At 68.4% G+C, this 112871-nt stretch carries 99 protein-coding genes, 1 tRNA gene and 1 other RNA gene (1 of these 101 running past the window's edge); 47 read left to right on the plus strand and 54 right to left on the minus strand.

Going from position 1 to position 112871, the window contains the following annotated elements; translation table 11 throughout:
- Positions 1 to 87: 87 nt before the first annotated feature.
- Positions 88 to 1296 carry a cobalamin-independent methionine synthase II family protein gene (locus AC1MBE_RS11575; RefSeq protein WP_479778377.1) on the minus strand — a complete coding sequence of 403 codons (1209 nt, stop codon included), beginning with the start codon at positions 1294 to 1296 and terminating at the stop codon, positions 88 to 90.
- A 381-nt stretch (positions 1297 to 1677) separates the two neighbouring features.
- On the opposite strand from AC1MBE_RS11575, the gene AC1MBE_RS11580 reads away from it, so the two are divergent.
- The 4 genes from AC1MBE_RS11580 (at position 1678) to AC1MBE_RS11595 (ending at position 5220) form a co-directional block, all read left to right on the plus strand.
- On the plus strand, positions 1678 to 2967 hold the full coding sequence (locus AC1MBE_RS11580) for an adenylosuccinate synthase (RefSeq protein WP_346958597.1): 1290 nt from the start codon (positions 1678 to 1680) through the stop codon (positions 2965 to 2967).
- A 416-nt stretch (positions 2968 to 3383) separates the two neighbouring features.
- Positions 3384 to 3890 carry a hypothetical protein gene (locus AC1MBE_RS11585; RefSeq protein WP_479778379.1) on the plus strand — a complete coding sequence of 169 codons (507 nt, stop codon included), beginning with the start codon at positions 3384 to 3386 and terminating at the stop codon, positions 3888 to 3890.
- Positions 3891 to 3979: 89 nt separating this feature from the next.
- Positions 3980 to 4528, plus strand: coding sequence for an RNA polymerase sigma factor (locus AC1MBE_RS11590; protein ID WP_479778381.1), 549 nt, complete (start codon positions 3980 to 3982; stop codon positions 4526 to 4528).
- Positions 4525 to 5220 carry a hypothetical protein gene (locus AC1MBE_RS11595; RefSeq protein WP_479778383.1) on the plus strand — a complete coding sequence of 232 codons (696 nt, stop codon included), beginning with the start codon at positions 4525 to 4527 and terminating at the stop codon, positions 5218 to 5220. The genes AC1MBE_RS11590 and AC1MBE_RS11595 overlap by 4 nt, the downstream gene beginning before the upstream one ends.
- Positions 5221 to 5300: 80 nt before the next feature.
- On the opposite strand, the gene AC1MBE_RS11600 is transcribed toward AC1MBE_RS11595, so the two are convergent.
- From AC1MBE_RS11600 to AC1MBE_RS11630, 7 genes are all read right to left on the minus strand, one after another.
- Complete coding sequence (locus AC1MBE_RS11600; protein ID WP_479778385.1) at positions 5301 to 5795, minus strand: CoA-binding protein; 495 nt, start codon at positions 5793 to 5795, stop codon at positions 5301 to 5303.
- Positions 5795 to 7138: an O-acetylhomoserine aminocarboxypropyltransferase/cysteine synthase family protein gene (locus AC1MBE_RS11605; protein WP_479778387.1), complete on the minus strand. Its 1344-nt coding sequence runs from the start codon at positions 7136 to 7138 to the stop codon at positions 5795 to 5797. Before AC1MBE_RS11605 ends, AC1MBE_RS11600 begins: the two co-directional genes overlap by 1 nt.
- Complete coding sequence (gene sfnG, locus AC1MBE_RS11610) at positions 7138 to 8331, minus strand: dimethylsulfone monooxygenase SfnG (RefSeq protein WP_479778389.1); 1194 nt, start codon at positions 8329 to 8331, stop codon at positions 7138 to 7140. The genes AC1MBE_RS11605 and sfnG overlap by 1 nt, the downstream gene beginning before the upstream one ends.
- 8 nt (positions 8332 to 8339) lie before the next feature.
- Positions 8340 to 10319 carry an acetate--CoA ligase gene (gene acs / locus AC1MBE_RS11615; protein ID WP_479778390.1) on the minus strand — a complete coding sequence of 660 codons (1980 nt, stop codon included), beginning with the start codon at positions 10317 to 10319 and terminating at the stop codon, positions 8340 to 8342.
- A complete protein-coding gene (locus tag AC1MBE_RS11620) occupies positions 10310 to 11221 on the minus strand; it encodes an ABC transporter permease (protein ID WP_479778392.1) in 912 nt (303 codons plus the stop codon). Before AC1MBE_RS11620 ends, acs begins: the two co-directional genes overlap by 10 nt.
- Positions 11221 to 12273 (minus strand): aliphatic sulfonate ABC transporter substrate-binding protein, encoded by a 1053-nt coding sequence (locus AC1MBE_RS11625; protein ID WP_479778394.1) that lies wholly within the window; start codon positions 12271 to 12273, stop codon positions 11221 to 11223. The genes AC1MBE_RS11620 and AC1MBE_RS11625 overlap by 1 nt, the downstream gene beginning before the upstream one ends.
- Before the next feature lie 115 nt (positions 12274 to 12388).
- Positions 12389 to 13228, minus strand: coding sequence for an ABC transporter ATP-binding protein (locus AC1MBE_RS11630; protein WP_479778396.1), 840 nt, complete (start codon positions 13226 to 13228; stop codon positions 12389 to 12391).
- 339 nt (positions 13229 to 13567) lie between these two features.
- Between AC1MBE_RS11630 and AC1MBE_RS11635 the strand changes: the two genes are divergently transcribed.
- From AC1MBE_RS11635 to AC1MBE_RS11665, 7 genes are all read left to right on the plus strand, one after another.
- Positions 13568 to 13993 carry a CoA-binding protein gene (locus AC1MBE_RS11635; RefSeq protein WP_479778398.1) on the plus strand — a complete coding sequence of 142 codons (426 nt, stop codon included), beginning with the start codon at positions 13568 to 13570 and terminating at the stop codon, positions 13991 to 13993.
- A gap of 78 nt (positions 13994 to 14071) precedes the next feature.
- The gene (locus tag AC1MBE_RS11640; protein ID WP_479778400.1) at positions 14072 to 14485 is read left to right on the plus strand and encodes an MmcQ/YjbR family DNA-binding protein; all 414 of its coding nucleotides are present in this window, start codon (positions 14072 to 14074) and stop codon (positions 14483 to 14485) included.
- Positions 14482 to 15030, plus strand: a complete 549-nt coding sequence (locus AC1MBE_RS11645) for a DUF1990 family protein (protein ID WP_479778402.1) — start codon at positions 14482 to 14484, stop codon at positions 15028 to 15030. The genes AC1MBE_RS11640 and AC1MBE_RS11645 overlap by 4 nt, the downstream gene beginning before the upstream one ends.
- Positions 15031 to 15042: 12 nt before the next feature.
- The gene (locus tag AC1MBE_RS11650; RefSeq protein WP_479778404.1) at positions 15043 to 15645 is read left to right on the plus strand and encodes a hypothetical protein; all 603 of its coding nucleotides are present in this window, start codon (positions 15043 to 15045) and stop codon (positions 15643 to 15645) included.
- 131 nt (positions 15646 to 15776) lie between these two features.
- Entirely contained in the window at positions 15777 to 16094 is a 318-nt protein-coding gene (locus AC1MBE_RS11655; protein ID WP_479778406.1) for a putative quinol monooxygenase, read from the plus strand.
- 75 nt (positions 16095 to 16169) lie between these two features.
- Positions 16170 to 16463, plus strand: a complete 294-nt coding sequence (locus tag AC1MBE_RS11660) for a DUF503 domain-containing protein (RefSeq protein ID WP_479778408.1) — start codon at positions 16170 to 16172, stop codon at positions 16461 to 16463.
- A 390-nt stretch (positions 16464 to 16853) separates the two neighbouring features.
- Complete coding sequence (locus AC1MBE_RS11665; protein ID WP_479778410.1) at positions 16854 to 17543, plus strand: endonuclease domain-containing protein; 690 nt, start codon at positions 16854 to 16856, stop codon at positions 17541 to 17543.
- A gap of 50 nt (positions 17544 to 17593) precedes the next feature.
- Here AC1MBE_RS11665 and purL read toward each other — a convergent pair whose 3' ends face one another.
- The 3 genes from purL to purS are packed head-to-tail and all read right to left on the minus strand — an operon-like array spanning position 17594 to position 20935.
- Positions 17594 to 19927: a phosphoribosylformylglycinamidine synthase subunit PurL gene (gene purL, locus AC1MBE_RS11670; RefSeq protein WP_479778411.1), complete on the minus strand. Its 2334-nt coding sequence runs from the start codon at positions 19925 to 19927 to the stop codon at positions 17594 to 17596.
- Positions 19924 to 20682: a phosphoribosylformylglycinamidine synthase subunit PurQ gene (purQ, locus tag AC1MBE_RS11675; RefSeq protein ID WP_479778413.1), complete on the minus strand. Its 759-nt coding sequence runs from the start codon at positions 20680 to 20682 to the stop codon at positions 19924 to 19926. The genes purL and purQ overlap by 4 nt, the downstream gene beginning before the upstream one ends.
- A gap of 1 nt (position 20683) precedes the next feature.
- Positions 20684 to 20935 (minus strand): phosphoribosylformylglycinamidine synthase subunit PurS, encoded by a 252-nt coding sequence (gene purS / locus AC1MBE_RS11680; RefSeq protein WP_056427643.1) that lies wholly within the window; start codon positions 20933 to 20935, stop codon positions 20684 to 20686.
- Positions 20936 to 21238: 303 nt separating this feature from the next.
- Between purS and AC1MBE_RS11685 the strand changes: the two genes are divergently transcribed.
- Both AC1MBE_RS11685 and AC1MBE_RS11690 read left to right on the plus strand, forming a co-directional pair.
- Positions 21239 to 21424 carry a hypothetical protein gene (locus tag AC1MBE_RS11685; protein ID WP_479778415.1) on the plus strand — a complete coding sequence of 62 codons (186 nt, stop codon included), beginning with the start codon at positions 21239 to 21241 and terminating at the stop codon, positions 21422 to 21424.
- Positions 21425 to 21719: 295 nt separating this feature from the next.
- Positions 21720 to 24866 carry a S8 family peptidase gene (locus AC1MBE_RS11690; RefSeq protein ID WP_479778417.1) on the plus strand — a complete coding sequence of 1049 codons (3147 nt, stop codon included), beginning with the start codon at positions 21720 to 21722 and terminating at the stop codon, positions 24864 to 24866.
- 71 nt (positions 24867 to 24937) lie between these two features.
- Here AC1MBE_RS11690 and AC1MBE_RS11695 read toward each other — a convergent pair whose 3' ends face one another.
- The 4 genes from AC1MBE_RS11695 to AC1MBE_RS11710 all read right to left on the minus strand — a co-directional run bounded on the left by AC1MBE_RS11695 (position 24938) and on the right by AC1MBE_RS11710 (position 27338).
- Entirely contained in the window at positions 24938 to 25318 is a 381-nt protein-coding gene (locus AC1MBE_RS11695) for a serine protease inhibitor (RefSeq protein ID WP_479778419.1), read from the minus strand.
- Positions 25315 to 26298, minus strand: a complete 984-nt coding sequence (locus AC1MBE_RS11700) for a 3-methyladenine DNA glycosylase (RefSeq protein ID WP_479778421.1) — start codon at positions 26296 to 26298, stop codon at positions 25315 to 25317. The genes AC1MBE_RS11695 and AC1MBE_RS11700 overlap by 4 nt, the downstream gene beginning before the upstream one ends.
- On the minus strand, positions 26270 to 26818 hold the full coding sequence (locus AC1MBE_RS11705) for an SSI family serine proteinase inhibitor (protein ID WP_479778422.1): 549 nt from the start codon (positions 26816 to 26818) through the stop codon (positions 26270 to 26272). Before AC1MBE_RS11705 ends, AC1MBE_RS11700 begins: the two co-directional genes overlap by 29 nt.
- Positions 26819 to 26888: 70 nt before the next feature.
- Positions 26889 to 27338, minus strand: a complete 450-nt coding sequence (locus tag AC1MBE_RS11710; RefSeq protein ID WP_479782585.1) for a MarR family winged helix-turn-helix transcriptional regulator — start codon at positions 27336 to 27338, stop codon at positions 26889 to 26891.
- Positions 27339 to 27464: 126 nt separating this feature from the next.
- On the opposite strand from AC1MBE_RS11710, the gene AC1MBE_RS11715 reads away from it, so the two are divergent.
- Positions 27465 to 27689 (plus strand): hypothetical protein, encoded by a 225-nt coding sequence (locus AC1MBE_RS11715; protein WP_346958622.1) that lies wholly within the window; start codon positions 27465 to 27467, stop codon positions 27687 to 27689.
- Positions 27690 to 27866: 177 nt separating this feature from the next.
- On the plus strand, positions 27867 to 28100 hold the full coding sequence (locus AC1MBE_RS11720; protein ID WP_479778424.1) for a hypothetical protein: 234 nt from the start codon (positions 27867 to 27869) through the stop codon (positions 28098 to 28100).
- Positions 28101 to 28187: 87 nt separating this feature from the next.
- Here the strand turns inward: AC1MBE_RS11720 and AC1MBE_RS11725 are convergent, their stop codons facing one another.
- From AC1MBE_RS11725 to ffs, 4 genes are all read right to left on the minus strand, one after another.
- Complete coding sequence (locus tag AC1MBE_RS11725) at positions 28188 to 29546, minus strand: aspartate kinase (protein ID WP_479778426.1); 1359 nt, start codon at positions 29544 to 29546, stop codon at positions 28188 to 28190.
- A gap of 423 nt (positions 29547 to 29969) precedes the next feature.
- Complete coding sequence (gene recR / locus AC1MBE_RS11730; RefSeq protein WP_441399389.1) at positions 29970 to 30569, minus strand: recombination mediator RecR; 600 nt, start codon at positions 30567 to 30569, stop codon at positions 29970 to 29972.
- A gap of 51 nt (positions 30570 to 30620) precedes the next feature.
- Complete coding sequence (locus AC1MBE_RS11735; protein WP_479778429.1) at positions 30621 to 33761, minus strand: DNA polymerase III subunit gamma and tau; 3141 nt, start codon at positions 33759 to 33761, stop codon at positions 30621 to 30623.
- A gap of 27 nt (positions 33762 to 33788) precedes the next feature.
- An RNA gene (gene ffs, locus AC1MBE_RS11740) (signal recognition particle sRNA small type) lies at positions 33789 to 33885 on the minus strand.
- 350 nt (positions 33886 to 34235) lie between these two features.
- Between ffs and AC1MBE_RS11745 the strand changes: the two genes are divergently transcribed.
- Positions 34236 to 34320: transfer RNA gene (locus tag AC1MBE_RS11745), tRNA-Ser, on the plus strand.
- 134 nt (positions 34321 to 34454) lie between these two features.
- Here the strand turns inward: AC1MBE_RS11745 and AC1MBE_RS11750 are convergent.
- Positions 34455 to 35366 carry an oxygenase MpaB family protein gene (locus AC1MBE_RS11750; protein WP_479778431.1) on the minus strand — a complete coding sequence of 304 codons (912 nt, stop codon included), beginning with the start codon at positions 35364 to 35366 and terminating at the stop codon, positions 34455 to 34457.
- A 604-nt stretch (positions 35367 to 35970) separates the two neighbouring features.
- Here AC1MBE_RS11750 and AC1MBE_RS11755 point away from each other — a divergent pair.
- The 4 genes from AC1MBE_RS11755 (at position 35971) to AC1MBE_RS11770 (ending at position 40134) form a co-directional block, all read left to right on the plus strand.
- Positions 35971 to 36924 carry a M23 family metallopeptidase gene (locus AC1MBE_RS11755; RefSeq protein WP_479778433.1) on the plus strand — a complete coding sequence of 318 codons (954 nt, stop codon included), beginning with the start codon at positions 35971 to 35973 and terminating at the stop codon, positions 36922 to 36924.
- Positions 36925 to 37023: 99 nt separating this feature from the next.
- Positions 37024 to 37509, plus strand: a complete 486-nt coding sequence (locus AC1MBE_RS11760) for a glutathione peroxidase (protein ID WP_479778435.1) — start codon at positions 37024 to 37026, stop codon at positions 37507 to 37509.
- Between the two features lie 262 nt (positions 37510 to 37771).
- Positions 37772 to 38983, plus strand: coding sequence for a formaldehyde dehydrogenase, glutathione-independent (fdhA, locus tag AC1MBE_RS11765; protein ID WP_346958630.1), 1212 nt, complete (start codon positions 37772 to 37774; stop codon positions 38981 to 38983).
- Positions 38984 to 39189: 206 nt separating this feature from the next.
- On the plus strand, positions 39190 to 40134 hold the full coding sequence (locus AC1MBE_RS11770; protein ID WP_479778437.1) for a phosphodiesterase: 945 nt from the start codon (positions 39190 to 39192) through the stop codon (positions 40132 to 40134).
- 19 nt (positions 40135 to 40153) lie between these two features.
- Here AC1MBE_RS11770 and AC1MBE_RS11775 read toward each other — a convergent pair whose 3' ends face one another.
- Complete coding sequence (locus tag AC1MBE_RS11775) at positions 40154 to 41794, minus strand: stealth family protein (RefSeq protein ID WP_479778439.1); 1641 nt, start codon at positions 41792 to 41794, stop codon at positions 40154 to 40156.
- 39 nt (positions 41795 to 41833) lie between these two features.
- Complete coding sequence (locus tag AC1MBE_RS11780; RefSeq protein WP_479778441.1) at positions 41834 to 42745, minus strand: hypothetical protein; 912 nt, start codon at positions 42743 to 42745, stop codon at positions 41834 to 41836.
- Between the two features lie 209 nt (positions 42746 to 42954).
- Here AC1MBE_RS11780 and AC1MBE_RS11785 point away from each other — a divergent pair, with 209 nt between their 5' ends.
- Positions 42955 to 43254, plus strand: coding sequence for a type II toxin-antitoxin system VapB family antitoxin (locus AC1MBE_RS11785; protein WP_175322235.1), 300 nt, complete (start codon positions 42955 to 42957; stop codon positions 43252 to 43254).
- Entirely contained in the window at positions 43247 to 43927 is a 681-nt protein-coding gene (locus AC1MBE_RS11790) for a LytR C-terminal domain-containing protein (protein ID WP_479778443.1), read from the plus strand. Before AC1MBE_RS11785 ends, AC1MBE_RS11790 begins: the two co-directional genes overlap by 8 nt.
- A gap of 61 nt (positions 43928 to 43988) precedes the next feature.
- Here AC1MBE_RS11790 and AC1MBE_RS11795 read toward each other — a convergent pair whose 3' ends face one another.
- On the minus strand, positions 43989 to 44627 hold the full coding sequence (locus AC1MBE_RS11795) for a TetR/AcrR family transcriptional regulator (RefSeq protein WP_479778445.1): 639 nt from the start codon (positions 44625 to 44627) through the stop codon (positions 43989 to 43991).
- Between the two features lie 220 nt (positions 44628 to 44847).
- Here AC1MBE_RS11795 and AC1MBE_RS11800 point away from each other — a divergent pair, with 220 nt between their 5' ends.
- Complete coding sequence (locus AC1MBE_RS11800; RefSeq protein WP_479778447.1) at positions 44848 to 45105, plus strand: hypothetical protein; 258 nt, start codon at positions 44848 to 44850, stop codon at positions 45103 to 45105.
- A 23-nt stretch (positions 45106 to 45128) separates the two neighbouring features.
- Here AC1MBE_RS11800 and AC1MBE_RS11805 read toward each other — a convergent pair whose 3' ends face one another.
- A complete protein-coding gene (locus AC1MBE_RS11805) occupies positions 45129 to 45839 on the minus strand; it encodes a DsbA family oxidoreductase (RefSeq protein ID WP_479778448.1) in 711 nt (236 codons plus the stop codon).
- A 206-nt stretch (positions 45840 to 46045) separates the two neighbouring features.
- A complete protein-coding gene (locus tag AC1MBE_RS11810; RefSeq protein ID WP_479778450.1) occupies positions 46046 to 46582 on the minus strand; it encodes an N-acetyltransferase family protein in 537 nt (178 codons plus the stop codon).
- A 195-nt stretch (positions 46583 to 46777) separates the two neighbouring features.
- Here AC1MBE_RS11810 and AC1MBE_RS11815 point away from each other — a divergent pair, with 195 nt between their 5' ends.
- Positions 46778 to 47926 carry an MFS transporter gene (locus AC1MBE_RS11815; RefSeq protein ID WP_479782587.1) on the plus strand — a complete coding sequence of 383 codons (1149 nt, stop codon included), beginning with the start codon at positions 46778 to 46780 and terminating at the stop codon, positions 47924 to 47926.
- A gap of 167 nt (positions 47927 to 48093) precedes the next feature.
- Here AC1MBE_RS11815 and aceB read toward each other — a convergent pair whose 3' ends face one another.
- Together aceB and aceA are read right to left on the minus strand one after the other, a co-directional pair.
- Complete coding sequence (gene aceB, locus AC1MBE_RS11820; RefSeq protein WP_479778452.1) at positions 48094 to 49758, minus strand: malate synthase A; 1665 nt, start codon at positions 49756 to 49758, stop codon at positions 48094 to 48096.
- Positions 49759 to 49979: 221 nt separating this feature from the next.
- Complete coding sequence (aceA, locus tag AC1MBE_RS11825) at positions 49980 to 51296, minus strand: isocitrate lyase (protein ID WP_479778454.1); 1317 nt, start codon at positions 51294 to 51296, stop codon at positions 49980 to 49982.
- Positions 51297 to 51437: 141 nt separating this feature from the next.
- On the opposite strand from aceA, the gene AC1MBE_RS11830 reads away from it, so the two are divergent.
- The 3 genes from AC1MBE_RS11830 (at position 51438) to AC1MBE_RS11840 (ending at position 56593) form a co-directional block, all read left to right on the plus strand.
- Positions 51438 to 52949, plus strand: a complete 1512-nt coding sequence (locus tag AC1MBE_RS11830) for a helix-turn-helix domain-containing protein (protein WP_479778456.1) — start codon at positions 51438 to 51440, stop codon at positions 52947 to 52949.
- A gap of 416 nt (positions 52950 to 53365) precedes the next feature.
- Positions 53366 to 55114, plus strand: coding sequence for a pyruvate dehydrogenase (locus AC1MBE_RS11835; protein ID WP_479778458.1), 1749 nt, complete (start codon positions 53366 to 53368; stop codon positions 55112 to 55114).
- Positions 55115 to 55318: 204 nt separating this feature from the next.
- Positions 55319 to 56593 (plus strand): serpin family protein, encoded by a 1275-nt coding sequence (locus AC1MBE_RS11840; protein ID WP_479778460.1) that lies wholly within the window; start codon positions 55319 to 55321, stop codon positions 56591 to 56593.
- Between the two features lie 235 nt (positions 56594 to 56828).
- Here the strand turns inward: AC1MBE_RS11840 and AC1MBE_RS11845 are convergent, their stop codons facing one another.
- Complete coding sequence (locus tag AC1MBE_RS11845; protein WP_479778462.1) at positions 56829 to 57692, minus strand: hydroxymethylpyrimidine/phosphomethylpyrimidine kinase; 864 nt, start codon at positions 57690 to 57692, stop codon at positions 56829 to 56831.
- A gap of 142 nt (positions 57693 to 57834) precedes the next feature.
- Here AC1MBE_RS11845 and AC1MBE_RS11850 point away from each other — a divergent pair, with 142 nt between their 5' ends.
- Together AC1MBE_RS11850 and AC1MBE_RS11855 are read left to right on the plus strand one after the other, a co-directional pair.
- The gene (locus AC1MBE_RS11850) at positions 57835 to 59226 is read left to right on the plus strand and encodes an MFS transporter (RefSeq protein WP_479778464.1); all 1392 of its coding nucleotides are present in this window, start codon (positions 57835 to 57837) and stop codon (positions 59224 to 59226) included.
- Positions 59227 to 59576: 350 nt separating this feature from the next.
- Positions 59577 to 60275 (plus strand): queuosine precursor transporter, encoded by a 699-nt coding sequence (locus AC1MBE_RS11855; protein WP_479778465.1) that lies wholly within the window; start codon positions 59577 to 59579, stop codon positions 60273 to 60275.
- A 60-nt stretch (positions 60276 to 60335) separates the two neighbouring features.
- Here the strand turns inward: AC1MBE_RS11855 and AC1MBE_RS11860 are convergent, their stop codons facing one another.
- From AC1MBE_RS11860 to AC1MBE_RS11890, 7 genes are all read right to left on the minus strand, one after another.
- Complete coding sequence (locus tag AC1MBE_RS11860) at positions 60336 to 61292, minus strand: type IV toxin-antitoxin system AbiEi family antitoxin domain-containing protein (protein ID WP_479778467.1); 957 nt, start codon at positions 61290 to 61292, stop codon at positions 60336 to 60338.
- A 167-nt stretch (positions 61293 to 61459) separates the two neighbouring features.
- The gene (locus AC1MBE_RS11865) at positions 61460 to 62209 is read right to left on the minus strand and encodes a dienelactone hydrolase family protein (protein ID WP_479778469.1); all 750 of its coding nucleotides are present in this window, start codon (positions 62207 to 62209) and stop codon (positions 61460 to 61462) included.
- A 143-nt stretch (positions 62210 to 62352) separates the two neighbouring features.
- Complete coding sequence (gene tgt, locus AC1MBE_RS11870) at positions 62353 to 63651, minus strand: tRNA guanosine(34) transglycosylase Tgt (protein ID WP_479778471.1); 1299 nt, start codon at positions 63649 to 63651, stop codon at positions 62353 to 62355.
- 33 nt (positions 63652 to 63684) lie between these two features.
- Entirely contained in the window at positions 63685 to 64410 is a 726-nt protein-coding gene (locus AC1MBE_RS11875) for an SRPBCC family protein (RefSeq protein WP_479778473.1), read from the minus strand.
- A gap of 80 nt (positions 64411 to 64490) precedes the next feature.
- Positions 64491 to 65558: a DUF6707 family protein gene (locus AC1MBE_RS11880; RefSeq protein ID WP_479778475.1), complete on the minus strand. Its 1068-nt coding sequence runs from the start codon at positions 65556 to 65558 to the stop codon at positions 64491 to 64493.
- A 122-nt stretch (positions 65559 to 65680) separates the two neighbouring features.
- Entirely contained in the window at positions 65681 to 66220 is a 540-nt protein-coding gene (locus AC1MBE_RS11885; protein ID WP_479778477.1) for an NUDIX hydrolase family protein, read from the minus strand.
- Between the two features lie 46 nt (positions 66221 to 66266).
- On the minus strand, positions 66267 to 67058 hold the full coding sequence (locus AC1MBE_RS11890) for a VOC family protein (protein WP_479778479.1): 792 nt from the start codon (positions 67056 to 67058) through the stop codon (positions 66267 to 66269).
- Positions 67059 to 67100: 42 nt separating this feature from the next.
- Between AC1MBE_RS11890 and AC1MBE_RS11895 the strand changes: the two genes are divergently transcribed.
- Positions 67101 to 67718, plus strand: coding sequence for a YdeI/OmpD-associated family protein (locus AC1MBE_RS11895; protein WP_479778481.1), 618 nt, complete (start codon positions 67101 to 67103; stop codon positions 67716 to 67718).
- A gap of 41 nt (positions 67719 to 67759) precedes the next feature.
- Positions 67760 to 68497 carry a phosphatase PAP2 family protein gene (locus tag AC1MBE_RS11900; RefSeq protein WP_479778483.1) on the plus strand — a complete coding sequence of 246 codons (738 nt, stop codon included), beginning with the start codon at positions 67760 to 67762 and terminating at the stop codon, positions 68495 to 68497.
- Here the strand turns inward: AC1MBE_RS11900 and AC1MBE_RS11905 are convergent.
- From AC1MBE_RS11905 to AC1MBE_RS11925, 5 genes are all read right to left on the minus strand, one after another.
- A complete protein-coding gene (locus AC1MBE_RS11905; RefSeq protein ID WP_479778485.1) occupies positions 68494 to 70461 on the minus strand; it encodes a glycogen debranching N-terminal domain-containing protein in 1968 nt (655 codons plus the stop codon). The two genes, AC1MBE_RS11900 and AC1MBE_RS11905, sit on opposite strands and share 4 nt — an antisense overlap.
- A 115-nt stretch (positions 70462 to 70576) precedes the next feature.
- Positions 70577 to 71752: an ABC transporter ATP-binding protein gene (locus AC1MBE_RS11910; RefSeq protein ID WP_479778487.1), complete on the minus strand. Its 1176-nt coding sequence runs from the start codon at positions 71750 to 71752 to the stop codon at positions 70577 to 70579.
- Positions 71749 to 73341: an ABC transporter permease gene (locus AC1MBE_RS11915; protein ID WP_479778489.1), complete on the minus strand. Its 1593-nt coding sequence runs from the start codon at positions 73339 to 73341 to the stop codon at positions 71749 to 71751. The genes AC1MBE_RS11910 and AC1MBE_RS11915 overlap by 4 nt, the downstream gene beginning before the upstream one ends.
- 3 nt (positions 73342 to 73344) lie before the next feature.
- Positions 73345 to 74397 (minus strand): iron ABC transporter substrate-binding protein, encoded by a 1053-nt coding sequence (locus AC1MBE_RS11920; protein WP_479778491.1) that lies wholly within the window; start codon positions 74395 to 74397, stop codon positions 73345 to 73347.
- Positions 74398 to 74562: 165 nt separating this feature from the next.
- Positions 74563 to 75861: a glycoside hydrolase family 76 protein gene (locus AC1MBE_RS11925; RefSeq protein ID WP_479778493.1), complete on the minus strand. Its 1299-nt coding sequence runs from the start codon at positions 75859 to 75861 to the stop codon at positions 74563 to 74565.
- 159 nt (positions 75862 to 76020) lie between these two features.
- Here AC1MBE_RS11925 and AC1MBE_RS11930 point away from each other — a divergent pair, with 159 nt between their 5' ends.
- Together AC1MBE_RS11930 and AC1MBE_RS11935 are read left to right on the plus strand one after the other, a co-directional pair.
- On the plus strand, positions 76021 to 76842 hold the full coding sequence (locus AC1MBE_RS11930) for a 3-hydroxyacyl-CoA dehydrogenase (RefSeq protein WP_479778495.1): 822 nt from the start codon (positions 76021 to 76023) through the stop codon (positions 76840 to 76842).
- The gene (locus AC1MBE_RS11935; protein WP_479778497.1) at positions 76839 to 78053 is read left to right on the plus strand and encodes an acyl-CoA dehydrogenase family protein; all 1215 of its coding nucleotides are present in this window, start codon (positions 76839 to 76841) and stop codon (positions 78051 to 78053) included. Before AC1MBE_RS11930 ends, AC1MBE_RS11935 begins: the two co-directional genes overlap by 4 nt.
- Before the next feature lie 41 nt (positions 78054 to 78094).
- Here AC1MBE_RS11935 and AC1MBE_RS11940 read toward each other — a convergent pair whose 3' ends face one another.
- Together AC1MBE_RS11940 and AC1MBE_RS11945 are read right to left on the minus strand one after the other, a co-directional pair.
- Positions 78095 to 78934 (minus strand): DUF1684 domain-containing protein, encoded by an 840-nt coding sequence (locus AC1MBE_RS11940; protein ID WP_479778499.1) that lies wholly within the window; start codon positions 78932 to 78934, stop codon positions 78095 to 78097.
- 78 nt (positions 78935 to 79012) lie between these two features.
- Entirely contained in the window at positions 79013 to 79639 is a 627-nt protein-coding gene (locus AC1MBE_RS11945) for a TetR/AcrR family transcriptional regulator (protein WP_479778501.1), read from the minus strand.
- Between the two features lie 207 nt (positions 79640 to 79846).
- On the opposite strand from AC1MBE_RS11945, the gene AC1MBE_RS11950 reads away from it, so the two are divergent.
- The 3 genes from AC1MBE_RS11950 to AC1MBE_RS11960 all read left to right on the plus strand — a co-directional run bounded on the left by AC1MBE_RS11950 (position 79847) and on the right by AC1MBE_RS11960 (position 84027).
- The gene (locus tag AC1MBE_RS11950; RefSeq protein WP_479778503.1) at positions 79847 to 80527 is read left to right on the plus strand and encodes an NADPH-dependent F420 reductase; all 681 of its coding nucleotides are present in this window, start codon (positions 79847 to 79849) and stop codon (positions 80525 to 80527) included.
- A gap of 219 nt (positions 80528 to 80746) precedes the next feature.
- A complete protein-coding gene (ppc, locus tag AC1MBE_RS11955) occupies positions 80747 to 83566 on the plus strand; it encodes a phosphoenolpyruvate carboxylase (RefSeq protein WP_479778505.1) in 2820 nt (939 codons plus the stop codon).
- Between the two features lie 155 nt (positions 83567 to 83721).
- Positions 83722 to 84027, plus strand: coding sequence for a hypothetical protein (locus AC1MBE_RS11960; protein ID WP_479778507.1), 306 nt, complete (start codon positions 83722 to 83724; stop codon positions 84025 to 84027).
- A gap of 33 nt (positions 84028 to 84060) precedes the next feature.
- On the opposite strand, the gene AC1MBE_RS11965 is transcribed toward AC1MBE_RS11960, so the two are convergent.
- Complete coding sequence (locus AC1MBE_RS11965; RefSeq protein WP_479778509.1) at positions 84061 to 84705, minus strand: DedA family protein; 645 nt, start codon at positions 84703 to 84705, stop codon at positions 84061 to 84063.
- Positions 84706 to 84752: 47 nt separating this feature from the next.
- The gene (locus AC1MBE_RS11970) at positions 84753 to 85748 is read right to left on the minus strand and encodes an RluA family pseudouridine synthase (RefSeq protein ID WP_479778511.1); all 996 of its coding nucleotides are present in this window, start codon (positions 85746 to 85748) and stop codon (positions 84753 to 84755) included.
- 158 nt (positions 85749 to 85906) lie between these two features.
- On the opposite strand from AC1MBE_RS11970, the gene AC1MBE_RS11975 reads away from it, so the two are divergent.
- Positions 85907 to 86548 (plus strand): helix-turn-helix domain-containing protein, encoded by a 642-nt coding sequence (locus AC1MBE_RS11975; RefSeq protein ID WP_479778513.1) that lies wholly within the window; start codon positions 85907 to 85909, stop codon positions 86546 to 86548.
- Complete coding sequence (locus AC1MBE_RS11980; protein ID WP_479778514.1) at positions 86541 to 87233, plus strand: SRPBCC family protein; 693 nt, start codon at positions 86541 to 86543, stop codon at positions 87231 to 87233. Before AC1MBE_RS11975 ends, AC1MBE_RS11980 begins: the two co-directional genes overlap by 8 nt.
- A gap of 145 nt (positions 87234 to 87378) precedes the next feature.
- On the opposite strand, the gene yczR is transcribed toward AC1MBE_RS11980, so the two are convergent.
- Positions 87379 to 88944, minus strand: coding sequence for a MocR-like transcription factor YczR (gene yczR, locus AC1MBE_RS11985; protein ID WP_479778516.1), 1566 nt, complete (start codon positions 88942 to 88944; stop codon positions 87379 to 87381).
- Positions 88945 to 89005: 61 nt separating this feature from the next.
- Here yczR and yczE point away from each other — a divergent pair, with 61 nt between their 5' ends.
- Complete coding sequence (gene yczE, locus AC1MBE_RS11990; protein ID WP_479778518.1) at positions 89006 to 89671, plus strand: membrane protein YczE; 666 nt, start codon at positions 89006 to 89008, stop codon at positions 89669 to 89671.
- 43 nt (positions 89672 to 89714) lie between these two features.
- Here the strand turns inward: yczE and AC1MBE_RS11995 are convergent, their stop codons facing one another.
- The 8 genes from AC1MBE_RS11995 to AC1MBE_RS12030 form a co-directional block, all read right to left on the minus strand.
- Entirely contained in the window at positions 89715 to 90566 is an 852-nt protein-coding gene (locus tag AC1MBE_RS11995; protein WP_479778520.1) for a DNA-formamidopyrimidine glycosylase family protein, read from the minus strand.
- The gene (locus AC1MBE_RS12000; protein WP_479778522.1) at positions 90559 to 95688 is read right to left on the minus strand and encodes an Lhr family helicase; all 5130 of its coding nucleotides are present in this window, start codon (positions 95686 to 95688) and stop codon (positions 90559 to 90561) included. Before AC1MBE_RS12000 ends, AC1MBE_RS11995 begins: the two co-directional genes overlap by 8 nt.
- A gap of 112 nt (positions 95689 to 95800) precedes the next feature.
- Positions 95801 to 96451, minus strand: coding sequence for a DUF4232 domain-containing protein (locus AC1MBE_RS12005; protein WP_479778524.1), 651 nt, complete (start codon positions 96449 to 96451; stop codon positions 95801 to 95803).
- 132 nt (positions 96452 to 96583) lie between these two features.
- Positions 96584 to 97294, minus strand: coding sequence for a YcnI family copper-binding membrane protein (locus tag AC1MBE_RS12010; RefSeq protein WP_479782589.1), 711 nt, complete (start codon positions 97292 to 97294; stop codon positions 96584 to 96586).
- A gap of 210 nt (positions 97295 to 97504) precedes the next feature.
- Positions 97505 to 98134 (minus strand): hypothetical protein, encoded by a 630-nt coding sequence (locus AC1MBE_RS12015; protein ID WP_479778525.1) that lies wholly within the window; start codon positions 98132 to 98134, stop codon positions 97505 to 97507.
- 132 nt (positions 98135 to 98266) lie between these two features.
- The gene (locus tag AC1MBE_RS12020; RefSeq protein ID WP_479778527.1) at positions 98267 to 99751 is read right to left on the minus strand and encodes an amidase; all 1485 of its coding nucleotides are present in this window, start codon (positions 99749 to 99751) and stop codon (positions 98267 to 98269) included.
- A 94-nt stretch (positions 99752 to 99845) separates the two neighbouring features.
- Positions 99846 to 102269: a phosphoenolpyruvate synthase gene (gene ppsA, locus AC1MBE_RS12025; RefSeq protein ID WP_479778528.1), complete on the minus strand. Its 2424-nt coding sequence runs from the start codon at positions 102267 to 102269 to the stop codon at positions 99846 to 99848.
- Between the two features lie 145 nt (positions 102270 to 102414).
- Positions 102415 to 103233 (minus strand): pyruvate, water dikinase regulatory protein, encoded by an 819-nt coding sequence (locus AC1MBE_RS12030; RefSeq protein WP_479778530.1) that lies wholly within the window; start codon positions 103231 to 103233, stop codon positions 102415 to 102417.
- A 115-nt stretch (positions 103234 to 103348) separates the two neighbouring features.
- Here AC1MBE_RS12030 and AC1MBE_RS12035 point away from each other — a divergent pair, with 115 nt between their 5' ends.
- From AC1MBE_RS12035 to AC1MBE_RS12045, 3 genes are all read left to right on the plus strand, one after another.
- Complete coding sequence (locus AC1MBE_RS12035; protein WP_479778532.1) at positions 103349 to 103552, plus strand: hypothetical protein; 204 nt, start codon at positions 103349 to 103351, stop codon at positions 103550 to 103552.
- 474 nt (positions 103553 to 104026) lie between these two features.
- A complete protein-coding gene (locus AC1MBE_RS12040) occupies positions 104027 to 105601 on the plus strand; it encodes an Abi family protein (protein ID WP_479778534.1) in 1575 nt (524 codons plus the stop codon).
- 205 nt (positions 105602 to 105806) lie between these two features.
- The gene (locus AC1MBE_RS12045) at positions 105807 to 106529 is read left to right on the plus strand and encodes a hypothetical protein (protein WP_479778536.1); all 723 of its coding nucleotides are present in this window, start codon (positions 105807 to 105809) and stop codon (positions 106527 to 106529) included.
- Positions 106530 to 106714: 185 nt separating this feature from the next.
- On the opposite strand, the gene AC1MBE_RS12050 is transcribed toward AC1MBE_RS12045, so the two are convergent.
- Positions 106715 to 107848, minus strand: coding sequence for a tyrosine-type recombinase/integrase (locus AC1MBE_RS12050; RefSeq protein ID WP_479778538.1), 1134 nt, complete (start codon positions 107846 to 107848; stop codon positions 106715 to 106717).
- Between the two features lie 280 nt (positions 107849 to 108128).
- Here AC1MBE_RS12050 and AC1MBE_RS12055 point away from each other — a divergent pair, with 280 nt between their 5' ends.
- The 5 genes from AC1MBE_RS12055 to AC1MBE_RS12075 all read left to right on the plus strand — a co-directional run.
- Positions 108129 to 108356: a helix-turn-helix transcriptional regulator gene (locus AC1MBE_RS12055; RefSeq protein WP_479778540.1), complete on the plus strand. Its 228-nt coding sequence runs from the start codon at positions 108129 to 108131 to the stop codon at positions 108354 to 108356.
- Between the two features lie 354 nt (positions 108357 to 108710).
- Positions 108711 to 110135 (plus strand): Rep family protein, encoded by a 1425-nt coding sequence (locus AC1MBE_RS12060; protein ID WP_479778542.1) that lies wholly within the window; start codon positions 108711 to 108713, stop codon positions 110133 to 110135.
- A 307-nt stretch (positions 110136 to 110442) separates the two neighbouring features.
- On the plus strand, positions 110443 to 111813 hold the full coding sequence (locus AC1MBE_RS12065; protein WP_479778544.1) for a plasmid recombination protein: 1371 nt from the start codon (positions 110443 to 110445) through the stop codon (positions 111811 to 111813).
- A 257-nt stretch (positions 111814 to 112070) separates the two neighbouring features.
- Positions 112071 to 112331: a hypothetical protein gene (locus AC1MBE_RS12070; protein ID WP_479778546.1), complete on the plus strand. Its 261-nt coding sequence runs from the start codon at positions 112071 to 112073 to the stop codon at positions 112329 to 112331.
- A protein-coding gene (locus AC1MBE_RS12075; RefSeq protein WP_479778548.1) for a hypothetical protein crosses the window boundary here: on the plus strand, positions 112328 to 112871 show its 5' portion. It continues 152 nt past the right edge of the window; the window shows 544 of its 696 coding nt (coding positions 1–544); the start codon lies at positions 112328 to 112330; the stop codon falls past the right edge of the window. Before AC1MBE_RS12070 ends, AC1MBE_RS12075 begins: the two co-directional genes overlap by 4 nt.

The following is a 112871-nucleotide window of genomic DNA, read 5'->3' on the forward strand; positions in this document are numbered from 1 at the left end:
TCAAGCCCCGCGAAATGTCCGGCGAGTCGTCCGGGCAGCCGGCAACTGCCAGCTGCCCGGACCGCTTACCGCCGTCTGCCCGGACGACTACCAGAGCCGCTTGCTGGCCCGGCGCGCACCCTCGCCGAGGGCGTCGAGCTTGGCGAAAGCGATCTGCGGGTGGACGCGGCCGCCGAGGCCGCAGTCCGTGGAGGCAATTACGTTTTCGCGGCCCACCAGTTCCGCGAAGCGCACGATCCGGTCGGCCACGAGGTCGGGGTGCTCCACGACGTTGGTGGCGTGCGAAACAACGCCCGGGATAATCGACTTGCCCTCGGGAAGCTTGGTGTCCTCCCAGACCCGCCATTCGTGTTCGTGCCGGACGTTGGCCGCCTCGAAGGAGTATGCGCCGGCGTTGACCTGCAGGACGGAGCCGATGATGTCCGCGAAGGGGATGTCCGTGGTGTGCGGTCCGTGCCACGAGCCCCAGCAGACGTGCAGCCGGATCTTGTCCTGCGGGAGGTCGCGCAACGCCCAGTTGGTGGCCTCGACGCGCAGCTGGATGAACTTCAGGTAGTCCTCGAGGCTCGGCTCGGGGTTGATCTGGTCCCAGCTCTCGGCCAGGGAGGGATCGTCGAGCTGGACTGTCAGGCCGGCGTCGATGATGGCTTTGTATTCCTCGCGCATCGCGTCGGCGCAGGCGAAGAGGAGTTCCTCATCGCTCTTGTAGTAGTCGTTGGCGACACGGGCGCAGGATCCGGGGGAGAGGGACGCGACGAAGCCCTCGGTGAGGCCGGCCGCGGCCAGGCCAGTCTTGAGGTTGGTGACGTCTGACGCCACCAGCTCCTGCCCGGTGTAGGTCAGCGGGCCCGCGATCTTTGGCTGCGTGACGGCCTTGCGGTGGGCCAGAATCCCCGAAGACGGGTCGTTGTAGGCGTCGTTGAAGGCCTGCCGGTCGCGGCGGTCCGGGAACGAGGTCAGGACGATGTGGCCGGGGCTGGAGCGGTGCACCGCGGCGTCGGCCCAGCGGTCCACGTCTGTCGGTTCCAGGCCGCCGAGCCGGGCGAACGAATAGTTCCACCAGGCGCCGTAGTCGACCGAGCTGGCCATGGCGTGGCCGTACTCGCCGTCGTTGGGGATGTCGATGCCCAGGTCCTTCTGGCGCTGGACGACGTCCACCACCGAGGTTTCCAGCAGGTCCAGGAACTCGGGGGTAATGCCGTCGGCTTCCTTCGCCTCGTTGGCGGCGATGAGCTCGGGGGTGCGGGGCAACGACCCGGCGTGGGTGACGCGGATGTGGTCGGTGTTCTGGGACATGGTGCGGTTCCTTTCCATCGGTCCTGGCGGTAGCACCGTGGCCGGCCGCGGCCGCACAATGGCGGGCCGCGTACGGCGGGGTTGCTGCGGCGTCAACGGTCCAGGTCCCTCGGCCGCTCGGGATGGTCACTCCCACTTAATTCCACGCCGCGCCCGCACCGCAAGTTGTGCCCACTATGTGTCGCGGCCCTCCATGCTGGGAGCCGAAAACGGTGCCGGCCACCGTTTTCGGCTAATCTTGGGTGGTAAGAGCCCCGGACTCTGGCGTTGATGGTAAGAGCACAGCGGTAGATTCGGGGCATTCTCATGAACGGCGCTGAGCTGCGCTGACCACCCGGTCATTCACGTGCAGTTCGGCCCGAACGAATGGGGGAGGATCCCATGCCAGCAATCGTGATCGTCGGAGCCCAATGGGGCGACGAAGGCAAAGGTAAGGCCACCGACCTGCTCGGCGGCCGCGTCGACTACGTCGTCAAGCCCAACGGCGGCAACAACGCCGGGCACACCGTCGTCGTGGGCGGTGAGAAGTATGAGCTGAAGCTCCTTCCGGCCGGCATCCTGAGCCCGAATGCAGTGCCGGTGATCGGCAACGGTTGCGTGGTGAACCTTGAAGCCCTGTTCCAGGAGATCGACGGCCTGGAAGCGCGCGGCGCGGACACCTCCAAGCTGCGCGTCTCCGCCAACGCCCACCTGGTGGCGCCGTACCACCAGGTGCTGGACAAGGTCACCGAACGGTTCCTCGGCAGCCGCGCGATCGGCACCACCGGCCGCGGCATCGGCCCGGCCTACATGGACAAGGTGGCCCGCCTCGGGATCCGCGTGCAGGACGTCTTCGACGCCTCCATCCTGCGGCAGAAGGTCGAAGGCTCGCTGCGGCAGAAGAACGAGCTGCTGGTCAAGGTCTACAACCGACGGGACATCGAGGTTGACGAGATCGTGGACTACTTCCTGTCCTTCGCCGAACGCCTGCGCCCGCTGGTCATTGACAGCACCTTCGTGCTGAACAAGGCGCTGGACGAGGGCAAGGTGGTGCTCATGGAGGGCGGCCAGGCCACGTTCCTGGACGTCGACCACGGCACCTACCCGTTCGTGACGTCCTCGAACCCCACTGCGGGCGGCGCCTCCGTCGGTTCGGGCATCGGCCCCACCCGGATCTCCCGCTCCATCGGCATCATCAAGGCCTACACCACGCGCGTGGGCGCAGGTCCCTTCCCCACGGAACTGTTCGATGAGATGGGCGTGTACCTGCAGAAGACAGGCGGCGAGTTCGGCGTCAACACCGGCCGGCCGCGCCGCTGCGGCTGGTACGACGCCGTGCTGGCGCGCCACGCCTCGCGCGTGAACGGCTTCACCGACTACTTCGTCACCAAGCTGGACGTGCTCACTGGCATTGAGCAGATCCCGGTGTGTGTGGCCTACGACGTCGACGGCGTGCGGCACGACGAGATGCCGATGACCCAGACCGAGTTCCACCACGCCAAGCCGATCTTCGAGTACTTCGAGGGCTGGACCGAGGACATCACCGGCGCCCGCACCCTGGACGACCTGCCGGAGAACGCCCGGAACTACGTGCTGGCCCTGGAGAAGCTCTCCGGCACGCGGTTCTCCGCGATCGGCGTCGGTCCGGACCGCGACCAGACGATCGTGGTCAACGACCTGATCAACGACTAATACCGGCCAACTGACGTCCGACGGCGGCGGGTCACCTGACAAAGGTGGCCCGCCGCCGTCGTCGTTAAGGGCCGTCGCTAGGGGCCATTGCGAGGTACCGGAGACGGGTCCCCGCCGCGGCCCTCGAAAGGAAACCAAAAAAGTTTCGGCCGGTGCGTAACTTTTCGGGGTGCCCCGGCGATTACTCCTTTGTAAGCGCCGCCCGAAGCCCTGGTCCCCCCATCAGGTACGGACGGCCTTGTAGCGAACGATCCGCCCGGCGCCTGCCCCATTAGGCGCTGCGGACTTCGACCGAGAGATCCGACGGGCGCCTGCCCCATCAGGCGCCGACAGGACTTCGACCGTAAGTGCCGGCCGGTGCCTGCCCCCATCAGGCGCCGGCCAGCCTTCAAACAACCAAAGGATGTACGTTTTACATGAAGAGTGTTAGCAAGACCACCAAGATTGCTGTCGGCGCCGCGATTCTCGCGGTCGGAGGTTTCTCCGGAATCGGCCTGGCCAACGCGGCCCAGACGTCCAGCACCCAGCAGGCTGAAGTGAACCACGCTACGCCCGCCACCCCCGCCGTTCCGGCTGTTCCGGCCACCGCGGAGCTGCCCTCCGCTCCGGCCACCCCGGCCGTCCCGGCTGTTCCGGCCACCCCGGACGTTGAGGACTCCGCCAAGGCCGACGCCGACGCCGACGTTGAGGTCGAGGGCACCGAGGATACCGAAGGCGCCGCTGAGGGCACCGTGTCCGCTGACCAGGACGGCGCCGCCGTCGAGGGTGCCGCCAACGCCAAGGGCGCTGCCGAAGCCAAGGCCCACGCCGGCGTGACCGTTGCCACCCCGGCTGTCCCCGCCGCCAAGGACGCTCCGGCCACCCCGGCCGTCCCGGCCGTACCTGCCGACCCGTCGGTAGAGCTGCCCAAGCTCGACAAGTAGGCAATAAGCGCCTCTCTTCGGAGGCGACGGGGTGCGGCCGCTAAACTATCGGGGGCCGCACCCCCAGCAGTAATCGGAAGGAACGCTTCTTGGCAGAGCAGCTGAGCGATGACGATCTGTCAGCAGCTTTGGCTGGCGACCCGTCAGGTTTCAGCGCCGTCTACACCGTGATGTCCCCGGCGGTGCTCGGCTACTTCCGGGCCAAGGGCGTTGACGACGCAGAGGCGCTCACCCAGGACGTCTTCGTGGACGTGTTGCCGAAACTGGCGAACGTCACCGGCGGCTGCGCCGGATTGCGGACTTTCATTTTTTCGGTCGCCCACGCCCGGCTGGTCGACCACCACCGCCGCGCCGAACGTACACCGCAGCTGGCCGAATACGACCCGCTGAACGACGCCCGGTCTGCCGCCTCCGCCGAGGACGAAGCGCTCGGTTCGCTGGGCGGCCTGTCCCACACACTCTCCCGGCTCAACGACGAGCAACGGGAAGTCCTGGTCCTGCGGATCGTCGCAGACTTATCCATCGATCAGGTGGCCGGCATCATGGGCAAAACCCCGGGTGCCGTCAAACAGCTTCAGCGGCGCGGGCTCAGTGCCCTGCGCGAACTCGTAACCGAAAAGGACCACGCAGCATCATGACCGGCACGCGCAACCCCCAGCAGGATGGCAGCATCCAGGCGATGCTCCGTGACTCCGGCCTCGAAGCTGCCGGCGAACTGCGCAGCACCCTTGAGCAGCTGCGGGCCCTCGTCCCGGAGCAGGCGCCTGAGCCCCGGGCGGACCTTGCGGCGCTGCTCGCCGGCGGGTCGGCGGGCAGGGACCTGTCCGCCGGTGTCAGCAGCCTGGCCGACCGCAGCCGGGTCCGCAAACGCCGGATGGCCCTCGTCGGCGGCGCCGTCGTCGGTGCCATGAGCCTGGGCGCCGGCGCGGTCGCGGCCTCCAGCCACGACTTCCGCGAAAACGTGGGTCACACCCTGGGCGTCATTTTCCAGCCCGCAGCCCCTGCCCGGACGCAGGCTCCCGCGCGCCCCGCACCGACGGACCTCCCGGCCGTGCCGGCAGCCCCGGTTCCCGTCCCGGCCGGCACCTCCCCGGCCGCCGCGGCCACCGCTGCGCCGTCGGCTGCCCGCCGCACCCCGGGCCCGCAGCAGCCCGGCGCGGCGGTGACCCCGCCCGCCGTCGGACGCGGGGGAGTGCTTCCGACGCCGACCCGGCGCCCCGTGACGCCCGGACTGCCCGGCCACAACGGCCGTAACCTGGCCCCCAACCCGCAGCCGGTGGCCCCGACGCTGCCTGGCCTCCCCACGGCCGTCCCGACCATCAAGCCTTAACCGAAACTAGCCCGTAGTTGTCGTCATTTCGGACCTTCAAAACGACGACAACCGCGAGCTAGTCGGACGGGGATGGAGGGCTAGGCCAGGACCTGCCGCTTCGAGGAGATGACCCCGGTGTCGAAGCCGGCCAGGTGCAGTCCGCCGTGGAAGCGGGCGTGCTCGATCTTCACGCAGCGATCCATTACGACGTCGAGCCCGGCCGCCTCGGCCTCCTTCGCCACGTCCTCGTGCCACGAGCCCAGCTGCAGCCAGAGCGTCTTGGCGCCCGCGGCGATGGCCTCGTCCAGCACGCCCGGCAGGTCGTCGTGCTTGCGGAACACATCCACGATGTCCGGGCTCTCCGGCAGGTCAGCGAGGGACGCGTAGGTCGGTTCGCCCAGGATCTCCTTCACCACCGGGTTCACGAAATAGACCTTGTAGCGGGTGGAGGACTGCAGGTAGGTCGCCACGAAGTAGCTCGCCCGGGAGGGTTTGTCCGAGGCGCCCACAATCGCGATCGATTTCGCCTGGCGCAGCAGGGCCAGCCGCTCCGGCGCGGACGGCCCGGTCCAGGTCCGGTCTTCAACAGTCATCAGTTCGCTCCGATCGTGCAGGCTTCAGTCTCTTCCGCGGGTACATCGTCGGCCGTCGCGGCTGACGCCGCGTCCAGGGCCTGGTCCAGGTCCCAGAGGATGTCCTCAAGGTCTTCCAGTCCGATCGAGATCCGGACCAGGTCCTCCGGGACGCCGGCGGATTCGAGCTGCGCCGGGCTGAGCTGCTGGTGGGTCGTGGAGCCGGGGTGGATCACCAGGGTCCGCGAGTCGCCCACGTTGGCCAGGTGCGAGGCCAGCTGCAGGGACTCGATGAACTTCTGCCCCGCGGCGCGGCCGCCCTTGACGCCGAAGGAGAACACCGAGCCGGGGCCCAGCGGCAGGTATTTCCGGGCCCGTTCGAAGTGCGGGTGCGAGGGCAGGCCGGAGTAGTTCACGTAGGCCACGCGCTCGTCGGCTTCAAGCCACTCGGCCACGGCCTGGGCGTTCCTCAGGTGCTCGTCGAGCCGCTGCGGCAGCGTCTCCACGCCCTGCAGCAGCTGGAACGCCGACTGCGGGGAGAGCGCAGGCCCGATGTCACGCAGCTGCTCGCAGCGCAGTTTCGTCAGGAAACCGTACTCGCCGAAGTTCCCCCACCAGGAGACGTTGCCGTACGAGGCGACCGGCTCGGTCATGGTCGGGAACTTGCCGTTGCCCCAGTCGAAGCGGCCGCTTTCGACAATCACGCCGCCCAGCGTGGTCCCGTGGCCGCCAAGGAACTTGGTGGCGGAATGGATGACGATATCCGCTCCGTGTTCGATCGGCCGCACCAGGTACGGGGTGCTCAAGGTGGCGTCAACGACCAGCGGGATGCCGGCGTCGCGCGCCACCTTCGCCAGCCCCTCAAGGTCCTGGACCTCCGACGACGGGTTGGCCACCACCTCGACGAAGATCGCCTTGGTGTTGTCCCGGACCGCGGCGGCGTAGTCCGCCGGATCGGTCCCGGCCACGAACGTGGTGTCCACACCGAAGCGGCGCAGCGTGACGTCCAGCTGAGTGACCGTGCCGCCGTAAAGCTGGGAGGCGGCGACGATGTGGTCCCCGGACTGGGTGAGCGCGGCGAAGGTGATGAACTCCGCGGCCATGCCCGAGGACGTGGCCACCGCGCCGATGCCACCTTCAAGGGAGGCGATGCGCTCCTCGAAGGCCGCGACCGTGGGGTTGCCGATCCGGGAGTAGATGTTGCCGTACTTCTGCAGCGCGAAGAGGTTGGCGGCGTCCTGGGTGTCCTTGAACACGAAGGAGGTGGTCTGGTAGATCGGCACGGCCCGGGCGCCGTGCTCGGCGTCGGGGGTGCCGCCGGCGTGCAGGGCGCGGGTGCGGAAACCGAAGGTGCGGTCGGCCATTACGCAGCCACCCCCACGTTGGCCACGGGGGTGGCGGAGAGATCAAGTTCGGTGCCGTGCTTGCGGGCTAGGTCCGCCTCGAGCTCGCGCACAATCGGCAGGATGTCCGCACCGAACGCAGCGACTTCCTCCTGGAAGTGCAGGTAGCCGGTGAGGAACAGGTTCACGCCGATCTTCTTGTACTCCACGATCCGCTCGGCGATCTGCTCCGGCGTGCCGATCAGCTGGGTCTTGAACCCGTCGTTGTACTGGACCAGGTCCTCGAAGCTCGAGTCGGCCCACATGCCCTTGCCGTCCTTCGTGGACGCCCCGGCCTCCTGGACCGCGGCGCGGAAGCCCTCGACGGCGGGCTTGTGCGCCTTCTCGACGATCTCGCACAGGGTGTCACGGGCTTCCTTCTCGGAATCCCGGGCGATCACGAAGCCGTTCAGGCCAAACCTGGGGGCCGGGAGGGTTCCCTGGGTGCCGCGCCCGGTGTCACCGGCAGCGGCGACGACGCCGGCGATGTTCTCCTTGAACCCCTCCAGGTCCTTGCCATTGGAGAAGTACCAGTCCGCCACCCGGCCGGCCGTAGCCTGCGCCGCGGTGGAGTTGCCGCCGAAGAAAATCTCCGGGTGCGCCCGTCCGGGCACGTCCACGGGCGCCGGCTGCAGGGTGAAGTCGGTGATGTTGTAGTACTTCCCGGACTGGCTGTAGCCCTGCTCGGTCCACAGCCCGCGCAACACCCGGATGAACTCCTCGGTCCGGACATAGCGCTCGTCGTGCTCGAGCCACTCGAGGCCGAAGTTTTCGAACTCCGCCTTGAGCCAGCCGGAGACGATGTTCACGGCGGCGCGGCCGTTGGAGATGTGGTCCGCGGTGATGATGAACTTCGCCAGCACGCCGGGGTGCCACATGCCCGGGTGCACGGCGGAGATGACCTTGAGCCGCTCGGTGGCCGCCAGCAGGGCCAGGCTGAACGAGGTGGCCTCGTGCTGCTTGTCCGCACCGTAGGACGCGGCGTAACGGGTCTGGGTCAGGGCGTATTCGAAGCCGGAGTTTTCCGCGATCCGGGCGAGCTTCTTGTTGTACTCGAAGTCCCAGCCGGTGCGCTGCTCGATGGTGGAGACCACCAGGCCGCCGGAGACGTTGGGGACCCAGTAGGCGAACTTGAGGGGTTCGGAAAGACGGGCGACGCTGCTGATGTCAGTCATGGTGTTCCTTACTTCTGGGGTATTTCGGCGGTGTTGTTGCGTTCGCGCAGGACGGCCTGGATGCCGCCGATCGACGGTTCGTTCTGCAGGGAGGTGGTGTCACCGAGGGCGGTTCCCTCGGACAGTTGGGTCAGCAGCCGGCGCATGATCTTGCCGCTGCGGGTCTTCGGCACATCGGGGACGACGACGACGTCGCGCGGCTTAGCAATCGGCCCGATCGCCTTCGCCACGTGAGCCTTCAATTCGGACGCGATGTCCTCGGCAGCCGCCGATTCCCGAAGGACGACGAACGCGACGATCGCGTGTCCGGTCTTCGGGTCCGCGACCGGGCAGACGCCGGCCTCCACCACGTCCGGGTGCGCAACGAGGGCCGACTCGATCTCGATCGTGGAGAGCAGGTGCCCGGAGACATTGAGCGTGTCGTCCACCCGCCCCAAAATCCAGATGTCGCCGTCGTCGTCGTACTTGGCGCCGTCGCCGGCGAGGAACCAGCCCTGTTCGGCGTACTGGCGCCAGTAGGAGTCGAAGTAGCGCCGGGGGTTGCCCCACACGGTCCGGGCGATGGCAGGCCCCGGCGCGTCCACCACAATGAAGCCCTGGACGCCGGGCGGGACGGTGTTGCCGGCCTCGTCCACGATCCGGGTGCCGACGCCGGGCAGCGGCCGGGCGGCGCAGCCGGGCTTGAACTCGGTATCTGTCGGGGCGGGGGAGAGGATGGTGGCGCCGGTCTCGGACTGCCACCACGTGTCCACCACGGGGGCGGTGCCGGCGCCGACGTTGTCGCGGAACCAGCGCCACGCTTCCGGGTTGACGGCTTCGCCGACGGTGCCGAGCAGGCGGATGGAGGACAGGTCGTAGCCGGCCGGGACGCCGTCCGGGAACCAGCCCATCAGCGAGCGGACCAGGGTGGGGGCGGTGTAGTACTGCGTGACGCCGTAGCGTTCGATGATTTCGAAGTGCCGGCCCGGGTGTGGGGTGTTGGGGGTGCCCTCGAAGATCACCTGGGTGGCGCCGTTGGAGAGCGGGCCGTAGAGCTCGTAAGTGTGCGCGGTGACCCAGGCCAGATCCGCCGTGCACCAGTGGACGTCCTGGTCGCGGAGGGCCGGGTCCGGGTTGCTGAAGAGGTGCTCAAAGCTCCAGGACGCCTGCGTGAGGTAGCCGCCGGAGGTGTGGACCAGGCCCTTGGGCTTTCCGGTGGTGCCGGAGGTGTACATGATGAACAGCGGCGTCTCGGCGTCGAACGCCTCGGCGTCGTGGACGTCGGAGGCCGTCCCGACGGCGTCGTGCCACCAGACGTCGCGGCCCGCGGTCATCGGCACGCTGTCCAACAGCTCCGGCGCGGTGGTGCGGTTGACCACAAGGACGTGCTCGATCGCGTTGTCCCCGGCGACGGCCGCGTCGGCGTTCGCCTTGACCGGGACGGCCGCGCCGCGGCGGAACTGCCCGTCGGTGGTGACCAGCAGTTTGGCGCCGGTGTCCTCGACCCGGAACTTGAGCGCCTCGGCGGAGAAACCGCCGAACACCAGCGAATGGATGGCGCCGATCCGGGCCACGGCGAGGGTGATGATCACCGTTTCGGGGATCACCGGGAGGTAGATGACCACCCGGTCGCCCTTGCTGATGCCGAGGGCCTGCAGGGCGTTGGCGGCCCTGGCCACCTCGCGCTGCAGTTCGGCGTAGGTGATTCTCCGGCGGTCGCCCGGCTCGCCCTCGAAGAACAAGGCCACCTTGTCCCCGCGTCCCGCCGCTACATGGCGGTCGACGCAGTTGTAGGCGACGTTGAGCTTCCCGCCGTCGAACCAGCTGATCTGCGGGCCGGTGCCGGCGGCCGCGTCAGCCGGGACGCGGCGGTGCGCAGTGTGCCAGGGCTTGTCCTGGCCCGGCACGTCCTCCCAGTCGAGCCGGAGGGCGGCCGCCTCCCAGAAGGAGACGCGTTCAGCCTCGGTGGCCGGGTGGGCTGCCGGTGCTGTCTCGGTGGCTACGCCCATCGTTTCACCGCCCACTTTTCGGCCAGGCCCAGCAGCGCATCGGTGACCTTGCCGATCACGGCCAGCAGCACAATGGCCAGCAGGAGCCGGTCCGTGCGGCCGTTGTTCTGCGAATCCGTGAGCAGGAAGCCGAGGCCCATCGAGGAGGCAATGAGTTCAGCCGCCACCAGGAACAGCCAGGCCTGGGCCAGCGCCAGCCGGAGGCCGGAGAACACGGCCGGCACGACGGCGGGAAGCTGGACCGTGGTCAGCAGCTTCACGCCTTTGAGCCCGAACGCCCGCGCAGCTTCCACGAGGTTCCGGTCCACGTGGCGCAACGCCACGGAGACGGTGGTGAAGACCGGGAAGAAAGCGCCGATCAGGATCAGCGTGATCTTGGAATCCTCGCCGATCTTCATCCAGAGGATCAGCAGCGGCACCCACGCCAGCGACGGGACGGCCCGGAGCGCGCCGACGGTGGGGGCCAGCAGGGCATCGGCGAACCGCGACAGGCCCACCAGCGACCCGAACACCAGCCCCAGCGCGGCGCCGGCTGCGAAGCCGATCAGCACCCGCTGGGTGGAGATGGCGATGTGCTGGCCAAGCTGGCCGCGTTGGAGCAGGTCCAGGCCGGCTTCCAGCACCATGGCCGGCGGCGGGAGCTGGACCACGCTGAACACCCCGGCAGCCGTGGACAGCTGCCAGGCGGCCAGCACCGCTGCGGGAATGATCAATCCAAGGAGCAGACGCGCCCAGCCGTTGGCCAGGATCCCGGCGGGGGACCATCCGTTCGCCGGGGAGCCGCTTCCGCCCGTGAGGGGGGAGGCCGGCCGGGCGGCGTCTGCCGGAGTTGCGGGGACGGCTGCAGCGCGCCCGTCCGCAACACTGGTGCCGGTGAGGAGGGGATTTCCGAGGTGGCTCATCAGGAATCCTTGATGGCGGACGGGTCCGCCTTCTTCACCAGCGAGTCATCGAGAAGGCTCGCGACGGCGTCGTCGATCTGCTTCTGGCTCGCGACGTCACCGGTCTCCACAAAGGTGGGCCCGATCTTGGCGAGGACCTTGCGCTGGGCCTCGCCCGGCGCCGGGTCAACGTCGAGGTTGCTGCGCTGCAGCACCACGGTCTTCGCGACGGCGGGGTCGAGGCTGGCGGCCTCGGCGAGGATCTGCGCTGTCTCGTCCGGGTTGGCCGCGGCCCAGGCGCGGGCCTTCTCGTAAGCGTTGACGACGGCCTGAGCCTGCGCCGGTTGGTCCTTGAGGAAGGACTCGGTGGCGTTCAGGAAGCCGTAGGTGTTGAAGGACAGGTTGCGGTAGAAGAGCCTGGCGCCCTTCTGCTCGGCGCCGGCCATGATCGGGTCGAGCCCGGACCAGGCGTCCACCGAGCCGTTCTCCAGGGCGGCGCGGCCGTCGGCGTGCTGCAGGTTCTGCACGGTGACGTCCTTGGCGGACAGCCCGGCTTCGGAGAGGGACTGGAGCAGGAAGAAGTACGGATCGGTGCCCTTGGTGGCGGCCACCGATTTGCCCTTGAGGTCGGCGACCTTGGTGATGCCGGAGCCGGGCTTGGTCACCAGGGCAGCCCACTCGGGCTGGGAGAAGATGTCGATGGCCCTGATTGGCGATCCGTTGGCCTTGGCCAGGAGGGCGGCCGAGCCGGCGGTGGAGCCGACGTCGATCGCGCCGGACCGCAGCGCCTCGTTGGCCTTGTTGGAGCCGGCGGACTGCACCCACTTGACGTTCACGCCCTGGTCCTTGAGGGAAGCCTCAAGCCAGCCCTTCTTCTTGATCACGAGGCTCAGCGGGTTGTACGTCGCGAAGTCGATGTTCAGCGTGCCGCTCCCGGCTGCTGCATTGGCGGCGGGCTGGCCGGAGCCTTCGCCGGCGACGCAGCCGGTGAGGGCCAGCGCGGCGGAGACGGCGGTGGCGGTGAGGAACGAGCGGCGGGTGGCTGGGCGGAGGCTGGTCTTGCGGAAAGGCATGGAAGTTCCTTTGAGAACGGTGCGGAAGGATGAAGATCGGTGCAGCGGGCCGCTGCGGCAGGCAGGGGGCGCGGCGCGGCCGGGAAGGTGCCGGCAGCGGTCGGGTGGGGGGCGCCTAGTGGCCGTCGACGCCGAGGCTGGCCAGGAGCGAGGCCCGCATTCGGGCCAGCTCGGCCGAGGCCCGGTCCCGGGGGCGTCCGCCGGGGACGGCGACGGTGCGGACGATCGTGGCGCCCGGGGCCGCCTCCGTTTCCCTGCCGAGGACGATGATGCGGTCGGCGAGCTGAAGGGCCTCGTCGACGTCGTGCGTCACCAGCAGCACCGTGGTCGGCTCCGCCCGGTGGATGTCCAGCAGCAGGTCCTGCATTTTGATCCGGGTCAGGGCGTCGAGGGCGCCGAAGGGTTCGTCGAGGAGCAGGACGCCGGGGTTGCGGGCCAGGGCCCGGGCCAGCGAGGCGCGCTGGGCCATGCCGCCGGAGACCTCGCGGGGCCGGTGCTTGGCGAAGTCCTGCAGCCCCACGAGTTCAAGGAGCCTGGCAACCTTGGCCTTGCCGTCTTTGGCGCTGACCCCGGTGGGCAGCCCGATGGCGATGTTGGCCTGGAGGGTGTGCCACGGCAGCAGGCGGGGCTCCTGGAAGGCGAAGGCGCAGCGGGGATCAACGCCCTGGACCGGGGCGCCGTCGATCTCGACGCTGCCGGCGCTGGGGGCATCGAGGCCTGCGGCGGCGCGCAGCAGCGTGGATTTCCCGCAGCCGGACGTGCCGAGGATGGCCAGGACTTCACCGGCGCGGACGTCGAAGTTCACGTCGCGGAGCACGGTGTGCGCCTCGTCGCCGGAACCGAACGCGCGGCGCAGGCCGCGGAAGGACACCGGCAGGGCCGGGGTGCGGGTGGCCTCACCGGCGGGGGCGTCCGCGGACGCCTCGGCGGGGGAGGTGGACAGGACAGCAGTCATAGGGATACTCCATCGGTCCTGGCAGTAGCACCCTACGGAACGAGCCTTCGGCCCGGGTGGTCAGTCCGGCCGTTCCCATGGCTCAGTACCTTGCTATCGGCGGATCCCGGGGAGGGAATCCGACGACCAGGGTTGCTGCGGCTTCATCGATCCAGGTCTCTCGGCCGCTCGGGATGGTCACTATCCACTAAAACGGATACGGCGGATTCGCCCAAATCTGCCGCGTAATATTCGGACACCTGGCCGCTGCGCCCCGGCGGTCGGTCGATTGTTCGGAGCGCGCCCAGGTGAGGGGGCCGCTGGCGCTGCCGTGTCGGGGGCGGGACGTAGGCTGAGCAGATGACCCACGTGAACGACCCCGCAGTCATCGAACGCCTCCTGCGCACCAAGGGCAGGTGGGCGGTCGTGGGACTGACCACCAACCAGTGGCGCGCCGCCTACGACACCTCCGTGTTCATCCGGGACCGGCTGGGCATGGAGATCATCCCGGTCAATCTCCCGGCCGACCCCGTCCACGGCGAGACGGGCTACGCGCGGCTTGCCGACATCCCGGCGGCGAAGCAACCGCTCGACGTCGTGGATTGCTTCGTCAATTCCTGGAAGGTGGGGGACGTGGTGGACCAAGCGATCGCGGCGGGGGCGAAGGCGGTCTGGCTGCAGCTGGGCGTCATCGATGAGGCCGCCGCCGCCCGCGCCAAGGCGGTCGGCCTGGACGTGGTCATGAACGCCTGCCCGGCGCAGCTGGCACCGCGCCTCGGCCTCTGACGCCGGGCTTTGGCGCCCCAGCCCCGGGCGGACTTCGGCGCCACAGCCCCGGGCGGCCGCCCCGGCTAGGCTGGGGGCATGGACGCAGCAGCACTCCGCGGGCTTTGCCTGGGTTTCCCCGGGGCCTTCGAGGACTACCCGTTCGGCCCGGAAACGGCGGTCTTCAAGGTCCGCGCCGCGGTGCCCGGCGGGGCCCGGCACGCGCCGAAGATGTTCGCCCTGTCCGCACTGGATCCGGATGACCTGGCCGTGAGCCTGAAATGCGAACCTGCGCTCGCCGAACAGCTGCGCGCCGCGCATCCGGAAATCACCGGGGCATGGCACCTGAATAAACGGCACTGGAACGGCGTCCGGCTGGACGGCGCCCTGCCGGATGCGATGGTCCGGGACATGGTCGAGGACTCCTACGACCTCGTGGTCGCCACCCTGAGCCGCCGCCAGCAGGAGCAGCTCGGCTGGGCCCGGCTCGCCGGCGGGGAGGGCCGGCCGTGACCGGGCCGCGGATTGCCGGCGGCGAACTGAACTATCCCGGGATCGGTGCCACCCAATACGGCACGGCGCCGGAAGGCTTCCACCGGTTCCAGACCCGCGCCCACCTGGGCCAGGGGTACGACACCTACCGCCGTGTTGCCGACGGGATCCTCGCCTGGCAGATCCAGCGCCAGTCCGGGCTAAGGGTCCGGACTGAAACCGCGTCGGTGGAGGCCGGCGCCCGGATTGTCAGCGGATTCGGCATCGGACCGTTCAGAATCAACGCGCCGTGCGAGGTCGTGTGGGTCCGCCGCCCGGACCCCGGCCACACGGCGCAGTCGGCCGGATTCGGCTACGGCACACTCCCGGGTCATCCGGAAAGGGGCGAGGAGGCGTTTGAAGTTTCCATCGATGCCGCCGGCGCCGTGACTTTCACCATTACCGCGTTCAGCAGGCACGCCAACTGGTTCTATGCCGCTGGCGGGGCCGTGGCCGGGGCGGCCCAAAGACTCATCACTTCCCGATACCTTAGGAGTGCACAGGAACTGGCCGCAGGTGAGACCTGAGAGGAGCAGTACATGCTGAATCAACAGACCCTTGACCGATTCTGGAACTTTGACGATCCCGGCCTTTCGGAGGCCCGCTTCCGCGCGGCGGTCGAGGATCCGGCGTACGACGACGACGAGCGGGCCGAGTTCGCCACCCAGCTGGGACGGGCCATCGGACTGCAGGGACGTTACGAGGAAGCCGACGCCCTGCTGGACGCCGTCGACGCTGACGAACCCACCGTGGCCGTCCGGGTGCTGCTTGAACGCGGCCGGGTGCTGAACTCCAGCGGCCACGCCGAAATGGCGGTCCCGCTGTTCGAACAGGCCGCCGAACTGGCCGACCATCTGGGCGAGGACTTCCTGGCAGTGGACGCCCTGCACATGCTGGCGATCGCCGACACCGCGCACGCCGAGACGTGGACCCGCAGCGCGCTGGAATACGCGTCCACGGCGCATGACGCCCGGACCAAACGGTGGATGGTGGCGCTGCACAACAACCTGGGCTGGTCCCTGCATGAGGCGGGACGGTGCGCCGAGGCCATGGTCGAGTTCCAGCTCGCCGAGCAGTGGTCGGAGCGGGTGGGCACGCCGCAGCAGCAGGAACTGGCCCGAGAGGCCATCAAGGCCTGCTGAGCTCCGCCCTTTTAATAGCAACGCGGGCTCACTTACGGCCCATAAATGCCCCCGGAATGGACCGGATGTGACCCCGCGTCGTCCGGTTGTAAGAATGGAAGACCGATGTACCCCCACCGAAAGGCCCAGCCGTGATCTTCATCGTCGTTAAATTCAAGGTCAAGCCCGAGTGGTCCGAGCGCTGGCTCGGCCTCGTGGAGGACTTCACCCGGGCCACCCGGCAGGAGCCCGGCAACCTGTGGTTCGACTGGTCCCGCAGTGTGGAGGACCCCAACGAATTCGTCCTGGTCGAGGCCTTCAAGGACGACGCCGCCGGGGACCACGTCAACAGCGCCCACTTCAAGCAGGCCATGGCCGACATGCCGCAGGCGCTGGCCGAGACGCCGCGGATCATCAGCCGCCAGCTCGACGGCGAAGGTTGGGACCGGATGGGCGAACTCACCATCTAACCCCGTCGATTGCTCCGTAACGGCCCTTTTGAGGCCTCAAAACGGCAGTTACGGAGCAATCGATAGTCTTAGGGCATGTGGATCGGCTGGATTGAATTCGATGTCCTCCTGGGCGACGTCCACAGTCTCAAGGAGAAACGGTCCGTCGTGCGGCCCGTGCTGGCCGAGCTCAAGCGCCGCTTCGAGGTGTCCGTGACCGAGGCCGGACTGCACGATCAGTACCGGCGAACCGTGATCGGCGTCGGGCTGGTCGCGGCGGACCGGACGCATCTGATCGAGGTGCTTGCCGCCGTCGAACGCTTCGTGGCCGCCCGGCCGGAACTCGAGTTGCTCAGCGCCCGCCAGCGCGAACTGCGTAGCGACGACTGAGCCATCGACTGCTCCGCAAGTGCCGTTTTCAGGCGTCAAAACGGCACTTGCGGAGCAAGCGATCGGGTGGTGTGGATAACTTCTGCGGCGTCGGCCCGGTTCTGGTCTCATGAAGCCATGAAAACCGCACGTCCATTGCCGGATGAGTTTCGGGGCCGTCCCTTCACCACTGCTGAGGCCTCGGATGCCGGAGTGTCGCGCAAGCGGCTCCGCCACCGCTCGCTCGCCACGCTGGGCAGGGGCATCCGTTCCGCAGGCCCGACGCCGGGCCTTCCGCTGAGCGTGAGAGTGCGGCCTTTCATTGAGGTCAATGAGCGATGCGCCGCGTCGCACCTCACAGCGGCGGAGCTTGGTTCGCTTCCGGCGCGTCAAGCAAAGGAGGGACCCGAGATGTACCACGTGATCAGGCCCGAAGGGGCGGCCCATCTTAACCGGCCGCATGTCATTGCCCACCGGATGAAGCTTTACGACGACGAGATCACGGTGCTGGATGGAATTCCGCTCACCACCCCGGAGCGCACGTGGCTGGACCTGGCCGAACTGCTGACCGTCGACGAACTCGTAGTGGCCGGCGACAGCTGCGTCCGGGTGCCGCGGCCCGAATTCGAGGGCAGGGACCTGCCGCTGTGCAACGTCGAGGATCTGCAGCGGATGATCGACCGCCACAGGGGGAAACGCGGGATCCGCAAGGCGCGGGAGGCCCTCAGCCTGATCCGCGTCGGCTCGGATTCGCCGCAGGAGTCCTTGCTGAGGCTTGCCCTCGTCCGGGCCGGCCTGCCGGAACCCGAGCTGAACGTGCCTATCATCGACGACGCCGGCATGCGCCACCACGAACCCGACCTGTCCTACCGGAAGTACCGCGTCGGCGTCGAGTACGAGGGTGAGCACCACGGTGGCGAGGGGCAGATCGTCCGGGACATCGCCCGGTCTGAGCGCTACGCGGCGCTCGGCTGGACGGAAGTCAGGATCTCCAAGCGCCACATGAACGATGACGCCAAGGCCGCGGTGGCCAAGGTCCGCACCGCGCTCATCCAGGCCGGCTGGCGTCCCGGCGGGAAAACCAAAACGACTGCTCCGTAACCGCCGCTTTGAGGGCTCAAAAGGGCAGTTACGGAGCAGTCGATGGAGGGTTAGCCGAAGTGCTTCGGCAGGGTCCCTTCGTGGGCTTCGCGGAGCGCGGCCAGGTCCAGGGTGTCCACGCCGTTGATTTCCAGCTTTCCGCTCTCGGCATCCACGACGCCGATCCGGACGTGCGCGAAGCCGCGGGCGGTGCACATGTCCTTGAAGCGGATCTCCTCCGAGCGCGGCACCGCCACGATGGCGCGGCCCTGCGACTCGGAGAACAGCGCGGTGAACAGGTCCACGCCGTCGCGGTCCATCACATCCTGCAGCGAAATGCGGGCGCCGACGCCGTAGCGCAGCGCGGATTCCGCGAGGGCCGCCGCGAGGCCGCCTTCGGAGAGGTCGTGCGCGGAGTCCACCATGCCGTCGCGGGAGGCGTTGATCAGGATCTCGCCCAGCTCGCGTTCGGCGGTCAGGTCGACCTGGGGCGGCAGTCCGCCCAGGTGACCGCGCAGGTTGGACCATTCCGAACCGTCCAGCTCTGCCGAGGTGGTGCCCAGCAGGTAGATGGCCTGGCCGTCCTCGCGCCAGCCCGAGGGCGTGCGGCGGCCGACGTCGTCCAGCTTGCCCAACACGGCGACCACCGGGGAGGGATGGATCGGAACGCTGCCGGTCTGGTTGTAGAGCGAGACGTTGCCGCCGGTGACCGGGATGCCGAGTTCCATGCAGGCGTCGGACAGGCCGCGGATGGCTTCGGCGAGCTGCCACATGACGTCGGGATCCTCGGGGGAACCGAAGTTCAGGCAGTCGCTGACGGCCATCGGCACCGCGCCGGAGGTGGCCACGTTGCGGTACGCCTCGGCCAGGGCCAGCTGCGCGCCGTGGTACGGATCGAGGTAGGTGTAGCGGCCGTTGGCGTCGGTGGCCAGGGCCACGCCCAGGCCGGTCTCCTCGTCCACCCGGACCACGCCGGCGTCGTCGGGGAACGCCATGGCGGTGTTGCCGCCGACGTAGCGGTCGTACTGGTCGGTGATCCAGGACTTGGAGCACATGTTGGGCGAGGCGACGAGCTCGGTGATGGCGGCGGCGAGTTCCGCCGGGGCGGCGGGACGGCCGGTGTCCTGCACGGAGCCGGTGAAGGAGTCGGCCTGGACGGCGTCCTGCCATTCCGGGCGGGCGTAGGGGCGGTCGTAGACCGGACCGTCGTGGGCCACGGTGCGCGGGTCGACGTCGACGATCACTTCGCCGTCCCAGGTGATGATCAGGCGGCCGGTGTCGGTGACCTCGCCCAGCCAGGAGTACTCCACGGCCCACTTGTCCATGACCGCTTCGAACGCGGTGATGTTCTCCGGGGTGACCACGGCCATCATGCGTTCCTGCGACTCGGACATCAGGATCTCGCCCGGGGTCAGGGTGGGGTCGCGGAGCAGGACGGAGGTCAGCTCGACTTCCATGCCGCCGTCGCCGTTGGAAGCGAGCTCGGAGGTGGCGCAGGAAATGCCGGCGGCGCCGAGGTCCTGGATGCCCTCAACCAGGGAGCCCTTGAACAGTTCCAGGCAGCACTCGATCAGGACCTTCTCGGCGAAGGGGTCGCCCACCTGCACGGCGGGGCGCTTGGACGGCTTGGTGTCGTCGAAGGATTCGGAGGCCAGCACGGAGGCGCCGCCGATCCCGTCGCCGCCGGTGCGGGCACCGAACAGCACCACTTTGTTGCCCTTGCCGGAGGCGTTGGCGAGGCGGATGTCCTCGTGGCGCATGACGCCGACGGCGAGCGCGTTGACCAGCGGGTTGCCCTGGTAGACGGAGTCGAAGACCATTTCGCCGCCGATGTTCGGCAAGCCCAGCGAGTTGCCGTAGCCGCCGATGCCGGCCACGGCGCCGTGCATGACGCGGGCGGTGTCCGGGTGGTCGATGGCGCCGAACCGCAGCGGATCCATCACTGCCACCGGGCGGGCGCCCATCGAGATGATGTCGCGGACGATCCCGCCGATGCCGGTCGCCGCGCCCTGGTAAGGCTCCACGAACGACGGCGAGTTGTGCGACTCGATCTTGAACGTCACGGCCCAGCCGTCGCCCAGGTTGGTGACACCGGCGTTCTCGCCGATGCCGACCAGCATGTCCTTCTTCATCTCCTCGGTCACCTTTTCGCCGAACTGGCGCAGGTGGTTCTTGGAGGACTTGTAGGAGCAGTGCTCGCTCCACATCACGGAGTACATGGCGAGTTCGGCGCCGGTCGGGCGGCGGCCCAGGACCTTCACGACCTCGTCGAACTCGTTCTGCTTCAGGCCCAGCTCGGCCCAGGGGAGCTCCACGTCGGGGGTCCTGGCCGCGTTCTCCACGGTGTCGATGTTGAACTTCTTGGCGGTCTCCGCGGGCGCCGCCACTGCGGGTGTCTCCGTCATTTGTTGTCTCCCACGATCTTGTTCAGGACAGAGGTGAAGAAGCCGAGGCCCTCGGTGCCGGAACCGAGCTCCGGGCCGAAGCCGGTCTCGACGGCGTGCTCGGGGTGCGGCATGAGGCCTACGACGTTCCCGGCCGCGTTGGAGATGCCGGCGATGTCGCGGCGGGAGCCGTTCGGGTTCCAGCCGACGTAGCGGAACACCACGCGGCCTTCCGCCTCGAGGGCGTCCAGGGTCTTCTCGTCTGCGATGTACTGGCCGTCCTGGTTCTTTAGCGGCACAGTGATTTCCTGCCCCGGGGCGTAGTCGCGGGTCCAGTCGGTGGTGTTGTTTTCGACCCGCAGGACCTGGTCGCGGCAGAGAAACTTCAGATGGTCGTTCTTGATCATCGAACCGGGCAAAAGGTGCGACTCGGTGAGGATCTGGAAGCCGTTGCAGATGCCGAGGACGGGCAGCTTGGCGTCCGAGTTGGCGGCGTCGATGACCTTCGCCATCAGCGGCGCGAAACGGGAGATGGCGCCGGCGCGGAGGTAGTCGCCGTAGGAGAAGCCGCCGGGAATGATGACGGCGTCGACGTCGCCCAGGCTGGTGTCAGCGTGCCAGAGCGCCACCGGGGTGGCGCCGGCCAGGCGCACCGCGCGCGCGGCGTCGCGGTCATCAAGGGTGCCGGGGAAGGTGACGACGCCGATCTTCGCACCAGCGAGCCGGGGGTGCGCGGCGACGGCGACGGCCTCACCGATCAGGGGGAGTTCAGTCATCTCAGGCCTCGACGACCTCGACGTTGACGACGTCTTCGATGACCGGGTTGGAGAGCAGGGTTTCGGCGGCGTTCCGGGCCTGGGCCAGGATCTCCTCGGTCACCTCGCCGTCGACGGTCAGTTCGAACCGCTTGCCCTGGCGGACAGCGCTGAAAGCGGTGAAGCCCAGGCGGGGCAGCGCACCTACGATGGCCTTCCCCTGCGGGTCGAGAATCTCGGGCTTGGGCATGACGTCGACAACGATCCGGGGCATCCGGCAACTCCTGTGCGTGAGCATTGGGTAAGGGCGCAGCGGAGTTGTGCCGTCTCACGCCGATCCGGTATGTGGTGACAACCGTGTTTAAGAACAACATGGAACGGGCGCTCCGCGAGCTTGCATCCCCATTCTACCGGGCGCCGCGCACCACTCCGCATTCGTGACCGGGCGGTGCGCTGCACGGCCGCGGACTGCAGCCGGCCGGACGGTTCGGCGGTCCGGTCCGGCCCCGTCCGGTCCGGCCCCGTCCGGGCCGGCCCAGCTCTGGTCCAGGGCGGGTGCCGTCAGTAGGATGGGCAGATGGCTGAGAAACCGAAATCCGTCCTGCTTCCCGTGGTCGCCGCCGCCGTCTTTGCCGGGCTTGGCCGGATGGTGTGGCAGAAGATCAGCGCGGACCGCGCCGCTAAGGAAAGCAAGATCGCCGGCCCCCTCGATGACAAGACGAGGGCCTGGATCAGCGAGGTCGTCCGCACGCCCCGGCAGTAGCCCGCCGCCGGCGTACCGTGCCTGGCGGGCCCGCCCCGAAACTCCACCCCCAGCCGGGATGGCCCCTGCCGTCCCGGCTTTGCCGTGCCCCCGGCACGCCCCTCTTGTCGAGGAGTGTGACCAATTTTGATTAGTCCACTGTGGCCTATGTCATATCCGGCTCTCAGTCTGTACTGTATGAATCGGCTGGTATCCGCTGGGGGGCGAGAGTCAACTCCTAATCCCGATCCCTTACCAGTCCACCGTCCCCGGCAATGGCGCCGGGACCGTTCCTTCTGAAAGGTTCAAACCACTCGTGAAATCACCAGGAAAGAGCTTCCTTCGAAGCGGGGGACTCCGGAGGGCCGTGGCACTGACCCTGGGCTTGCCGGTTCTCCTTTCAACCGTTGCCATTGCGCCCGCCATGGCGGCTCCCGGCCAGGGAGCGACCGTGGCCGAGGTCGCGCAGAAGAATCTGGACCCCGCTAGCTACCCGGACGGGCGCTACATCGTCCTGCTGACCGAGAAGCCCGCAGCCACGTACGAGGGCAGCACGGCAGGCCTGCCGGCCACGAAACCGGCGAAGGGCAAGAAGCTTGACGCCAACAAGGCCGAGGTCAAGAAGTACCGGGCCCACCTTGAGAAGAAGCAGTCGGACGTTGCAAGCAAGCAGAACGTCAAGATCCAGCGCCAGTTCTCCGCCGCGGTCAACGGCTTCAGCGCCACCCTCACCACGGACCAGGCTGTCAAGCTCGCCAAGGACCCGAATGTCCTGACCGTGGCCCGCGACACGGAGAACGCCCCGGACTACTCCAGCACCGATTTCCTCAAGCTCAGCGGCGAGAACGGGACGTGGAACACCAAGTTCGGCGGCCAGGACGCGGCCGGCAAGGGTGTCGTCGTCGGTGTGATTGACACCGGCTACACCCCGGACAGTGCCTTCTTTGCCGGCGAAGAGGTCAAGCCCCTGGTGGGCTCGCCCGTCGTCGGGGTGCCCTACCGCACCGCTGACGGCAAGATCGCCATGCTCAAGGCCGACGGCGAAACCTTCGTCGGGGAATGCCAGAAGGGGACCGGAACGGGTGCGTCCTTCGACGGTTCCGCCTGCAACTCCAAGGTCCTGAGCGCGCACTACTTCGCCGACGACTTCCTGGAATACGTTCCGGCCGGCGACCGCGCCCCGGAGGAGCAGCTGTCCCCGGTGGACGTGGCCAGCCACGGAACCCACACGGCCAGCACGGCTGCCGGCAACAAGAACGTCGAGACCTTCGTTGACGGCCGCAGCTTCGGCCTGACCAGCGGCATCGCGCCCGCCGCGAAGCTTTCCGTCTACAAAGTGTGCTGGGAGGACACCGATCCCAACACCGGCGGCTGCTACAGCTCCTCGTCGGTGGCCGCCGTCGAGCAGGCCATTGAGGACGGCGTTGACGTCCTGAACTACTCGATTTCCGGCTCCGCGACCTCCGTCATTGACCCGGTGTCGGTGGCGTTCCTGAACGCTGCCGCCACGGGCATCTTCGTGGCCGCCTCCGCCGGCAACTCCGGCCCGACCGCGAGCACCGTCAACCACGGCGGCCCCTGGGTCACCACCGTCGCCGCCAGCACCTTCTCCCAGGAGCTTCAGGGCACGGTCGAATTCGCCGACGGCACCAAGTTCCGCGGCGCCAGCATCATGAACGGCGAAGTCAAGGACGCCGGCGTCGTCCTGGCCGCCAACGCTGCCGCCACCGCCGGGAACGCCAACGCGGCCCTGTGCGGACCGGACACCCTGGACCCGGCGAAGGTTGCCGGCAAGGTTGTGGTCTGCGACCGCGGCGTCTTCGACCGCGTGGCCAAGAGCGCCGAGGTCAAGCGCGGCGGCGGCGTCGGCATGATCCTGGTGAACCTCAGCAACTCCTCCCTGGATGCCGACCAGCACTCGGTCCCCACCGTCCACGTGAACCCGCCGGCCACCGAAGCCATCAAGGCCAAGGTGACGGCCACACCGGACATCAAGGTTTCCCTGGTCAACAAGGACACCACCGGCCTGCCGCTGGAGGCCCAGCCGCAGATCGCCGGGTTCTCCTCGCGCGGCCCGCTGCTGGCCACCGATTCGGACCTGCTGAAGCCCGACGTTGCCGCTCCCGGCGTCGCCATCCTGGCCGGCGTCTCGCCCATCGGCTCGGGCGGTGCCAAGTTCGGATTTATGTCCGGCACGTCCATGGCCTCCCCGCACGTCGCCGGCTTCGGCGCCCTGCTGCTGGGCAAGAACCCGACCTGGTCCCCGGCCACGGTTAAGTCCGCCATGATGACCACCGCCTCCGAGGTCAAGCTCGCTGACGGATCCAAGGACACCGACGTCCACGCCACCGGCGCGGGCGAGGTCGATCCGGCCCGCATGGTCGATCCGGGCCTGGTCTACGACGCCGGCTACGAGGACTACCTGAAGTTCATCCAGGGCACCGGCGTCAACCTGAAGCTGCCGACCAGCACCAAGCCGCGGGACATGAACGTCCCGTCCTTCGCCCTGGGTAACCTGACCGGCAAGATCACGGTCACCCGGACGCTGACCGCCCTGACCCCCGGTGTCTACAAGGTCAAGGCCAACGTCCCCGGCATCAAGGTCAGCGTCGCTCCGGCGGCATTGAACTTCAAAGCAGCCGGTGAGAAGCGCACCTTCAAGGTCACCTTTGAAAACCAGGGCACCCCCTTGGGCAAGTTCGCCATGGGATCGCTGAGCTGGCAGGGTGCGGGCAAGACCGTCACCTCGCCCATCTCGGTCCGCCCGCAGTCCGTGGTGGCCCCGAAGGATGTCTTCTTCAACACCACGGCCGGCACCGGTTCAGGCGACATCAATGTCGTCTCCGGCACCAACAACCCGGTCGGCATGACCCTGGACGGCCTCTCGAAGGCGGATTCCTCCGCCGTTGAGCTGGTCCCGGGTCCGTTCGCCGGCCGCGCCGACGCCTCGACCTTCGTCAAGAGCGTCCAGGTTCCGGCCGGTGTTCCGCTGGCCAAGTTCTCGGTCGTCTCCTCTGACCCGGACTCGGACTTCGACATGTGGGTTGTCACTCCCCGCGGTGTCGAGCAGGTCGCAACGTCCTCGTCGAGCGAGACGCTGTCGATCAGCAACCCGGCCGCGGGCAAGTACACGATCTACGCGAACCTGTACTCCAGCCCGGACGGCAAGGCCCGCAAGGCATCGGTGGACGCCGCGGTGCTCGGCGCGAACGTGGGCAACGCGACGCTTTCCCCGAACCCGCTCAAGCTGGCCAACGGCAAGGCCGGCAAGGTCACGCTGAACTGGAAGGGCCTCGCGACCGGTTCCTACATTGGCCGGGTGACCTTCGCCGGAGCCAGTGAGCCGACGTTTGTCAGTGTTGTGGTGTCGCCTGCCGGCACCGCCACCGTGGCTCCCGCCGCGGGGGCTCCGGCCACGGTTGCGAACCAGGCCGCAGGCCAGGCCCGCAACAACGCCGTCTAGGCGGTTAGGCAGCTAACAACGGCGATGGCCGGCGGTGTTACCGCCGGTCATCGCTGTTTAATCTCCACGCCTCAGCTGGCTCCGGTGGATCCGGCGGCGCCGCCCAGCAGCGGCGCCATGGCGCGCCAGCGGGCGATTTCACAGCCGTCCGTGCGGCTGAATTCGCCGTGCACCTCCCGGCCCCGGTAGCGCCCGGTGACCACGGCCACCTGCGGGCCGCCGTACTGCTGGGTGCACATCCGGGGCGGCCCCGGCACGGGGAAGAAGATTTCCTCCCCGTGCTGCCGGAGGGCCTCGAGTGCGGCGGCGGGATCCGGCAGCGTGGATCCCTCGCCGACTGCGCCGCCGTCGGCGAGGAGGCGGAAGCTGAACTCTGGAGCGCCGGGCGCCTCCGTCAGCCGGATGGTGAGATCGACGTCGGGCCGGCCGTCCGGTCCGGTGGGGTCAGTCATGGGCGTCCTTCCGGGACTGTAGATTGCGGGGACACGGCCGTGCCGGCGGCGTCCAGCAGCGGCGTGAGCTCGGTCAGCAGCCGCCTGCGCAGCTCCTGCGAGGCGGCAGCGAATTCCCGCTGGTGCTCCACGTACTCGGCCTTGCCGTCCGGAGTCTCGATCCGGATCGCAGGGTAGCCCCATTCACTGAGCTCATACGGGGAGGCGCGCATATCCATGGCGCGGATCCGCCAGGACAGCTCAAAGCAGTCCATCACCAGCTCGCTGGGCAGCACAGGCGCCAGCTTGTAGGCCCACTTGTACAGGTCCATGTTCGCGTGCAGGCAGCCCGGTTGTTCCATGGTCCGCTGGTTCTCCCGGCTCGGCGCCAGGGCGTTCAGCGGGACCGCATCCGGGGTGTAGAAGCGGAACGCATCAAAGTGCGAGCACCGGATCCGGTTGTCCTCGACCACCCGGTCCGTCCGCTCGGAACCGAGCCGCAGCTTCAGGTACTCGTGCCGCAGCTCAAACTTGTCCTGCCGGTAGACCATCGCCCACTCGTGCAACCCGAAGCAGCCGAACTGGGCCGGCCGCGCGGCCGTTCCGGCGAGGATGATGCCGGCAAACTGCAGGGCATCGCGCCGCTCGCCCAGGAACCGTTCGACGTCGACCGTCACCGCGGCCGTTCCCGGGGCCAGCCCCGCGGCGGCCAGTTCACCGGCGTCGGGGGCGCGGTAGTACTTCCAGCCGGAGCGCTCCGCTGCCGCCGGCCCGGACAGCACGACGCCGGCGCCCGGGTGCCAGCGCAGCAGCTGGCCGGGTTTCTGGGTGTAGTAGGTGAAGAGGAAGTCCTCCACCGGGTGCTTCCGGCCGGCCGACCGCCGGGCGAGGTAGGGGTCAGAATAGGTCCGGACACGTTGCTGGTGGGCGGCTTCCCGTGGCAGCCAGTCGTCCTGCGGAAGGTGTTGCAGCTTAGGCTCCACCGCTGGATCCCAGAACATCCTTGGCGGCATTCCAGGCAGCGATCCGGCAGCCATCCGTCCGGCTGAACGCCGATTCGACGGCCTTGCCGTCCACCGAGCCGGTGACGGTCGCCTGTTGCGGGCCGCCGTACTGCTGGGTGCAGGCCTGGTCCGTGGGCCGCGGGCCGGGGCTGAGGAGTGCCGCGTTCTGCTTCAGGGCCGCGCAGGCAGCTGCCGCTTTCGGGTGCTTGCTTTCTGCCGCCGGCACCCCGTTCCGGCAGACCAGCGTGTAGTTGACGGCCTTCGCTCCCTGCGCCGTCGTGACCATAATGGCCAGCTCTGCGTTGCCCTGCCCGGGGCCGGCGGAAGGGAACTCGGCCGACGGCGAGGGTGCCGGGACGGTGGTTTCAGCGTCGGCGGAGGGGGTGCTGCCCGGCGACGACGCGGACGCCGGACCGGTGGACGAAGGGCTCGGCGCGGGTCCGCCGCCCGGCGCGCAGGCGGCCAGCCCGACAGCCGTCATCAGGATGAGCGCGGTGGGAATCAGGTTCTTGCGCATGGGCTCTTCTCCTCGGTCTCAGCCTCATTCTAGCGCCGCGGCGGGGTGCTGGGCCGGGTCGGAAGTACCCCTAAGGAGCAGCCCCGTCCCCGGCTGCCCGGGTGGCGGCGATCAGACGCATCATGGCGGCATGCAGTTCGCCCACCTGCTCCCGGTCCAGGCCCAGCAGGGCCATCATGGTACCGGGGACCGCCGTCGCCTGCTGCCGCAGCGCTGCGCCACGCGGGGTCAGCCGCACGGCGAGGCTGCGCTCGTTGCCCTCGGCCCGCTGCCGGGTGATGTAGCCCGCGGCTTCAAGCCGTCGCAGCAGCGGCGAAATGGTCGCGGGTTCCTGGGCGAGGGCGTCGCTGATGTCGCGGACCGAGCGGGGGCTGGATTCCCACAGGCAGAGCATCACCAGGTACTGCGGGTGGGTGAGCCCCAGTTTGTCGAGGACCGGCTTGTAGGCGCCCACCACGCTGCGGGAGGCGACGGTAAGGGCAAAGCAGAGCTGGTGCTCCAGCAGGAGGTCTTCGTCCATGAACGCGGTGGGGGCGGATCCCGGGATTCCGGGGGCATCGCTCAAGGGGGCCTCCTCTAGATAGTTAGTGCACTAATGATTAGCGTACACTGGGAGGACATCTGGTTCGAAGAGGAGTGGGTAGCGATGGCGAAGGAAAACACCGCCCAGCGGTTCATGCGGGCAACCGGCAAGCTGCGGGCGGTCTTTGGACCCGCCAGCCGCACCTCGCTGGGCCATGAGATGACCGAGCAGAACCGCCAACTGCTGGCGCAGCGGGAGGCCGAGACCCAGCAGTGGGAGACGCTCCACCGGCCCGACGGCAGCACCTACGTGGTGCCCCGCAACCCCGAGGACAAGTCCCTGCGCTAGGCCCGGCCGTCGGGGGATGCCGCCGCGGGGCTGTCGTTGCGGCCCGGCCCGTACCGCACACCTTGTCCCGCCGCCTCCCATGCCTTTTGCCGCCGTCGGGCGTAAAATAAGGGCACTGGCGCCGCCCGCGCCGCCGCTGTACCGCTTGGCCTGTCAGCAGGAGAGGGGGTGGGAAATATGGCACGTGCACTGAGGAAAGCTGCACTGAGCCGGCACCTGCACCCGTCGTCCTGGGCGCGGTTCCTGTTTGGCCCCGCCTCGCGCGGGGACTACTCCGCACCGGTCGTGCACCGGCACGACGACTACGAGGCAGCCTCGGAAACCGACCTCGCCGGCTTCGAAGTGGAGACCGACGCGCAGGGACATCGTTACGCCGTCCGGCGGGAGGACCTCCCGAAAGAGCAGGTCTGACCCGCCCGGAAACAGGACATAAAAAGGGAGCGGCAACTGCCGCTCCCTTTTGGTGTCCGTCTGGGCGCTTCGTCGCCCGTGAAAGTCCTAGCGGCCGGTGCCGCCGTACACCGTGGCCTCGTCCTCGCTGTCCAGGTCGAAGGCCTTGTGGATGGCGCGCACGGCGTCGTCGAGCAGGTCGGCGTGGGTCACCACCGAGATGCGGATTTCCGAGGTGGAGATCATGTTGATGTTGATCCCCGCCTCGGAGAGCGCCGCGAAGAACCGTGCCGAGACGCCCGGGTGCGAACGCATTCCGGCGCCGATCAGGGACAGCTTGCCGATCTGCTCGTTGTATTCAATGTTTTCGAAGCCGATCTCGGCCTGGGCGGCGCGGAGGGCGGCCAGGGCGTCGGCGCCCTCGACGATCGGCAACGTGAAGGAGATGTCCGTCCGGCCGGTGCCGTGGGTGGAGACGTTCTGGACGATCATGTCGATGTTGGAGTGCGCATCGGCGATCACCTGGAAGATCGCCGCGGCCTTGCCGGGGATGTCCGGCACGCCGACCACGGTGACCTTGGCTTCGGAACGGTCGTGTGCAACGCCGGAGATGATTGGCTGCTCCAAGGCAACTCCCTCTTGAATCGTGATCTTGTCATCGGCGCTGGGCAGGACCCAAGTGCCTTCGTTCTGGCTGAATGAGGACCGGACGTGCAGCGGCACGCCGAAACGGCGCGCGTATTCCACGCACCTCAGGTGCAGGATCTTGGCGCCGGAAGCCGCGAGCTCCAGCATTTCCTCGCTGGAGATGCGGTCGATCTTCCGGGCGGAGGGCACCACGCGCGGGTCCGCGGTGTAGATCCCGTCAACGTCGGTGAAGATCTCGCAGACGTCGGCGTCGAGGGCCGCGGCCAGCGCCACCGCCGTCGTGTCCGAGCCGCCCCGGCCCAGGGTGGTGATCTCATTCGTGGTCCGGCTCATGCCCTGGAAGCCGGCAACAATCGCGATGTGCCCCTTGTCCAGGGCCGTGCGGATCCGGTGCGGGTCGACGTCGATGATCCGGGCCTTGCCGTGGATGCCGTCGGTGATCATGCCGGCCTGCGAGCCGGTGAAGGACTGGGCGGAGGCGCCGTACTTGTTGATGGCCATGGCGAGCAGGGCCATGGAGATGCGCTCACCGGCGGAGAGGAGCATGTCCATTTCCCGGGCCGGGGCGGAGTCGGTCACCTGGGCGGCCAGGTCGAGGAGTTCATCGGTGGTGTCGCCCATGGCGGAAACCACGACGACGACTTCGTCGCCGGCGTTGTGGGCGTCGACAACGCGCCGCGCAACCCGCTTGATACCTTCCGCGTCGGCCACGGAGGAACCGCCGAACTTCTTCACGACGAGGTGCTTGGTGGCGGCAGGGATGGCGGGCAGCTCCTGCGGCTGCGGTCCGGGGTGGACTTCGGTAGTGGGCAAACTCATGCGCGCACCCTCACTGGATCATCGGGGTTCTGGGCGAAGCTACTAGACGGCGCAGCCAAACGGCGCGACGGCGGCTTCTCCGCCAAGTTTATCGCCGCCGCCGGTCCGGAGTTGAATTGTGACCGAATGCCAGACAGGCGGCGGCCGCTGCTGGCGCACCCTCGCAGCGGACATGCGCTGCGCCCGTCCCGGGGAGTGGGCATGTCCTCCGTTCATCCAAGTGAATGGGCATGTCCCCCCGCGGCGGTGGACATGCCCGCTCGTGGGCACGAAGGACGGACATATTGGCACTATGTCCACTGGCGGCGGGGCCAGTTGGGCATGTCCAGCGCGCCGCGCGGGGTCGTGGTTGCACCGGACCGTGCCTGCGCCGGCTGTTAGTAGCGCTCGAGCCGGTAGCGCGCCGGCGGCTGGCACGGGCGGTCAGGTCAGTGCGTTGCGGCGGCCCTCGAAGGCGCGTCCCAGCGTGACTTCGTCCGCGTACTCGAGGTCCCCGCCGACGGGAAGGCCGGATGCGAGCCGGGTGACGGCGATGCCGATCGACTTGAGCATCCGGGCGAGGTAGGTGGCGGTGGCCTCGCCCTCGAGGTTGGGGTCCGTCGCGATGATGATTTCCTGGATGGCGCCGTCGTTGAGCCGGGTGAGCAGCTCCCGGATCCGGAGCTGTTCGGGGCCGATCCCGGCAATCGGGTTAATCGCGCCGCCCAGCACGTGGTACCGGCCGCGGAAGGACCGCGTGCGCTCCACCGCGAGCACGTCCTTGGACTCCTCCACTACGCAGATCACGGACGGGTCGCGGCGCGGATCGCGGCAGATGTTGCACAGTTCCTGCTCGGTGACATTTCCGCAGACGGTGCAGAACTTGACCCGCTCCTTGACCGTGGTGATCGCCTCGACCAGGCGCTTCATGTCCTGCGGGTCGGCTTCGAGGATGTGGAAGGCGAGCCGCTGGGCGGACTTGGGCCCGACGCCGGGAAGGCGGCCGAGCTCGTCGATCAGCTCCTGAACTGCACCTTCGTACACAATTTCCTCGTTCGTTTGGGGGAGTGGCGGGCCGGGTGGCCGCCGGGAGGGCTAGAAGCGCGGCGCCAGCGGGCTTCCGTCCAGGGAGCGCTCTTCGAGCAGCTTCCCGCCCAGAATACGCTCGACGGCGGCGCGGCCGAAGACGCCCGACTCCTCGATCGTTTCGTCGTCGGCGCTGGGGATGTCCTGGACGTAGCTTGTGGCGGCGACGGCGGCGCGCGCCGGTGCCTTGGCGCGTCCGGCCTCCGCTTCGGGGCTGTTAGACAGGCGCTGGTAGAGGCTCTGCCGTTCGGAGGCCGGAGGCGCACCGACAGGGGCCGTGGCCACGACCGGGGAGGTTGCGGCGGTGATGACCGCGGGCCCGGCGCCGGCCGGGACAAGCTGGGGCGAGGGTGCCCGGGTTGCCGGGGAGTCGGCCTGGCTGGGTCCGAATCCGGGTCCGGCGTGGCCGGCCCCGGCCGAGAAAGCCCCGACCGGTTCTGGAATTTGGGCGGCAGCGGGTTCGTAGTGCGGCGGCTCCGGTTCCGGACCGCGCGGCGCCGGCTCAACCTCGGGCTCGGCCGAGGGGCGGCGCCCCACATTGAGTTCCGTACCGACGGTCCAGATCCCGGGGGACTCCTCGACGGCGCGCGCCCAGGGGTCCTGGGACGAGTCCTGGGCAGGGCGGGCAGGTGCCTGCGCGGTGGCGGCCGGCCCGTTGTTGCCCGTGCGGGCGCGTGCCGGGGTGCGCGGGGCCGCCGGAGCGGCAGCGGGCGCGGGCTTGACGGCTGCCGGGGCGGAGGGATCCCAGTCCATCGGCGGCTCTTCCTCCAGCGGCGGCGCATCCTCGTCCCGTGGCGGGCCCCAGTCGTCGTCCGGGTAGGAATAGGAGCCAGCCGCTTCGGACGCTGGTTCGCCGGACGGTCCGCCGGCGGGCCCGGCGGACGGGCCCGCGTATGGCGCTGCCGCCGCCGGGGAGGCAGCGGGGCGGGCCGCCGGTGCCGGGTCAGGTTGAGGCGCGGGTGTGGGTGTTTCCGCCGCTGCGGGTGCGGGTGCGGCTGTTTCCGCCGCCGCAGGTGCAGGGGCAGGTGCGGGTACGGCGGCGCCGGCCGCGGTCGCGTCCGCGGTGCTGCCCGCGGGGTCAGTCGGGGATTTCTGCGCTGCTCCGGCCGCGGGGGCCAGGCCCCAGGCGACGTCCGCCGAGGTGGCCGGGGCCTCCCGGCTAGCGGGCGCTTTTGGGTTTGGCTCAGAGCTCGCTGCGCTGTTGCTGCCGCCGGCCACGGCTGTGATCTGGCAGTCGATTCCGATCGTCTTATGGATCGCCTGGCGCAGGTTCTCGGCGTGGTCCGCCCGGCCAAAGGCGCCGGCGAGCCCGGCCGTGGTGAACGACAACGTCAGGACCTGGCCCTCGAAGTGGCCGACCTGGGCGTTGGGTTCGACCAGCGCCCAGGTGCTCCGCTTGATCTTGGTCAGGGTCTGGAGGATCTCTGGCCAGGCGCGGCGCAGGACCTCCACGTCGGGTCCGGACGCCGCGGCGGATGCGGGAACCGGCGTTGAGGCAGGGGCCGGCGTCGTTGCCGGCGCTGCCGCGGGGACATTGCCAGCCGGACGCGCGGCCGGTGCTACCGGTTCGGTCGGAGCCGAGGTGGACGGCTGGGACTGTTGGGCAGGTGCGGGTGTGCGCACGGGCGCCGGGGCTGCGGCCGCTGCTGCGGTGTCGGCAGGTGCCTGCTCCGGGCGGGAAGTGCCGTTCAAGGACGCGGGTGCTTCCACCGGCCAGTCCTTGGTGCTGACCCGGGGCGCTGTGAGCGGCGGCCGTTCCGGCTGGGCATCCTGCGGGGCTGCTGCCGGCGTGGGGCTAGCCGGCGGCGCGTCGACGCGGGGGGACATGCTGTCGGCCGGCGAGTCGGCGGGGCGGCCGGCGTCCGGGGCGGGTGCGGCCGTCGGGCGGGGAGCCGCTACGGCGGCGGCCGGAGGAACGGCTGCCGGTGCCACAGCAGGTGCGGCGGCCGGCGCAGCCGCGGGTGTCCCGACGTCGTTCCCGGCGTAATTGAGGCGCCGCTCCACCCGGTCGATCCGGGCGGCGATGCCGCGTTCGGTCTGCTCTGAGCTCGGCAGAAGGATGCGGGCGCATAGCAGTTCGAGGTGCAGCCGCGGGGAGGTGGCCCCGGTCATCTCGGTGAGCGCGGTGTTGGTGACGTCCGCGGCGCGGGAGAGTTCGGCGGCGCCGAGGTTGTGGGCCTGGTTCTGCATCCGCGCGATCTGGTCCGCCGGCATGCCGCGAAGGATCGACTGGGCGCTCTCCGGCATGGCCTGCACGATGATGAGGTCGCGGAAGCGTTCAAGCAGATCCTCGACGAAGCGGCGGGGGTCGTGGCCGGTCTGGATGACGCGGTCCACGGCGCGGAAGACGGTGGCGGCATCGGAGGCAGCGACGGCCTCGACGACGTCGTCCAGCAGCGAGGCGTGGGTGTAGCCCAGCAGGGCCACGGCCAGTTCGTAGTCCAGCCCGTTGGGGCCAGCCCCGGCCATCAGCTGGTCCAGCACGGAGAGCGAGTCGCGCACGGAGCCGCCGCCGGCGCGGATGACGAGCGAGAGCACGCCGGGCGCCACGGGCACGTTCTCCTGCTGGCAGAGCAGTTCCAGGTAGGCCATAAGGGGTTCCGGCGGGACGAGCCGGAACGGGTAGTGGTGGGTGCGGGACCGGATAGTGCCGATCACCTTGTCCGGCTCCGTGGTGGCGAAGATGAACTTGATGTGTTCCGGCGGCTCTTCGACGATCTTGAGCAGCGCGTTGAAGCCGGCCGACGTCACCATATGGGCTTCGTCAATGATGAAGATCTTGTAGCGGTCCCGGACCGGGGCGTAGGTGGCGCGTTCGCGCAGGTCACGGGCGTCGTCCACGCCGCCGTGGCTGGCCGCGTCGATCTCGATGACGTCGAGCGAACCGGCGCCGCCGCGGGCCAGTTCAACGCAGCTGGGGCAGACGCCGCAGGGGGTGTCGGTGGGGCCCTCGGCGCAGTTCAGGCAACGCGCCAGGATGCGGGCAGAGGTGGTTTTGCCGCAGCCGCGGGGGCCGGAAAAGAGGTAGGCGTGGTTGACGCGGTTCTTCCGCAGGGCCGTCATCAGCGGCTCGGTGACGTGTTCCTGCCCGATAACGTCCGCGAACGAATCGGGACGGTACCTGCGGTAAAGAGCGGTAGTAACAGTCACAGATAAACCCTACCAATCGGCACAGACATAAAAGACCCCCCATGCACCCGCCAGAGCCCATTTACCCTTGCTACCTTCCGGTCCTGGGGGAGTTCAACAGGATGACGCCACATGAGGGGCCGTCGATTAGTTTACCCGACGATTGGGCATGCCCCGAATCCGCAGATTTCCCCGCGGGACATGCTCATTCTTCGGGCCGGGGAGTGGGCAGATTGGGGCTATGTCCAGTGTTGGACCGGGGCGCGGGGCATGTCCCGTGGCGGAGGGGTGCCGGGTGGGGATACCCGGGCATGCTGCTGGGTTCGGCCCGCGGGACATGCTCATCCTTCACGCCGGGGAATGCGCAGATTGGGGCTATGTCCAGTGTTGGTCCGGGGCGCGGGGCATGTCCCGTAGCGGCGGGGCCGAGGGCTCAATTGGGCTTAGTCGTGAAGTTCAGGTAGTCTAGTATCTGCTTTTGATTCAAAAGCTACTGGAGAATTCGCCTAGCGGCCTATGGCGCACGCCTGGAACGCGTGTTGGGTTAACGCCCTCGGGGGTTCAAATCCCCCATTCTCCGCGTTTGGCCCCGGTCCTTTGGACCGGGGCCTTTTTGCGTTCCGGGCCGGTGCCGCGCGACCCCGTCCAACGCGGGTAGAGGGCCAAGCAACTCCGCCGCCCGCGCAGCGCCAGCCACCCGCAGCCCGGCCACATCTATCCCGCAAACCCCAGGCGGCGGAGCCGTTCGCGGGCGGCCTGCTCGCTCGGGCCGACTTTGCCCAGGGCAAGGTGGACGACACCGAGCGTGACCTTCGTCGCCAGCTTCACCGGCAGCGGGACGGGGCCCAGCCGCGCGGTCCGCAGCCCCAGCATGTCCCGGTACTTAGGCTCGAGGCTTGCCACCGCGGCCGCGAAGAGCACCCGGTATCCGGGCTTGAGCACCGGGTGGAGCGGGGGATCGCGGATGAAAGCCACCGTTTCGGCGACCTTCGGGCCCGAGCTGAGTTCGCCGTGGTCGTACCAGCGGTCAAGTTGCCGGCGCATTGCCGCCTCGCTCAGAGGCGGCGACTCCACCCCCATCAGGGTCCCCGCCTGAGCCCATTCGCGCACGTAGGCATCGGGGCCGCCGGGGATCGGCCTGCCCCAGATCTTGTGCGTGGACAGGAATGCGTCGGTGAAGGCGATGTGCACCCAGCGGAGCAGTTCCGGATCGTTCGCCGAGTAGGGCCGGGCCACACCGTGGCCGTCGATGTAGTCCCCGCGCACCGACTCGTGCAGCCTCAGGACCCAGCCGGACGCGGCGCGGGCCGCGCCGGTCGACCCGTAGGAGACCGTGAATATCCAGCGGATCGTCCCGGCGAGCCGGCCCAGGGGATCTTCGCGGAAGCGCGAATGGTCGTGCACCCCGGCCAGGGCGCCCGGGTGCAGGGCCTGCATGAGCAGCGCACGGATGCCGGCGACAATTGTCGGCATGTCCCCGTGCACCGCCCAGACGGCGGAGCCGGGGAGGTGGAAACCGGCGTCGTCGCCCTCGGCGAGACGGCCCACCCACTCCGGAACCGCGTCCCGGGTTCCGGTGAACGCTTGTTTGAGCTCGGCCTGCCACTCCCTGAGGACATTGCGCATACCCCTATTCTTACCCGGCCGCTCCGGGGCCGATACCTGTTTTCCGGGTGGGGCTACTGGGACGCCCCGCTGGCCGCCGAGCGCTGGCCCCAAAACCCCCGAAACCCGCCCCGAACCCGGGCATTCCGGAGGTTCCCAAACCCGGCGGAGTGTGTTCGCATAGAGGGTGGGTCCGTTGGGACGGGGGCCTGGCGGACGGAATCGCGGGAGTCACATCGTGGGAAAACACTGGGGAAACTCAACGAGTGGGCAGTCCAAGACTTCACGGGCTGTCGCGCGCTCCCTGGCGGCAGTCAGTGGTGTGGCCCTCGCCCTGCTGGTTTTTGGGCCTCCGGCGCCTGCCGGCCCCTCGGTGCAGGAGGCGGCCCGGGCGGCGTCGCAACCGTTGCTGGCCACCGGCTCTCCCGGACCAGCGTTGCTGGATCCCGGAACCGGCGCCTCCGCTGATCCGGCGGGCGCCGGGAGGGGCTCGTCGGTGCTGACCGCGGACCGCCGTGCGATGGTGTCCTTTGCCCGGACCACAGTCCAGACCAGGTCCAAAGACGGCAAGATCGAGCTCCGGGTGGCCTCGGCGAGTCTGCAGCGGCCGCCCAAAGGTTCCCTAATGGCTCCGCTCGAGACCCTGACGGAGTCATCCCCGTTTGGCCTGCGCACCAGCCCGCTGACCGGAACCGCCGGCGAATTCCACTGGGGCCAGGATTTCGCCGCCCCGTGCGGGACCCGGGTGTATTCGGCCGACGCCGGTGTGGTGCGCGCGGTGGGATGGCACCCGTGGGGCGGCGGAAACCGGGTGGAAATCGACCATGGCAACGGCCTCATCACCACGTACAACCACCTCCAGGGCATCGCCGTGAAAAAGGGCGAGTCGGTGGGCGTGGACGAGGTCATTGCCCGGGTAGGCACAACCGGCTCGTCCACGGGCTGCCACCTTCACTTCGAGACGATCCTCAACGGCGCCCACGCCAACCCGTTGGACTGGAAATTCCTTCCCACCCGGCAGGTGGACCGGCTCGACGACATCCAGATGGTCAGCTACACCCCGGGCAGCGGCAAACAGCGTTCCGGCAGCGCGGGGAGCGCCGGCGCGGACTGGGCGATTCCGGTGGCGGAGGATCACACCCACGCCGTCACCGGCGGGGTGCAGGAAAAACCGGTGGCGGCGGTTCCGGGCACCGCCGCGGCCAAGCCGACGCCGGCCGCCACAGAGATGCCGACGCCGACGCCGACGCCGACCTCGACGGTGAAGCCGGAGCCCGCGGCGCCTTCCGCCACGACGACCCCGACGCCAACTCCGACGCCGACTGCAACGCCGACTCCGACGCCGGCGCCGGAGCCCACGCCGACGGCGACCCCGACGGCGACCCCGACGGCCACTGCAACCCCGCCGTCCACCACGACGGCGCCGGCCACGACCGCAACTCCCACCACGGCGGTGACTGCTCCGGCGTCGGCCCCGGCCGCGCCCGCTCCGGCGCCTACCCCGACGGCAGCCCCGCAGGAAACGACGGCCACCAGGCCGGCGGACACACTGGCGCCTGTCGCGTCCCCGACAAAATAGCCCGCCGGTCCGGTGCGCCCCGGACCCATACCCGCGCCCTCCGGTGCCGAAGCACAGTCGAGAACTCTTCCTGCCCCGAGCCCGTGAGGAAACCACCCCATGACGTCCCTGTATTCCATCCCGCTGACCCTCAACGACGGCACCGACACGGACTTTGGCCGGTTCCGGGGCCAGGTGGTCCTGGTGGTGAACGTGGCGTCCCAATGCGGTTTCACGCCGCAGTACGCCGGGCTGGAGGCCCTGCACAACAAGTTCCGGGAGGAGGGCTTCACCGTCCTGGGCGTTCCGTGCAACCAATTCGCCGGGCAGGAGCCGGGCGCCGACGCGGAAATCGCGGAGTTCTGCGAACGCAACTTCGGCGTGACCTTTCCGCTGGCCACCAAGGCAAACGTCCGCGGCAAGGACCAGCATCCGCTGTATGCGCAACTGACCAAGTTCAAGAACGGCCTGCTGCCGGGGCTCGTGAAGTGGAACTTCGAGAAGTTCCTGGTGAACCGCGACGGCGAGATCGTGGCCCGCTTCGCGCCTACCGTCGAGCCGGACTCGCCGGAGGTCATCGAAGCCGTGCGGCAGGCGCTCGGCTGAGCCCGCGCCGGGCCTCCGCCGGCCGACTCCGCCCCCTCCGTCCGGCGACGGGCCACACAAGGGCACAAGGGGCCCTACCCCAAAGCCTGCTTCCGGCCTAGACTGGCGAAACCCTCCGTCATACCGGGCATACCCGCGGCGCAGACACGTCCGCCCGTCGGCAGTGCAGCCGACATAGGCCCTGTGGAGGGCGCATCAGAATGCTTCGTGAATCACAACTGGGCACTCAACTTTGGGGGTCCGTGAAACCAGGAGGAAAGTGATGACAGGAAACAAAGCCGTTGCCTACAAAGGGCCAGGAAAAGTCGAACTGATCGACATCGACTACCCCACCTTCGAACTCAAAGACGGCCCGGGGGTCAACCCCGCCAACGTGGGCCGCCCGGTGCGCCACGGCGTAATCCTCAAAACCGTTGCCACGAACATCTGCGGCTCGGACCAGCACATGGTCCGCGGGCGCACCACCGCCCCGGCCGACCTGGTGCTGGGCCACGAAATCACTGGCGAAGTCGTGGAAGTCGGCCCGGACGTCGAGTTCATCAAGGTGGGGGACATCTGTTCCGTCCCCTTCAACATCGCCTGTGGCCGCTGCCGGAACTGCAAGGAACGCAAGACCGGCATCTGCCTGAACGTCAACCCCGCCCGTCCGGGTGCCGCGTACGGATACGTGGACATGGGCGGCTGGGTGGGAGGCCAGGCAAACTACGTCCTGGTCCCGTACGCGGACTGGAACCTGCTGAAGTTCCCCGACCGGGACCAGGCCCTCGAGAAGATCATGGACCTGACCATGCTGTCGGACATCTTCCCCACCGGCTTCCACGGGGCCGTCACTGCGGGCGTCGGCGTCGGCTCCACTGTCTACATCGCCGGGGCCGGACCCGTGGGCCTCGCGGCGGCCACGAGTGCGCAGCTGCTGGGCGCCGCTGTCGTGATTGTCGGTGACATGAACGAGGACCGGCTCAAGCAGGCGCGCAGCTTCGGCTGTGAGACCGTGGACCTGTCCCAGGGCGGACCGGCCGAGCAGATCGAGCAGATCCTGGGAATCCCCGAAGTCGACTGCGGCGTCGATGCCGTCGGCTTCGAAGCCAAGGGGCACGGCCACGACGCCAAGGAGGCTCCGGCGACGGTGCTCAATTCGCTGATGGAACTCACCACAGCCGGCGGAGCCCTCGGCATTCCGGGTCTCTACGTCACGGGGGACCCGGGCGGCATCGACGAGGCGGCCAAGAAGGGTGCGCTCTCCCTGAGCCTGGGCACCGGCTGGGCCAAATCGCTGAGCTTCACCACCGGGCAGTGCCCCGTGATGAAGTACAACCGCGGGCTCATGATGGCGATCCTGCACGACAAGGTCCAGATCGCGAAGAACGTCAACGCCAAGGCGATCTCGCTCGAGGACGCACCGAAGGGCTACGCCGAGTTCGACGCCGGTGCCGCCACGAAGTACGTGCTCAACCCGAACGGCTACCTCAGCTAGCCGCAAGGTCACCGAGTAATCCACTCTCCGGCGGGCACATCCCGGCATATACCCGAGCAGGTATGTGCCCGCCGGCTACTCGATTATGGCCGTTTTTCAAACATGCCTACTGGAGTTTGCACATTGCCGGCCGAAAGTCTGGTTGGATAGATCTAACTGAGAGGGACGCTGGAGGCAATTGCCACCACCCAACCAGGAAGGTTGCAATGGAGCTCATCGAGGCCGAGCACCCCCGGCCACGTCATTTCCTCCTCCACTTAAGCGATCCGCATTTGCTGGGCGGTACGGATCCCCTGCACGGTGTGGTGGACGGCGACTTCCGGCTCAGACAACTTTTCGATCAAGTCCGTGCCTCCGGCGCGCGACCCGAAGCCGTGATTTTCACCGGCGACCTGGCCGACCGCGGCGAGGCGGAGGCGTACTCGAAGCTTCGCGCCATCGTGGACCCCGCCTGCAAGGCGATGGGCGCCAGAGTTATTTGGGCGATGGGCAACCACGACGACCGGGCCAACTTCCGGACCGGGCTGCTGGACCAGCCCGCCGACGACGCCCCCGTGGACCACAGCTACTTCATCAACGGCCTGCGGATCATCACGCTGGACACCTCGGTGCCCGGGTTCCACCACGGCGAACTCAGCCCCGCGCAGCTGGAGTGGCTCGCCGCGGAGCTTGCGACACCGGCGCCGGACGGCACCATCCTGGCCCTGCACCACCCGCCGGTGCCCTCCGTGCTGGAGCTCGCCGTGCTGGTCGAGCTCCGCGGCCAGGCCGCGCTCGCAGGGGTCCTGCGGAACTCCGACGTGCGCACCATCCTGGGCGGCCACCTGCACTATTCCACGACGGCGATGTTCGCCGGGATCCCCGTCTCGGTGGCGTCGGCCACGTGTTACACCCAGGACCTGAACGTCCCCGTGGGCGGCAGCCGGGGGCGGGACAGCGGGCAGTCCTTCAACCTGGTCCACGTCTACGAGCACACGATCGTGCACTCCGTGGTGCAGGTCGGCGACACTCTGCCCGCGGTGGGCGAATTCGTCACGGCCGAAGAGGTCCGGCGGCGGATCGCCGCGGCCGGGATCCGAATTCCGCGGCAGGCGAGGCTCGAAGATCCGGCCCAGGCCCCCGGCCACCGCCGGCTCACCACCCGGAACTAACCGGCCGCTGCTGCCGCTGCTACTTCTCCCAGGGCGCCTTGATCGGGAAGTATTTCTCCAGGAACTCGGTCACCAGTTCGGCGCGCTCCTCGGCCGCCACCTCCGGGAAGCTGCCGTCGTTGAGGCAGAAGAAATCCATGTTCCGCTTGGAGAGGAGCTTGGGCAGGTAGTTCAGGCCGGCGCGGGCGGTCGTATCCACGTACCGCACCTTCGCCGCGGTCTGGGTCACGGCCCGGCCGGTCAGCAGCGCGTAGTAGTGGTAGAACGAATTCGTCACTGAGATGTTGTCCGCGGCCCGGAACCTGCTGGCCGCCGTCTTCGCGAACTCGGCCGGGAATTCCTGTTCCATCTGGGAGACCACGCTGCGCCGGAGCGGCGCGGCGGTGTGTTCCAGGTGCCGGGTGGTGATCCGACCGAAGCGGTCCCAGAGGAGCTTGCGGTTGACCCGCGCCGCGTTCTCGAAGCCGCTGCGCTCGGCGTCGTTGTCTCCGAGCCCGATCCGCGTCTCCGCCTCGATGAACTTGGTGATGCCGCCGGGAGTGAAGAACATGTCCGGCCGGACGGCCCGGCCGAAGAACATGTCGTCATTGGAATACAGGAAATGCTCGGAAAGGCCCTCGATGTGGTGGAGCTGGCATTCGACCGCCTGCGAATTGTGCGTCGGCAGCACCGAGGGGTCCGCGAAGAACTCCTCGCTGCGGACGATCGTTACGCCCGGGTGGTCTGCGAGCCACTCCGGGGCAGGGGAGTCGGTCGCGATGAAGATCCGGCGGATCCACGGCGCGAACATGTAGACCGAGCGCAGGGCGTACTTCAGCTCATTGATCTGGCGGAAGCGCGCCTCGTGGTCGTCTCCCTCACCCACGACGACGCCGGCCATCCGGGCGCGGCGGGCCGCGATGTACTCGGGTGAGCTGCCGTCCACCCAGGAGAAGACCAGGTCGACGTCGAAGCTGATGTCGCTGGCGTGGTCGGCGAACATGTTCTCGATGGTGGGCCAGGTGTGGCCGTAGCGTTCCACGGTGCCGCGGACGGCGTCCTGGGCCAGCAGGGTCCGGCGGGTCAGGGAATTTTCGATCGGCAGGATCAGCTCGTCGCCCTCGAAGCTCCAGAGCTCCAGCTGGACACCGGCCGAGGCGCCGAACTCCAGACCGCCCTCCGGCTCCACCCGGGGCCGGTACAGCCGGAAGATGCGGGCCTGGCGGTTCAGGGAGAGCTCCCCGTCGCCCACCAGCACGGAGGACTTCTTTTTGGCGTCCACGGTCATCGAGTAGAACGGCTCGTCCCGGCAGGCCTCCACCAGCGCGGCGCGGAGTTCCCGGCGGTTCTTCCAGTCCACGGCAATCACCGGGCGGTCGTTGTTGCCGCGGACCAGGAGGTAGTCCAGGTTCGCCCCGGCCAGGACGGACCGGAGGAACAGAAGGTCCTCGACCATGGCCTGGTACGGTGTGCGGTTCTCATTGATCAGCGCATATCTACCGTGCCGGCGCACCACGTCGGGGCGCGTCCGGAGCCGGGCGACGGCGGCCGGTGAGGTGACCTCCGCGTGGGCGTGGTTGTCCTCGGTTGCCTGGCTGCCGTAGTAAATCTCGTCCTGGATCAATGCGTCTGTAATGTCGATTCTCCGAGCTGGTGATGGTGCGTGGGTCTCTACTTGCATAATAACCCGGGGCGCAAAAACGGCCCGGCGTGCCGGCTCTCAGCCGGCCAGAGCGTTCCGCCAGTGGCGCAGGAACGCCGCGCCGGCGTCGTCGTGGATGACCTCGTCGCCGAGGCCCAAATCGGCTGCAGTCAGGACCCCGTACGGCTTGACCGGAACGCCGTCGGCGGGACGGACGTCCACGTGCTTCACGGCGTGGTCGTTGTGGTGCAGCCAGTCGGCCATGGCGTAGTCCGTGCGCGAGTCGCCCACCGTCCGCCAGGCCTGCGGGGTGATGCCCTGGGCCGCCAGCAGTTCCACGGCCCGGCTCGCACCGAGGTCCTTGCCCAGCCGGACGGACTCGATGTCGGTGGAGATGATGGTGGGGTCCACGCGGTAGTCAATCCGGTCATCGCTGTTCGGGGCGTGATGGTCCAGCCGCACCACGCCCAAGCCGTGCCTGCCCATCAGTTCCATGGCGTCGGCGTCGAACAGGGCCTGTTCCTCGCGGTAGTCGGCATTGGCGACGGCGATGTGCTGCTCCACGGAGACCATGGCCCGCTTGGTCTCGTCATAGAACATATGGGCGGCGTAGTCCTCCGCCACGAGCCGCCGCACATCGTCCCCGAAGGCTTGCGGGATGGCGAGTTCCCGGTCCACGTGGACCGCGCCCGGCCCGGCGGCGGTGTAGCTGAACCACACGGCGCCCTTCTCGCAGATGGCGTGGATGAGGATCCCGGCCGGCATCCCGGCGGCGATCATCGGCTCCATCACTTGCTCGCGGATAAAGGTATCGGAGCGGCCGGTGTTGAAGATGACCGGAATCCCGGCGGCCGCGAGGACCAGGAGATCCTCGATGATTCCCGGCTGGACGGTGCGGGTGAGCGGACTCGCGACCGGACCGTCGACGTCGAGCAGCAGGGCCAGCGGCGGGGCCGAAAGCGGCAGGGCGGAAGTCTCGGTTTCAGTCATGCTTCCATTCTCTCAGCAGGGCCGGAACTTCGCCTCCGGCGGCAGCCCCGTGACGTCCGGTGTCCCGCCCTGAAAAGACTGTGACAGCCCCGTTCAGGCCGGTGACACGCTCGTGGACGGCAGTGACAAATGGTCACTGTTTGGCCACAACCTCCGGTGCCGTGGCCTCTGTGATTCCCCTGGCCGGGGATCTTCCATAGGCTTGCATGGTGATCTTCAAAGCTGTGGGCGAGGGACGCCCGTACCCTGACCATGGTTTCAACACGCCCAAGGACTGGGCGGCGCTGCCGCCGCGCCCGGTCCGCCTGGACGAACTCGTGACCACCAAACGCACCCTGGACCTGGAAGCGCTGCTGGCCGAAGACTCGACCTTCTTCGGGGACCTCTTCCCGCACGTCGTGGAATTCCGCGGCGTGCTGTACCTGGAGGACGGCCTGCACCGGGCCGTCCGCACCGCCCTGCACCAGCGCACCGCGATCCACGCCCGCGTCCTGGTAATAAATGGCTAGACGGCCCAAGGACCCCACCGTCCTGCACGGGCACAATGTCATCACCGGCTCCGATCTGCGCGCCACCTTCGCGGAACGGGACGAACTGGAAAACCCGTTACGGACACGGCGTCGCGTCCTGCACGGCGTCGTCCTGGTGCTCCTGGTGGGGCTGGTCGCCGCAGCCATTGTGGTGGCCCTGGGTATCATGAACGGCCAGATCAAGCTCCCGACGGCGGAGCGCGGCCGGGCCGCGGCGTCGCTGTGCCCGGACGCGACGTACAACTACACGCCGCACGGCAAGATCAAAGTGAACGTCTACAACTCCACGAGCCGGCCGGGGCTGGCCCGGACCGTGGCCAACGAGTTCCTGGCCCGCAAGTTCGTGGTGGGTGCGGTGGGCAACACCGAGTCCGGGTACCGCGGTGTGGCGCTGGTGGTGTCCGGGGCCGCTGGCCAGTCCGCGGCGTTCAGCGTCCAGCGTAACCTCCCCGGCTCCGACTATGTCCAGGACGGGCGCAACGACGCGAGCGTGGACGTCATCCTGACCGGGGACTTCAAGGAACTGGCCAAGTCGGCGCTCGTGGACCAGACGCCGGGCAAGCTCAGCTGCCCGCGCGAGACCCGCCGGATCGTCGAGGATCCGGCCCTGCCCGTCGTGCCGACGATCGTCCCGGTCAGCCCCAAACCCTGAGCCGGCTTGCGTCGTTGGCCGGCGTTGGGCGTTCCGCGCTCGACGGCGCGGCCAGGTGAGGCTAGGCGCTGAGCCGGCGGGGACGGCCGTCGTCGTCGAACCGGGCACCGGCACCGAGCTGGATGAAGCGCACGGTCCGGGCGATCCGGGCCTCCGCGTCCGGGTCCGTGCCGGCCCCGTCGCCCCGGGCCGCACTTGAGGAGAGCGTGCCGTGGATGAGCTGGGAGAGCTGGGCGATGTCCGCCTCCGGGAGGAAGCCCTGCGCCATGCCGTCGCGCAGGATGTCCTGCAGGAGCAGGCTGAGTTCTCCCACGTGGTCCGCCAGCTTGGCGAAGGATGCGGGGGACAGGACGGCACCCATCGCGGGGCCCGGCGGGAGGTGGCGCCGGCTCAGGTCCGCCACCTGGGCGCGCACATAGAGCGCCAGCCGCTCCACGGGATTCTCCAGTGACGCGAGGGAATCGCGCAGTTCGACGAGGAAACGCTCGGTCTCGTCCAGCGCGTAGGCAATGAGGAGCTCTTCAATGTCCGCGTAGTAGTTGTAGACGGCCGTGCGGCCGATCCGGGCGTGCCGGGCCACGTCGGTCATGGTCAGGCCGGGCAACCCGTGCGTGAAGAGCAGCTCGCCGAAGGCGGTCAGGATGCGGCGCTGGGTCTCGGCTCGTTGGGCGGCGTTGCTCGCGGCCGAAATCCTGGGCATACGGACACTTTAGCGCGATCTGTCAGTAAAAAGGGCTGACGCTTCGGCGTGCTTGCCCTTGGGTGCGCTGCTGCCGCCCCGCACCTGCCGGCGGTGGTCGCGGTCATGCCAGCGCACGTCGCGAGAAAATCATGCCCCGGAAACGCCCCCGAAACCTCGCCCGTGCATGCTGGGGACAACGGAGCCCCGACGGCGGGGCACTGATGGGGAGGAGCTGGCAATGGGTGTCGAAGACACGGCAATCCGGACGTGCGGGGAACTGGCCGCCGGGGACGAAATCGAGGCGTGGCACAACGGCAAGCTGTTCCACCGCGGACGGGTCACGCAGACCATCCCGCTGATGGAACTGTTCTGGATCCTGGACGCCCGGACCGGCGCCCGGAAACTGCTCGACGTCGAGGCGCTGGAGATCGTCCGGTGCGCCCCGGCCCCGGGGCTGGGGACCGGTCTCACCGCAGCCCTGCCCCAGTCCGCCTGAAGCGTCCGCGCCGGGAGGCCGTCTCAGATAGGGCATCCGTCCGGGCCGCAGGCGGCACCGTCCGGACTGGGCGTGCCGGCGTCGACCATGACCAGCGGGTGGCTTTCCCGCCAGGCCTGTTCGAGTGCTGCCGTGAAGGTTTCCACGGGCTGGGCACCCGAGAGGCCGTACGTGCGGTCGATGACGAAGAACGGCACACCGCTGACGCCCAGGGCGCGGGCCTCCGCGAAGTCCTGCCGCACGGCGTCGGCGTACTTGTCCGTGCTGAACAGATCGTCCAACTCGCCGGCGTCGATCCCGAGGTCGAGGCCCAGCGCGGTGAGGTATTCGCGATTGCCGATGTCGCGGCCGTGCTCGAAGTGGTCACTGAGCAGCCGTTCCTTGGCGGCATCCTGCTTTCCGTGCGCGCCGGCAAGGTGGATCAGGCGGTGGGCCGTGAAGCTGTTGGCCACCACGACGTCATCGAACCGGTAGTCGAGCCCTTCGGCGCTGGCCTGCGCCGCCACGTGCTCGAACATCCCGCTGACCTGGTCCGGCGCCATGCCCTTGCGCGTGCTCAGGTAGTCCAGCTCGGTGCCGTCGTAGTGCTCCGGCAGGGAGGGGTCCAGCTGGAAGCTGCGCCACTGCACCTCCACGTCGTCGCGGTGCGGGAACGCCGCGAGGGCGGTTTCAAAGCGGCGTTTGCCGATGTAGCACCAGGGGCAGGCCACGTCGGACCAGATCTCAATCTTCATGCTGGCGACAACCGCGCCGGGACCGGGCCCATTCCCGCCGGTCCGCCAGCTCACAAAGCGCGAACGGACACTTGCGGCCCTCGAACCGCGGATTTCTTGGGCCCCAAGTGTACGTTCGCGGTGGCTGGCTGGCTGGGTGGCTGGGTGGCTGGGTGGCTGGGTGGCTGGGTGGCTGGCTGGCTGGCTGGCCGGGGGAGGGTGTGCGGTCAGGGCGCGAGCGGGCGCTCCATGACGAAGTCGTGCTCCACGGTGTTCCCCAGCCTGAACGACTTGGTACCGACTTTCCGGAAGCCGGACTTCTCGTAAAACCTGATGGCACGCGCATTCTGGCTGTTCACGCCGAGCCAGAGTCCCCGGGCGCCCGCCCCGGCCGCCGCGGCGATGCTGGCCCGCATTAGCTCGGCCGCCGCGCCAAGGCCGTGGTGGTCCGGGTGGACGTAGCACTTGCTCAGCTCCGTGCTCGGCGCGGCGTCCAGGACGGCGGCCACCTCCGGATCCTCCGTGCGCCGGTCCAGGAGCAGGCTGTAGCCGCGGAGCGTCCCGCCCGCGTCGATCACGAGCACCGTGACATCCGGATCGGCGAGGTACTCCCGGAAGTTGGCTTCGCTGAGCGTATTCGCCAGGTGCGCGGCGATATCCTCGGGGCGGGATTCCGGCGGGCAGGCGAGTGGAAAGGTGATGGCGGCCAGTTCGGCCAGCGGGCCGGCGTCGTCGGCGGTGGCCTTCCGGATCACGTGCGTCATGCCAAAAACCCTAGTCTGCGGACCGCGCGGGGTGACCTTCGTGAAGCTGCGGCCGTCATCTTCCGGCGGGTGCGGCGTGCCCCGCGGCGGCCGCGTGATAGCAATGGGATTGATGAAAACATACTTCTGCCCGGTTGCCGGCCCGCGGACGGCAGGGTGAACGCCCTGGCGAGGATCCCGCGCGGCTCGCTGCTGATGATCGCCATCGGACTCATCGCCCTCAACATGCGCGGGCCGTTCGTCGCGGTGGCGCCGGTGGTGGGGAACATGCGCCAGGACCTGGGGTTCTCACCGGTCGAAATCGGGTTTCTGACCGGGATCCCGGTGCTCTGCTTCGCGCTCGCAGCCCCGCTGGCTTCGCTGACCGGCCGGAAGCTGGGCCCGGAGTTCGCGATCACGCTGACCCTGCTGGGCGTGCTGCTGGGCGTCGTGGTCCGCTCCGCCGGCGGGGGCTCCCTGGTAATGCTCGGCACCGTAATCCTGGGCATCGCGATCACGATCGGCAACATTGTGGTCCCGCTGATCATCCGGCGCGACTTCAGCCCGGCCAGGCAGGCCGCCGCCATGGGCACCTACACCGCCGCCCTGAACATCGGCTCCTTCGTCACGTCCATGATTACGGCGCCGTTGGCGGAGCTGCTGGGCTGGCGTCCGGCCATCGCGGCGTGCGCCCTCTTCGCGGTTGCCGCCGGCGCGGTGTGGGTGCTGGCCGCCGGCAGCAGCTCGCTCCGGCCCGAAGCGATCCCCGGGGCAGACCCGACCCGGACGGCGGGGCGGCCGGCGTCGCGCTGGATCACCGTGGCCCTGACCGCGGGCTTCGCCGGCCAGGCTTTCTCCTACTATGGCGTCACCGCCTGGCTGCCCAGCCTCCTGGCCGATGAACTGGGGCTGGCGCCGTCGGCGGCGGGCGCCGGGTCCTCGCTCTTCCAGATCCTGGCGATCGCCGGCGGGCTGGGCGTTCCGTTCGTGGCGCGTTTTGCCAGCACGACGACGGTCGGGCTCACCCTGGGGGCGCTGTGGCTGACGGTGCCGTTGGGGCTCCTGCTCGCCCCGGAGCTGTGGTGGCTGTGGTCCTCCTCCGGTGGCGTGGCCCAGGGCGGCGGCATCACCCTGATCTTCATCGCCATCATCCGGCTGGCCCGAGACCAGGCCTCGGCGGGCCGGATGTCCGCAGTCGTCCAGGGCGCCGGGTACTGCTTCGGCGCCGCGGCGCCCACGCTGCTGGGCTACGTGCACGGCATCTCCGGCTCCTGGACCGGGCCGCTGCTGATGATCCTGGGTTCGGTGGCCCTGTTCATCCTGGGCTGTGCGCTGTCCCTGCGCCACATCCCGAAGCCGCACTGACCCCGCCGCCCCCACACTTGAGGCCCATGTTGTCAAGAAAACATGGGCCTCAAGTGTCCGTTCGACGCCGTTGTCGGTGGTTCGGGGAGGGTGTTCCGTTGCCGGGCTGCCGCCCCGGATCTCGGGGAGCCTGTTGCGGAGGGCGTGGCAGCCCGGCGGACGGAATTCTAGGCGGCCACGAGGCCCGCTCCGCTGGCGGCGGTGTCGGCGCCGTCGCGGGCTTCGTGCAGGAAGCGGTCGTAGGCCGGCAGCGTCAGGAAGGCGGGGAACTCGTTGCCGAGCGTGACCTCCTCGAAGATGTCCCGGGCGTCGGCGAAGCGGTCGCCTTCGAAGCGTTCCAGCTTGGCGAACTCCTCATCCAGCATGTCCTCGACCCATTCACTGGTGATGACGTCGCCTGCGTCCGTGATGGCCCGGGAGAAGATCCACTGCCACAGCTGCGAGCGGGAGATTTCCGCGGTCGCGGCGTCCTCCATCAGGTTGTGGATGGCCACCGCCCCGTTGCCGCGCAGCCAGGACTCGATGTAGCGGATGCCCACTTCGATGTTGTTCCGCACGCCCTGCTCGGTGATCGTGCCCGTCGTGGAGGAGATGTCGATCAGCGCGCGGTCGTCCGGGGTGACGTCCTCGCGGAGGCGGTCCAGCTGGTTCGGACGGTCGCCGAGGACGGCGTCGAACACTTCGCGGCACACCGGCACCAGGTCCGGGTGCGCCACCCAGGAGCCGTCGAAACCGTCGGCTGCCTCGCGGGACTTGTCGGCGCGCACCTTCTCGAAGGCAATCGCGTTGGCTTCCTGGTCCTTGCGGTTGGGGACGGCCGCGGCCATGCCGCCGATCGCCATGGCGCCGCGCTTGTGGCAGGCCCGCACCAGCTGTTCGGTGTAGGCGCGCATGAACGGCTGCGTCATGGTGACCTGGCCGCGGTCCGGCAGGACAAAGCGGGGTCCGCGGGTGCGGAAGTTCTTGATCAGCGAGAAGATGTAGTCCCAGCGGCCGGCGTTCAGGCCCGCGGCGTGCTCGCGCAGTTCGTAGAGGATCTCCTCCATCTCAAACGCTGCGGTGATGGTCTCGATCAGCACCGTGGCGCGGATGGTGCCTTGCGGGATGCCCAGCAGGTCCTGGGCCAGGATGAAGATGTCGTTCCACAGCCGTGCCTCGAGGTGGTTCTCGATCTTCGGCAGGTAGAAGTACGGCCCCTTGCCCTGGGCGATCAGGCGGCGGGCGTTGTGGAAGAAGTACAGGCCGAAGTCCACGATGCCGCCGGCCACCGGGGTGCCGTCAATGATCATGTGCTTTTCCGGCAGGTGCCAGCCGCGGGGCCGGACCACGATCGTGGGCAGCTCATCGGCGGAGCGGAGCTTGTACTCCTTGCCTTCCGGGGAGGTGAAATCGATCCGGCGTTCCAGCGCGTCGGTCAGGTTCAGCTGGCCCTGGATGACGTTGCGCCACGACGGCGTGGAGGAATCCTCCATGTCCGCGAGCCAGACCTTGGCGCCGGAGTTCAGCGCGTTGATGGTCATTTTTTTGTCCACCGGGCCGGTGATCTCGACGCGGCGGTCCGTCAGGCCCGGCGCCGGGGGAGCGACGCGCCAGTCGGGATCGTTGCGGATGGACTCGGTCTCGGGGAGGAACCGCGGGTCCTGGCCCTTGCTGATCTGCTGGCGGCGTTCCTGCCGGGCCCGCAACAGCTCCTGGCGGCGCTCCGCCGTCGCCCGGTGCAGCTTGGCAACAAACGCCAGCGCGTCCGGCGTCAGCACTTCGCTCTGCCGGCAAATGGGCTGCGCAGTCAACGTAACCCCGTTGATAGTGAAGTTGTCAGTGAAGCTGTTCATTTCAATCTCTCCTTAGAGAAGAAGCAAGTTCGACGGCGGGTGGCGGCACTTCGGTGAGCGAGGCACGAGGCCGAAGGTGCCGGTATTGCGGCAGCCTGCGTAAAAGGGGCCCTGTGTCCGGGTCCGTCCTCGCTCAGCGAGGTCGGACCCGGACATGGGGAATAGCAGGCCGAGCAATGCCGGACCGAAGGCCGGACGCAAGGACCGCCGTCGGGCGGGGATTAGTGGAACTGGCCTTCTTCTGTGGATCCCACGAGGGCCAAAGTGGATGCGTTCGGGTTGAGCGCGGTGGCGATGTCGTCGAAGTAGCCGGTGCCGACTTCGCGCTGGTGCTTGGTGGCGGTGTAGCCGCGGGCTTCGGAGGCGAATTCCTTCTCCTGCAGCTCGACGTAGGCGCTCATGCCTTCCCGGGCGTAACCGTGGGCGAGGTCGAACATCGAGTAGTTCAGGGCGTGGAAGCCGGCCAGGGTGATGAACTGGAACGTGAAGCCCATGGCGCCGAGTTCGCGCTGGAACTTCGCGATCGTGGCGTCGTCGAGGTGCTTGCGCCAGTTGAACGAGGGCGAGCAGTTGTAGGAGAGCATCTGGTCCGGGAACTCGGCCTTGACCGATTCGGCGAACTTGCGGGCCAGCTCCAGGTCCGGGGTGCCGGTCTCCATCCAGATGAGGTCGGAGTACGGGGCGTAGGCCTTGGCCCGGGCGATGCAGGGTTCGATCCCGTTGCGGACCTTGTAGAAGCCCTCGGCCGTGCGCTCGCCGGTAATGAATTCCTGGTCGCGCTCGTCGACGTCGGAGGTGATCAGGGTGGCTGCCTCGGCGTCGGTGCGGGCGATGATGACCGACGGCGTGCCGGCGACGTCGGCGGCGAGGCGGGCGGCGTTCAGGGTGCGGACGTGCTGCTGGGTGGGGATCAGGACCTTGCCGCCGAGGTGGCCGCACTTCTTCTCCGAGGCGAGCTGGTCTTCCCAGTGCACGCCCGAGGCGCCGGCCTGGATCATGGACTTCATCAGCTCGTAGGCGTTCAGCGGACCGCCGAACCCGGCCTCGGCGTCGGCGACGATCGGCACCATCCAGTCCTCAACCGTCTGGATGCCTTCGGAGAACTCGATCTGGTCCGCGCGGAGCAGGGCGTTGTTGATGCGGCGGACCACGGTGGGGACGGAGTTTGCCGGGTACAGCGACTGGTCCGGGTAGGTGTGGCCGGAGTTGTTCGCGTCGGCGGCAACCTGCCAGCCGGAGAGGTAGATGGCGCGCAGCCCGGCCTTGACCTGCTGCACGGCCTGGTTGCCGGTCAGGGCGCCGAGGGCGTTGGTGTACTTGCCCTCCTTGTGCTCCTCGGTGAGCTGCTTCCACAGCTTCTCGGAGCCACGGCGGGCCAGCGTGTGTTCCTCGGAGACGCGGCCGCGGAGGCGGACGACGTCCGACGCCGAGTAATCCCGAGTGACGCCTTCCCAACGCGGGTTGGCAGCCCACTCGAGCTCCAAGGCGGCAGCCTGCTCTTCGGGCGTCTGCTGGGTGGGCTCAATTGCTGCAGTCATTTTTGTCTCCTTGATGGGTCCGGGGCCGGCCGCCCCGCGTCTCTGCGGGTCCGGCTGGCGGTTCCCGGGGTTTGAATCTTTCCGTAAGACCTACTTTTCTGCACTTTCAATGGGGATGCTAGAGGGAAACTATGGAAAGAAGTGCACTTCTTCCCGTATTCTCAAGAAATGCATCCAAACAGCTGGAACCGTCAGGCCGTCTCCGCGCCCCTCTCTGCAGAGCCGGAGGTGGACGTCATCAGCATGGGCCGCAGGGTCCGCCACCTGCGCAAGGCCGCCGGGCTCACGCTCGATGACCTAAGTGCCGCCGTCGGGACGGCGCCGAGCCAGCTGAGCCTGATCGAAAACGGCAAGCGTGAGCCCAAGCTCGGCTTGCTCCAGCAGCTCGCGGCGGCGTTGGGCGTCAGCATCGACGAACTGCTCGGCGCGGAACCGCCGAACCGCCGCGCGGCCCTCGAGATCGAGCTGGAGCGCTACCAGCGCAGCCCCCTGTACGAGTCCCTGAAACTGCCCCGGATCCGCATCAGTTCGCGGCTGCCGATGGATGTGCTGGAGTCCATGGTGGGGCTGCAGCATGAGCTGGAACGCCGGCTCAACGAGCAGGTCGCCACACCGGAGGAAGCCCGCCGGGCCAACGGTGAACTGCGGGCCATGATGCGGGAGCGGAACAACTACTTCCCGGAGTACGAGGCGGAAGCGCAGAAGGTCCTCGCGTCGGTGGGCCACACATCCGGGCCGTTGTCCCACCACGTGATCGCGGACATCGCCGGGCACCTCGGATTCAGCCTGCACCACGTGGGGGACCTGCCGCATTCCACCCGTTCGGTGACGGATCTCAAGAACCGCCGAATTTACCTCACGCAGAATGCCCGCAGCGACCACGACCCGCGGTCGGTGCTGCTGCAGGCCCTGGGCCACTACGTGCTGGGCCACCAGACGCCCACGAACTACGGCGACTTCCTGATGCAGCGGGTCGCGACGAACTACTTCGCGGCAGCGCTGATGCTGCCGGAGCAGGCCACCGTGGATTTCCTGCAGAAGGCCAAGGCAGCCAAGGAAATCGCGGTGGAGGACATTAGGGACGCGTTCGCCGTGTCCTACGAGACCGCGGCGCACCGCTTCACCAACCTCGCCACGCAGCACCTGGACCTCCGCACCCACTTCCAGAAGACGCACAAGAGCGGGATTATCTACAAGGCCTACGAGAACGACGGCGTGACGTTCCCGCAGGACCACACCGGCGCCATCGAGGGCCAGCCCTCGTGCAAGAACTGGACCTCCCGGGTGGTGTTCGATGTGCCGGACAAGTTCAGCGCCTACAACCAGTACACCGACACACCGGCCGGGACGTACTGGTGCACGGCCCGGACGGAGCGGTCCGCGAACGGGGAATTCTCACTCTCCGTGGGGGTGCCCTACGCCCAGGTGAAGTGGTTCCGCGGCCGCGACACCACGGAGCGGTCCAAGTCCACCTGCCCGGACGAGAGCTGCTGCCGCAGGCCCCCGGCGACCCTGACCGCGGAGTGGGCCGGCAACGCGTGGCCCTCGGCCCGCGCCCACTCGCACCTGCTCGCAGCGATGCCGCCAGGTGCCTTCCCCGGTGTGGACGAGACCGAGGTCTACTCCTTCCTGCAGGCCCACTCCGGTAGCTGAGCCCGACGGGACCCGGCCCGTTCCCTAAGGCCCATCGCGGCTTCCGGTGCGACGCTCCCTCAGGTCCGGCGCGGTTTCGCCGGACGCTCCATCAGGTCCTGCGCGGTTTCGCCGGACGCTCCATCAGGTCCTGCGCGGTTTCGCCGGACGCTCCCTTAGGTCCCGCCACAGGCTGCCCGCCCTCCCTCAGATCAGCTGAGGGGGCGTTTGTTGATCTGTTGCGGAACCTGAGGGAGCGTTCATGGAATCGCTGCAGAACCTGAGGGAGCGTTCATGGAATCGCTGCGGAACCTGAGGGAGCGTTCATGGAATCGCTGCGGAACCTGAGGGAGCGTCCTTCTGGGACCCGTGCCAAGGTGGGCGGACTATATTGGCCAGTGTCAGCTCATCGACCCACCTCGCGGGAGCGTGCACCCATGGCCAAGGAACTTGCCACCCAGCTTGTCGAACAACTCCAGGCTGCCGGCGTGCAGCGGATCTACGGGATTGTTGGCGACAGCCTCAATCCGATCGTCGACGCCGTCCGGAAGACCGGCGGAGCGGCGAAGGGCGGAATCGATTGGATCCACGTCCGGCACGAGGAAGCCGCGGCCTTCGCCGCCGCGGCGGAAGCCCAGCTGACCGGCCGTCTCGCGGTCTGCGCCGGCTCGTGCGGTCCGGGCAACCTGCATCTGATCAACGGCCTCTACGATGCCAACCGCTCCGGCGCGCCGGTCCTTGCCATTGCCTCGCACATCCCGAGCAAGCAGATCGGCAGCAGCTTCTTCCAGGAAACGCACCCGGACCGGCTCTTTAACGAGTGCTCGGTGTACTCCGAACTCATCAGCACTGCCGAACAGGCGCCGCGGGTGATGCACAGCGCCATCCAGCACGCCGTCGCCCTCCGCGGCGTCGCCGTCGTGACCCTGCCCGGCGACATCGCCGGGCTGGAGGCGACGGCCGAAACCCCGGCGCCGGCAGCCTTCCGGCCGGCCGCGCTGGTGCCTGACCCCGCCAGCGTGCGGGAGCTGGCGGACGCCATCAACGACGCCGGGAAGGTGGCCATCTTCGCCGGGGCCGGCGTCGACGGTGCGCACGACGAGGTGATCGCGCTCGCCGAACTGATCGCCGCGCCGATTGGGCACTCGCTGCGCGGCAAGGACTTCATGCAGTACGACAACCCCTACGACATCGGCATGACCGGCCTGCTCGGCTACGGCGCCGCGGCCGAGGGGATCGAGGACGCGGACCTGCTGATCCTGCTCGGCACCGACTTCCCCTACGACCAGTTCCTGCCCGGGACCCGGACCGCGCAGGTGGACCGCGCCGCGCAGAACCTGGGCCGGCGGACCGACGTCGACGTGGCCGTGCACGGCGACGTGCTGCCGACGCTCGCGGCCCTCATGCCGCTGCTGAAGCTGAAGAAGAGCCGCCGCTTCCTCGACGCGATCCTCAAGAAGCACGACCGGCTGATGAACAAGGCCGTCGGCGCGTACACCCGCAAGGTCGAAAAAACCCAGCCGATCCACCCCGAGTATGCGGCCTCGCTGCTGGACCAAGTGGCGGCGGAGGATGCGGTCTTCACCGCCGATACGGGCATGTGCAACGTCTGGACCGCCCGGTACATCAATCCGCTGGGCACCCGCCGGCTGATCGGCTCCTACCTGCACGGCTCCATGGCCAACGCGCTGCCGCACGCCATCGGCGCCCAGCTGGCCTACCCGGGACGCCAGGTGGTCTCGGTCTCCGGCGACGGCGGCCTGTCGATGCTGCTGGGCGAGCTGATCACGGTCGCAGCGCACCGGCTCCCGGTCAACGTGGTGGTCTTCAACAACTCCACCCTGGGCATGGTCAAACTCGAGATGCTGGTGGACGGGCTGCCCGACTTCGGAGTCGACGTCCCCGACGCCAACTACGCCGACGTGGCCCGCGCCCTGGGCTTCCACGCCGTCCGTGTGACCGACCCGGCGAAAATCGAGGCCGCGTACCGGGAGGCGTTTGCGCACCCCGGGCCGTCGCTGGTGGAGCTGATCACGGATCCCAAGGCACTCTCGATCCCGCCGAAGATCAAGGGCGCGCAGATCCTGGGCTTCGCCACGGCCATGTCCAAGGTGGTCCTCAACCGGGGCGCCGGCGAAGCCGTGAGCATGGCCCGCAGCAACCTGCGCAACATCCCGCGGCGCTGACGGGCCGGGCCCTCGTGGACCGGCGCGGCGGCGGCCCACCTCCGTTTCGACGGTTCCGTGCGGGGTCGACGCTACGACGCATCTAGTGGGCGGGGAACCATCGAAATGGCCAAGGGCTAGCCGCGGGCCAGCCCCCGGTGCTTGACTGGCCCTAGGCGGACCTCCGCCGTTCAACTGTGGCTGTGTGCAGGCCTTGGGGGCGCGATGAAACAGAAGATTCCGGCACGCTTCATGGCTGCCGCGGCGGGCTTGGCGCTGGTCCTCTCGGCCTGTTCGGCCGCGCCGCCGGCGCTGCTCAAGGCCGACGGCGTCGAACGCGTTTCGGCGGACCGCACCGCCTACCCGGCCGAGCTGGCTCAGCTCCGGGCCTCGGCGCGGAAACTTGGCGCTGCACTCCTGGCGGACGGAGGGGACGCCGGAAGCGGGAACGTGGTCTCGTCCCCGGGCAGCCTGCTGATTGCCCTGGCCATGCTGCGGACAGGGGCGACCGGGGCGACGGCCGCCGAGATGGACAAAGTCCTGGGCCTCCCTGTCCAGCACCGCGACGAAGCTTTGAATGCACTGCTCGCGTCCCTGGAAGCCTTCGACGGCGACCCCGGCTCGGTGGACGAGAAGAACCCGCCCCGCCGGCCGGTCCTGCACACCGCAAACGGCCTGTTCGTGGACAAGGGCGTGCCCACCAGGGAGCGGTATCTGGATTCCCTGGCCCGGTATTACGGGTCCGGCGTGTACCCGGTGAATTTCGCGGATGAAGCCACCACCAAACCAGCGATCGACGCCTGGGTGAACAAGAATACCGGCGGGCGGATCAAGAAGGCACCCGCGGGGTACAGCCGCGAGAACACCTTCAGCGTGCTCAATGCGGTGTACTTCGCCTCGGCCTGGAAGGTGCCCTTCGACCCGGCCGACACCTCCGATCGACCCTTCACGACGGCGGACGGCCGGCAGGTTTCGGTCCCCACCATGTCCGGCGTTCAGGAACTCGCCTTTGCCCGGGGCAAGGGCTGGCAGGGCGTTGATCTTCCCTATGCAGAGGGTTTCGTGATGCGGCTGGTGCTGCCCGATTCCGGGGCTCCCGACACCAGGGTGCCATACCTTGCCGAGGCTGCGCGGGCCCTTGACGCGGCCGCCCCGTCGCCCACCCAGCTTTCCCTGCCACAGTGGGACCAGAAGAGCACTTTCGAGCTGCGCAAGGTCTTCGGCGACCTCGGCCTGCGGGAAACGCTCCAAACCGAGACTGACTTCAACTCAATCCAGCATGGCCTCACAATCACGCAGGCCGGCCAGTCCGCCAACATCACCGTGGCGGAGAAAGGCACCGTTGCCGCCGCCGTGACCCAGATCAACGCGGAGGCGGTGAGCGGCTCAGTCTCCAAGAACGTGATCCGTTTCGACCGGCCGTTCCTCTACGAAATCGTCCACGTCGAGACCGGGCTGCCGCTATTCATGGGCAGGGTGTCCGACCCCAGCGCATCATGAGACGCTCCCTCAGGTTTTGCCTGCAAAAACCGGACGCTCCCTCAGCAGGTGAGGGAGCGTCCGGCGGGTAGCCGCTAGAGCTGAGGGAGCGTCCGGCGGGCAGCCGCCACACCTGAGGGAGCGTCCGGCGGGTAGCCGCCACACCTGAGGGAGCGTCCGGAGGGTAGCTGCCAGAGGTGAGGGAGCGTCCGGGGGGTAGCGGCCAGAGGTGAGGGAGCGTCGTATCTGGGCGGGGCTAGCGCGGGCCGCCCTGCCAGAGCGCGTCGAACGGGGCGCCCGAGGCCACCCGGTTCCGGATCCCCGCGGTGACAAACTCCTTCGCCGTGCGGGCGGCCTCCAGCGGGGTGGCGCCCTTGGCCAGCTCCGCCGTCACGGCCGCGGCCAGCGAGCAGCCGGCGCCGGAGACGGCCACCTCGCCCACCTTAGGGGCGGAGAGGACCTCCAGCGTCCCGCCGTCGTAGTAGACGTCGACGGCGTCGGGCCCGGCCAGCCGCACGCCGCCCTTGGCGAGCACCGCGGCGCCGCTGAGCTCATGGATGCGCACGGCGGCGGCCTTGAGCGAGTCGACATCGGTGATCTCCAGTCCGGAGAGTGACTCCGCCTCGAAGTGGTTCGGCGTGACGAAGGTGGCCAGCGGCAGGATCTGCGCCTTGAGCGCCTCGTCGGTGTCCAGGGCGTGGCCCGGCTCCTGGCCCTTGCAGATCAGCACCGGGTCCAGCACCACGTTGCGGAAAGCAGAGTCAGCGAGCGCCGACGCCACGGTGGAAATCGTTGCGGGGCTGCCCAGCATGCCGATCTTCACCGTGTCCATCACCGACGGTGCGCCGGACGCGGCACCGTACGCCGCCGTCGTCGCCTCCAGCTGGTCGGCGATGACCTGCTGGTCGATGGCCACGAAGCGGTGGTTCCAGTTGTCCTTTCGATCGAAGGAGACGATGCAGGTCAGGTTCGCGATGCCGAAGACGCCGAGCTCCTGGAAGGTCTTCAGGTCCGCCTGCGCGCCGGCGCCGCCGGTGGCCTCGGAGCCGGCGATGGTCAGGGCGACGGCCGGGTAGGCGCTGGCGTCGGAGGTCACGTGGTCCACGGCATAAGAAGTCATAGACCTATCCTGCCACTCGCGCAAAACCGCCCGCATTGGGCATATGACCAATATGACCAAAACCCGAGTGTTATGGGTCACCGGGAATATGGTGGCGGACGGTATTGCTCTCTTGCGATGCCGGATCCAGGAAGGTTCATTGATGAGCACCCAACTGTCCGAAGCGGCCCGGACCCGGAAAGCCGTCGGCAACATCCTCAAAGGCTCGGCCGGCAACCTCGTCGAATGGTACGACCTCTACGTCTACACAGTCTTCGCGGCTTATTTCCAGTCACACTTCTTCAATTCCAAGGACGAGCTCCAGGCGGGCCTTGAGGCGATGGCCGTCTTCTCGACGTCGTTCCTGATGCGCCCCATCGGCGCCTGGTTCTTCGGCCGTTACGCCGACCGCAAGGGCCGCAAAGCTGCCCTGACCCTGAGCGTGACCATGATGTCCGCCGGGTCCTTCGCGATCGCCATCCTTCCCACGCAGCAGCAAATCGGCCTGTGGGCGATGATCCTGCTAGTCCTCATCCGCGTGATCCAGGGCTTCTCGGTGGGCGGCGAGTACGGCACCAGCGCCACCTACATGTCCGAGGCCGCCACCAGCAAGCGCCGCGGCTTCTTCTCCAGCTTCCAGTACGTCACGCTGATCGGCGGCCAGATGCTGGCCCTGCTGGTCCTGGTCGTCCTGCAGAACGTGATGCCCAAGGCTGACCTGGGCGAATGGGGCTGGCGGATCCCGTTCGCGATCGGCGGCGTCGCGGCCCTGGTGGTGCTGTGGCTGCGGCGCTCCATGGAAGAAACCGTTTCGGCCGAACAGATCGAGGCGGCCAAGGCACCTGCGGTTGCCGGCGAAGCGCAGCCGGGCACCATGAAGCTGCTCTTCACCAGCTACTGGAAGCCGCTGATGATCTGCATCGGCATCACGCTCGGCGGCACCGTGGCGTTCTACACGTACACCAACTTCATCCTGAAGTTCATGAATGACACCTCGGGCATCGCCAAGACCGACACCTCGGTGATCAACTTCTGGGCGCTGTTCATCTTCATGCTGCTCCAGCCGGTCTACGGCATCATCTCGGACAAGGTGGGCCGCAAGCCGCTCCTGCTCTGGTTCGGCATTACCGGCGTCCTGTTCACCTGGCCGCTGCTCTCCACCCTGGCGGGCACCAAGGATCCGCTGACGGCGTTCCTGCTGATGATGGGCGGGCTGCTGATCGTTGGCGGCTACACCTCGATCAACGCCTTGGTGAAGGCCGAGCTGTTTCCCGCCTCCATCCGCGCCCTCGGCGTCGGGCTGGGCTACGCGATCGCCAACTCGCTCTTCGGTGGCACCGTCCCGCTGATCGGCGCGGCGCTGCAGAAGGCCAACCAGGAGGAGCTGTTCTTCACCTACGTCACGGTGGCCATTGCGATTTCGCTGCTGGTCTACATCTTCGCGTTGAAGAACAAGAAGTCCACGCACCTGGACCACGAGCAGGGCCACGCCTGGGAGCCCGCCGCGGCCCGCGAGGACGACGGCAAGGACCTCGTCGACGCCTCGCGCCGCTAGGGTTCCCGGGGGTTCTCCAGGCGCCCGGGCTGCGGCCGTTTCGACGGTTCCCTGCGCCCACGACGCTGCCCAGCATCGAATGGGCAGGGAACCATCGAAAGGGCGCACCACGGACGACGGCGGGGTGCCGGCTTCTGGACTTCGGTCCCGGAGCCGGCGGTCCGCCGTCGTCGTTTACGTCCGTGCTGCGGTTGCCGGGGCGGGCACCCTGGGGGAGCCGCCCAGGTGGGAGAATAGATGCGGTTCCGGGCCCCGTGCCGCAGGAACCCTCCAGTGCTAATACAGCCGGCTGTCCCGCGCCCGTTCACGCGGTCCGGGCCGCCGAGCGAACCACTACGAATGGAACACCCATGACTTCCGCCAAGACCTTCCCGGCTGCGGCCCCACCGAAGTTCGCCTCAATCGGTTCCCCCTACTTTGGCATCATGCTGGCCGTCATGGCCGTGGTGCTGATCCTGTCCAACATCGGGGCGTCCAAGGGCGTGGCCATCGGCCCGATCATCACCGACGGCGGATTCTTCCTCTTCCCGCTGGCCTACATCCTGGGCGATGTGATCAGCGAGGTCTACGGCTTCAAGGTGGCGCGCAAGGCCATCATCACCACCTTCGCGCTGTCCGTGTTCGCGTCCCTCTGCTACTGGATCATCATTGTGCTGCCCGGCTTTGACGACGAATACGGTGCCGCCAAGCAGTCCGCGCTGGAGGGCGCCCTTGGCCCGGTCCCGCAGATCGTGCTCGCCTCCCTGCTGGCCTTCCTCGCCGGCCAGACGATCAACTCGTGGATCCTGGTGAAGATGAAGGCCCGGACCGGCGAGAAATCCCTCTGGGCCCGCATCATGGGGTCCTCCGTGGCGGGCGAGTTCGTGGACACGCTGATCTTCTGTAGCATCGCCGCGTCCGTCATTGGAATTACCGACGTGGCGATGTTCGTGAACTACGTCCTGGTGGGCTTCCTTTACAAGACCCTCGTGGAGTTCGCCTTCGTGCCGCTGACCACGCTCGCCATCGGCTGGGTGAAGAGGCGCGAACCGAGCTACGGGGCGGTCTAGCTCCGCCGGCAACATCCGCCGTTTCGACGGTTCCAAGCCCCACTCGACGCTGGGAAGCGTCTAGCCGGCAGCGGAGCGTCGAAACGGCGCGGATTCAGCCCCGCGGTTCAACGCCCGCAGGACCCGGTACTTGAACTCCACCTCGTTGAACAGGTGCTTCCAGCTGATGCGGAGGAACGTCCAGCCCTGCTCCGTCAACGCCGTCTCACGCTGCCGTTCCGCGAACACGACCTCGGCGGTGGGCCGGTACTCGAAGTACTTGTTCTTGCCGTCGAACTCGAGGGCAACCTTGCGCTCGGGCCACGCAAAATCCAGCCGGTATACCCCGAGCGGCGTCAGGACGCTGTACTGCAGCTCCGGCGGCGTAATCCCGATCCGGTGCAGCAGTTCCCTGGTAAGGCTCTCCCCGGCAGATTCGGAGCGAGGATCAGCCAACTCGAGGGCCCGGCGCAACGCGACCACTCCGTTACGCCCGGCGAGGGCACCACACTGGGCGCGGATCAGGCCGAGGTCCGCCCCCAGGCGGGCCGCATGGTCGACCAGGATCACAGCCTGCGGCACGGTGAACATCAGGCAGCAATCCACAACCGTGCGTTCCAAAGACGTGCACGGCAATCCGTCCACGAAACACATCTCGCGGCTTGTCACCCGCCTGGTGTGGGCAACGACGTCACGCCCGTGCGAAATCCCCGAGGGGCAGCCGTTCTGTGTCAGGTGCACGCGGTCATCGACCTTCCACAGCTGGAGTTCATGGAGGCTGGCACCTGAGATGTGGCTGTACACGAAGCCTCCCGCCGACGTCGTCAACGTTCCGAGCGCGTGCGCAGAAATGAGCTGCCGACGGCGGGCCGGGGCGTCAAGGTCCCGCCACCACTCGCCGCGGCCGTAGCAGCCACGACGGAGCCGGACCAGGCCTCCGTCCCGGACGAGCCCGGCAATGGCCCGGGAATTGAGTCCGGAGGCCAGGAGCTGGTTCGTGCGCCAGAGGGTACCGTTGCCGGGAAGTTTGGTGAGCATGGGATCAGCTTTGACCACCCGCCCGGCTCGCTCCAGAGCACCGTGGGCGTATGTGGACAACGCCGTTTCGACGGTTCCCTTCAGGACGGCTGCTTGGTTACATCGAGCACGCAGGGAACCGTCGAAACGGCCAGGGCCTGCGAAACGGCGCAGTCGGGGGCCGTCAGTCAGCCCTTGAGCGTCCCGTCGAGGAGGTCGCGGAGCTCGCGGAAGTGCCGTTCCGTCGCATCGGCATGGAACGCGGAGGTGTCAGCCATCGAATAGCCGTGCGGTGCCCCCGCGTAGATTTCGTTGGCAGCCTTCAGGCCGGCCGCGTCCAGGGCCTGGCCCAGCTGCGCGACGGCGTCCTGATCCATGCTCCGGTCATGATCGGCGTGGCCGAAGACGAACCGGGCGCGGGTGGTGCCGAGTCCCAGGTGGGGGCTGTCCGGCTCGTCGGTGGCCAGGCCGCCGCCGTGGAAACCGCCGCAGGCCGCCACAGCCTCGGGGTGGGCGGTTGCGGTGCGGACGGCAAGCCGTGCACCCATGCAGTAGCCGGTGACGCCGATGGGGCCTGGGGCGACGCCGTCGAGCCCGCGCAGCGCATCCACCCAAGCGTCAATATCCGGCAGCGCCTTGTCCGTGGTGAGGCGTCCGACGCGCGGGAAGGCGGCCGCGCCCGCCGCCTCGCGGCCCTCCGGCGTCGTCATGTCCAGGGCCGGGGCCAGTTCGGCCGCCGTTCCTTCGCGGTAGAACACGTTCGGGGCCAGGACCACGTAGCCCCAGTCGGCGATGCGCTGCGCCATGTCCTGGATGCGGGGGCGCAGGCCGAAGGCGTCCATGTAGAGGATGACACCCGGGAACGGGCCCGTGCCGGCGGAGGGGCGGGCCACCAGGGCCTCGGCGGTGCCGTCTGCGGCGGGGATCTCAATAAACATCCGGCCAGCCTATCCGACGCCATGTCGACGGTTCCCTGCGAGCTCGACGTTTACCCGCGTCGAACGCGCAGGGAACCGTCGAAACGGCCGAAGGAGGGTCGGGGCGGGCAGACCACGCCGGAGGGCCGGCCTAACCGAAATGCCTAGGAGTAGTACCGGGCCAGCGTCTCGGCCTTGAACTCGAAGAAGGTGCCGTCCTCGATGGCGAGGCGGGCGTCGTCGACCATCTTCACCACGAAGCGTTCGTTGTGGATTGAGATCAGGGTGGCCGAGACCATTTCCTTGGCCTTGAACAGGTGGTGGATGTAGGCGCGGGAGTAGTTCAGGCAGGCGTAGCAGTCGCAGCCTTCCTGCAGCGGGCCGAAGTCGCGCTTGTACATGGCGCCGGAGAGGTTGTACCGGCCGGTGGGGTGGTAGAACGCCGAGTTGCGGGCCACCCGGGTGGGGGAGACGCAGTCGAAGGTATCCGCGCCGTTCTCGATCGCGGTGAAAATGTCGTCCGGCTCGGAGATGCCCAGCAGGTGCCGCGGCTTGTTCTCCGGCAGTTCCTCATTGCACCAGCGCACAATCGTGCCCAGGTTCTCCTTCTCCAGCGCCCCGCCAATGCCGAAGCCGTCGAAGTTCATGGCGCCGAGGTCCCGGCAGGCCTTCCGGCGCAGGTCCTCGTACTGGGCGCCCTGGATCACGCCGAAGAGTGCCTGGTACGGCTTGCCGGCGCGCTCCTCCGTGAGCCGGAAGTGCTCGATGATGCAGCGTTCGGCCCAGCGGCGGGTGCGCTCCAGCGACTCCTCCTGGTAGCCGCGGGAATTCTGCAGCGTGGTCAGCTCATCGAAGGCGAACATGATGTCGGCGCCGATCTGGTGCTGGACGTTCATGGATATCTCGGGGCTGAAGCGGTGCCGGTCGCCGTTCAGGTGGCTCTTGAACCACACGCCCTCCTCGTCGACGTGGGCCAGACGCTCCTTCCCGGGGGCGACGGCGTCGTCCGGGCCGGACGTGTCCACCGACTTCATGTCGATAACCTTCTTGAACCCGGAGCCGAGGCTCATCACCTGGAACCCGCCCGAATCCGTGAACGTCGGGCCGCGCCAGTTCATGAAAGCGCCGAGCCCGCCGGCTTCGTCCAGGATGTCCGCGCCGGGCTGCAGGTACAGGTGGTAGGCGTTGGCCAGCACTGCCTGGGCACCGAGATCGGCGACAGACTCGGGCAGCACGGACTTGACTGTGGCCTTGGTGCCGACGGCAATGAAGGCCGGGGTCTGGATCTCGCCATGCGGGGTGGTGATGGTGCCGGTGCGGCCCAGGAACTCCCCGCCGTTGTCCGCCACCTGTGCGTCCGACGGCGCGCACGTTTCGCTCAGGCGCTTGCCCACCCGGAAGGAAAACTCGGATTGCCGGGCAGGTAGCAGGGGGGACGACGCGGGTTCAGGATTCGCTGGCACCGTTCAAGTGTGCCAGCTAACAGCGCCGAATCCTTAGTGCAGCGGATCGGATGTGGGGTAGTTCTCAGCCCGCCAGGTGTCCCAGTAGTTGCGGATGGCCTCCAGCTGGTGGGCGCCGAGCTCGTAGGTGGAGACGATCACCAGCGAGCCGCCGTCGGGCCGGGCGTCCGGGATGGCGGGCTGGTCCGCCACGATCACCAGACCGTCGCCGTGCTCGGCGTAGCCGTGGACCGTCAGGCCCACCTGGTGGTTGCTCCGGAACCAGACCTTCCCGGCGATCTCCTCGCCGGTGGCCAAGGTGAGCGAGTACGGCTCGCCCGGGGCTGGCACCTTGGACAGGCCCAGCTTGTCGATCGCGGAGCCCTCGGTGCCCGGCACCGAGAAGAAGAACGTCCGCCGTTTGCCGTGCGGGTGCCGCTCCAGCGCGAAGCGGAGCTGGTGCAGGAAGGTCAGCCAGCCCTGGGTGATGTCCTCATCCCAGGCCGCCCACTCCGAGTTGTGGTCGACCGCCGCGCGCGTCACGCTGACTTCCGTGCCGGCGGGGACCGGTTTGAGGGTGAAAATGTCGCCGCCGTCGACGACGAGGGAGGTGTGGTCCGCGCTCTCGACCACGTTGGGGCTGAAGTAGATCGCGTCGATCTCGGCGGCCTGGTCATCGGCCTCCCAGCCGTGCCACTGCGCGACCTTCGCGGGTTCGCGCAGCATCGTCCAGACCTGCTGCGCGTCAGAGTTGATCACCACGCTGAGATTGTTCGTCATGAGGGCGAATTTACCGCGACGGGGCGTGCCGGGGTAGGGCCGAATGACCACCGGCCACCGGCCACCGGCCCAGGAGCGGGTCAGCCGCGGACGGACTCGAGTTCGTTGCCGATCCGGCGCTCCAGTTCGGGTCCGCCGATGGTCTGCGAGCCGCCGTGCGCGCGCAAGAAAAGGAGCGCCTCGAGCCGGAGCAGCCGCCATTCACGTTCCGCATCCGGGTTGGAACTGTCGATGGCGCGGAAGATTTCCTTGTCGTACAGGTTCGGTTCGTTCAGTGAGCGCTGGCGGACCTTGGCGTTGATCCGGGCCTTGAACGGGTCCGTTTCCATCGCGTCCGGCGCCCGGAGGAACTTTTCGTAGACCGCCGCGCGCTCCTCTTCGCCGCGCTGCCGGCAGATGTAGCTGGCCAGCGCGAGGGACGCCTCCACCGACGCCCAGCGGCCGGGGTTTCCGTCGAAGGGCAGCACGTTGAGCAGGTCCGCCACGGCGAGGGCGTTGTCGGCGTCCTTGAGCACCACGAACAGCTCGTGGGCCAGGTCGCTGAGGTCCTTGAGGCAGCTGCCGGATTTGGTGTTGATGCCCTTGACCAGCCGGTCGCTGAGCAGCAGCACGCCCAGCGCATCGGGGTGGGCCTCGGCCGCGGCCGCCACGACGGATTCGGGGGTCCCCTCGGCAACCGGGATCAGCGCCAGGTCCGCTTCGCTGGGACCGCTGGCAACCGGCGGGGCCACGGGCAGGGGAGGAACGACGACGGCGGAAGCCGCCGTCGGGCTGCCGTCCTCCGCGGTGCGGTGCTGGACTAGCTGCAGGTCCGGGCCGCCGTCGTCGGCGGAAGAAGAGGCGGGTTCAACGGCAGCCGTCTCGGGAGCATCGTCGGCCGGCCGGTCGGCGTCGTCAGCGGAGGAGGCCACGAAGGCTTCCGGCGCGGCGTCCCGGACCAGGACCACGGAGCCGGCGGCGATCCGCAGCACGCCACCGCCGGTGAGGGTGGCGCGCACGATCGCGGGGGAGCCGAAATCATCGGTGTCGACGTCGACGCGCTGGATTTCGGCAGTGCGCACGGCGTCCGGCAGGAGCAGCAGATCCCCGGTCTGCAGAGATCCCGCCTGCCGTTCGCTGTAGTTCAGTGAGGCTGTGGGGTGGGTCATCTGGAGTCCTTAACTTCTCTTTCGGTCCGCTGACCAGTCTACAAAGACCGGCGCGCGAAATCGGGGACGCCGGGGGCAGTCCGGGCGCCCCGGGCGGTCCAGCTGCCCCGGAGCGGAGGCCCCTAGTGGCCGACGCCGGCGAACGCCAGCGCCTGCCGGATCAGGGCGCCGCGGCCGCCGCTGAACTCCAGCTGCACGTCCGAGCTCATCACTTCCTCCGGGGTCATCCAGGTCAGTTCCAGGGCATCCTGGCGCGGCGAGCATTCGCCGGTGACGGGGATGACGTAGGCCAGCGCAACGGCGTGCTGACGGTCGTCGGTGAACCCGGTGTGCGACGGGGACGGGAAGTATTCGGCCACGGTAAAGGGGACCGGGCTGATCGGCAGCTGCGGGAAGGCCAGCGGGCCGAGGTCCTTTTCCATGTGGCGCAGCAGGGCGGCCCGGATGGTCTCGCGGTACAGCACCCGGCCCGACACCAGGGAGCGGACCATGGTGCCGTCGGTTTCGGCCTGCAGCAGGGTGCCGACCTCGTTCACAAACCCGAGCGGGTCAAGCCGGACCGGCACGGCCTCCACGTAAACCATGGGAAGCCGGCCGCGGGCTTCAAACAGATCCTCGTCGGAAAGCCAGCCGGGATTGGGGTCGGGAGTGCGAACGTTCATGGTTAAGTTCTACCCCATCCGCGTTCCCCGGGCGTGGTCCGCGGCCCTAGGCCTCCGCCGGGTCCGCGGAGATCCAGAGGGCGTGGGGGTGGGCGGCGCTGCCGTCCGCATCCGGGTTGCCCACGTGCAGCAGCGGCACGGCGGCGTCCTCCACGGCCGCCACTTCATGCCCCGCCCCGGCGAGCCGCTCGCGGAGCGCGTCAAGGTCGCCGTCGTATTCAAAACCCAGCCCGGCGCGCCCGGTTCCCGGCGCGGATCCGGCAGCCGCGCCGACCATCAGGACGCCGCCGTTCTTCGCCGTGAACGCCTCCGTTTCGGCGATGTCGGCGTCGGCGTAGCCAACGCCGGGCGCGCCCGGCACCGGGCGGGGGTGGGCGCCGATGTCGCGCAGGGTTTGGGTCGCCGCCCGCGGATCCTGCGCGAACCAGATGCCGACGACGGTGAGCCCAGCCTCCGCCTCCGCGGAAGTGGACCAGGTGCCGTCGGACGCGCGAGCAGCGAGGTCGGCCAGGAAGCTGAATCCATCCGGCGAAGACACCCGGCACGAGGAGCCGTGGTCAGCGTCGATGAGTTCCGCGGTGGTGCCGCTGGCGGCACCAGCCCCGGCTTCGTTGGTCCGGCGGGCGAATTCCGCCAGGTCGCCGACCTCGACGCCGAACGAGGTGGTGCCGTCCTCCGCCGAGCCCTCTTCGGCGAAGTGCAACGCCAGGCGGCCGGCGCCGGCGTCGAACTCCCGCCAAGTGGGCTCGTCGACGGTCTTGACCATGCCCAGATCGGTCAGCAGGCGCTCCCACTGGTCCAGTCGGGAGGTGAAATGAATGGGACGGACACGCAGCATGGGAATCTCCCTGGTGGTTCGGTCTGGGAGCACAATGGTGCCATGGCTGCCGAGCTTAGGGAACTGCTGGTGAAAGACGCCGCCGAGTGGCGGGCCTGGCTGGAGACGCACCACGCGGACAGCCCCGGAGTGTGGCTGGTGCTGCACAAGAAGGGCGGCTCGGTGACGGAACTCGACTACGAGGCTGCCCTGCAGGAGGCGCTGTGCTTTGGCTGGATCGACGGCCAGGGCAGGCGCCGGGACGCCGAAACGTCCTTCCAGCGGATGACCCGCCGCGGCCCTAAAAGCGTCTGGTCTGCCCGGAACGTGGAGCGCGTCGGACGCCTTGAAGCGGCCGGCCGGATGGCCCCGGCGGGACGGGCCGCCGTCGAAAGTGCCAAGGCTGACGGGCGCTGGGAGGCGGCGTACTCCGGCCAGGCCTCGGCCGAAGTGCCGGACGATCTGGCCGCAGCCATCGCGGCGGACCAGCGGGCGCAGGCGATGTTCGAGGTCCTGACGTCCGTGAACCGCTACGCCCTGATCTACCGGACCAATGCGGTGAAGCAAGCGTCCACGCGGGAGCGCAAGATCGCCGGCTTCGTCGAGATGCTCGCCCGCTACGAGACGCCGCACCCGCAAACCCGGCGGCCGGACCCGGGACCCTCAGGAACCTCCCAGTAGCCGTCCGGGATCCCGACAGCCCGGGCTGGCAGAGTAGCCCGGTGACTACCTCCCAACGCGGCCAGTCCCGCGCCGCCGTTCCCGGCGCGCGGTCGCAACACGCGGTGTTTTTCGCTGCAGCAGGCCTGCTGGTGGCCGGCGAGGCGGTGTTCTGGCTGATGCTGGCCGCTGTCCAGACCGACTCGGGGCTCGCCCTGCTCGACGGCGGGGTCCACGACGCCCTGGTGGAGGGCAGGTCGCCCCTGGCCACCGGTCTCCTGGTGGCCGTCAGCACGGTCACGTCCCCGGCCTTGCTGCTGGTCACCGGGGGTCTGCTGGCCCTCGGTTGGGCGGTCCGGAAACGCGAACTCTGGCGGCCGGGGCTGCTTCTGGGAGCCATGGCAGCGACGTTCGGGGCGTCCACCCTGATCAAGCATGAGGTGGCGCGCGGCAGGCCATCGGCAGCCGATTTCCTGATGGGTCCGGACGACGCCCTCTCCTTCCCCTCCGGCCACACCTTCGGCACCGGCGTGTTCCTGCTGGTGCTGGTGTACCTGCTCCTGGGCAGCGCAGCCGGCCCGCGGGGTCCGCTCAGCTCTCCGGTGCGGCGCCCGACGGCGGTGCTCGCGTTTTCGGCGGCCGCGCTCGGCACCCTGTTGGTCGGGTTCAGCCGGCTCTACCTCGGCTATCACTGGCTCACGGACGTCGTCGCCTCCCTCGGCCTGGCGGTCGCCGTCACCGGGATCGTGGTCCTGGTCGACGGCCTCCGCACCGCGCGGAAGGCGGTTCCGGCGCCTTAGAAGGCGACGCCGAGCGCCTGGGCCAGCACCACCGCGGACGCTGAGGACCACGCCTGCGGGTGGCACGAAGCCGGATACGGTACCGCGCGCCCCGACTCCGCCGCGGTGACACCGGCGAAAAGCTCCGGGAGCCGGTGCCCGAACGAGCCTGCGGCCGCCAGCAGGCCCTCGGCGAGGACCCGTGCCTCGGCGGTGAACCCCTCGCTGAGCAGACCCCTCACCGCGATGGCGGTGTCGTGGCTCCAGACCGAACCGCAGTGGTAGCTGAACGGCCAGAACCCTGCCGCCCGCCGGGACAGGGTGTGCAGGCCGTAGCCGGAGAACAGCTCCGGGCTGAGCAGCCGGTCCGCCACCAGCCGCGCCTCCGCGGCGTCCAGGATCCCGGTGCCCAGCAGGTGTCCCATGTTGGAGCCCGGGATGTCCAGCGGTTCGCCGTGGCCATCGAGCGCCATCGCGGGGAACCGGCCGCCGTCGTCCTGCACCCAGAAGCGCTCGCGGAAGTTGCGCTGCAGCGCCGCGGCGAAGTCCCGCAGCCCTTGGGCCCCGGGCTCGCCATAGGCGTCGAAGAGATCCGCGGTCTCCACCGCCGCCTGGTAGGCGTAGCCCTGCACCTCGGCGAGGGCAATCGGGCCGTCCGCTTGCCGGCCGTCGCGGAACTGCATGGCGTCCCGGGAGTCTTTCCAGCCCTGGTTGCTCAGGCCGTGCCCGGAGGTGTCCTGGTAGCTGAGGAAGCCGTCGTTGGCCGTATTTCCCGCAGCTCCGCTGCCGACGGCGGCGCCGGCGGCCAGCATCCACTGCGCGGCGCGGGCGGCGTTGGGCAGCAGGGAACGGACCGCGGCGTCGTCGGTGCCGGCACGTCCCAGTTCCCCCAGCAGGCACAGCCACAGCGGGGTCGAGTCCACGGCGCCGAAGTACACCGGCGGCAGCCGCAGCGCCTGGCTTTCCAGCACCAGTTCCTTGGCGCGCAGTTCGTGCAGGATCTTGCCCGGTTCCTCGGCCGCGGCGGCGTCGGTCTTCGTGCCTTGGTGCGCGGCGAGGGCGCGCAGGGTTCCGGCGGCCAGGGCGGCGTCGAACGGCAGCAGCAGCCGGGCGGCCCACAGCGAATCCCGGCCGAAGAGGGTGAAATACCAGGGGGCGCCGGCGGCCAGGAAGGGCGCATCGGGCGCCTTCCGGGTGGCCAGCCGGAGCCCGTCGAGTTCGTCGAGGGAGTTTTCCAGGAGCAGGCCCAGCGGCCCCTCCGGCTCGGCCCGGACGCGGCGGGCGGCCGGCGGCGGCGCGGCCACCACGGCGTCCTCCGCGTCGGCCAGCACGGCCTGCCATTCGGCCTCCAGCGGCCTGCCGCGGCCCGCGGCCCCGCGCCAGGTGAGCCGCTCGCCGCCGGTGACCCGGCCGGGCGCCGACACCGTCAGCGTCTTGCCGCCCTCGCTCCAGCGCAGCGTCGAATCGTCAGCCGCGGAGGGCTGCATGGGGTCGCGGTAGCGGCCGAGCCGGATGGCGGCCATGTCGGTGAAGTCCGCCGCGAGCCGCACCTGGATCTCCGCGTCCAGGGCGTCCAGCGAGGTGCTCAGCCGCAGGGAGACGCGGACGGCCCCGGGCGTGACGGTCCAGGTCTGCAGGAGTTCGACGGCCGGATCCTCGGTGGGGCCCTCGATACCGCGCACGAGTCCGCGGACGCGGAGCACGCCGCCCGGGGAGGCCTCCACCGTGGCGGGTTCCGGTGCGAACCCGTTGACGGTCACTTCGGCCCGGCACAGCATCCGGGTATCCCCGTGCAGCAGTCCGGTGAACCACTCACCGGCGCCGGTACCGGGGCCCGCGGCGCCGCCGGCTGCGCCGCCGGTACCGGGGCCCGCGGCGCTGTCGCTGGACGCGCCGCCGGCCAGCCGGCCGTCGGCGTCGAGCCACACCTGGGTGGGGGCGGCCACGGAACAGTGCTGACGGTGAAGGGCTGGCTGAACAGTCATGCGCCACAGCCTATGCGGGAGGGCCGGGCCGGACCTAGGCCTGCCCGCGCGGCAGAGGTTCCAGCAGAGGTTTCGGTGGAGGCTCCGGCGGAGGTCCCGCCGGTCGCGGCCGGGCTCAGTCCTGCGCGGTGTCGTCCATCGGGAAGGCCACGGCCTCACCCACCACCCGCAGGCACAGTTCGGTGCCGGGCCGGGCGATGGAGGCGTTCCAGTGCCGGATGGTGATGACCTCGCCGCCGCCGGGGTAGCGGTGGTCCGCCACGGCGCCCTCGGCCAGGACCGGGGGGACCGCGAGCTTGAGTCGTACCGTGGTCTCCGGGCCGAAGTAGTCCGTATCCACCACGGTGCCGCGGATGGGGCCGTCCTCGGCGATCCGGATCTGCTCGGGCCGGAGCATCAGCTGGACCCGGCCCTGGGCCGGCGGCCGGCGGACCGGAATGCCGCCCAGCGAGCAGGTGGCCAGGGAGCCCTCCATCCAGGCATCCAGGATGACGGCGTCGCCGAGGAACTCCGCGGTGGCCCGGTCCGCCGGGCGGGTGTAGACCACAAACGGGTTGCCGATCTGCGCGAGCTTCCCGCCGCGCATCACCGCGACCTGGTCGGCGAAGGAGAGCGCCTCGGCCTGGTCGTGGGTGACCAGGATGGTGGTCACGCCGGCGTCGTGGAGCACCTTGCCGACGGCGCGGCGGGTGGCGACGCGCAGGCCGGCGTCGAGGGCGGAGAACGGCTCATCGAGCAGCATCAGTTCCGGCTCGCGGGCCAGGGCGCGGGCCAGGGCGACGCGCTGCTGCTGGCCGCCGGAGAGCTGGTGCGGACGCCGTCGGGCCATGGCCGGATCCAGCGCGACCATCTCGAGCAGTTCCGCGACGCGGGCCTTGACCCCGCGGTGGCCGCCGGGGAGTTTGCCGGCGTCCAGGCCGAAGGAAATGTTCTGGCCCACGGACAAGTGCGGGAACAGGGCGCCGTCCTGCGCCACGTAGCCGACGTGCCGCTTGTGCGCGGGAACCCAGACGCCGTCGCCGGCCACCTTGGTGCCGTTCAGCGAAATGCTGCCGGTGTCCGGGTGTTCGAAGCCGGCGATCAGCCGCAGCAGTGTGGTCTTGCCTGAACCGGACGGGCCCACGATCGCCGTCGTTCCGCCCTTGGCGACCGAGAGGTTGACGCCCTTGAGGACGGCCTGGGAGCCGAAGTTCTTGGTGACGGCCTCGACCTCCAGGTGGCTGTTGGTGCTGGGCGCCACGGAGGGGGCGATCCGGGGTTCCGGAAGCCGTGAGGGGTTTTGTTCGGTCACTGTCCCGCTGCTTTCTTGGACTGCTGGAAGAGAAGGTAGGTCATCGGCGCCGAGATCAGGATCATCAGCAGGGCGTAGGGGGCGGCGCCGGCGTAGTCGATTTCGCTGCTCTTGCTCCAGAATTCGGTGGCCAGGGTGCGGGTGCCGTTGGGGGAGAGCAGCAGGGTGGCGGTCAGTTCGTTGACGATCGCGAGGAACACCAGGGCGGCTCCGCCGGCCGCGGCCGGGGCGGTGAGGCGCAGGGTGACCCGGAGGAACGCCAGCAGCGGCGGTTTGCCGAGGGCCTGCGCGGCCTCGTCGAGCTCCTTGGGCGCCTGCGAGAGCCCGGAGCGGATGTTCACCAGAGCCCGCGGCAGGAACAGCAGCACATAGGCGGAGATCAGCAGGGCGGTGGTCTGGTAGAGGTCCGGCGCCACCCGGATGCTCACGGTCACAAAGGCCAGGCCCACCACGATGCCGGGCATGGAGCTGGTGACATAGTTGGACAGTTCCAGGGCCTTGCTGAACCAGCTGGGATGCCGTACGGCGAGGTAGGCCATCGGGAAGGCGACCACGGTGGTGGCCGCGGCCCCGACCAGTCCGTAGCCGAGGGTCTGCAGCAGGGCCGGCAGGAACTCGTCGGCGGCCCAGATGTCCGGTCCGCCGGCGTAGATCCAGCGCAGCACGAAGGTCAGCGGAAGCCCGAACGCCAGTGCGGTGAGGGCCAGCAGGGCCAGCTGTGCGGGCAGCTGGTAGGAGTGCAGTGGCAGGCGCAGCGCCCTGGCCTGCGCGCCGGAGCCGACCCGCGCGTAGCGGGCCGTGCCGCGGCCGCGGACCTCCACCAGGAGCAGGATCAGGCAGAAGAACACGAGCACGCTGGCCAGCATGTTCCCGGCCGTCCCGTTGAAAGTGGACTGGTACTGGACCATGATCGCGGTGGTGAAGGTGTCAAAGCGGATCATCGCGAACGCGCCGTACTCGGCCAGCAGGTGCAGTGAGACCAGCAGCGCGCCGCCGGTCATCGCGATCCGCAGCTGGGGCAGCACCACACGGAAGAAGGCGCGCCAGGCGCCCAGGCCCAGCGAGGCGGCGGACTGCTCGATGGCCGGATCCAGGCGGCTGAGCGTCGCGGCGGCAGGGATGTAGACCAGCGGGAAGTAGGACAGCGTCGCGATCAGCACGCCGGACCAGAGCCCGCCCATCGACGGCACCGCGGAAACCCAGGCGTAGCTGTTGACGAAGGCCGGAATCGCCAGCGGCGCCGCGAGCAGCACGGCCCACACTTTGTGGCCCTTGAGGGTGGTGCGTTCCACCAGCCAGGCGCCGCCTACCCCGAGGACCACGCAGAGCGGGACGGTGATCAGCATGAGCAGCACGGTGTTGAGCAGGAGTTCGCCCACCCGGGCGCGGAAAATCAGGCCGACGGCGGTGTCCCAGCCGGTGGCGACCGTCATGACCGCCACGTAGCCGAGCGGGATCAGCGAAAACAGGGCGATCAGGACCGCCAGGATCGCCACCACGGAGACGCCGAAAGGCGGGCGGGGGCGCTTGCCCCGGCCCGCCGTCGTCGTGCTTCCGGTGGTTCCGGGAGCCGCCAGCGTTTTGGTCACTGGTTAGAGCAGTCCTGCCTTGGTCATCAGGTCGGTGACCTTGGCGGAGTTGAGCTTGGCCGGGTCGACCTTGGGGGCCTGGAGCTCGGTGAGCGGCACCAGCTTGTCGTTGGCCGGGACGCCGGAGCCGACCGCGTACTCGAAGGAGTTGCCCTTTTGCAGTACTTCCTGGCCCTTCTTGCCGGTGATGAACTTCAGGAAGGCCTGGGCGGCCGCCGCGTTCTTCGAGGACTTGAGCACGCCGCCGCCGGAGACGGAGACGAACGCGCCGGGATCCTGGTTCTTGAAGTAGTACGGCGTGACGTTCTTGGAGTTCTCGCCGGTCTTGGCCTGGTCGCCGTAGTAGTAGTAGTGGTAGATCAGGGCGGCGTCCACCTCGCCGGCGTTGACTGCCTTCATGGCCGTGCTGTTGCCCTTGTAGGCCTTGTAGTTCTCCTTCATGCCCTTAAGCCATTCCTCCGTGGCGGCCTCGCCCTTGAGTTCGAGCAGGGCGGAGACGATCGCCTGGAAGTCGGCGCCGGACGGCGAGGCCGCCCACTTGCCCTTCCACTCGGGCTTGGCCAGGTCCAGCATGGACTTGGGCAGCTTGTCCGCGCTCAGCTTGGCCTTGTCGTAGACCAGCACGGTGGAGCGGGCGGCGATGCCGGTCCACTTGTTGGTGGAGGGCCGGAACTCGGCGGGGACCTGGTCAACGGTGGCCTGGTCCACGTCCGCGAACAGGCCGGCGTTTTCCACCTGGGCCATGGCGGGGGAGTTCTCGGTGAGGAACACATCGGCGCGGGAGGCCGCGCCTTCCTGGATGATCTGGTTGGACATCTCGGTGTCGTCACCCTGGCGCAGGGTGACCTTGATGCCGGTCTCCGCCGTGAAGGCGTCCACCCACTCCTTGGTCAGGGATTCGTGCTGGGCGTTGTAGACCGTAATCTCGCCGGCAGGCTTGCCGTCGGCTCCGGTAGTGCTGCCGGAGGTCGAGGCGCCGGAGCCACAGGCTGCGAGGCCGAGCGCGGCGGTGGCGGCGAGGGCAATGCCTGCCAGCGCATTGGTGCGGATCTTCATGAGGCTACTTTCTGCAAGGAAAAGGTCGTAGGTGCCTAACCCCCGTGAGCGGGGAAGTTAGGGCATGCTCACTACGAAAAACTGTAGGTTAGCCAAACCTAAGCAACCAAGCCGAGAACGCCTTAAGTGAGGAGGATCACACGAATTACGAAACTATTGCGTGACTTAATTCGCGGCGGAGGCTTCCGGCGCCGGGGTTGCGCTTTCCGCGCCGGCACCTTCGGTTCCGGCATCTTCGGTTCCGGTATCCTCCGCGGACGGCGGGTCGACGGCGGGCAGCCTCCCGGCGATGGATGACGCCGCCTCGAACACCATCCATGCCTGCAGCTGGGTGGAGAGTTCGACGGCGGAGCCCGCCGGATAGCTCCGGCGCGCCGGCAGTTCGGGGCGGGCCGAGAAGACCAGCCGGGCGCCGTTGCGGGCCAGCGGCTCCTGCGCCGCGACCAGGCGCCGGCCTTCCCAGAATGCCTCCGCCGTATCGTTCACGAGCAGGGCGGCTTCGGTCCGGGTCGGGGCGGGCAGCCGCTCGTCGACGGCGGCCAGGGCCAAGTAGCGGACGAGGATTCCGGTGAAGAGTCCGCCGTCGCCGGTTCCCTCCGAGCGGAGCACCGTGCCCTTGCGTCCCAGCAGCGGTGCCTCAACGGTGAGGCCGCGCCCCACAGCGGCCACCAGCGCCGCCGCCCGCTCCAGGTTCGCCTCACCGCCCAGCTCCAGCAGGGCACCGAGGACCGGACCCTGGTTGTAAGTGTAGATGGCGCTTTCCAGCACCAGCTCGCCGCCGGGGACGATCCGCAGACCGTCCCGGTACATGCCCTGTTCCGGGTCGTAGAGCTTGGCGTCCAGCCAGTCCAGCAGCGCCTGCGCCTTCGCCGCCTGCCCGGTCCGGGCGTAGTACAGGGCCACCGGCGCCGTGGCCGGGGTGTTCTTGAAGTCGCGCTTCTTGCTCCAGAACGTGCCGCCGCCAAGGTCGTCGGTGGAGGCCGAATCGAACTGCAGGGTGAGGCTCTTGAGCACTTTGGCGTTGCGGCGCCGGCCGGAGGTCTTGCGGGTGTCCTCTGCGAGCTTCTCCAACCGCAGGGTGGCGAGGGCCAGCCAGGCCATGTCGTCGTAGTAGCTGTTGACGACCGTCAGGAAGTTGCGCAGCCGGATCCCGGTGACCAGCCGGGAGGCGAGCTTGCCGGCGCTGGGCAGGTTGTCGCCGTCGAACTTGGCCGGCGCGTGGCCCTCGACGCCAAGTTCGCGGCGGCCCGTATCCACGAGGCAGTCCACGTAGTGGGCCTGCCACCAGTAGTGCCACGGCCGGGCCAGGTTTTTCAGCCGACCGGACGGGCGGCTGATCGCGGCGATGTGCGTGCCGGGCAGAAAGAAGAGCCGCTGCCCGAACAGCCGGGTCACCGAACGCGCGGCCTCATCGGCGCGGAAAGACCAGTTCGGGGCGGGGGAGTGGGCGGCTGCTGCGGTCATGGACCAAGCCTAGTGGCGGCGGCCGCCGCGGCGCGGAATCTCACGCCGGAGGTGCGCTATGTTTGCATTCCAGTTAACCTGAACTAACTAATGTTCCCCGGTGCCGGTGGCTGCGAGCAGTTCCACGGCCGGGTTGCGGTGCCACATCAAGGAGGATGTATGGACGTCATGGGTACGGTCGCACTGATTACGGGCGGCGCTTCCGGGCTGGGGGCCGCGACGGCCCGGCGGCTGTTCAGTGCCGGCGCCTCGGTGGTGCTGGTGGATCTGCCGGCCTCCGCCGGGGACGCCCTCGCCGCCGAACTCAACGCGTCCGCCGCCGGCGGCGCCAGCACCGGCGCGGGGGAGCAGGCGAACCGCGCTGTCTTTGTGCCCGCGGACGTCACCAGCGAGGAGCAGGTGCAGGCCGCCGTCGACGACGCCGTCGCGCTCGGTCCGCTGCGCATCGTGGTGAACTGCGCCGGCATCGCCACCCCGGGCAAGGTGCTGGGCCGGGACGGGGTGCTCCCGCTGGAGACTTTCAGCCGGGTCATCCAGATCAACCTGGTCGGCACCTTCAATGTCATCCGCCTGGCCGCCGCCGCGATGGCCACCACGGATCCGGTCTCCACCGAGCTGGGCGGCGAAGAGCGCGGGGTCATCATCAACACCGCCTCCGTGGCCGCGTTCGACGGCCAGATCGGGCAGCCGGCCTACTCGGCCTCCAAGGGTGCCGTGGCGGCGATGACGCTGCCGATCGCCCGCGAACTGGCGCGCTCGCTCATCCGCGTCGTCACGATCGCGCCCGGGATCTTCGAGACCCCCATGATGGCCGGGCTGCCGCAGGAGGCGCAGGACTCGCTGGGCCGCCAGGTGCCGCACCCGTCCCGGCTGGGCCGGCCCGCCGAATACGCGAACCTCGCCGCGCACATCGTGGACAACGCCATGCTCAACGGCGAGACCATCCGGCTCGACGGCGCCATCCGGATGGGACCGAAGTGACCCTCGCCGTGGACAGCCCTGCCCCCGTCGACCCGGCCCTCTCCGAACTGCCGTCCGCCGATTTCTTTGACTTTGAATCACTGCTCAGCGCCGCAGAACAGGCGAAGCTGGCCGAACTCCGGGAGTTCCTGGCCCGCGAGGTGGCGCCGTTCGCCACCCAGTGGTGGAACGACGCCGAGTTCCCGGCGCACATCCTGCCCAAGCTGGCCGCGCTGGAGCTCAGCGCCCCGGCCCAGCGCGGCTACAGCAACCTGTTCGCCGGCCTGGTCATCGCCGAGATGACCCGGGTGGACACCTCGCTGGCGACCTTCTTCCTGGTCCACCACGACCTGTTCGTGGAATCGCTCTACGGTTTCGGCTCCGAGGAGCAGAAGGCCCGGCTCCTCGACGATGCGGCGGGCCTGCGCACCACCGGGGCCTTCGCCCTGACCGAGCCGGACCACGGTTCCGACGTGGCCGGCGGGATGGAGACCACCGCGCGGCGCGTGCCCGGCGAGTCCGGCGACCACTGGGTGCTCAACGGAGCCAAGCGCTGGATCGGCAACGGAACATTCTGCGACTACATGCTGGTCTGGGCCCGAGACGAGGCCGACGGCGGCATCCGCGGCTTCATCGTGGACGCCACACTGCCCGGCGTCCGCAGGAGCAGGATCGAAAACAAAATCGCGCTGCGGACCGTGCAGAACGCCGACATCGTCTTCACCGACGTTCAGGTGGCCGAGGCGGACCGCTTCGCCGGGATCAACAGCTTCGAGGACACCAACGAGCTGCTGCGCGGGTCGCGGATCATGGTCGCCTGGCAGGGCGTGGGGCAGCAGCTGGCCGCGTTCGACGTCGCCCGGCAGTACGCCGTCGAACGCCGACAGTTCGGCCGGCCGCTGGCCAAGTTCCAGCTGGTCCAGCAGCAGCTGGTGACGATGCTCGGCAACGCGGTGGCGAGCATGGGCATGATGGTCCGGATTGCCCAGCTGCAGGACACGGGCGCGGCGGACATGCCCCAGGTGGCCCTGGCGAAGTCCTACGTGAGCGCCCGGATGCGCGAAACCGTGGCGATGGGCCGGTCCCTGCTGGGCGGCAACGGGATCGTCACCGACTACCGGATGGCCAAGATCTTCGCCGACGCCGAGGCGATCTATACCTATGAGGGCTCGTACGAGATCAACACCCTGATCGCGGGCCGGGCCGTGACCGGGGTGTCCGCGATCATCTAGCCCGGCGGGGCCCTGCTAGGCCTCCCGGCGCCGCGGCCCTGCTAGGCGAATGGCTGCTTTTCGCCGGCCTCGATGCGGTAGTCCAGGCTGTTGTTCTTCACCGGCATGGGGCAGGTGCCATACGGGGTGAAGGCGCTGGGATAGTTGATCGCCCGATTGAAGTCCAGGATGACGGTTCTGTTTCCCAGGGAATCGACGCGGGGCCGGGCCGTCGAGACCTTGCGCCACTCATCCGTCGTTATCCCGTTGGTCTCATCGTGGAACGTCACGGTAAGGGCGCCGAGTTTCTCCTCCTCGGCCTGCAGATGGAACTCATGCTCCTGGCCGGGAAGCCGGAACACAAGCTCGCCGACGGAACGGTGCACCCCGTCCACCAAAGGGTTGGCTGTCCCGATGGGCACATCCACCGGCTCCGGGTAGGGCACGAACCGCGCCTCGACGACAAGGTCCGGCCGGTAGTCAAAGGTGGGCACGCCGTCGAACCCGGTGAACACCGGAGACGCCGAATCCCGGGTGCGCAGCGCGTACTTGTCGGCCCGCATGGCGAGCTCCACCCTCACCTGCCGGCCGTCGGCCCCGCCGAACTGGACCCACGGCAGCGACTCCTCATTGGCCAGCGCCGCGCTGATGGTCCCGTCGACGGGCTCGCCGGTCTCCACCAGCGTCAGCCCGTCCGCCGCCGCGGCGGTGAGGAACGCCGTCGTGCCGTCCGTGGACCAGCGGCCGGGGACGAGCTCGACGGCGGCCGGGGACTCCGGCAGCCACTGGAAGGAGGTCAGGGTAAGCCAGCCGTAATCGCTGGCGAGGGCCGCATTCCGGCTGCTGCGGAAGCGCTGCCAGCGGGCAAGCTGTGCGTCGCTGGGGGACTCAACGGCGGTCATAGGGCACCTCTGCGGGTATCAGCCCAACCAGCTCGCAGTTGTTGCCGTTCTGAGGCTCAAAAGGGCAACATCTGTCTGTCAGTTGGGGGTGGGCGGGTTTGTAAGGGCGGCCGCGACCAGCTGGGCCGCGGTGGTTCGGGCGGCGGCAGCAGCGGCGGGGTCGGCGTCGAGCACCCCGCTGGCCAGGCCGCCGTCGAGGACCAGGGTCAGGCTGCGGGCCAGCCCGTCCGGATCCGGGGCGCCGGCTTTCTCCGCCAGGTCACGGATCCAGGCCAGGATGTGCTGTTTGTGGGCAACCGTCCGCTCGTGCACCCGGGTGCCCGAGGCCGACTCGGCAGCGGCGTTGATGAAGGCGCAGCCGCGGTAGCCGTCGCGGCGGCAGGCGGTGGAGAGCGCGTCGAACAGGCCCACGAGCTGATCCGCGGGGTCCGGTCCCGCGGCTTCAGCCGCGGCCTGCAACTGCCCAGTCCAGACGCCGTCCACCTGTTCCAGATAGGCCAGGATCAGGTCGTCCTTGGCCGGGAAGTACTTGTAGAACGTGGCCTTCGCGACGCCGGATTCGGCGATGATCGTGTCAATGCCGGCCGCCCGGAGACCCTGGGCATAGAAGAGCCGGAAGGCCGTCGCCAGGATCTTGTCCTTCGCCTGCCCCGCCGGCGTCCGGACCGTCCGCGGCCCGGCGGGTGGTGCTGCTTTCGGCGTCATAACTTCATGGTACACAGACCAGTCTGTCCGGTTCTTCTTGTTCCGCGGCTCATTCCGCGGCGGGCAGCGGCGGCAGCGGGCATGCGGGCGTCGATCTTCGGCCGAGGTCTCCTTGCCGTAGACAGTTCTGTCTGGTAGCGTCGCGGCCAGTGGTAGACGAACTTGTCTACCCCCTTCCTCCAGAACCCTTCCCCGAATGAGGTCCCCATGAAAATTGCAGTCTTCGGCACCGGCACCGTCGGCCCCCTCGTCGCCGCGGCCCTGGCAAAGCTCGGCCACGACGTCGTGATCGGAACCCGCGATCCGCAGGCCACGCTGGCCCGGACCGAGGCGGGCCCGATGGGCGGCGTCCCGTTTGCCCAGTGGCACGCGGAGCACAGCGGAATCGCCCTGGCCGCCTTCGCCAACGCCGCCGCCGGTAGCGACATCATTGTCAACGCCACCAACGGGACCGGTTCCCTGGACGCCCTGGCCGCCGCCGGGGCCGCCAACCTGGCCGGGAAAGTGATCGTGGACATCGCGAACCCGCTCGACTTCTCCCAGGGGTTCCCGCCGTCGCTGAACCCGGTGAACACGGACAGCCTCGGCGAGCAGATCCAGCGCGCCTTCCCCGACGCACGCGTGGTCAAGACGCTCAACACGATGAACGCCGGCGTCATGGTGGACCCGGCCAGCGTGGCCGGCGGCGACCACTCGGTCTTCGTCTCCGGCAATGACGCGGACGCCAAGACGGTGGTGGCCGGCCTGCTGGCCGACCTTGGCCACCGCGACATCATCGACCTCGGCGACATCACCACGGCCCGCGGCACGGAGATGCTCCTGCCGGTCTGGCTGCGGCTCTGGGGCGCCTTCGGCAACGCGGACTTCAACTTCAAGATCGCCCGCTGACGTCCCGTCTGGCTCGCAGCTGTTGGCGTCCTGAGGGCTCAAGACGCCAACAACTGCGAGCTAGTTAAGTGGGGCCGCCGCCGTCAACGGGCCGGACACTATCTGAGACGGATTCCCGGCCGCCGCGTGAGCCGGGTAACATCCCATGGGTACAAGTAACCCGGCTCACAGTATCCAGCGCAGTGTACGAGCCAAGTCGAACCTCGAAAGATGATTTCCATGGCTGACACTGCACTGACTTCCGGCACAGACCTCGCCTCCGAACTGCGCGCCGATGTCCGCCGGGTGTCCACCCTCCTCGGCGAATCCCTGGTCCGCCAGCACGGCCCCGAGCTCCTTGACCTGGTCGAACAGGTGCGCCTGCTGACCAAGGAATCCAAGGAGGCCGCCCGGGGCGGCGCCGATGCCACCGGGCCGTGGAGTTCGTACGACGTCGTCGCCCAGGTCCGCGAACTGCTCGGCTCCCTGCCCCTTGAGCAGGCGACCGACCTGGTCCGGGCCTTTGCCTTCTACTTCCACCTGGCCAACGCCGCCGAGCAGGTCCACCGGGTCCGCGGGCTGCGCAGCCGGCAGGAAAAGGACGGCTGGCTGGCCAAGGCCGTCGCGGAAATCGCCGAACAGGCCGGGTCCGCGGTGCTGCAGGACGTCGTGAACGAACTCGACGTCCGGCCCATCTTCACCGCGCATCCCACCGAAGCGTCCCGGCGGTCGGTGCTGGACAAGATCCGCCGCCTCTCCGACGTGCTGGCCGATTCCACATCGGAAGGAACCTCGGCCCGCCGCCGCCAGGACCGCCAGATGGCCGAGGTGATCGACCAGATGTGGCAGACGGACGAGCTCCGCCAGGTCCGCCCCACCCCCGTGGACGAGGCCCGGAACGCGATTTACTACCTGACCGGCATCCTCAGCGACGCTATGCCGGAGATGCTTTCGGACCTGTCCGACCTCCTCACCGAGCACGGCGTCACCCTGCCGGCCACCAAGGCGCCGATCCGCTTCGGCTCCTGGATCGGCGGGGACCGGGACGGCAACCCCAACGTCACCGCCGGCGTCACCCGCGAAATCCTGCAGATCCACAACCAGCACGCCGTCCGGATCAGCATCGGCTTGATCGACGGGCTCATCTCCATCCTGTCCAACTCCACCGCGCTGGCCGGCGCCGACCAGGCGCTGCTGGACTCGATCGACGTCGACCTGGGGAACCTGCCCGGACTGGACCGGCGCGTCCTGGAGCTCAACGCGCAGGAACCGTACCGGCTCAAGCTCACCTGTATTAAGGCCAAGCTGCTCAACACCGGCCGCCGGGTCACCGCCGGCTCGACGCACGAGCCCGGCCGGGACTATGCCGCTACCGCGGAGCTCCTGGCCGAGCTGGGCCTGCTCGAGTCCTCGCTGCGGAACCACCATGCCGGCCTCGCCGCCGACGGCGCCCTGGCGCGGGTCCGGCGGGCGATCGCCTCCTTCGGCCTGCACCTTGCCACGCTGGATATCCGCGAACACGCAGACCATCACCATGACGCCGTCGGCCAGCTCATGGACCGCCTCGGCGGGCCCGGCGTGCGGTACGCCGAGCTGAGCCGGGCCGAGCGGCTCGAAGTGCTGGGCTCCGAGCTCGCCTCCCGCCGCCCGCTCTCCGGCCACCCGATCAAGCTCGACGGCGTCGCAGACGGCACGTACGACGTCTTCCGCGAGATCCGACGCGCCCTGCGCACCTACGGCCCGGACGTGATCGAGACCTACATCATCTCGATGACCCGCGGCGCGGACGACGTGCTGGCCGCGGCCGTGCTGGCCCGCGAAGCCGGGCTGGTGAACCTTTTCGGCGAGGCACCGTACGCCAGGATCGGCTTCGCTCCGCTGCTGGAGACCGTGGAGGAGCTGCGCGCCTCGGCCGAGATCGTGGATGCCCTGCTCGCCGATTCGTCCTACCGCGAGCTGGTCCGGCTGCGCGGCGACGTGCAGGAAATCATGCTCGGCTACTCGGATTCCAACAAGGAATCCGGCGTGATGACGAGCCAGTGGGAAATCCACAAGACGCAGCGCAAACTGCGCGACGTCGCGGCCAAACACGGCGTCCGGGTGCGGCTTTTCCATGGCCGCGGCGGTTCCGTGGGCCGCGGCGGCGGGCCGACCTACGACGCGATCATGGCCCAGCCCAACGGTGTGCTCGAGGGCGAGATCAAGTTCACCGAACAGGGCGAGGTCATCTCGGACAAGTACTCGCTGCCCGAGCTCGCGCGCGAGAACCTGGAGCTCTCCCTCGCCGCGGTGCTGCAGGGGTCGGCGCTGCACCGCACCCCGCGCACCTCGGAAGACCAGCGCGAACGGTACGGCCACGTCATGGAGACCATTTCCGACGCCGCGTTTGCGCGCTACCGGACGCTGATCGACGACCCGGACCTGCCGGCGTACTTCATGTCGTCCACGCCGGTGGAGCAGCTTGGCTCGCTGAACATCGGCTCCCGGCCCTCGAAACGCCCCGACTCCGGCGCCGGACTTGAGGGCCTGCGGGCGATTCCGTGGGTGTTCGGCTGGACCCAGTCGAGGCAGATCGTGCCGGGCTGGTTCGGCGTGGGCTCCGGGCTCAAGGCCGCCCGCGAGGCGGGCCACTCGGCCCAGCTGGTGGAGATGATGGACGGCTGGCACTTCTTCCGGTCGGTGCTCTCCAACGTGGAGATGACGCTCGCGAAGACGGACATGGACATAGCCGGCTACTACGTTTCGACCCTGGTCCCCGCCGAGCTGCACCACCTCTTCCACACCATCCGCGCGGAGTACGAGCTGACGGTCGCCGAAATCCAAAACCTCACCGGCGAGGATCTGCTCCTCGACGCGCAGCCCACGCTCAAGCGCTCGCTGGAGATCCGCGACCAGTACCTCGACCCGATCAGCTACCTGCAGGTGGAACTGCTGCGGCGCGTCCGCGCCGAGGCCGCCGCCGGGGAGGGCATGCCCAACGCCGAGATCGACGAACGCCTCCAGCGCGCCATGCTGATCACCGTCAACGGAGTCGCGGCGGGCCTGCGCAACACCGGCTAGTCTTCCCCCGGTCCTCCCTCAGGTGAGGCGACAGGATCTCCTGGGCGGGGCGATCTGCGGGAGCGTCGGTTTGAATCCGGCCGGATCTGCGGGAGCGTCGCGTCGAATCCGGGAGGATCTGCGGGAGGGTCGGAGCGGGCGGCTAGGGTTGTTCCATGCCGTCGTTCCAGACCAGACTCAAGATCACCGGACTCAAACCTGGCACCCCGCCCGAAGCCGTGATGGCCGCTGCCGTGGAGGCACTCGGGACGCGGCACCATGTGGAGTCCAACCAGCTGGAGATCGCCGGCGGTGTCCCGCAGCTGAACCTGCGCTTCCTGGTGGACGCCACAGCTTACGCGGCGGAGAACAACCAGGCGCTGGAGTCGGCCGCCATGATGCGCGACGCCGTCGAACGCGTCGCGGTGACCGGGCCGCTGACCGTGCTGCGGCGCAACCGGGGCCGCTGGGCTCCGGTCTAGCCGCGACCCCGGGGGCGGGCCGCGGCTGCCAGGCTAAAAATCCAGTTCCGCGTCCGGGTCCGCCGCAGGGGAGCCGGGTTCCACCACGGGGGAGCGGTTGCCGCGGCGGCGGGTGACGATCACGCCGACGACGGCACCGATCACCAGGCCGAGCCCCACCCCGATCAGCGAGCTCGCCCAGAACGGCAGCTTGGTGGCCGAGCCCGTGACGTACCCCAGGCCCACGGACCACACCGCCCAAAGCGAGCCGCCGAGCGCAGCGCAGAAGCTGAACCCCTTGGTGGACACGTTGGCGATCCCCGCCGCGGCCGTGGTGGCCAGCCTTCCGCCGGGGATGAAGCGGATCCCGATGATGGCCCCGTAAGTGGAGGAGCGGCCCGCGCGGGCGATGGCCAGGTGCACGCCGCTGTGGAATTTGCGGCCCCAGCTCCACCGGTCCAGCACGTGGCTGAGACGGCGTTTGAAGAGCTGGAAGACCGCGAGGTCGCCGAGCCAGGAGGCGAGGGCGGCGAGGATGGCCACCAGATACACGTTGGCCCGGCCGTCGGCGGACAGGGCTCCGGCGGTGATCACCACCATCTCGGACGGCAGCGGCGGGAAGATGGCGTCGCCAAGGACAACGGGGATGATCCAGAAATAGATCGAGGCTCCCCAGGTGTCCGCATTGGCCAAGTCCATGGGCACAAGGTACCGCATATCCGGCCGGCCGGCGGGTGGCGGGTTGCCTAGCGGGCCTCGGAAAGTTCGAGCCGGCTGCGGTACTCCACCGGGCTGCCCGAGATGGGGTCCACGAAGCGGATCCCGCGGGCCAGGAGCTGGAGCGGCCTGGCGTAGTCGTCCGGTGCTTTGTCCAGCAGCTCGGGGTAAAACGCGTCGTTGACAATCCCGAGTCCCAACGATGCCATGTGCACGCGGAGCTGGTGGGTCTTCCCGGAGTGCGGCTCCAGCCGGTAGAGCGCGCGGCGCGCCGCCCCGGCGTCGTACGGGGTGCCGTTGGCCGCGGTGCTGCCGGCCCGGGCGGCGGGCTGGACGATGCCGGCCGGCCCGGCAAACGTGCGCAACCGCTCGATCCGAGTTTCGGCGTTGGGCTCGCCCTCGACCACCTCGGCGAGCAGGTAGCTGCGGGACTTGGTCATCCGGTTCCGCACCACCACGGGGAAGTCGACGGCGGGGTGGCCCGGGGCGGGTTCCGCGGCGGCCACGCACTCGTATTCCTTCTGAACCTGGCGCTTCTCGAAGAGCACCTGGTACTTCCCGCGGGTCTCGGGATTCGTGGAGAGCAGCAGGATGCCTGCCGTCATGCGGTCCAGGCGGTGCATCGGGATCAGGTCCGGCAGCTGCAGCTGGTTCCGCAGCCGCACCAGGGCTGACTCCTGGATGTAGGTGCCGCCCGGGGTGGTGGGCAGGAAGTGCGGTTTGTCCACGACCAGGAGGTGCTCGTCCTGGTGCAGGATGTCCAGTTCCACCGGGATCCGGGTCTCGGGCGGAAGCGAGCGGTAGTACCAGATGAAGGTGTGGCGTTGCAGCGGGGTGGTGCGGTCCAGCGGCACGCCGGCTTCGCCCACGATCTCGCCGGCGTCGAAGCGGTCCTCGATGCCCTGCGGGTCGATATGCCCCCAGCGGTGCATCATGTAGTCCATGGCGGTGTCCCACGGCCCCTCATCCGGCAACCGCAGGCGGGTCGCGTTGACGCCGTCGCGCACGGGTAGGGGGGATTGCATCACCGGTCCATTCTACTTTGCCTCCTCCCGGGCGCCGTTTCGACGGTTCCGTGCCCGCACGAGGTTTTCGAGCATCGGATGGGCAGGGAACCATCGAAACGGCGCCGACGACAAAAAAGTTCTTGACAAATAAAATTGTCGGTGAGCAGACTCGAAGCATGTTGGACATCGAGGTCATCGAAGACCCGGCGGCGGCGGAGGCCTCGCTGGACCCCATCCGCACCCGGATCCTGCGTGAGCTGGTGGAACCGGGATCCGCAACCCAGCTTGCCGCGAGGGTGGGCCTGCCGCGGCAGAAGGTGAATTACCACCTCAAGGCCCTCGAGCGGCACGGCCTGGTGGAGCTGGTCGAGGAGCGGCGGCGCGGCAACGTCACTGAACGCATCCTACGGGCGACGGCGGCGTCGTACCTGATATCGCCGGCGGCCCTGGCCTCCGTGGCCCCGGACCCGCACCGCTTCTCGGACCGGTTCTCCGCCTTCTGGCTGCTGGCGCTCGCGGCCCGCATGGTCCAGGAAATGGGCCAGCTGATCGCAGGCGCGGCGGCGGCCCGGCAGAAACTCGCCACCTTCGCGATCGACGGCGAGGTCACCTTCCGTTCCGCGGCGGACCGGGCGGCCTTTGCCGAGGAGCTCGGCGCCGCAGTGGCCGGGCTCGTGGAAAAGTACCACGACGGCGGGGCGCGCGGCCCGGCGACTTCCCCGGCGGCGGGACGCAAGCACCGGCTCGTCATCGCACTCCACCCGGTACTGAAAAACTCACCCGAAACCATGAAAGCTAAAGAGCAGGACAATGACTAACAAGCGGGAATTTGAGATCGTTTACGACACCGAACTGCCCGGCACCCCGGAGCGCGTGTGGGAGGCCGTCACCCGCGGCACGCCCGCCTGGATGTTCCCGACGGACCAGTGGCCGGACGTGAAGACCGTGGAGGAGCGCCCCTCCCACCTGTTGTCGCGGATGGAGGGCCCGGACGGCTGGTTCAACCAGCTCGAACATGTTTTGGAACCGCTCGACGGCGGCCGGGCGCGGCTGCATTACGTCCACAGCGGCATCTTCACCGACAACTGGGACGAGCAATACGACGGCGCCAGCAAGCACACGGCGTTTTACCTGCACACCCTTGGCCAGTACCTGAAGCACTTCGACGGCAAGCCCGTGGTCTTCACGGACATCCAGGCGCCGGCCGCATCCCAGGCCCCGGACGGCTTCGACCGGCTCAGGAGGGCCCTCGGCGTCGCCGCCTCAGCCCAGGGGGACACCCTGGAGCTGGATGTCGACGGCGTCGGGCGCCTTGCCGGGGAAGTGGACTTCTCCAACGAGAACTTCCTCGGGCTGCGGACCGCTGACACGATGTACCGGTTCTTCGGGCGCAACGCCTTCGGCGGCCCGGTGGGCCTGACCGTGCACGACTTCAGCGGCCGCGGGGACTCCGGCGCGACAGCCAAGGCGTGGGGCGGATTCCTCGACAAGGTCTACGCCTAAGCCCGCCCCCGCCGCTTCGACGGTTCCGTGCCCACAGGGTGTTTCGAAGCGTCGAGTCAGCAGGGAACCGTCGAAACGGGCCCGCGGCTCAGGGCGGCTCGCGGCGGCTCGGGGCGGGCCAGGCCTGGCCGGGGCCGGCGCGGGCTCAGGCGATGGCCGCGGCGGGCCCGGCGGGGAGGTTCCGGCGCAGCTGCGGGGAGCGGTCCAGCCGGTCCTGGGCTGAGCGCAGAGCCAGCACCGCGGACTCCAGATGCTCCGGCGGCAGGGTGAACGGCAGCCGCAGGTAATGCTCGAAGGCACCGCCGACGCCGAACCTGGGCCCGGCGGCCAGCCGGATGCCGAAGTCCGGGGCGATGACCGCCAGGGCAGTGCTCACCGGTGCAGGAAGCCGGCACCAGACCGACAATCCGCCGGCAGGCCGTTCCGGCTCCCACTCCGGAAGATGCCGGCGGAGCAGGTCCAGCAGGGTATCCCGGTTCCCGCGCAGCGCGGCGAGCCGGGCCGGCAGCGGCTCCGCGAGGTCGTTAACAAGGTGCGCCGCGGCGAGCTGCTCCACCACCGGGCCGCCCAGGTCCAGGGTGGTGCGGACCGCGGCGAAGCGTTGGATGAGGGGCTCGCTGGCGCGGATCCAGCCGGTACGCAGCCCCGCCCAGTGCGATTTGCTGAGGGACCCCAGGGACACCACCGCCGGACCGAACGCGGCCATGGGGGTGGACGCGGCGCCGTCGAGGTTCAGCTCGCGCAGGGTCTCATCCACCACCAGCACGGTGCCCGACGCCGCGGCAGCCGCCACGAGGCGGCGCCGCTGGGCGTCGGGCATCAGCCGGCCGGTGGGGTTGTGGAAGTCCGGCACCACGTAGGCCATCGCCGGCCGCTGCTGCAGCAGCGCCGACTCCATCGCCTCGAGGTCCCAGCCGGCCGGCCCCGCGGTGTGGGCGTCGGTGCGCTCGTCCGGCCGGGCGTCGGCGCGCCCGCCGGACCGGGAACCGCTGTGGACGCCGCCTCGGTTCGCCGCGGGCATGGCCACGGTCACGGGGCGGCAGCCCGCGGCCCGGATCGCGTCCAGGGCATTCGGGTAGCTCGGATGTTCCACGAGCACCTTCCCGGACCGCCCGGCGAGGGTCCGGAGCACGATGTTCAGGGCGTGCTGCGCCCCGGAAGTGACCAGGATCTGCCCGGCACTGGTAGGCACCCCGGCCGCCGTGTAGCGGGCCGCGATCGCCTCCCGCAGCGGCCCCACCCCGAGGGCGTCGTAACCGAAGCCGGGAAGCAGCGCCGGCAGCTCGGTCAGCGCGGCGGCAAACGCCCGGTGCACCACTTCGCCGCTGGCGGGCAGCGAGGCGTAGGCCAGGTCCAGGATCCCGTCCGGAACCGCCAGCCCGGGGGCGCCGCTGAGCCGCAGGCCGCCGTCGCTCCCGCCGGTATGGACAGAGCCGTGACTGGGGATGCAGCTCCGGCTCCGGCTGCCCTGGCCGCTGCTGAGGAAACCCTGGTCGCGCAGCAGGGCATAGGCGGCGGTCACCGTGGTGCGGCTGATGCCAAGCGTCGCCGCCAGCGACCGCTCGCTGGGCAGCGCGACGTCGAGCGCGACGCGGCCGTCGAGGATCAGGAGGCGGACGACGTCGGCCAGCTCGCGGTAGGCGGGCGCGGCACCGACGTTCCACTCACCCAGCAGGCGGGCCAGGGAGCTGGGGTTCAGGGAACCGGACATAAAGCCAGTATTTCAAACTGGATATGGAATACAAGGCCAGTTTTCCGGAAAGATGGTGAACATGTTGACGCGCAGACTCCTCCAGCTCTTGTTCGGTCTTGCCCTGTACGGCATTTCGCTGGCCATGGTCATCCGGGCCAGCCTGGGGACGGCGCCGTGGGACGTCTTCCACCAGGGGCTCGCCGGCCGGACCGGGCTGAGCCTCGGCACGGTGGTGATCATCGTGAGTTTCCTGGTTCTGCTGCTCTGGATTCCGCTCCGGCAGTGGCCGGGGGTGGGCACCGTCTGCAATGCGGTTCTGGTGGGTGTGTTTGCCGACATCGGGCTGGCGCTGATCCCGCGGTTCTCGCACCTGGGCGGCCAGATCGCGCTTCTGGTCGGGGCCGTGCTGCTCAACGGCGTGGCCTCCGCGCTCTACATCGGCGCCCGTCTGGGGCCCGGCGCGCGGGACGGACTGATGACCGGGCTGGCACGCCGCACCGGGTGGCCGGTGCGGGGCGCGCGGACCGGCATCGAGGTGGTGGTGCTGGGCGCCGGTTGGCTGCTGGGCGGCTCGGTCGGCGTGGGGACCGTGCTCTACGCGCTGGCGATCGGGCCGCTGGTGCAACTGCTGCTGCCGCGGTTCACCGTGCCGGAACCCCGGGCCGCAGCTGAAGCACCGCTCGAAGGTGAAGCCCAGCCCGAAGCGGAGGCCGCGGTGGCCGGGGCCTCGACCCCTGCGACGTAGGCCCTGCGGCCCGCATTCCACGGCTGACTCGTCGCAGCCAGCGTCACGCTTTGTCCTGCGAAGCGCCTGGCAACGGCTGGCAGGTGGGGCAGTAGTAGATGTCCCGTTCCTCGGCGCCGGAGGCCTTGGCCAGCACCCCGCGCCGGATCGGCGTGCCGCACTTGAGGCACGGCTGGTGCTCGCGCCGGTACACCCAGTAGCCCGGCCGCCCCGCCGTCCGGCCGACCGGGACGCCGCGGGCGTTCAGCACCGTGACCCGCCGGCCCGGACCAAGGTTGGCCGTGAGCAGGACTTTCGCGTCGGTGATCATCGCCGCCAGGTCCGGCACTGTGGAGACCGGCGACGCCGGGTGGATGCCGGACAGGAAGCACGCCTCGCAGCGGTAGATGTTGCCGATGCCGGCCAGGTTGCGCTGGTCCAAGAGCGCGACGCCGACAGGCACCTCGGGCGCCGACAGCAGGCGCCGTTCGGCTTCCGCCATGTCCCAGTCCGGGCCGAGCAGATCCGGCCCGAGATGGCCCACCACGCTGGCCTCCTCGGCCGTCGGGATGACCTCCAACAGCCCCAGCGAGAACCCGACGGCGTCCGCCGTCGCCGTCCGGAGCACACAGCGGGCGGTGAAGCCGGGCTTGCGCCAGCGCCCGCCCGGGGGATAGATCTGCCAGGTCCCCTCCATCTTCAAGTGCGAGTGGATGGTGAGCCGGTCCTTCGGGGCCGGGCCCGCCACACGCATCAGCAGGTGCTTGCCGCGGGGGATGACTTCCTCCACCGTCCAGCCGCCCAGCTTCAATGTGGCAAAGCGGGGCACCCGGAAGTCGGAGGCCAGCAACTCCTTGCCGGCCAGCGCGGCGTGCAGCTGCGCCGCGGCGCGGAAAACGGAATCGCCCTCAGGCACGGATCCTCAGTCCCTTCGGCGTGGAGTAGGCGCCGGCCTGGGCCAGGGCGGCGGCGACGGGGGTGTCCAGGATGCCGTGGCCGTTGACCTTTTCCATGATGAGCTTGTCCACGGCGCCCCGGGTCACCACTCCCACGAGCGCAGCGCCGGCGGCGGCGAGGACGTCGGCGTCGGTGCTGAACGTGAGCAGGGTCTTGCCGCCGCGTTCGACGTAGAGGACCAGGGCGCCGTCGACCAGGACCACCAGGGCGCCCGCCTTCCGGCCGGGGCGGTGGCCGGTGCCGGCCTCGACATCCAGGGCCGGCCACGGCAGCGCGGCGCCGTAGGGGTTGGCCGGGTCTGTGGCGGCCAGGGCCAGGGCGACCGGCTCGGCCTTGTTCAGCTGGGCGTCCTCGACGTAGGACCGCAGCCGGTCCACCGTGGCCGGCACCGCGAACTGGGCGGCGCCGAGGTGCTCGATGAAGTAGCCGCGGCGGCAGCGTCCGGCTTCCTCGAGCCGGGCCAGCACCTTGTACATCAGGCCGAAGCCGCCCAGGATGTTCTCCGCCATCACGGACCCGCGGGTGACCACGCCGTACCGGTCGAGCAGGAGTTCCGCGGTGGCCCGGGCGTGGATGGTGGGATCGAGTTCGGGCGCGGGCAGCGCGGACCAGCGTCCCGCGGCCAGCGGCGGCGTGGGGGCGGCGCCGCTGACGGAGCCGTACCGGCCGCCGGTGAGGCCGGGCGAGCCGAGCAGCCCGGTCCCGTGGGCGCGTCCCAGCCGGCTGAGCCGCGGCGCCCGGGCCCGCGGGGCACGCCCCACCTGCCGGTGCGCGGTGTGGCCGCCGGCGATCAGGGCCCGGACCGGGGCGAACGTGTCGCCGGTGATCCGGCCCGCCCAGGCCAGGTCCCAGAGCGCGGAGACAACGTCCTGGTCGCTGAGCACCGTGTCCATCCCGCCGGCGATGTCGGTCAGCTGCCGGAAGAAGTACCCGCCGCCGTTGTTCTGCAGATGCTCCAGGAGCCGCTGCTGGGCGTCTCCGGGTTCGAAGTCCAGGGCCGGGTTCAGAGTCAGTTCGGCCGAATCAGCCAGGTGCAGGCTCACCCAGCCGTCGTTGCCGGGAAGCGAGCCGGCTCCGGACCAGAGGACCTCGCCGGCGGCCATCAGTTCGTCGAGCATGGCCGGCTGGTAATTGGAGACGCGGCTGGCCAGGACCAGCGGTTCCCAGGCGGACGCCGGAATCGGCACGCCGGAGAGCTGGTCGATGGCGGTGACGATGCCGTCCAGCCCGCGCAGCGCCGACTGGCCCCGGCCGCCGGGTGTGCGCACGTGCTGCCAGGCCGGGAGGAACCTCCCGTACGCGGCGTTGTCCACCGGCTCCACTTCGGCGCGCAGCGCGGCCAGTGAGCGGCGGCGCAGCTTGCGGAGCACCTCGGCGTCGCACCATTCGCTGGCCGCCAGAGGTTGGACGACCGGAGGAACGACGGCGGCGGCATCCTCGACGGCGGTGGCCTCGCCGGCCGCGTCGGCGGGCTCACCGCCGGGTCCACCGGCGGTGCCTTCGACTGGTTCCGGCGCCGCGGGATGGGGCCGGAACTCGCCCTCGACGGCGCGGCCGTCCGCGGCCAGCCGCTTGAGTGCGGTGCCGACGACGGCGACGCCGAGTCCCAGACGGGCGGCGGCCTCGGCGGCGGTAAAGGGCCCGTGGGTCCTGGCGTAGCGCGAGACCAGGTCGCCCAGCGGGTCTGCGACGGGTTCGATGAAGGCCAGCGGCACACCCATCGGCAGCGGGACACCGAGGGCATCCCGCAACCGGGCGGCGTCCTCGACGGCGGCGAACCGTTCGACGCCGCCGATGTTGACCTTGATCGCGCGGTTGGCGCGCTGCAGCGCGGCCAGGTGCGCGGCGGCCTCGCCGGGATCGGCGCCCCGGACCGCGGCAGGCTCCGGCTGCGCCGCGGCCTCGCCGTCGGCCGTCTCTGCTTCCCCGGACTCCGCTGTCTCCGGACCCGGCGCGGAAGCCGCCTCATCCGGCCGCACCTCCGGCAGCACGTCCGGCGTCACCTCGGGCTGGACCTGCGCCTCCAGCCGGGCCGCGACTTCGGCGGGGGTGAGCGGACCCAGCAGCCGGAGCAGGTCGGCCACGCCTTCCAGGCCGCGCATCCTGCGGTCCGGTGCGAGGCGCTGCAGCTCCAGCTCGGTGGCCTCGATGACCTTCGGGTCGAGCAGCTCGCGCAGCTCCACCCGGCCCAGCAGTTCGTTGAGCAGGGTCGAATCCAGGGCCAGCGCGGCAGCCCGCCGCTCGGCCAGCGGCGAATCGCCCTCATAAAGGAACTGCGCCACGTAGCCGAACAGCAGGGACTTGGCGAACGGCGAGGGCTGCTGCGTGGTGGTCTGCAGGATCCGCAGTTCGCGCCGCTCAATGGAGGCGGCAATGTCCTTCAACGCCGGCAGGTCGTAGACGTCCTGCAGGCATTCACGCACGGTTTCGAGCACGATCGGGAAGGTCGGGTACTTCCGGGCGACGTCCAGCAGCTGGGCGGAGCGCTGCCGCTGCTGCCAGAGCGGCTGGCGTTTCCCGGGGGTCTGCCGGGGCAGTAGCAGGGCCCGGGCGGCGCATTCCCGGAAGCGGGAGGCGAACAGCGCGCTGCCGCCGACCTCCGCGGTGACAATCTGTTCGAGCTCCTCGGGCTCGAACAGGAACAGTTCGGCCCCGGGCGGCTCGTCCTCCATCATCGGCACCCGCAGCACGATCCCGTCGTCGGCGGCCATCGCGGAGCCGTCCATCCCGTACCGCTGGTGCAGCCGCTGGCCCACGGCCAGGGCCCAGGGTGCGTGCACCGGCATGCCGAAGGGGCTGTGCAGCACCACGCGCCAGTCGCCGAGTTCGTCGTGGAACCGCTCCACCACCAGGGTGGTGTCGCTCGGGACCACTTCGGTGGCGAGCTTCTGTTCGGCGAGGTACTGGATCAGGTTGTTGGCGGCGAAGTCGTCCAGGCCGCTGGCCTTGCAGCGCTCGGTGGCCGGCCCGACGTCGGACGCCGAGAGTTCGCGCACAAAGGCGCCGAGGGCGCGGCCCAGGTCCACCGGCCGGCCGAGGGAGTCGCCCTTCCAGAACGGGAGCTTGCCGGGCTGGCCGAAGGCGGGGGAGACCAGGACACGGTCGTGCGTGATGTCCTCGATCTTCCAACTGGTCGCACCGAGGGCAAAGACGTCGCCGACGCGGGATTCGTAGACCATCTCCTCGTCCAGTTCACCGACGCGTCGGCCGCCCTTGGCCGGGGAGGCCTGGCCAGGGGCCTTGCCGTCACCCGGGCCGCCGGAGCCGCCGGGGGAGCCGGTGCCCTCGACCTCGGTGCCGATGATGTAGACGCCGAACAGCCCGCGGTCCGGGATGGTGCCGCCGGAGGTGACGGCCAGCCGCTGCGCGCCGGGGCGGCCCTCGATGGTGCCGGCGTTGCGGTCCCAGACGATCCGGGGCCGCAGCTCGGCGAATTCGTCCGACGGGTAGCGGCCGGCCAGCAGGTCCAGGGTCGCCTCGAAGGCGGAGCGGGGGAGCGAGGCGAAGGGGGCGGAGCGGCGGACGGTGGCGAACCATTCCTCCACGTCGATCGCCCCGAGCGCGGTCGCTGCGACGGTCTGCTGGGCCAGGATGTCCAGCGGGTTGGCAGGGACATAGAGCCGCTCAATTTTGCCGTCCAGCATGCGTTCCACGGTGATGGCCGTGTGGACCAGGTCCGCCCGGTGCTTCGGGAAAAGGACGCCCTGGGAGATTTCGCCGACCTGGTGTCCGGCGCGGCCCACCCGCTGCAGCCCGCTGGCCACGGACGGCGGCGACTCGACCTGGACAACGAGGTCCACGGCGCCCATGTCGATGCCGAGTTCCAGCGAGGAGGTGGCCACGACGCAGCGCAGCCGCCCGGACTTCAGGTCGTCTTCGATCAGGGCGCGCTGGTCCTTGGAGACGGAGCCGTGGTGTGCCCTGGCCAGGACCGGGTCGGCGCCCGCGGTGCTGCCGGCCTGGGCCATCATGTGCGCGGGCGTGGCGGTGGTCGCGGGCAGCGCGCCGCCCGCGTCCGGTGCCGCGGCGGCGTCGTCCCAGCCTCCGCCGGCGGCGATCAGTTGGCGCTCCGCGTAGATCTCGTTGAGCCGGGCGGTGAGCCGCTCCGCGAGCCGGCGGGAGTTGGCGAACACGATGGTGGACTGGTTCGCCAGCACCAGGTCCACGATTTTCTCTTCCACATGCGGCCAGATGGACGCGTGCGGCTGCAGCCCGGACGCCGGACCCGAATCGAACGCCCCGGCGGCGCCCTGCAGATCGGACATGTCCTCCACCGGAACGGAGACGGTCAGGTCCCAGGTCTTTTTGGATGGGGGCGCCACGATCTCCACGGGGGCGGACCCCGCCAGGAACTGCGCCACGAGTTCCTTCGGTTCCACCGTGGCGGAGAGCCCGATCCGCTGCGCCGGCTTCGGCAGCAGCGCGTCAAGGCGTTCCAGCGAGACGGCCAGGTGCGCGCCGCGCTTGGTGCCGGCGACGGCGTGCACCTCATCCACGATGATGGTGTCCACCTCGTCCAGGGTCTCCCGCGCCTTGGAGGTGAGCATCAGGAAGAGGGATTCGGGGGTGGTGATCAGGATGTCCGGCGGGTGGCTGAGCAGCGAGCGGCGGTCCGCCGCCGTCGTGTCCCCGGAGCGGACGCCCACCGTGATCAGCGGCGCGGGCAGACCAAGGCGTTTGGCGGTCTGGGTGATGCCGATCAGCGGAGCGCGGAGGTTGCGTTCGACGTCGACGCCCAGCGCCTTGAGCGGGGAGATGTACAGCACCCGGGTTTTCCGCTTCGGAGCCTTCTTCCGGCCCGTCTTGGCGGCCGTGGCATCCAGCCCGGGCAGTTCCTCGGGGGCCGCCGGCGCCGAGACCAGAAGCCGGTCCAGCGCCCAGAGGAAGGCGGCGAGGGTCTTGCCGGAGCCGGTGGGGGCCACCACCAGGGCATGCGCGCCAGAGGAAATGGCGTTCCAGGCGCCGTTCTGCGCCGGGGTGGGCGCAGAAAAGGCGCCCAGGAACCACTCCCGGGTCGGCCGGCTGAACCGGTCCATGGCCTCGGCCGCGAGTGTGCCGCCGGCGAGCTCCTGCCCCTTCATTCCTCCATCATGCCCTATGGCGCAGACAGTCTTTGCCGGGGTTTTTGCCGGGGCGATGTGGCGGGACGAGCGGGTGCTGCCCCAGCACGCGGGCGGTGCCCGGAGGCGACGGCTATGCCGCCGTGAACGCCCCGATGGTCAGGAGATTGATGGCGGACTCGCGGCACGCGTCCTTGGGGGCGGCGATGAACAAGGATGCGGTGTCTTCCGGCGGGTAGATGCGGAAGCCCGCGGCCGGGGTGCGGGTGCAGTCGGGGTAGTTGCCCGCCTGGGTGTAGCGAAGCGTGGCTTTTCCGGACTGTCCCGGGGCGAGCAGCACGTTGGCCGCCGGCGTGGAATCGTCGCGCTTCGCCGCGGCACCGAGGGGTCCGCCGCTGGCGCCGGCGGTGAGGGACACCCCGGCGAAGCCCTTGAGCAGGCACGGCTCTGCGCCGGAGTTCTTGAAGATCAGCTGCATGTAGACGCTGCCGGCCGCGCCGCCACCCCTGGCGTCCAGGGAAGCCGTGAGGTTTGCGGCCTTGCACAGGGCCGGTCCGGCCGCGGCGGTGGTCGAGGCAGGTGCGGACGATGCGCTCGGGGAGACGGACGCCGTCGCAGCCGGGGTCGCCGGGCTGGACTCGCTGGCCGGGGTCGAGGCGGACGACGACGGCGACGCGGCGCCGGTGGCCCCCTGGGGCTGGCTCTGCGTGGGGCCGCAGCCGCTGAGCAGCAGGGCAGCCGCGGCGGCAGCCGTCACGGAAGTGATTACCAGTCTGTTTTTCATCTGCAGAGGCCTCATGGCACAACTGTGATGTTCCACAGTTGCCTGAGTCAACGACGCCACGACGAAGGGCGCGGATTGATGCCCGGATTGTGATTTCCGGGCACCAATCCGCTGGCGCTGCCCGACGGCGGTTTACTCCTTGGGTGCGCGGGCCGCCAGCACCCGGGCGGGGGCGGGCTTCCGGCTCCGGAGCAGCGCGAGTCCGCCCAGGACCAGCCCGCCGACGCCGGCCACAAGGCCCGCCCAGCTCCTGGCCTGGCCGCCGTCGTCGGCCACGGCAGCCGCCGGATCCATTGCCGCGGGGGTGTCCGCGGTCCCGGCCGCGTGCGCGCCGTGCCCGTCGGAAGCGTCGGAGGCCGCCACGGCGTCCGTGACCGTGACCGACGGCGCGGGGCTCTGGAGCGACTCCTCGTCCTGGCCGTCCTTCGGGATCTCGGACCAGTCGGTCTGTCCTTGTTCGCAGGTCTGCAGGGTCGGGAAGTACAGGGTTTTCCCTGCCGTGTCCGGCAGTTTCACCGAGAGCACCAGGACGTCCCGGAGCTCCGGGCTGAGCGGCGCCTTTGCGGTGTAGACGATCCGGCTGGTGCGCTTCGTGATCGCGGAGCCGTCGGCCAGCTTCTTCGGTTCAGCAAGCTTCTCGGTGACCTTGGCCGCCGTCCAATTGGGGTTCACGGTGGGCTGCGCATCGTTGAGCTCGGGCGGCAGTGTGATGGTCATTTTGGTGGTGCCGGCATGCTCGCAGCCATGCGGGATGGCGAAGCTCAGCAGGGAGTAGGAGTTGGCGGCGGTGTTGTCCGGGGTGGCATCGACGTGGGCCGAGGCGCCGCTGATGCCGGCGAGCATCAGGGCTGAGGTGGCTCCGGTGACGGCGGTCCCGGAGAGGACGCGGCGGAGGGCGGATGGGTACTGTGGAACGGTCAAAACAGGTGCCTTTCAGGCGTGCGCGCGGCACGTCAGGCGGCGCGCAGAAACGGGGCGGCGCGGCGGTGCTGCCCGGGGTGCCGGGGGCACGGAGGCTTTGCGGGGCAGGAACGGCCGCAGCCGGAAGGAATGTCAGGAAAAGACGACGACGGCGGGCGGCCCGCGGCGGCAATCAGGCCGGAGGTTGCGCCACGGCAGCGGGACGGCGCCGACGGATCGGGGCGGCAGGACGCGCGCTCCGGCGTGCCGCGGCAGGAACGGAGCCGGGAGCTCGATGAGCGGGCGGAGCCAGGCCGCCAGCGACCACAGCGCGTCCTCGCCCTTGGACAGCAGCAGGGCGCACGCGAGCGTTGCCAGGGCATGGCCGGCGAGCATCGACCAGGCCAGCGCGGAATCCAGCTGGTGGAGCGGGAGGTGGTCCGTCGGGAGCGGAAGGAAGGCCGCGCCGCCGTGGTGTGACCGCCCGGCCGGTCCTCCTCCGCCGGTCACGGCTGCGGCAGCGGGCGGGCTGAGGGCGGAGAACGCCTCATGCAGGACTACCTGGCCGGCGCCCAGCAGGGCGGACATGGCGGGAAAATTCACTTCCAGCCGGGTGGCGGTGGTGGTGACCAGGCCGGTGAGGGCCAGGAAGGCGAACAGGATGCCGGGGGCGGGAAGCTGGCCCCCGGCGACAACGTGCGCAGCCGCGGCGAGGGTCACGACGGTCGTGGCGACCATGGCCGAACGTACCGCGTGGAAGGGTGCCCTGGCGGCGGTGCGCACGAAACACTCCCTTCACCAGCGGCGGCCACGGTTGCTCCCGCAGGGACCTTGCACGCCGCGGGTTGCCCCTCGATTCTAGCGCCGAGTTCTACGCGGCTGCGAAAAACGGGAGGCCTCCCCGGACGCGTTGTCCTAGAGGGCAGGTGCCTTCCGTCCCTGCAAGGTTGCTTCGGCAGCGGCGGCGAGTGCCACAAGGGCCCGTTCGCCGTAGGGCACCGCCATCAACTCGAGGCCCACGGGCAATCCATCAGCGGTTTGTCCGGCCGGGATGGTGATTGCCGGGAAGAGGAGCTGGGATGCGATGACCGTGTTGGTCGGGTAGGTCAGGCAGGTCCAGCGGTCAGCGAAGATGTCTTCGCGCGTGGGTGCCGGAAGCTTGGCGTCCGGGAAGGCGAGGGCGTCGAGCCGGTTCTGCGCCATGATGCCGATCACCTGCCGCTGGAACGCGGTCTGTGCCAGCAGGCGTTCCACATAGTGGGGGTCATCGGTGGGCTGTTCCGGTCCGGCCACGATCGCCTCGAGCAGGTCGAGCTTCTCGTGGTACTGCTTTGTTTCGATCAGGAACCGCATGGAGGGGATTCCGGCATCGGGGCGGGCGCCGACGAATTCATTCATATCCGCCTGCGACCGTGTGGTGTAAAGCGACGTGAAGCCCACCTGATCGTCGAGGTTGTCAATCGTGATGTCGATGAGCTCAGCGCCTGCGTCGCGCAGTGCCGCCAGCGCCAGCTCAATGGTCTTGTTGACCTTGACCCCGTCCGGGTCGGAGTCATCGCCGAACGCCTGGCGGAGGACCCCGACCCGTTTGCCGGTCAGGGTCGCGTCCTGAAGCGCGCTGAGGTACGGCTCCTCCCGGCCGGCGATGACGGCGGCCGCGGTGTAGTCGTCGGCTGCGTCGTAGCCGACCATGACATCAAGGAGCCGGACGGCGTCTTCCACCGTCCGGGTCATCGGCCCGGAGGTGTCCTGGGGCTTCACCAGGGAGGACATGCCGGCGCGGCTGATCAGCCCGGGAGTGACGCGGAGCCCGACGAGGCCACAGAAAGAGGCGGGCAGGCGGATCGAGCCGCCGGTGTCCTCTCCGACTCCTGCGAGGGAGAGGTTCGCCGCCACGGCGGCGGCGGTTCCGCTGGAGGATCCGCCGGGGTCGCGGGCAAGGTCGTACGGGTTCTTGGTCACCCCGCTGCGGGAGGACGTCGAGAACCAGGACGTCGCGAAGTCGGGCAGCGTGGTCTTACCGAGGATGATGGCGCCGGCGTCACGGAGTCTTGCAACTGCGGTCGCATCCTGCGTTGGCTGGTAGTCACCGGAGGCGATGCTGCCGAATGTCGTGGGCAGGCCGGCGGTCTCTATCTGATCCTTGACGACGATCGGTACGCCGTGCAGCGGCCCTGCGAGCCGGCCCGTTACGGCCAGCTCCCGGTCGAGCCGGCGTGCCTCTTCCAACGCGCTCTGGGAGACGGAAATCAACGAATTGAGTTCCGGCCCGGACCGGTCAAGGTCCTGGATGCGGTCCAGGTACGCGCTGACGAGGTCCTCGGCGGTGAATTCACCGCCGAGGAAGGCCTCGTGCGCCTGGGCGATGGTCAGTTCTTCGATGGATCGTTCAATGGCCATGGGTTCACTGTGCCTCAAGCAATGTCCACGAGGGAAGAGGCCCAGCTGTGCGCCGGACGCGCCGCTCCCACCCAGGGGGAGCGGCGCTTGTGGCCTAGTTGCCGGCGGCGCTTGCGGCGCTGACACCTGCGGCTGCCGACGCTTCTGCCGCCCCGGCGAGCCGGATCCAGGTGTCCACCACGGTGTCGGGGTTCAGCGAGACGGAGTCGATGCCCTCCTCGACCAGCCACTCGGCGAAGTCCGGGTGGTCGCTCGGCCCCTGGCCGCAGATGCCCACGTACTTGCCGCGCGCCTTGCACGCCTTGATGGCCATGCTCAGGAGCTTCTTGACGGCAAGGTTGCGCTCATCGAAGCTGCCGGCAACGATGGCCGAATCCCGGTCCAGGCCCAGCGTCAGCTGGGTCATGTCGTTGGAGCCGATGGAGAAGCCGTCGAAGTAGTCCAGGAACTCGTCCGCGAGCAGCGCGTTGGACGGAATTTCGCACATCATGATGACCTCGAGGCCGTTTTCGCCGCGGCGCAGGCCGTTTTCGGCGAGCAGGTCGATGACGCCGCTGGCTTCGTCCAGGGTGCGCACAAACGGGATCATCAGCTTGACGTTGGTCAGGCCCATCTCGTTGCGGACAAAGGACAGCGCCTCGCACTCCAGGTCGAAGCAATCCCGGAAGGACGGCTCCAGGTACCGGGAGGCGCCGCGGAAGCCGATCATCGGGTTTTCTTCGTGCGGTTCGTAGGCCGGACCGCCGAGCAGGTTGGCGTACTCGTTGGACTTGAAGTCGGACATCCGCACAATCACCGGTTCGGGGGCGAACGCGGCGGCGATGGTGGCCACCCCTTCGGCCAGGCGTTTGATGTAGTAGTCGCGCGGGCTGTCGTAGGCGGCGATGTGCTCCCGGATTTCCGCGAGCACGTCCGCGGGCTGATCGTCCATGTTCAGCAGCGCCTTGGGGTGGATGCCGATCTGCCGGTTGATGATGAATTCCAGCCGGGCCAGGCCCACGCCGTGGTTGGGGAGCTGCGCGAAGGTGAAGGCCTGCTCGGGGGTGCCGACGTTCATCATGACCTTCACCGGGGCCTCGGGCAGCTGGGTGATTTCCGTTTCCTCGACGCTGAAGTCCAGCAGCCCTTCGTAGATCAGGCCGGTCTCGCCGTCGGCGCAGGAGACGGTCACGTCGAGTCCGTCGGAGAGGGTGTCGGTGGCGTCACCGGTGCCGACGACGGCGGGAATCCCCAGTTCCCGGGCGATGATGGCCGCGTGGCAGGTGCGCCCGCCGCGGTTGGTCACGATCGCGGAGGCGCGCTTCATGATCGGCTCCCAGTCCGGGTCCGTCATGTCCGCGACCAGGACGTCGCCGGTCTTGAAGGCGGCCATCTGGTCGATCGCGGTGAGGATCCGGACGCTGCCGGCGCCGATCCGCTGGCCGATGGCGCGGCCCTCCACCAGGACCCGGCCGGAGGCGTTTAGGCGGAAACGGCTCAGGCTGCCGGACGTCCGGCGGGACTGCACGGTTTCCGGGCGTGCCTGCAGGATGTACAGGCCGCCGTCGACCCCGTCCTTGCCCCATTCGATGTCCATCGGGCGTCCGTAGTGGTTTTCGATCGCGACGGCGTGCCGGGCGAGCTGCTCGACGTCGTCGTCGGTGAGGCTGAAGCGGTTCCGCAGGGACGCCTCCACCGGAACGAAATCGATGGTGTGGCCGATTTCGCGGTTGTCCGTGTATGTCATCTGGAGCGCTTTTTCGCCCAGTCCGCGCTTGAGGATGGCCGGGCGGCCCGCCGCGAGGGCGGGTTTGTAGACATAGAACTCGTCCGGGTTGACGGCGCCCTGGACCACGGCCTCGCCGAGGCCGTAGGAGGAGGTGACGAAGACGGCGTCCTTGAACCCGGATTCGGTGTCCATGGTGAACATGACGCCGGAAGCGCCGACGTCGGAGCGGACCATGCGCTGGACGCCCGCGGAGAGGGCCACCTCGGCGTGCTCGAATTTGTGGTGCACGCGGTAGGCGATGGCCCGGTCGTTGTAGAGGGACGCGAAGACGTCCTTGATGGCGGCCAGGATGTTCTCGATGCCGCGGACGTTCAGGAAGGTTTCCTGCTGCCCGGCGAAGGAGGCATCGGGGAGATCCTCCGCCGTCGCGCTGGAGCGGACGGCCCAGGACAGCTCCTCGGAGCCGCCGTGCTTGTCCACCAACTTCTGGTAGGAGTCGCGGATCTGCGCCTCGAAGTCCGGCAGGAAGGGCGTCTCGCACATCAGGGCGCGGATTTCCTGCCCCGCCGCGGCCAGGGCCGTCACGTCGTCGGTATCTAGCCCGACCAGCCGGTCGGCGATCTTCTGGTCCAGGCCGGAGTCGGCCAAAAAGCGGCGGTAGGCGTCCGCGGTGGTGGCGAAGCCGTCAGGAACCTGGACGCCGGCAGAGGTGAGGTTCTGCACCATCTCGCCGAGGGAGGCGTTTTTGCCGCCCACCCGGTCCAGGTCCTTGAGCCCGAGTTCTGAGAACCACAGGATGTCCGTCGTCATGGTTGCTGCTCCTTTGCAGGTGATGCCGTAATGCCGCCAGTGTGGGGCGGCCGCCGTTTGATGGGCGCAAGTCCTGTCCACAGTGACAGGTCGGCGCCGGTGATTCCACACGATGTGGCCCACGCAACACTTGTGAAGCCTGGCCTCAGTGCTTGAGGTTCATCTTCTGGAGGATGGTGGCGGCCATTTCCTCCACGGAGACGCTGGCCGAATTGAGGTAGGGGATCCCGTGGGACACGTACAGCCGCTCGGCGCTGCGCAGCTCGAACCCGCACTGCCGCAGCGAGGCGTAGGGCGAGCCGCGGCGGCGTTCGGTGCGGACCTGGCTCAGGCGCAGGGGGTTGGTGGTGAGGCCGAAACACTTGGACACGAACGGCCGCAGCGGCTTGGGGAGCCCCTCGCGTTCAAAGTCCTCGTCCACCAGCGGGAAGTTCGCGGCGAAAATGCCGTGCTGCAGCGCCAGGTACATGGTGGTGGGTGTTTTGCCGCAGCGGGACGGGGCCACCAGGATCACCTGGGCCTTCTCCAGCGCGCGCAGGCTTTGGCCGTCGTCGTGCTCCATGGCGTATTCGACGGCGGCCATCCGGGACTGGTAGCGGGCGGCGTTGCCCAGGCCGTGGGCCCGGCCCGGTTCCCCGCTGGCCTGGGTTCCCAAGGCCTGCTCCAGTTGCCCGACGTGGCTCCCGATCAGATCCACGAGGATGCCCTTGCAGGTGCCCAGCGTCTGCCGGATGTCGCTGCCGACCGCGGTGGAGAAGACGATGGGCTGCTGGCCGGTGGCCGCGAGGTTGTCGATGACCCGGACGACGGCGCGCGCCTGGTCAACGGTGGTGATAAAGGGGACCGTGATGCGGTCATATTCGTTCGCCGGGAACTGCGTCAGCAGGGTGTTGCCGAGCGTTTCCGCGGTGATGCCCGTGCTGTCCGAAAGGAAGTAGACCGGGCGGGGAGCGTCATTGGTCATGAACGCATTGTGCACCAGAGGGGGCAGCGCAGTCTTCCATGACGCAGCCGGCATACGCCCGGAGCCCGCCGGGGTGGGGGAGTAGGCTGTGACCCACATCGCCGAAGGAGGCCGGATGAGCTACAAATATCGGACCGTCAGGGTCCGCGGCACGGACCTGGTCGGCACCATTGCGCGCAGGCACGGGGGCGCGCCCGAAATATACGAGACCTCGAAGGACCCGAGTACTTCTGTAGTTCCGGTGTACTTTCCGGAAACCGGCGAAATCCGCTTCTTCGACCGGTCGGTGCTGGAGGACGTAGTGAACCCGGCCGGCTAAGAACGGCGCTGGGGGCTGTTCCGAGGGCGCACTGGCCAGTATGGGCAAAATGTCGGCACCCTTAAATCTCGGCAAAGCGAAGGCCCCTGCTTCCCTCCTAAACAGAGGGAAGCAGGGGCCTCGCTACGTGGCGGTGACGGTGGGATTTGAACCCATTTCGCAGGCCGGTCAGTGGGTGGCGGAATCGTCACAACCCTGGTATTTGCGGGGTTTCTAGCCCGTCTGCTCACATCTGCGAACAGCATGCCACAGGCCTTCCTGCACCAAAATGCACCACGGCAGGCTCATCGCTCAGGGTCGGTTGGATGAGCCTTTCGATGGTCCTGTGTGTGGATTTATCTCTGGGACGAACGTCTTTGACCACTCCAGGCCGCGCATGTATGCTCGAACCAACACGACAGGCTCGCTTCTCTCAATGAGACGCGGGTCTGTTCTCTTTATACGCCGATTCCGGGAACGCAGGATGATGAGCACGTGACTACTCGGGACAGCACCTACGCCAAACCGTTCCTGACTGTCCCGGAGCAGCTCCGCCGGCTGCGCGGAAGGGGTATGGACTGCGGCCCAAGCGACGCCTGCGCCTCCGCCGTTCTAGAGCGCCATGGCTACTACCGGCTGTCGGGCTACTGGCATCTCTACCGCGACCGCCCCGCGCCTCCGGAGGCCCAGTTCGACGCCGACGGTCGCGAGATCCGCCTAGACTCGTTCGTGCCCGGGACCAGTCTCGTGCACGTGCGTTCCCTGTACGAGTTCGACCACGAGCTCCGTGTGCGTCTGGGAGACGCGTTGAGCACGATCGAGACAGCGCTCCGGTTCCGCGTCGGCCACCGCATCGGCAGGGTCGACGCGTTCGCGCATCGGGACCCAGAAGCACTGGAGGAGATGCGCGAGCTGGAGGCTCCCCGGATCACCCGAGCGTGGAACGCACTCCTTGGGCGAACAGCGCGCACATCGAACGTACCGACATCCGCCTACGATAGCTGGCTCGAGGAGTACGACCGGCACGAGAAACGGGCACGAGGCGACTTCGTCGCGCACTTCCGTGAGAAGTATGGTCCGCACCTGCCGATCTGGGTGGCGACGGAGGTCATGTCTTTCGGTGTCTTGAGCAACCTCTACAACCTACTGCGCCAGGCCGACCAGGAGATCCTAGCCGCGCGGTTCCAGGTCAGCACCGCCAACGGCCATGGGGACCGGGGAGCACTGGCCAACTGGCTCAACAGCCTAAGGAACGTGCGGAACATCTGCGCGCACTACGGCCGATTATGGAATCGCACGTTCGATGTGCTTATTCAGGCGCCGGGGCAGGCGCAAAAGGACGCAGGCAGTCCTCTGTCCCCGCTCGTCGATGAGGGCGTTAAGAACAGGCTCTACGGCGTGTTGCTCATCATGCGCCACCTCCTCCTGAGCATCGCCCCGGACCGGGCCGACATGGTCGACCTCGTCGAACTTATTGAGGCCCGGTCTACGACGATCGGGTTCGACATGAGCCAGCTGGGATTCCCAGACAACTGGAGGACCAGTCCGATTTGGGATCGGAGCTTCGTGCTCGACAGCTTGCCCATGCTGGCTGCAAACCTGCTCGACCGCGCCGACAGTCGCACCGCCGTCGAGACACGTGCTTTGCTCACCGCTGCAGAGGCGGACAAGACGGCCCAACCCCAGACGCCGGAGCAGGCGGAGCGGGAGAAGAAGAGGGCCCGCCACAAGCTGCTCAAGGACTATCTCCGCTACCGGGTGGTCATCGAGATCGAGCTCGGCGCGACGAAGCACTATCCTGCCTTCCAGTTCCGCGACGGGAAGATTATTGACGCCCTCGCAGAGACCAACCGGAAACTCGCCTTGGCATGCGGCCAGTCGAATCCTGCAAGGATCGCCGCCGCGCTCCTCGACTGGTGGCAGACGCCGAATCCCGGTTTGCCTCGGGCCGACGACGGCTCCGAGCGATCGCCGCTCGACCTGCTGTACGTGGTGACCGAGCAGGAGTTCGAAGCGTCAGTAGACGAGGCCGATGCTATGAGCAGCTACGTCGTCCCGGAGGCGCAGTGACTATAGGTCTAACTTCAGCCTTGGCTGCAGGACGCCCGTATTAGCGAGGGCACCTTAGGATTTGGGATCAACGTATGCACTCCTGGCTGGGGGCACTGCCCCTGCCCACACGCTGACCCGATTCCTCGCCTACTGACGAGCGTTCAAGAGGACACCTACCTGAGTCATGACGAGCCGACGGATGGAACCTTGCTACAGTCCAGAAATGACGACTGACCTCTCCGCAGCAGCCGAACGTCTCACGGAAGTATGCCGTTCTATCTTTCGGGATGAGTCGCGGTGGATAACGGCTGAGGGCTATCCGGACAGCCTGGCACTCTCGATCATCGATTCCATCTACTCCACAGGCTCGAAGTATCAGGCTGTCATCAACGTGGTAAATGAATACCGGGCTTACAGAACATCCCAGGGCGGTGATGCCGACCGAGACGGTACCAGCGAGCTGATCCAGACTTTCAAGGAGGCTGGAGGCAGCGCCGGATGGGCAGAACTAGTCAACAACAGGAAACCGGCGCACACCAAGAAGAATGCTCCATTGAAGGCTGAAGTCATTCGGCGCGCTGCTGAGGTTCTACAGCATGATCTCGGGGTGACCACACAGGATGAACTGCGTACGGCTTACACAAATAAAGAGATTCGAAAGAAGTTAAAGAATTCCTGGCTATGTCTGCCCAGTCAACGGTCAGGAGTGACTTATAACTATCTCCTTATTCTTGCCGGCTTTCAGTCTGTGAAGCCTGATCGAATGGTTATCCGCTTCGTCGCGAAGCACGCCGGGCTCGAGGCGAAGAAGCTGACGCCCATGGAGACCGCCGATCTGATCCAGCGGGTTGCCGAACTTTACCCGACCCAGCCAAGGCGCTTGGATCACGTGATCTGGCGCCATGTTTCCGGACGGGCCACGTTCAAGGCAGACGAGTTGGGATAACAACTCCTATCTGCTGACCCCGAAGATTGATTTCTTTCTACAACGCCATAAGTGTCCGGTGGAGGCGCCCCCCTGCGGGCCGCGCCCGGTGGCGAATAATGCCGCCGAAAGTCACAGCTCAAAAGGGGTTGGGTTGGACTCGGTCGAGGCGGCACGACCGTTGATGTTTAGGGCCGCGCGGCCGGTTACCGCTGACTTTCTTCATCGGGAGCGTCCAACATCTGCTTGTCTCGTACCTGCTCCGCCCTTTGACGGCTGAGCGCACCAACGACGTTGTCAAGGTCGTCGGGAAACAGGGCCGCGTAGGTATCCAGCGTCACCTTGGCAGATTTATGGCCGAGCATCCTCTGGATGACTTTTACGTTGGCTCCAGCGCTGATGGCGAGCGACGCAGCTGTGTGCCGCAAGTCGTGGGGCGTGACTCGCCGGAATGTTTCATCCGCAGACTGGGCGCGCCTCACAGCCGCGGCGTACCAGCCCGAATCATTGCCAGGCCGAAGGAAACCGCCGCTTTCGGAACTCCAAAGTCGGTCTTCCTGGCCTTTGCCTGCGCATGCGGCCGCAATTGCATCGTCGAGGAAATCCGGGTAGGCGATAGTGCGTCGCTCGTGGTTTTTGACCCTGCCCAGGACGTGCTTGCCGCTGACGTCGGCGACGGCTTCGCGGATGTTTACCCTTCGCTTCGTCAAGGCCACGTTCCGGACTTTCAGTGCCGTGGCTTCACCCCACCGAAGTCCCGTGTAGGCGAGGAACAGCACGAGGTCAGGGTGTTTGGACTCCTGCGCCAGGGACTCGACCTGGGCATGGGTAAGAAATACCTCATCCGGGATTGGTTTCTTCTTGATTACTAAACCGCGAGCCGGGTTTTTCGCGATCCTGTTGTCTTCGACGGCGTGGTCGAGGATGCCGGCTATGAGATCCCGAGCTCTTGCAACCGTCGTGTGAGAACGCCTCTCGCCAAGTTCGTTCAGCCATCCCTGCAGTTCGCGCTTGGTCAGGGCCCCGACAGCGTGATTTCCCCACTTCGGTTTCACATGAGTGCGCCAGGCGCTTTCGACGGAGTGGAAACTGGCGGGACTTATCTTGTGCTCGTGCTGTTCGAGCCAAGGAACTCCTAGCTCCGAGACGGTAGCCTTCGCGTCGGCGCGGTTTACATATGCACCCTTTAGTTTCGACACTTCCACGGTTGCGAGGTGGGCTTCGGCATCGCGCTTGAGCTTGAACCCTCGGTCGTGCCCCCGGGTGCCGTCCGGTTTGGTGTACCAGACCTCGTACAGCCGGCCGCGTGTTTTGGTCTGGTATGCCTTGACGGTGCCCATATGCTCGTTTCCCCTCGGGCGGATCGATTTTTTTGGGTGTCACATTTTGTGAGCAGTTGTGAGGCTACCGTGCTATTCTCGTCGCAGACAACGCAAGAGGTTGGCGTCAGCCGGATTCACCCCCCGGTTTCCCCCTCGATCAAGGCGGCCGGAGTGGTGACTGATCCGGCCACGGCACTAAGCGAACTACCGCTCGGAGCTGAAAGAAGTCCATGTCGTGAGGAAATACCGCCCTCACGAACGGGAGTAGAGCGGTCGCTCCTCCCATAGGACACCTCTAATGTCGTCACCTTCAATTGGCATCACCACACCCCTGCTCGAATCCCTCATCCATCCGGACGTTCTGGCTGAGCGCTTGGGCACCAAGCGCCGGACCGTGGATGAGTGGCGCATCACTGGCAAGGGACCCGCCTTTATCCGGATCGGCCGCAGCGTCCGTTATGCGCCGGAGTCCGTTGACGCCTGGCTTCTGAGCCAGCAGCGCACCAGCACCTCGGAAGAACGCTGAGCGCCGTGATGATCACAATCCGCTCCGGCCGGAGTCTCCCCAGTTCACGCACCCGAAAACTCCCCTCCACCCTCCTGCCGCCCGTTTGGCAGGGACTGGCCTATCGCGCGGTCACCCAGCTGCCCGCAGATACGACAGTCCTTAAGAGTCCGGGGAACCCCATTCGTTCCAACGGGTGCGGCAAGGGCTTGTCGATTGCCGCACCATGCTACGAAATGCCTGGTATCTCAGGCTTTCTGGTCTCGGTGCCCCGCGTGAATCCGCGGGGTCCTTTGGGGGCTCATTTGGGGTTCAATAGGGGTTCATTTAGCGGCACCCTTCCTATTGACGGCAAGGTCGCCCAAGCTCCTGGCGGTGATCGCCGTGGCTAGAGAAGAGAACAACCCCACCAGCATTGCCATAACGCAGTACCTCGAGCCGGCGTACTGGACGTGGGCGATAAACGATGCGAACGGCGCCGCGCTGCTCCAGCAGGGCGCAGGGGCCATTCTCGGGTACGTCGTGCAGCGGCTCGAGGCAGACGGCCGCGAGGTGGTGGAGGCCTGCGGGATCATCCACGACAAGGACTTGCGAGAAGTCTGGAGCGACGTGCAGAAGGCGCTCGTGGTCGAACTGAAGCCCAATCACATTCACGGAGTAATTAAGTTCGTCAGCCGAGCTAAGAGCGCGCCGATACCTCGGCTCGCCGACGTCATCGGGATCGAACCGCAGTACGTCGAGAAGCCGGGGGCCGGGCGGTACGCCTACGACAACATGCTCTCGTACCTTACGCACGCGAAGTACCCCGAAAAGTACCAGTACGCGCCCTCGGAGGTCGTGACGGTGCGCGGTCCCGATTACCTGGGCGTCGACGCAGAGCGGCGCGGGGCGTGGCTGAAGGGGCGCGCCCACGTGAAGAAGAAGCGCGTGGCCGAGGACTTCGAAGATATGCGAGAGCGGGTGCTGCAGGGCGAAATCACCCGGGATCAGATCATGCTCACGGATGATCTTTTTGATATCTATTCTCGCCACACACGGGAGGTCGAGGAGGCTTTGTCAGCGTATGGCCAGCGCCGCGCATACCGTGCGGCGGCGAAGCTGCGAGCCGGCGAGTTCTCGACGCAGGTCGTGTTCGTCTACGGCGTGGCCGGAGTTGGCAAGACCCGGTTCGCCAGCGAGTTCATCTCGGCTGCCATCGCCGCTGCCGAGGCACACGGGGAGCGGTGGCAGATCTACCGGGCAGCAACCTCGAACCCTCTGGACGATTGGCGCGGCGAAGAGGTCCTGCTTTTGGACGATCTGCGGGCCTCAGCGATGGACGCCAACGACTGGTTGCTCCTTCTCGATCCGTACAACGCATCCCCGGCGAAGGCGCGGTACAAGAACAAGGGCGAGGTTGCCCCGAGGCTGATCGTGATCACCGCGACCATCGAGCCGGTGGAGTTCTTCTTCTACGCCCGCCAGAAGGGCAGCGTTGACGAGGCTTTGGACCAGTTCATCCGCCGCCTGGCCTCAGTCGTGAAGGTATTCCGCGAGGACGACATCCTGCGCTATCTCGTGCATCGAATCGGGAAGGTCGAGCCCTACGAGTGGCACAAATGCACGCTGGAGGCCGGCCAACATGACGGGGGCGTCCAGGGGAACATCTATCACCGGAATGCGCCGTACGCGGCGCTGACGTACGGACCCGAATCCTCTGCGGAACATGCCGTGGAAGATGCCGTTGATGCGCTGCTGGGCGGCCTCGCTGAGCACAGCCGGGACGTACCGCTGGCGCTGGTAGCCGGGGTCGCGGCATGAGCGCCTCCTACGGTCAGCACCAGGCGATCTGTGAGGGCTCCAGTGGAGCGCTCACAGGTCGGCGGATCGAGGTGCACAGCGCCGAGGTTGCTCCGCGCAGCGGCCCCCGGAGGGCCCCGGGAACCTTGCAGCGAAGCGTAAAGGTGTATGGGGCTACACTTCCGGCCCTTCCGTTTCTGGAGTGCGGTGCAGAGGCTCCGGTCTTGGGTGCAGGGTCCCATGAGCGGAGGGGCAGCGTGCTTCGGAAACGGAGGCCCCGCGGGGGCGCCGCCGGAGGCTTCACCGGAGCTATGCGGAGGTGGTCGCTGTGAGTTGGACTGTCACCTATGACGCCTCTCCGGAGGCGAAGGTCAAGGCCACCGGCTCCCATGCGGTGGCCCGCGATCGCCACCTCGGTAGGGGGCCCGATCTTGCGGCAGGATTCAACTTCGGACACCGGAACCCCAACATTGACCTGGCCCGGTCGACAATGAACATCTCGTTCGTAAACGACGGTCAAGGCGGCTTCCGCGTGCCGGTAGTTACGAAGGACACGGAGGGACGGAACCGGCCGCCCAGCGCCGAGTTTGCCGACTACCGGGAGAGTCGGCTGGCGCAGGTGAAGAAGCCGCTGCGCAAAGATGCGGTCGTCATGCGGGGCATCATGCTCCAGCTCGACCCGAAGTGGGTGGACGCGCACTGTCCTGACTGGCGTGTCACCGGGCTCAACGACCTGGCGCAGCGATTCATTTACGCCCAGCTCCAGTGGGCGTGTGGGGAATTCGGGCAGCAGAACATCGTCGCGGGGTCCATCGACTTGGACGAAAGCAGCCCGCACCTGCAGTTGGCAATCGTGCCGGTCACCGGCGATGGCCGGCTCTCTCAGAAGGACTTCTTCCGAGGCCCTTCGCATTTCAAGAAGCAGCGCAAGGAGCTCTGCGACGCGCTCGAGAAGACCGGGTACGAGCCCCAGCGCACAGTCACCAGCCGGTCGACCGAGCGGACCTCCAGCGAAGAGTACGCCCGCACGGCGGACAAAGGTCGAGCGACCCTCGCTGTCGCCCAGCGTGACACCAAGAAGCTCTGGGAAGCCCGGCAGGAAGTGCGGATTGAAAAGGCCAAGCTCACCGAGGCTGCCAAGTCCCTTAGTGATGACAGGCAGGAAGTTGATGCACAGCTCGAAGAGGTGCCCCGGCTCAGGCGCAGGGCGAAACAGGATGCGATAGTCGAAGCCCGGGCAGATGCCCGCCAGGAGGTCACAGACGTCCTGCTCGCGGCTCAGGAGCGGGAACGGCGGGCGGCGGCGGCCGAAGAGGCTCATAGGGCTGCTGCTCAGGGCCTCCTGGCCCTGCGCCAGCAAATCCAGCAGCAGCTCGACGACAATCCGGCTCCGCCGAGTTACGACGGCATGCGCCGGGACATCCTCGGAGCCCAGTCACACGTGTTCGTGAAGTTCCTCAAGACCATGCAGCTCAAGGACGGCACGACTCTTATGGACAAGGCCGAAGGCTACGCGCGGAAGGAGTTCGCTGCGCACCAACGTCGCGAAAGTGACGCTTTCGGGCGCTATCGCGGTCCCAGCTATGAGGTGTGGAAGGACCGGAGTCAGGAGATGCAGAGGAAGATCGACGCGGCCAAGTTTTCGGACCAAGTTGCCGACATGGATCGTCAGTTCGAAGGAGCCGACTACGAGAGGTGACACTCCCTGACGCCCTGCGGACCAGCAAAACAGCTGACGGCAGTAACGAATACGAAGACAGGCGACCGGTGCCTGGTGTAGCCTGCACCAGGTACCGGCAGCCGACACCCCTCAACCTGCCGTGTCAGGGAGTTGGCAGCCCTTCCTTCCATATGACGAAATGTTACTAAAGCAATTAATGTTCGTTTCTGAGGGGGTTCTGTTACCCGCCCCCAGGCGGGGCCATTTTCACGAAACCCCCACGGAATAATCGCCTCATGGCATCTCTCATCCACCCACGCACCGGCCGGCCCTCGAAGGGCGAGCGCCATTCATTCACCGTGAAGCTCGACATGAAGCGGGCAGTAAAGCTCGTCCAGATTCTCAAACTCGTTGACATGAATGGGATTGATTATCTCGCGCCAATCATAGAGGCGCACGTCGATGCGATCGACCTCGATGAGCTCGGCAAGCTGCCCCGACGGGGTCAGGCCGCCACAGTGAAAAACAACACGACCTCACCCTCCCGCGCGCTGTGAAACGGAAGCTCACTGAAGCGGAGAAGGCCCGACGGGCTCAAGTACTTGCCCGAAAGATCAATCTGCTTCTGGACGCCGTCTTTGATGAGGCGGGGCGGCCCTACGGCCACCCGGCGATTGAGGCCGCCGCGAAAAGGACCGGCTACAAGATGTCGCGCACCCGCTGGTCGATGCTCAAGAATGGCAGGATCCAGGTAGTCCCTGACGCATGCCTCCGCGCCATCGCCACTGTGTTCGGCGTGGACCCGGAGTACCTGCTGCGTGAGGACGCAAAGCTTCCGCCGCAAGCGGAAGTGATGCTTCCGCACGTGCGGATCAAGAGACTTTATGAGGTACGCGATTTCGCAACCAAGGCCCTGCACAGACTTGACCCTGAACGGCTCGATGCAATAACGCAGATCCTTGACCAAGCCCTGCAGAGGAAGATCGACGCCGCGAGATTCTCCGGGAAGGTTGCCGACGGGAGGCAGCAGGACGAAGGTCCTTCGTACGCAACTCCGAAACTAGACGGCCACCGCGTCGCTTTGCGTGGCCGTGTCC

The organism is Arthrobacter sp. BG5 (genome assembly GCF_056680155.1).

Coding starts and splice junctions, on each gene's coding strand:
- AC1MBE_RS11575 (WP_479778377.1), bottom strand. CDS start 1,296: ATGTCCCAGAACACCGACCACATCCGCGTCACCCACGCCGGGTCGTTG.
- AC1MBE_RS11580 (WP_346958597.1), top strand. CDS start 1,678: ATGCCAGCAATCGTGATCGTCGGAGCCCAATGGGGCGACGAAGGCAAA.
- AC1MBE_RS11585 (WP_479778379.1), top strand. CDS start 3,384: ATGAAGAGTGTTAGCAAGACCACCAAGATTGCTGTCGGCGCCGCGATT.
- AC1MBE_RS11595 (WP_479778383.1), top strand. CDS start 4,525: ATGACCGGCACGCGCAACCCCCAGCAGGATGGCAGCATCCAGGCGATG.
- AC1MBE_RS11600 (WP_479778385.1), bottom strand. CDS start 5,795: ATGACTGTTGAAGACCGGACCTGGACCGGGCCGTCCGCGCCGGAGCGG.
- AC1MBE_RS11605 (WP_479778387.1), bottom strand. CDS start 7,138: ATGGCCGACCGCACCTTCGGTTTCCGCACCCGCGCCCTGCACGCCGGC.
- sfnG (WP_479778389.1), bottom strand. CDS start 8,331: ATGACTGACATCAGCAGCGTCGCCCGTCTTTCCGAACCCCTCAAGTTC.
- acs (WP_479778390.1), bottom strand. CDS start 10,319: ATGGGCGTAGCCACCGAGACAGCACCGGCAGCCCACCCGGCCACCGAG.
- AC1MBE_RS11620 (WP_479778392.1), bottom strand. CDS start 11,221: ATGAGCCACCTCGGAAATCCCCTCCTCACCGGCACCAGTGTTGCGGAC.
- AC1MBE_RS11625 (WP_479778394.1), bottom strand. CDS start 12,273: ATGCCTTTCCGCAAGACCAGCCTCCGCCCAGCCACCCGCCGCTCGTTC.
- AC1MBE_RS11630 (WP_479778396.1), bottom strand. CDS start 13,228: ATGACTGCTGTCCTGTCCACCTCCCCCGCCGAGGCGTCCGCGGACGCC.
- AC1MBE_RS11635 (WP_479778398.1), top strand. CDS start 13,568: ATGACCCACGTGAACGACCCCGCAGTCATCGAACGCCTCCTGCGCACC.
- AC1MBE_RS11640 (WP_479778400.1), top strand. CDS start 14,072: ATGGACGCAGCAGCACTCCGCGGGCTTTGCCTGGGTTTCCCCGGGGCC.
- AC1MBE_RS11650 (WP_479778404.1), top strand. CDS start 15,043: ATGCTGAATCAACAGACCCTTGACCGATTCTGGAACTTTGACGATCCC.
- AC1MBE_RS11660 (WP_479778408.1), top strand. CDS start 16,170: ATGTGGATCGGCTGGATTGAATTCGATGTCCTCCTGGGCGACGTCCAC.
- AC1MBE_RS11665 (WP_479778410.1), top strand. CDS start 16,854: ATGTACCACGTGATCAGGCCCGAAGGGGCGGCCCATCTTAACCGGCCG.
- purL (WP_479778411.1), bottom strand. CDS start 19,927: ATGACGGAGACACCCGCAGTGGCGGCGCCCGCGGAGACCGCCAAGAAG.
- purQ (WP_479778413.1), bottom strand. CDS start 20,682: ATGACTGAACTCCCCCTGATCGGTGAGGCCGTCGCCGTCGCCGCGCAC.
- purS (WP_056427643.1), bottom strand. CDS start 20,935: ATGCCCCGGATCGTTGTCGACGTCATGCCCAAGCCCGAGATTCTCGAC.
- AC1MBE_RS11685 (WP_479778415.1), top strand. CDS start 21,239: ATGGCTGAGAAACCGAAATCCGTCCTGCTTCCCGTGGTCGCCGCCGCC.
- AC1MBE_RS11695 (WP_479778419.1), bottom strand. CDS start 25,318: ATGACTGACCCCACCGGACCGGACGGCCGGCCCGACGTCGATCTCACC.
- AC1MBE_RS11700 (WP_479778421.1), bottom strand. CDS start 26,298: ATGTTCTGGGATCCAGCGGTGGAGCCTAAGCTGCAACACCTTCCGCAG.
- AC1MBE_RS11705 (WP_479778422.1), bottom strand. CDS start 26,818: ATGCGCAAGAACCTGATTCCCACCGCGCTCATCCTGATGACGGCTGTC.
- AC1MBE_RS11710 (WP_479782585.1), bottom strand. CDS start 27,338: ATGGACGAAGACCTCCTGCTGGAGCACCAGCTCTGCTTTGCCCTTACC.
- AC1MBE_RS11715 (WP_346958622.1), top strand. CDS start 27,465: ATGGCGAAGGAAAACACCGCCCAGCGGTTCATGCGGGCAACCGGCAAG.
- AC1MBE_RS11720 (WP_479778424.1), top strand. CDS start 27,867: ATGGCACGTGCACTGAGGAAAGCTGCACTGAGCCGGCACCTGCACCCG.
- AC1MBE_RS11725 (WP_479778426.1), bottom strand. CDS start 29,546: ATGAGTTTGCCCACTACCGAAGTCCACCCCGGACCGCAGCCGCAGGAG.
- AC1MBE_RS11750 (WP_479778431.1), bottom strand. CDS start 35,366: ATGCGCAATGTCCTCAGGGAGTGGCAGGCCGAGCTCAAACAAGCGTTC.
- AC1MBE_RS11755 (WP_479778433.1), top strand. CDS start 35,971: ATGGCTCCGCTCGAGACCCTGACGGAGTCATCCCCGTTTGGCCTGCGC.
- AC1MBE_RS11760 (WP_479778435.1), top strand. CDS start 37,024: ATGACGTCCCTGTATTCCATCCCGCTGACCCTCAACGACGGCACCGAC.
- fdhA (WP_346958630.1), top strand. CDS start 37,772: ATGACAGGAAACAAAGCCGTTGCCTACAAAGGGCCAGGAAAAGTCGAA.
- AC1MBE_RS11770 (WP_479778437.1), top strand. CDS start 39,190: ATGGAGCTCATCGAGGCCGAGCACCCCCGGCCACGTCATTTCCTCCTC.
- AC1MBE_RS11775 (WP_479778439.1), bottom strand. CDS start 41,794: ATGCAAGTAGAGACCCACGCACCATCACCAGCTCGGAGAATCGACATT.
- AC1MBE_RS11780 (WP_479778441.1), bottom strand. CDS start 42,745: ATGACTGAAACCGAGACTTCCGCCCTGCCGCTTTCGGCCCCGCCGCTG.
- AC1MBE_RS11790 (WP_479778443.1), top strand. CDS start 43,247: ATGGCTAGACGGCCCAAGGACCCCACCGTCCTGCACGGGCACAATGTC.
- AC1MBE_RS11795 (WP_479778445.1), bottom strand. CDS start 44,627: ATGCCCAGGATTTCGGCCGCGAGCAACGCCGCCCAACGAGCCGAGACC.
- AC1MBE_RS11800 (WP_479778447.1), top strand. CDS start 44,848: ATGGGTGTCGAAGACACGGCAATCCGGACGTGCGGGGAACTGGCCGCC.
- AC1MBE_RS11805 (WP_479778448.1), bottom strand. CDS start 45,839: ATGAAGATTGAGATCTGGTCCGACGTGGCCTGCCCCTGGTGCTACATC.
- AC1MBE_RS11810 (WP_479778450.1), bottom strand. CDS start 46,582: ATGACGCACGTGATCCGGAAGGCCACCGCCGACGACGCCGGCCCGCTG.
- AC1MBE_RS11815 (WP_479782587.1), top strand. CDS start 46,778: ATGATCGCCATCGGACTCATCGCCCTCAACATGCGCGGGCCGTTCGTC.
- aceB (WP_479778452.1), bottom strand. CDS start 49,758: ATGAACAGCTTCACTGACAACTTCACTATCAACGGGGTTACGTTGACT.
- aceA (WP_479778454.1), bottom strand. CDS start 51,296: ATGACTGCAGCAATTGAGCCCACCCAGCAGACGCCCGAAGAGCAGGCT.
- AC1MBE_RS11835 (WP_479778458.1), top strand. CDS start 53,366: ATGGCCAAGGAACTTGCCACCCAGCTTGTCGAACAACTCCAGGCTGCC.
- AC1MBE_RS11840 (WP_479778460.1), top strand. CDS start 55,319: ATGAAACAGAAGATTCCGGCACGCTTCATGGCTGCCGCGGCGGGCTTG.
- AC1MBE_RS11845 (WP_479778462.1), bottom strand. CDS start 57,692: ATGACTTCTTATGCCGTGGACCACGTGACCTCCGACGCCAGCGCCTAC.
- AC1MBE_RS11850 (WP_479778464.1), top strand. CDS start 57,835: ATGAGCACCCAACTGTCCGAAGCGGCCCGGACCCGGAAAGCCGTCGGC.
- AC1MBE_RS11855 (WP_479778465.1), top strand. CDS start 59,577: ATGACTTCCGCCAAGACCTTCCCGGCTGCGGCCCCACCGAAGTTCGCC.
- AC1MBE_RS11860 (WP_479778467.1), bottom strand. CDS start 61,292: ATGCTCACCAAACTTCCCGGCAACGGTACCCTCTGGCGCACGAACCAG.
- AC1MBE_RS11865 (WP_479778469.1), bottom strand. CDS start 62,209: ATGTTTATTGAGATCCCCGCCGCAGACGGCACCGCCGAGGCCCTGGTG.
- AC1MBE_RS11875 (WP_479778473.1), bottom strand. CDS start 64,410: ATGACGAACAATCTCAGCGTGGTGATCAACTCTGACGCGCAGCAGGTC.
- AC1MBE_RS11880 (WP_479778475.1), bottom strand. CDS start 65,558: ATGACCCACCCCACAGCCTCACTGAACTACAGCGAACGGCAGGCGGGA.
- AC1MBE_RS11885 (WP_479778477.1), bottom strand. CDS start 66,220: ATGAACGTTCGCACTCCCGACCCCAATCCCGGCTGGCTTTCCGACGAG.
- AC1MBE_RS11890 (WP_479778479.1), bottom strand. CDS start 67,058: ATGCTGCGTGTCCGTCCCATTCATTTCACCTCCCGACTGGACCAGTGG.
- AC1MBE_RS11895 (WP_479778481.1), top strand. CDS start 67,101: ATGGCTGCCGAGCTTAGGGAACTGCTGGTGAAAGACGCCGCCGAGTGG.
- AC1MBE_RS11905 (WP_479778485.1), bottom strand. CDS start 70,461: ATGACTGTTCAGCCAGCCCTTCACCGTCAGCACTGTTCCGTGGCCGCC.
- AC1MBE_RS11920 (WP_479778491.1), bottom strand. CDS start 74,397: ATGAAGATCCGCACCAATGCGCTGGCAGGCATTGCCCTCGCCGCCACC.
- AC1MBE_RS11925 (WP_479778493.1), bottom strand. CDS start 75,861: ATGACCGCAGCAGCCGCCCACTCCCCCGCCCCGAACTGGTCTTTCCGC.
- AC1MBE_RS11930 (WP_479778495.1), top strand. CDS start 76,021: ATGGACGTCATGGGTACGGTCGCACTGATTACGGGCGGCGCTTCCGGG.
- AC1MBE_RS11940 (WP_479778499.1), bottom strand. CDS start 78,934: ATGACCGCCGTTGAGTCCCCCAGCGACGCACAGCTTGCCCGCTGGCAG.
- AC1MBE_RS11945 (WP_479778501.1), bottom strand. CDS start 79,639: ATGACGCCGAAAGCAGCACCACCCGCCGGGCCGCGGACGGTCCGGACG.
- AC1MBE_RS11950 (WP_479778503.1), top strand. CDS start 79,847: ATGAAAATTGCAGTCTTCGGCACCGGCACCGTCGGCCCCCTCGTCGCC.
- ppc (WP_479778505.1), top strand. CDS start 80,747: ATGGCTGACACTGCACTGACTTCCGGCACAGACCTCGCCTCCGAACTG.
- AC1MBE_RS11960 (WP_479778507.1), top strand. CDS start 83,722: ATGCCGTCGTTCCAGACCAGACTCAAGATCACCGGACTCAAACCTGGC.
- AC1MBE_RS11965 (WP_479778509.1), bottom strand. CDS start 84,705: ATGGACTTGGCCAATGCGGACACCTGGGGAGCCTCGATCTATTTCTGG.
- AC1MBE_RS11970 (WP_479778511.1), bottom strand. CDS start 85,748: ATGCAATCCCCCCTACCCGTGCGCGACGGCGTCAACGCGACCCGCCTG.
- AC1MBE_RS11975 (WP_479778513.1), top strand. CDS start 85,907: ATGTTGGACATCGAGGTCATCGAAGACCCGGCGGCGGCGGAGGCCTCG.
- AC1MBE_RS11980 (WP_479778514.1), top strand. CDS start 86,541: ATGACTAACAAGCGGGAATTTGAGATCGTTTACGACACCGAACTGCCC.
- yczR (WP_479778516.1), bottom strand. CDS start 88,944: ATGTCCGGTTCCCTGAACCCCAGCTCCCTGGCCCGCCTGCTGGGTGAG.
- yczE (WP_479778518.1), top strand. CDS start 89,006: ATGTTGACGCGCAGACTCCTCCAGCTCTTGTTCGGTCTTGCCCTGTAC.
- AC1MBE_RS12000 (WP_479778522.1), bottom strand. CDS start 95,688: ATGAAGGGGCAGGAGCTCGCCGGCGGCACACTCGCGGCCGAGGCCATG.
- AC1MBE_RS12005 (WP_479778524.1), bottom strand. CDS start 96,451: ATGAAAAACAGACTGGTAATCACTTCCGTGACGGCTGCCGCCGCGGCT.
- AC1MBE_RS12010 (WP_479782589.1), bottom strand. CDS start 97,294: ATGCTCGCCGGCATCAGCGGCGCCTCGGCCCACGTCGATGCCACCCCG.
- AC1MBE_RS12020 (WP_479778527.1), bottom strand. CDS start 99,751: ATGGCCATTGAACGATCCATCGAAGAACTGACCATCGCCCAGGCGCAC.
- ppsA (WP_479778528.1), bottom strand. CDS start 102,269: ATGACGACGGACATCCTGTGGTTCTCAGAACTCGGGCTCAAGGACCTG.
- AC1MBE_RS12030 (WP_479778530.1), bottom strand. CDS start 103,233: ATGACCAATGACGCTCCCCGCCCGGTCTACTTCCTTTCGGACAGCACG.
- AC1MBE_RS12035 (WP_479778532.1), top strand. CDS start 103,349: ATGAGCTACAAATATCGGACCGTCAGGGTCCGCGGCACGGACCTGGTC.
- AC1MBE_RS12045 (WP_479778536.1), top strand. CDS start 105,807: ATGACGACTGACCTCTCCGCAGCAGCCGAACGTCTCACGGAAGTATGC.
- AC1MBE_RS12050 (WP_479778538.1), bottom strand. CDS start 107,848: ATGGGCACCGTCAAGGCATACCAGACCAAAACACGCGGCCGGCTGTAC.
- AC1MBE_RS12055 (WP_479778540.1), top strand. CDS start 108,129: ATGTCGTCACCTTCAATTGGCATCACCACACCCCTGCTCGAATCCCTC.
- AC1MBE_RS12070 (WP_479778546.1), top strand. CDS start 112,071: ATGGCATCTCTCATCCACCCACGCACCGGCCGGCCCTCGAAGGGCGAG.